This is a genomic window from Limosilactobacillus albertensis, assembly GCF_014145555.1.
GTDB classification, from domain to species: Bacteria; Bacillota; Bacilli; order Lactobacillales; family Lactobacillaceae; genus Limosilactobacillus; species Limosilactobacillus albertensis.
In genome coordinates, this window is the sequence record NZ_JACIVD010000045.1 from 1 (window position 1) to 83973 (window position 83973).

The 83973-nt window shown below is 39.6% G+C and carries 90 protein-coding genes, 2 tRNA genes and 2 other annotated features; of the genes, 76 read left to right on the forward strand and 16 right to left on the reverse strand.

What is annotated here, in order from left to right:
• Nucleotides 1–90 precede the first annotated feature (90 nt).
• Together H5S41_RS01315 and H5S41_RS01320 are read left to right on the forward strand one after the other, a co-directional pair.
• Entirely contained in the window at nucleotides 91–1059 is a 969-nt protein-coding gene (locus H5S41_RS01315) for an IS30 family transposase (protein ID WP_085720378.1), read from the forward strand.
• A 70-nt stretch (nucleotides 1060–1129) separates the two neighbouring features.
• Entirely contained in the window at nucleotides 1130–2122 is a 993-nt protein-coding gene (locus tag H5S41_RS01320; protein WP_182601802.1) for a glycoside hydrolase family 73 protein, read from the forward strand.
• Nucleotides 2123–2166: 44 nt separating this feature from the next.
• Here the strand turns inward: H5S41_RS01320 and H5S41_RS01325 are convergent, their stop codons facing one another.
• Nucleotides 2167–2799 carry a deoxynucleoside kinase gene (locus tag H5S41_RS01325; protein WP_153710395.1) on the reverse strand — a complete coding sequence of 211 codons (633 nt, stop codon included), beginning with the start codon at nucleotides 2797–2799 and terminating at the stop codon, nucleotides 2167–2169.
• Nucleotides 2800–3014: 215 nt separating this feature from the next.
• Here H5S41_RS01325 and H5S41_RS01330 point away from each other — a divergent pair, with 215 nt between their 5' ends.
• The 6 genes from H5S41_RS01330 to H5S41_RS01355 all read left to right on the forward strand — a co-directional run bounded on the left by H5S41_RS01330 (nucleotide 3015) and on the right by H5S41_RS01355 (nucleotide 7367).
• Nucleotides 3015–3623 (forward strand): hypothetical protein, encoded by a 609-nt coding sequence (locus H5S41_RS01330; RefSeq protein ID WP_182597511.1) that lies wholly within the window; start codon nucleotides 3015–3017, stop codon nucleotides 3621–3623.
• 81 nt (nucleotides 3624–3704) lie between these two features.
• Complete coding sequence (rbsR, locus tag H5S41_RS01335) at nucleotides 3705–4721, forward strand: ribose utilization transcriptional repressor RbsR (RefSeq protein ID WP_182601804.1); 1017 nt, start codon at nucleotides 3705–3707, stop codon at nucleotides 4719–4721.
• A 55-nt stretch (nucleotides 4722–4776) separates the two neighbouring features.
• The gene (rbsK, locus tag H5S41_RS01340; protein WP_153710392.1) at nucleotides 4777–5700 is read left to right on the forward strand and encodes a ribokinase; all 924 of its coding nucleotides are present in this window, start codon (nucleotides 4777–4779) and stop codon (nucleotides 5698–5700) included.
• 120 nt (nucleotides 5701–5820) lie between these two features.
• Nucleotides 5821–6066 carry a hypothetical protein gene (locus H5S41_RS01345; RefSeq protein ID WP_163705488.1) on the forward strand — a complete coding sequence of 82 codons (246 nt, stop codon included), beginning with the start codon at nucleotides 5821–5823 and terminating at the stop codon, nucleotides 6064–6066.
• Nucleotides 6053–6730, forward strand: coding sequence for a type II CAAX endopeptidase family protein (locus tag H5S41_RS01350; RefSeq protein ID WP_182601807.1), 678 nt, complete (start codon nucleotides 6053–6055; stop codon nucleotides 6728–6730). The genes H5S41_RS01345 and H5S41_RS01350 overlap by 14 nt, the downstream gene beginning before the upstream one ends.
• Nucleotides 6731–7088: 358 nt before the next feature.
• Nucleotides 7089–7367, forward strand: coding sequence for a heavy metal-binding domain-containing protein (locus H5S41_RS01355; protein WP_182597508.1), 279 nt, complete (start codon nucleotides 7089–7091; stop codon nucleotides 7365–7367).
• A gap of 221 nt (nucleotides 7368–7588) precedes the next feature.
• Here the strand turns inward: H5S41_RS01355 and H5S41_RS01360 are convergent.
• A tRNA-Leu gene (locus H5S41_RS01360) sits at nucleotides 7589–7672 on the reverse strand.
• A gap of 122 nt (nucleotides 7673–7794) precedes the next feature.
• Between H5S41_RS01360 and H5S41_RS01365 the strand changes: the two genes are divergently transcribed.
• From H5S41_RS01365 to H5S41_RS01405, 9 genes are all read left to right on the forward strand, one after another.
• Nucleotides 7795–8190: an ASCH domain-containing protein gene (locus tag H5S41_RS01365; RefSeq protein WP_182601809.1), complete on the forward strand. Its 396-nt coding sequence runs from the start codon at nucleotides 7795–7797 to the stop codon at nucleotides 8188–8190.
• 63 nt (nucleotides 8191–8253) lie between these two features.
• Nucleotides 8254–8622 (forward strand): dihydroneopterin aldolase, encoded by a 369-nt coding sequence (gene folB, locus H5S41_RS01370; protein WP_182601900.1) that lies wholly within the window; start codon nucleotides 8254–8256, stop codon nucleotides 8620–8622.
• Nucleotides 8615–9127: a 2-amino-4-hydroxy-6-hydroxymethyldihydropteridine diphosphokinase gene (gene folK / locus H5S41_RS01375; protein ID WP_182601810.1), complete on the forward strand. Its 513-nt coding sequence runs from the start codon at nucleotides 8615–8617 to the stop codon at nucleotides 9125–9127. Before folB ends, folK begins: the two co-directional genes overlap by 8 nt.
• Nucleotides 9109–9687, forward strand: a complete 579-nt coding sequence (folE, locus tag H5S41_RS01380; protein ID WP_182601812.1) for a GTP cyclohydrolase I FolE — start codon at nucleotides 9109–9111, stop codon at nucleotides 9685–9687. The genes folK and folE overlap by 19 nt, the downstream gene beginning before the upstream one ends.
• Nucleotides 9674–10933: a bifunctional folylpolyglutamate synthase/dihydrofolate synthase gene (locus H5S41_RS01385; RefSeq protein ID WP_182601814.1), complete on the forward strand. Its 1260-nt coding sequence runs from the start codon at nucleotides 9674–9676 to the stop codon at nucleotides 10931–10933. Before folE ends, H5S41_RS01385 begins: the two co-directional genes overlap by 14 nt.
• Nucleotides 10923–11516 (forward strand): dihydroneopterin triphosphate diphosphatase FolQ3, encoded by a 594-nt coding sequence (gene folQ3 / locus H5S41_RS01390; protein ID WP_182601816.1) that lies wholly within the window; start codon nucleotides 10923–10925, stop codon nucleotides 11514–11516. Before H5S41_RS01385 ends, folQ3 begins: the two co-directional genes overlap by 11 nt.
• The gene (gene folP, locus H5S41_RS01395; RefSeq protein ID WP_182601818.1) at nucleotides 11513–12661 is read left to right on the forward strand and encodes a dihydropteroate synthase; all 1149 of its coding nucleotides are present in this window, start codon (nucleotides 11513–11515) and stop codon (nucleotides 12659–12661) included. The genes folQ3 and folP overlap by 4 nt, the downstream gene beginning before the upstream one ends.
• Nucleotides 12662–13119: 458 nt before the next feature.
• A complete protein-coding gene (locus tag H5S41_RS01400) occupies nucleotides 13120–13419 on the forward strand; it encodes a hypothetical protein (RefSeq protein ID WP_182597500.1) in 300 nt (99 codons plus the stop codon).
• A gap of 46 nt (nucleotides 13420–13465) precedes the next feature.
• Nucleotides 13466–13536, forward strand: a tRNA-Gly gene (locus H5S41_RS01405).
• A gap of 165 nt (nucleotides 13537–13701) precedes the next feature.
• Here the strand turns inward: H5S41_RS01405 and thiD are convergent.
• Complete coding sequence (gene thiD / locus H5S41_RS01410; protein ID WP_182601820.1) at nucleotides 13702–14517, reverse strand: bifunctional hydroxymethylpyrimidine kinase/phosphomethylpyrimidine kinase; 816 nt, start codon at nucleotides 14515–14517, stop codon at nucleotides 13702–13704.
• Nucleotides 14518–14875: 358 nt separating this feature from the next.
• On the opposite strand from thiD, the gene argS reads away from it, so the two are divergent.
• The 6 genes from argS (at nucleotide 14876) to H5S41_RS01440 (ending at nucleotide 24138) form a co-directional block, all read left to right on the forward strand.
• On the forward strand, nucleotides 14876–16564 hold the full coding sequence (gene argS, locus H5S41_RS01415; RefSeq protein WP_182598784.1) for an arginine--tRNA ligase: 1689 nt from the start codon (nucleotides 14876–14878) through the stop codon (nucleotides 16562–16564).
• A gap of 152 nt (nucleotides 16565–16716) precedes the next feature.
• Nucleotides 16717–18882, forward strand: a complete 2166-nt coding sequence (locus H5S41_RS01420; protein WP_182601822.1) for a PBP1A family penicillin-binding protein — start codon at nucleotides 16717–16719, stop codon at nucleotides 18880–18882.
• Nucleotides 18883–18931: 49 nt separating this feature from the next.
• The gene (locus H5S41_RS01425; RefSeq protein WP_182601824.1) at nucleotides 18932–19303 is read left to right on the forward strand and encodes a YlbF family regulator; all 372 of its coding nucleotides are present in this window, start codon (nucleotides 18932–18934) and stop codon (nucleotides 19301–19303) included.
• Nucleotides 19304–19401: 98 nt separating this feature from the next.
• Entirely contained in the window at nucleotides 19402–20586 is a 1185-nt protein-coding gene (locus H5S41_RS01430; RefSeq protein ID WP_182601826.1) for a metallophosphoesterase family protein, read from the forward strand.
• A 3-nt stretch (nucleotides 20587–20589) separates the two neighbouring features.
• Nucleotides 20590–23088 (forward strand): ATP-binding protein, encoded by a 2499-nt coding sequence (locus H5S41_RS01435; RefSeq protein ID WP_182601827.1) that lies wholly within the window; start codon nucleotides 20590–20592, stop codon nucleotides 23086–23088.
• 114 nt (nucleotides 23089–23202) lie between these two features.
• A complete protein-coding gene (locus tag H5S41_RS01440) occupies nucleotides 23203–24138 on the forward strand; it encodes a peptidylprolyl isomerase (protein WP_163704961.1) in 936 nt (311 codons plus the stop codon).
• Between the two features lie 43 nt (nucleotides 24139–24181).
• On the opposite strand, the gene H5S41_RS01445 is transcribed toward H5S41_RS01440, so the two are convergent.
• Both H5S41_RS01445 and H5S41_RS01450 read right to left on the reverse strand, forming a co-directional pair.
• Entirely contained in the window at nucleotides 24182–24412 is a 231-nt protein-coding gene (locus H5S41_RS01445; protein ID WP_182601829.1) for a hypothetical protein, read from the reverse strand.
• Nucleotides 24413–24415: 3 nt separating this feature from the next.
• Nucleotides 24416–24850: an HIT family protein gene (locus tag H5S41_RS01450; RefSeq protein WP_182598779.1), complete on the reverse strand. Its 435-nt coding sequence runs from the start codon at nucleotides 24848–24850 to the stop codon at nucleotides 24416–24418.
• Nucleotides 24851–24985: 135 nt separating this feature from the next.
• Here H5S41_RS01450 and H5S41_RS01455 point away from each other — a divergent pair, with 135 nt between their 5' ends.
• From H5S41_RS01455 to trmB, 3 genes are read left to right on the forward strand one after another with little or no spacing between them, the layout of a single operon-like run.
• A complete protein-coding gene (locus tag H5S41_RS01455; protein WP_182598778.1) occupies nucleotides 24986–25723 on the forward strand; it encodes an ABC transporter ATP-binding protein in 738 nt (245 codons plus the stop codon).
• The gene (locus H5S41_RS01460) at nucleotides 25716–26918 is read left to right on the forward strand and encodes an ABC transporter permease (protein ID WP_182601831.1); all 1203 of its coding nucleotides are present in this window, start codon (nucleotides 25716–25718) and stop codon (nucleotides 26916–26918) included. The genes H5S41_RS01455 and H5S41_RS01460 overlap by 8 nt, the downstream gene beginning before the upstream one ends.
• Nucleotides 26919–26930: 12 nt before the next feature.
• A complete protein-coding gene (gene trmB, locus H5S41_RS01465; RefSeq protein ID WP_182601833.1) occupies nucleotides 26931–27572 on the forward strand; it encodes a tRNA (guanosine(46)-N7)-methyltransferase TrmB in 642 nt (213 codons plus the stop codon).
• A gap of 126 nt (nucleotides 27573–27698) precedes the next feature.
• On the opposite strand, the gene glsA is transcribed toward trmB, so the two are convergent.
• The gene (gene glsA / locus H5S41_RS01470; RefSeq protein ID WP_182601902.1) at nucleotides 27699–28619 is read right to left on the reverse strand and encodes a glutaminase A; all 921 of its coding nucleotides are present in this window, start codon (nucleotides 28617–28619) and stop codon (nucleotides 27699–27701) included.
• Between the two features lie 169 nt (nucleotides 28620–28788).
• Nucleotides 28789–29127, reverse strand: a complete 339-nt coding sequence (locus H5S41_RS01475) for a PepSY domain-containing protein (protein WP_153710356.1) — start codon at nucleotides 29125–29127, stop codon at nucleotides 28789–28791.
• Nucleotides 29128–29292: 165 nt separating this feature from the next.
• On the opposite strand from H5S41_RS01475, the gene H5S41_RS01480 reads away from it, so the two are divergent.
• The 4 genes from H5S41_RS01480 (at nucleotide 29293) to H5S41_RS01495 (ending at nucleotide 32640) form a co-directional block, all read left to right on the forward strand.
• Complete coding sequence (locus H5S41_RS01480) at nucleotides 29293–29610, forward strand: thioredoxin family protein (RefSeq protein ID WP_182598776.1); 318 nt, start codon at nucleotides 29293–29295, stop codon at nucleotides 29608–29610.
• Between the two features lie 138 nt (nucleotides 29611–29748).
• Nucleotides 29749–30396 carry a YtpR family tRNA-binding protein gene (gene ytpR / locus H5S41_RS01485; protein WP_182601835.1) on the forward strand — a complete coding sequence of 216 codons (648 nt, stop codon included), beginning with the start codon at nucleotides 29749–29751 and terminating at the stop codon, nucleotides 30394–30396.
• A 135-nt stretch (nucleotides 30397–30531) separates the two neighbouring features.
• Nucleotides 30532–31836 (forward strand): UDP-N-acetylmuramate--L-alanine ligase, encoded by a 1305-nt coding sequence (gene murC, locus H5S41_RS01490; protein WP_182601837.1) that lies wholly within the window; start codon nucleotides 30532–30534, stop codon nucleotides 31834–31836.
• Nucleotides 31837–31926: 90 nt separating this feature from the next.
• The gene (locus H5S41_RS01495) at nucleotides 31927–32640 is read left to right on the forward strand and encodes a Bax inhibitor-1/YccA family protein (protein WP_182598773.1); all 714 of its coding nucleotides are present in this window, start codon (nucleotides 31927–31929) and stop codon (nucleotides 32638–32640) included.
• Nucleotides 32641–32660: 20 nt separating this feature from the next.
• Here the strand turns inward: H5S41_RS01495 and H5S41_RS01500 are convergent, their stop codons facing one another.
• Nucleotides 32661–33362 (reverse strand): YoaK family protein, encoded by a 702-nt coding sequence (locus H5S41_RS01500; RefSeq protein WP_182601839.1) that lies wholly within the window; start codon nucleotides 33360–33362, stop codon nucleotides 32661–32663.
• A gap of 122 nt (nucleotides 33363–33484) precedes the next feature.
• Here H5S41_RS01500 and polA point away from each other — a divergent pair, with 122 nt between their 5' ends.
• The 22 genes from polA to yjeM all read left to right on the forward strand — a co-directional run bounded on the left by polA (nucleotide 33485) and on the right by yjeM (nucleotide 52469).
• The gene (gene polA / locus H5S41_RS01505; RefSeq protein WP_182601840.1) at nucleotides 33485–36151 is read left to right on the forward strand and encodes a DNA polymerase I; all 2667 of its coding nucleotides are present in this window, start codon (nucleotides 33485–33487) and stop codon (nucleotides 36149–36151) included.
• A gap of 14 nt (nucleotides 36152–36165) precedes the next feature.
• The gene (gene mutM / locus H5S41_RS01510) at nucleotides 36166–36996 is read left to right on the forward strand and encodes a bifunctional DNA-formamidopyrimidine glycosylase/DNA-(apurinic or apyrimidinic site) lyase (RefSeq protein ID WP_182601842.1); all 831 of its coding nucleotides are present in this window, start codon (nucleotides 36166–36168) and stop codon (nucleotides 36994–36996) included.
• Between the two features lie 4 nt (nucleotides 36997–37000).
• Nucleotides 37001–37600 (forward strand): dephospho-CoA kinase, encoded by a 600-nt coding sequence (gene coaE, locus H5S41_RS01515; RefSeq protein ID WP_182601844.1) that lies wholly within the window; start codon nucleotides 37001–37003, stop codon nucleotides 37598–37600.
• A 45-nt stretch (nucleotides 37601–37645) separates the two neighbouring features.
• Nucleotides 37646–38113 (forward strand): transcriptional regulator NrdR, encoded by a 468-nt coding sequence (nrdR, locus tag H5S41_RS01520; protein WP_153710347.1) that lies wholly within the window; start codon nucleotides 37646–37648, stop codon nucleotides 38111–38113.
• A 12-nt stretch (nucleotides 38114–38125) separates the two neighbouring features.
• On the forward strand, nucleotides 38126–39481 hold the full coding sequence (locus H5S41_RS01525) for a replication initiation and membrane attachment family protein (protein WP_182601846.1): 1356 nt from the start codon (nucleotides 38126–38128) through the stop codon (nucleotides 39479–39481).
• A gap of 18 nt (nucleotides 39482–39499) precedes the next feature.
• Nucleotides 39500–40441: a primosomal protein DnaI gene (gene dnaI, locus H5S41_RS01530; protein ID WP_182601848.1), complete on the forward strand. Its 942-nt coding sequence runs from the start codon at nucleotides 39500–39502 to the stop codon at nucleotides 40439–40441.
• A gap of 46 nt (nucleotides 40442–40487) precedes the next feature.
• Nucleotides 40488–40619, forward strand: a sequence feature (ribosomal protein L20 leader region).
• A gap of 42 nt (nucleotides 40620–40661) precedes the next feature.
• Nucleotides 40662–41174: a translation initiation factor IF-3 gene (gene infC, locus H5S41_RS01535; RefSeq protein ID WP_003668486.1), complete on the forward strand. Its 513-nt coding sequence runs from the start codon at nucleotides 40662–40664 to the stop codon at nucleotides 41172–41174.
• Nucleotides 41175–41196: 22 nt separating this feature from the next.
• Nucleotides 41197–41394, forward strand: a complete 198-nt coding sequence (rpmI, locus tag H5S41_RS01540; RefSeq protein WP_003664106.1) for a 50S ribosomal protein L35 — start codon at nucleotides 41197–41199, stop codon at nucleotides 41392–41394.
• A gap of 44 nt (nucleotides 41395–41438) precedes the next feature.
• Nucleotides 41439–41792, forward strand: coding sequence for a 50S ribosomal protein L20 (gene rplT, locus H5S41_RS01545; RefSeq protein WP_076459319.1), 354 nt, complete (start codon nucleotides 41439–41441; stop codon nucleotides 41790–41792).
• A 151-nt stretch (nucleotides 41793–41943) separates the two neighbouring features.
• Entirely contained in the window at nucleotides 41944–42474 is a 531-nt protein-coding gene (locus tag H5S41_RS01550) for a YqeG family HAD IIIA-type phosphatase (RefSeq protein WP_182601850.1), read from the forward strand.
• On the forward strand, nucleotides 42467–43594 hold the full coding sequence (yqeH, locus tag H5S41_RS01555; RefSeq protein ID WP_182601852.1) for a ribosome biogenesis GTPase YqeH: 1128 nt from the start codon (nucleotides 42467–42469) through the stop codon (nucleotides 43592–43594). The genes H5S41_RS01550 and yqeH overlap by 8 nt, the downstream gene beginning before the upstream one ends.
• A 25-nt stretch (nucleotides 43595–43619) precedes the next feature.
• Nucleotides 43620–43931 carry a ribosome assembly RNA-binding protein YhbY gene (gene yhbY / locus H5S41_RS01560; RefSeq protein WP_182601854.1) on the forward strand — a complete coding sequence of 104 codons (312 nt, stop codon included), beginning with the start codon at nucleotides 43620–43622 and terminating at the stop codon, nucleotides 43929–43931.
• A gap of 21 nt (nucleotides 43932–43952) precedes the next feature.
• Nucleotides 43953–44597 (forward strand): nicotinate-nucleotide adenylyltransferase, encoded by a 645-nt coding sequence (locus H5S41_RS01565; protein ID WP_182601856.1) that lies wholly within the window; start codon nucleotides 43953–43955, stop codon nucleotides 44595–44597.
• Complete coding sequence (gene yqeK, locus H5S41_RS01570; protein ID WP_182601858.1) at nucleotides 44590–45204, forward strand: bis(5'-nucleosyl)-tetraphosphatase (symmetrical) YqeK; 615 nt, start codon at nucleotides 44590–44592, stop codon at nucleotides 45202–45204. The genes H5S41_RS01565 and yqeK overlap by 8 nt, the downstream gene beginning before the upstream one ends.
• Nucleotides 45204–45560, forward strand: a complete 357-nt coding sequence (gene rsfS / locus H5S41_RS01575; protein WP_182598762.1) for a ribosome silencing factor — start codon at nucleotides 45204–45206, stop codon at nucleotides 45558–45560. The genes yqeK and rsfS overlap by 1 nt, the downstream gene beginning before the upstream one ends.
• Entirely contained in the window at nucleotides 45560–46300 is a 741-nt protein-coding gene (locus tag H5S41_RS01580) for a class I SAM-dependent DNA methyltransferase (RefSeq protein WP_182601860.1), read from the forward strand. Before rsfS ends, H5S41_RS01580 begins: the two co-directional genes overlap by 1 nt.
• Before the next feature lie 12 nt (nucleotides 46301–46312).
• Nucleotides 46313–47446 carry a nucleotidyltransferase gene (locus tag H5S41_RS01585; RefSeq protein ID WP_182601863.1) on the forward strand — a complete coding sequence of 378 codons (1134 nt, stop codon included), beginning with the start codon at nucleotides 46313–46315 and terminating at the stop codon, nucleotides 47444–47446.
• Between the two features lie 128 nt (nucleotides 47447–47574).
• Nucleotides 47575–48132 (forward strand): DUF177 domain-containing protein, encoded by a 558-nt coding sequence (locus tag H5S41_RS01590; RefSeq protein WP_182601865.1) that lies wholly within the window; start codon nucleotides 47575–47577, stop codon nucleotides 48130–48132.
• 53 nt (nucleotides 48133–48185) lie between these two features.
• Nucleotides 48186–48365 carry a 50S ribosomal protein L32 gene (rpmF, locus tag H5S41_RS01595; RefSeq protein WP_003664092.1) on the forward strand — a complete coding sequence of 60 codons (180 nt, stop codon included), beginning with the start codon at nucleotides 48186–48188 and terminating at the stop codon, nucleotides 48363–48365.
• A gap of 224 nt (nucleotides 48366–48589) precedes the next feature.
• Nucleotides 48590–49276 (forward strand): response regulator transcription factor, encoded by a 687-nt coding sequence (locus tag H5S41_RS01600; RefSeq protein WP_076459329.1) that lies wholly within the window; start codon nucleotides 48590–48592, stop codon nucleotides 49274–49276.
• A gap of 12 nt (nucleotides 49277–49288) precedes the next feature.
• Entirely contained in the window at nucleotides 49289–50764 is a 1476-nt protein-coding gene (locus tag H5S41_RS01605) for a HAMP domain-containing sensor histidine kinase (protein ID WP_153710337.1), read from the forward strand.
• A 211-nt stretch (nucleotides 50765–50975) separates the two neighbouring features.
• Complete coding sequence (gene yjeM, locus H5S41_RS01610; RefSeq protein WP_182601866.1) at nucleotides 50976–52469, forward strand: glutamate/gamma-aminobutyrate family transporter YjeM; 1494 nt, start codon at nucleotides 50976–50978, stop codon at nucleotides 52467–52469.
• 137 nt (nucleotides 52470–52606) lie between these two features.
• Here the strand turns inward: yjeM and H5S41_RS01615 are convergent, their stop codons facing one another.
• From H5S41_RS01615 to H5S41_RS01630, 4 genes are all read right to left on the reverse strand, one after another.
• The gene (locus H5S41_RS01615; protein ID WP_510609818.1) at nucleotides 52607–53926 is read right to left on the reverse strand and encodes an MATE family efflux transporter; all 1320 of its coding nucleotides are present in this window, start codon (nucleotides 53924–53926) and stop codon (nucleotides 52607–52609) included.
• A gap of 140 nt (nucleotides 53927–54066) precedes the next feature.
• The gene (locus tag H5S41_RS01620; protein WP_182598757.1) at nucleotides 54067–54477 is read right to left on the reverse strand and encodes a peptide deformylase; all 411 of its coding nucleotides are present in this window, start codon (nucleotides 54475–54477) and stop codon (nucleotides 54067–54069) included.
• A gap of 82 nt (nucleotides 54478–54559) precedes the next feature.
• On the reverse strand, nucleotides 54560–55501 hold the full coding sequence (gene yidC, locus H5S41_RS01625) for a membrane protein insertase YidC (protein ID WP_182601870.1): 942 nt from the start codon (nucleotides 55499–55501) through the stop codon (nucleotides 54560–54562).
• A gap of 99 nt (nucleotides 55502–55600) precedes the next feature.
• Nucleotides 55601–55876, reverse strand: a complete 276-nt coding sequence (locus H5S41_RS01630; RefSeq protein WP_182601872.1) for an acylphosphatase — start codon at nucleotides 55874–55876, stop codon at nucleotides 55601–55603.
• 98 nt (nucleotides 55877–55974) lie between these two features.
• Between H5S41_RS01630 and H5S41_RS01635 the strand changes: the two genes are divergently transcribed.
• From H5S41_RS01635 to H5S41_RS01675, 9 genes are all read left to right on the forward strand, one after another.
• On the forward strand, nucleotides 55975–56751 hold the full coding sequence (locus tag H5S41_RS01635; protein ID WP_182601874.1) for a TrmH family RNA methyltransferase: 777 nt from the start codon (nucleotides 55975–55977) through the stop codon (nucleotides 56749–56751).
• A gap of 63 nt (nucleotides 56752–56814) precedes the next feature.
• Nucleotides 56815–57321 carry an HD domain-containing protein gene (locus H5S41_RS01640; protein ID WP_153710331.1) on the forward strand — a complete coding sequence of 169 codons (507 nt, stop codon included), beginning with the start codon at nucleotides 56815–56817 and terminating at the stop codon, nucleotides 57319–57321.
• A gap of 20 nt (nucleotides 57322–57341) precedes the next feature.
• Nucleotides 57342–57680, forward strand: coding sequence for a winged helix-turn-helix transcriptional regulator (locus tag H5S41_RS01645; RefSeq protein WP_153710330.1), 339 nt, complete (start codon nucleotides 57342–57344; stop codon nucleotides 57678–57680).
• Between the two features lie 62 nt (nucleotides 57681–57742).
• Nucleotides 57743–57949, forward strand: a binding site (T-box leader).
• Nucleotides 57950–57984: 35 nt separating this feature from the next.
• On the forward strand, nucleotides 57985–59031 hold the full coding sequence (gene pheS / locus H5S41_RS01650; RefSeq protein ID WP_153710329.1) for a phenylalanine--tRNA ligase subunit alpha: 1047 nt from the start codon (nucleotides 57985–57987) through the stop codon (nucleotides 59029–59031).
• Between the two features lie 6 nt (nucleotides 59032–59037).
• Complete coding sequence (gene pheT / locus H5S41_RS01655; RefSeq protein ID WP_182601876.1) at nucleotides 59038–61455, forward strand: phenylalanine--tRNA ligase subunit beta; 2418 nt, start codon at nucleotides 59038–59040, stop codon at nucleotides 61453–61455.
• A 207-nt stretch (nucleotides 61456–61662) separates the two neighbouring features.
• Nucleotides 61663–62301 (forward strand): C40 family peptidase, encoded by a 639-nt coding sequence (locus H5S41_RS01660; protein WP_182601878.1) that lies wholly within the window; start codon nucleotides 61663–61665, stop codon nucleotides 62299–62301.
• Nucleotides 62302–62413: 112 nt separating this feature from the next.
• Entirely contained in the window at nucleotides 62414–63070 is a 657-nt protein-coding gene (udk, locus tag H5S41_RS01665) for a uridine kinase (protein WP_182598750.1), read from the forward strand.
• A gap of 63 nt (nucleotides 63071–63133) precedes the next feature.
• A complete protein-coding gene (gene greA / locus H5S41_RS01670; RefSeq protein ID WP_153710325.1) occupies nucleotides 63134–63610 on the forward strand; it encodes a transcription elongation factor GreA in 477 nt (158 codons plus the stop codon).
• A 128-nt stretch (nucleotides 63611–63738) separates the two neighbouring features.
• On the forward strand, nucleotides 63739–64128 hold the full coding sequence (locus tag H5S41_RS01675; RefSeq protein WP_182601880.1) for a HesB/YadR/YfhF family protein: 390 nt from the start codon (nucleotides 63739–63741) through the stop codon (nucleotides 64126–64128).
• A 62-nt stretch (nucleotides 64129–64190) separates the two neighbouring features.
• Here H5S41_RS01675 and H5S41_RS01680 read toward each other — a convergent pair whose 3' ends face one another.
• Nucleotides 64191–66806: a YfhO family protein gene (locus tag H5S41_RS01680; RefSeq protein WP_182601882.1), complete on the reverse strand. Its 2616-nt coding sequence runs from the start codon at nucleotides 66804–66806 to the stop codon at nucleotides 64191–64193.
• Nucleotides 66807–67016: 210 nt separating this feature from the next.
• On the opposite strand from H5S41_RS01680, the gene H5S41_RS01685 reads away from it, so the two are divergent.
• The 7 genes from H5S41_RS01685 (at nucleotide 67017) to H5S41_RS01715 (ending at nucleotide 72436) form a co-directional block, all read left to right on the forward strand.
• On the forward strand, nucleotides 67017–69116 hold the full coding sequence (locus tag H5S41_RS01685) for a peptidoglycan D,D-transpeptidase FtsI family protein (protein ID WP_153710323.1): 2100 nt from the start codon (nucleotides 67017–67019) through the stop codon (nucleotides 69114–69116).
• Nucleotides 69117–69255: 139 nt separating this feature from the next.
• Nucleotides 69256–69405, forward strand: a complete 150-nt coding sequence (gene rpmG / locus H5S41_RS01690; protein WP_003664049.1) for a 50S ribosomal protein L33 — start codon at nucleotides 69256–69258, stop codon at nucleotides 69403–69405.
• Between the two features lie 139 nt (nucleotides 69406–69544).
• Nucleotides 69545–70099, forward strand: a complete 555-nt coding sequence (locus H5S41_RS01695; protein ID WP_182601884.1) for a 5-formyltetrahydrofolate cyclo-ligase — start codon at nucleotides 69545–69547, stop codon at nucleotides 70097–70099.
• A 3-nt stretch (nucleotides 70100–70102) separates the two neighbouring features.
• A complete protein-coding gene (locus H5S41_RS01700; RefSeq protein ID WP_153710321.1) occupies nucleotides 70103–70762 on the forward strand; it encodes a rhomboid family intramembrane serine protease in 660 nt (219 codons plus the stop codon).
• 6 nt (nucleotides 70763–70768) lie between these two features.
• Nucleotides 70769–71008, forward strand: coding sequence for a YqgQ family protein (locus tag H5S41_RS01705; RefSeq protein WP_153710320.1), 240 nt, complete (start codon nucleotides 70769–70771; stop codon nucleotides 71006–71008).
• A 23-nt stretch (nucleotides 71009–71031) separates the two neighbouring features.
• A complete protein-coding gene (locus H5S41_RS01710; RefSeq protein ID WP_153710319.1) occupies nucleotides 71032–72003 on the forward strand; it encodes an ROK family glucokinase in 972 nt (323 codons plus the stop codon).
• Nucleotides 72004–72016: 13 nt separating this feature from the next.
• A complete protein-coding gene (locus H5S41_RS01715; RefSeq protein WP_182601886.1) occupies nucleotides 72017–72436 on the forward strand; it encodes a rhodanese-like domain-containing protein in 420 nt (139 codons plus the stop codon).
• 160 nt (nucleotides 72437–72596) lie between these two features.
• Here the strand turns inward: H5S41_RS01715 and H5S41_RS01720 are convergent, their stop codons facing one another.
• The gene (locus H5S41_RS01720) at nucleotides 72597–72773 is read right to left on the reverse strand and encodes a DUF3042 family protein (RefSeq protein WP_003664039.1); all 177 of its coding nucleotides are present in this window, start codon (nucleotides 72771–72773) and stop codon (nucleotides 72597–72599) included.
• A 114-nt stretch (nucleotides 72774–72887) separates the two neighbouring features.
• On the opposite strand from H5S41_RS01720, the gene miaA reads away from it, so the two are divergent.
• The 4 genes from miaA to H5S41_RS01740 all read left to right on the forward strand — a co-directional run bounded on the left by miaA (nucleotide 72888) and on the right by H5S41_RS01740 (nucleotide 78351).
• Nucleotides 72888–73811, forward strand: coding sequence for a tRNA (adenosine(37)-N6)-dimethylallyltransferase MiaA (miaA, locus tag H5S41_RS01725; protein WP_182601888.1), 924 nt, complete (start codon nucleotides 72888–72890; stop codon nucleotides 73809–73811).
• Nucleotides 73812–73980: 169 nt separating this feature from the next.
• Nucleotides 73981–75324, forward strand: coding sequence for a type I glutamate--ammonia ligase (gene glnA, locus H5S41_RS01730; protein WP_182598746.1), 1344 nt, complete (start codon nucleotides 73981–73983; stop codon nucleotides 75322–75324).
• A gap of 228 nt (nucleotides 75325–75552) precedes the next feature.
• On the forward strand, nucleotides 75553–77058 hold the full coding sequence (gene gltX, locus H5S41_RS01735; RefSeq protein ID WP_163704994.1) for a glutamate--tRNA ligase: 1506 nt from the start codon (nucleotides 75553–75555) through the stop codon (nucleotides 77056–77058).
• A gap of 111 nt (nucleotides 77059–77169) precedes the next feature.
• Nucleotides 77170–78351: an aminotransferase class I/II-fold pyridoxal phosphate-dependent enzyme gene (locus H5S41_RS01740; RefSeq protein ID WP_182601890.1), complete on the forward strand. Its 1182-nt coding sequence runs from the start codon at nucleotides 77170–77172 to the stop codon at nucleotides 78349–78351.
• Nucleotides 78352–78422: 71 nt separating this feature from the next.
• Here the strand turns inward: H5S41_RS01740 and H5S41_RS11865 are convergent, their stop codons facing one another.
• The gene (locus H5S41_RS11865; RefSeq protein WP_003664033.1) at nucleotides 78423–78548 is read right to left on the reverse strand and encodes a hypothetical protein; all 126 of its coding nucleotides are present in this window, start codon (nucleotides 78546–78548) and stop codon (nucleotides 78423–78425) included.
• 492 nt (nucleotides 78549–79040) lie between these two features.
• Here H5S41_RS11865 and H5S41_RS01745 point away from each other — a divergent pair, with 492 nt between their 5' ends.
• The 4 genes from H5S41_RS01745 (at nucleotide 79041) to H5S41_RS01760 (ending at nucleotide 83133) form a co-directional block, all read left to right on the forward strand.
• The gene (locus H5S41_RS01745) at nucleotides 79041–79892 is read left to right on the forward strand and encodes a MetQ/NlpA family ABC transporter substrate-binding protein (protein WP_182601892.1); all 852 of its coding nucleotides are present in this window, start codon (nucleotides 79041–79043) and stop codon (nucleotides 79890–79892) included.
• Nucleotides 79893–79909: 17 nt separating this feature from the next.
• Entirely contained in the window at nucleotides 79910–80434 is a 525-nt protein-coding gene (msrA, locus tag H5S41_RS01750; protein ID WP_163704997.1) for a peptide-methionine (S)-S-oxide reductase MsrA, read from the forward strand.
• A 315-nt stretch (nucleotides 80435–80749) separates the two neighbouring features.
• Nucleotides 80750–82048 carry a serine--tRNA ligase gene (gene serS, locus H5S41_RS01755; protein ID WP_182601894.1) on the forward strand — a complete coding sequence of 433 codons (1299 nt, stop codon included), beginning with the start codon at nucleotides 80750–80752 and terminating at the stop codon, nucleotides 82046–82048.
• Nucleotides 82049–82185: 137 nt separating this feature from the next.
• Nucleotides 82186–83133: an L-lactate dehydrogenase gene (locus tag H5S41_RS01760; protein WP_182601896.1), complete on the forward strand. Its 948-nt coding sequence runs from the start codon at nucleotides 82186–82188 to the stop codon at nucleotides 83131–83133.
• A gap of 62 nt (nucleotides 83134–83195) precedes the next feature.
• On the opposite strand, the gene H5S41_RS01765 is transcribed toward H5S41_RS01760, so the two are convergent.
• Nucleotides 83196–83906: a helix-turn-helix transcriptional regulator gene (locus tag H5S41_RS01765; RefSeq protein ID WP_182601898.1), complete on the reverse strand. Its 711-nt coding sequence runs from the start codon at nucleotides 83904–83906 to the stop codon at nucleotides 83196–83198.
• Nucleotides 83907–83973: the final 67 nt, after the last annotated feature.

Here is an 83973-nt window from a genome sequence, read left to right on the forward strand (position 1 = left end):
CGCCGTTTGTAAAATTAAGTTAGAAAAATAAAAAAGCCATTTGTGATAGACTTTTGAATAACCACAAACAAAAGTAAAGGAACATCACAAATGACTTATAAACATCTTACCACACGTGAACTAACCCTCATAGCTAATTTTTGGCACCAAGGTACGAAGGCTTATCAAGCTGCTAAACTGCTTAAACGAAGCCAAGAAACTATTTACCGAGTCTATCGATTTCTTGATAGCGGTAAGACCATTGCACAGTATCTTAAGGCTTACCAACGGAATAAGCAGCGTTGTGGTCGTAAGCAGGCTCAGCTAGCCAAGGATGAGATCAGCTACATCAATGAGCAGGTTAAAGCGGGCTGGACACCTGATACGATCATTGGTCGAGCAGAACGGACAATTAGCTGTAGTATGCGGACACTTTATCGGATGTTTGCTCGTGGACAGTACAATTTTGCCGTCCAGCAATTACCGATGAAAGGCAAGCGACACCCCAATGGCTATGTCGAACGACGTGGTAAGGCGGGGCATCTCGGTCGGAGTATTTACCAGCGATACCATGATTTTCCTCACTACCAACACGAGTTTGGTCACTTTGAAGCTGATACTGTTCAAGGAAAAGCTCATCGTGGTGCGGTCATGACCTTGGTGGAACGTCAATCTAAGGTGATGATTGTGCTTAACGTTCATCGTAAAACTGATGAAGCAGTTAACTATCACTTGGATAAATGGCTTTCTAAAATACCTCGTCATTTCGTTAAGTCGATTACCTTTGATAATGGTAAGGAATTCGCGGGCTGGCGTGAGATTGCCAATAAACATGATCTTCATACTTATTTTGCGGAGGTTGGAGCGCCCAATCAACGCGGCCTGAATGAAAACAATAATGGTATCTTACGTCGTGACGGTCTCAGTAAACGATTAGACTTCCGTAATTTACCAGATGAACTAATCACCCAGCTGATGCACAAACGAAATACTATTCCACGGAAGTCACTTCACTACCGCACACCACTTGAAGTATTCCTAAGTCACGTCACAGATGAACAGCTTTCAACATTTTTCTAATTTAAATTGACATTTCGGGATTTTAAAAATGCAAATTCAAAATTTCCTCGTATATATATTATAGGACGTTATGAAGGAGTGTTTTATTGTGTTAAAACGACGTGTCATCACTAGCACATTAATAATATTAACGGGTCTTAGCGGGACCGCTCAAGCTGATAGTACTCAACAGGCTCACTATGATGCATGTGAAGATGTTAAAAATTTAAAACCGATTGATGAAGGACAATTAGCCGGCCATGATGAAGAATATATCAATACATATTTAGCCGAATATGAAAGTGCGGTTGACAATATTGATAGGGATTCTATTCCATCAGAAAATAAAGCGGAAGAAGGCGTACGATCAATTCCAGAATCGGATTTGCGCACTTATTTACCCCAGCTTCCCTCCGTGATACAAGCAAAGTTTATTAATCGAATTGCGCCAGTTGCCCAGCAAATTGGTAAAGAGTATGATTTATACCCCTCAGTTATTATTGCCCAAGCGGCTTTAGAAAGTGATTGGGGCTGTAGTACGCTAGGAAAATCACCATATAATAACTTATTTGGCGTTAAGGGTTATTTTGATCAGCAAACTGTGTCACAACCAACAACTGAATATAATTCACAAGGGCAGAAACTACAGGTTTTTAGTAATTTCCGTCGATATCCTAATGAATATGCGGCATTAAAGGATTATGCCAAAACGCTAGATGATCCGCTTTACCATGATGTTCATCGGCAGAATACCAGTGGCTATCGTGACGCTACTCGTGCATTACGGGGACGTTATGCTACAGACCCGCGATATGACCAGAAGCTAAATCGTTTAATCGATACCTACCAACTTACTAGGTACGATGAGCAGGTTTATAGTGGAAACGAAAATATGAAGCCGCTTCCGCTTGCGGAGAAAGAAATGGCAAGTAGTTCTACACCTACAGTAATTGATAAGCATCCTGTTCAAGCAAGTAAAACTGATCTCGATATTCCCCAATATATTCCGTTACTTGGTGGGGTTGGGACGGTGGGATTGATTAAAATCATACGGCAACATTGGAAGAAAAAGAAAAAAGCATAAATATGTTGAAAATAAATCTAAACATATTTATGCTCCTTCGTTACTTATCGCAATGACTTTAGGCGTTCGTCGATCATTGCTAAAACTGCATCAACATTTTTAGGATCTTCAAGGTCGTAACGCTCCAAATCAATTTTCATTTTTGGACTAGCATCATAATCTTTATACCATTGCTTATAGGCACTCCACATTTTGTAGTAGTAATCCTTTAATTCTGGATTAGTATCAATTTGCTCATAATCGCGCCCGCGTTTTTTGATTCGATATAGAATTGTTTCAAAGTCGGTCTCAGAATAGACCATTAAATCTGGTGCGCGCTTTGGTAATTGCTGGAGATCATTCATCATATTATCGAGAAGTTTTAGATATACTTCAAGTTCAGTATCTGTAATGTTGCCTTCAGCGTTATTTTCTCGCGTAAACAATGCATCTTCATAGATTGAGCGGTCAAGCACGTTATTGTCGTCAGCGAGTGCTTGCTTAATCATTGAAAATCGTTTGTTTAAAAAATAAATTTGGAGTAAAAAGCCGTATTGTTTTGGATTTTTATAATACAGTGGTAAAACTGGATTTTCTCCGACTGGTTCAAAAAATGCTTTTGTATGTAAGTGTTCGGCAATCTTTCCAGTTAAAGTTGTTTTACCGACACCAATCATCCCTGCTGTAATAATCACCATAATGGCCCCTCTTTACTTTTTTGTCACAGAAAACATCTTACTACAAAATATTGTGGAATGACACACCTAATTTTACAATATTTGGTGGTTGTTGGATTTAGCTTATCGTAGTAAAAGTTATTACATCTACATTGTTAGCGATTATAATAGGAGATGGAATGCGATCAAATTTTTAAAATTTAATCATTTGAAAAATCAATTTTAAGGAAGTAAAGATGAAAACAGAGAATGAAAATGAAAACCGAGTTCAATTAACGCTTGCCAAGCAGCAGGGGACGCTGATTGAGGTTCATAACCTACCCAATGATGAATATTTTAATGTAGGATTTGTCGTTGCCTTAGATCCAGTATTTTGTTTAATGATTAGTATTGACTGGGACGGTAAAATTAACGGGTTGATTGTGATTCGGATTAAAAGTATTTTTTATACAGAGCGTCATAGTGATTACCTAGTGAATATTTCTGAGAAAACAAAAGTAGCACATACTCATAATTATTTTGATATTTGGCAAGTACAGAAATTTATTGATGAACATCCAGCAATTACGCGCGGAGACTTATTATCGAACCTTTTAAACGATTCGTATGTAAACCGCCTTCCTGTTGTTATTGGAACTAAAAAGTATAAGGGGAGCGATGATTTTACAGGAATAATTACTGCGTTAACTCCAATTAATGTTACGCTTCGCTATTTTAACGATCACGATTTATCTTCATTATGGGAATATGATATTTTACGCGCCCAAATTGATTATATTCGCGTTCGCGGGACCCAAATGGCAACGGGAAAACAAATTCTTAAAGATATTTTTAATGAAATGTGATTGCAAAATAGGTCATTTTAGTTTAAATTAGTTAAATGCAATTTAGTTGATAAAACTGTTTACTAAAGAGGTTGGACGGCGATGAAAAAGAAAATAACAATTCGCGATTTGGCAAGAGAAGCAGGAGTTTCTGTTACAACAGTTTCTCAAATCCTAAATAATAAGGGTGACCGTTTTAGCGCAGCAACACAGGAAAAGGTACTTGCGTTACGTGATAAATATAAATACGTACCTGATTTTAATGCGCGGAACTTGATTCTAAAAAGTGCAAAAACTATTGGGGTACTTGTTCCTAATATTGCTAACCCGTTTTTTGGTACCTTTATTGAAGGTGTTCAAAGTATCGCTCGGGAAGCGGAGTTTATTCCGCTTGTATTTAGTGCTAATCGTGATCCTAAACTTGAAAAGTACTATCTTTCGCAGATGATTGAACGGTCAATTAGCGGATTAGTAATCGCTAGCGCAACTATGACAACCGAAACAATTAAAGAGGTCATCTCATTCAATGATATTCCATACATTTTGTTTGATCAGAATCATACGCAGGAGGGTGATCGTGTTCAAACGAATGATTATTTTGGTGGCCAAATTGCAGCCAGACATTTAATTGAATTAGGTCATAAACATATTGCGGTTCTTACATCTGATAATCCAACGGAAAATTTAAATCATCGGATGAATGGTTTTAAAAATGTGATTGATGAAAATAGATTAACGATTGATGCTCACCATGATGTTATTCGAGCACCCTTAACCAAAGATGGTGGTTATAAGGCAGCTAAAAAAGTCTGTGAAACAGGAGCATCTGCGGTTTTTGCAGCAAATGACGAGATGGCAATTGGACTATTACGCGGCTTGCATGAATTAGGAGTGCAAGTTCCTGATGATATTTCTGTAATTGGCTATGATAATATTTACTGGGATGATTATGTTTCTCCACGACTTACAACTGTTCAGCAGCCAATATTTGATTTAGGTGCGGGTGCCACTAAAATGCTAATTGAACAGATAGACCATAATAGTAATGGAGCACGTGTGCAAAACTTTCCAGTAAAATTAATTAAACGTAATAGCACAAGTTCCTATCGGCAAAAGTAATATGGTATGATGGTATTATCAATTAGATGCCGATTGTTTAAGGAGGAAATAATTAATGACAAACCATGTAACAATTGTAGGTAGTTTAAATGTTGATACGACAATGAAAGTTAAGCGGATGCCATTACCTGGTGAAACAATTGCTGCTTTAGATAAGACTAATGCTGCTGGGGGTAAAGGGGCAAACCAAGCAGTTTCTGCTGCACGTTCTGGTGCCGATACAGCTTTCGTTGGTCAAGTTGGTGAGGATGCCGGTGGTAAGATGATGATCCAAGCTTTAAAGGATAATAATATCAATACAACCGGAATTCATGTTGATGAAAATGCTGGAACAGGTTCAGCAGCTATCTTGTTAGATGAAAGTGGTCAAAACAGTATTTTGGTATATGGTGGTGCCAACCAACAATTAAGTGTTAAAGAAGTTGAAGATGCACGTGATCAAATTGCTGGTGCAGATTTTGTTATTGCCCAATTTGAAACACCACAAGATGCAACATTACGGGCATTTGAAATTGCTAAGGAAAATGGTGTTAAAACAATCTTAAATCCAGCTCCTGCGCATAAGATTAATCCCGACTTACTAAAACTTACTGACTTGATTATTCCAAATGAAACTGAAAGTGCTACTTTAACCGGTATTATTGTTACTGATGAAACCTCAATGTTAATGTCTGCTGCTAAGTTTGCACAAATGGGTGTTCGTAACTTAATTATTACTGTTGGTGCGAAGGGTGCTTTCTATTGTACTCAAGACGGTTATAACTTCATTCCGGCGTTTAAGGTAAATGCTGTTGATACAACGGCAGCTGGTGACACATTTATCGGTGCGCTTTCTTCCCAATTAAAGCCTGATATGAGTAACATTGAAAAGGCATTGGTATATGCTCAGCGTGCTAGTTCATTAGCCGTTCAAAAACTAGGAGCATTACCATCAATTCCTACACATGAGGAAGTTATGGCTGCTTCAAAGAATAACTAAATAAATTAATATAATTTAGTGATAAAGGAGGGTAAGGAAAACGGATTTCCTTACCTTTTATTATTTCAGATAATAACTTGCGATTTATTTTCTGATTTAGTAAACTGTGGATCAAATAATATGGAGGTTTTACTTGTGAAAGCAGAATTTATCCTTAAGGTAGTTATTCCGCCATTTATCATTTTTGCGATTTTAGTGTGGCTAACAATTGAGCACTATATCTCAGGGTGGGTTATGTACCTGTTGTGGGTAATCGGTTTTGTAGTGGCAAACATTATTGTGACTAAAATCTCAACCCGCTGGAGTATTCAACGTATGCGTGAAAAACGAGCAAAGGAAGAAAAACAAAAAAATGAAAATAATTAAGCAATCTTGGATTTTTAGAGTGATTTTAATTGCTGTAATGTTGATTGCAATTGAAATTCCCCCTATTGCCGTAAGATTTGCATTGCATTATGCAAAAACCAATCAATTAGCTGTTTACGGTTTTATGGCCTTGTTTATTTGCCTCATGCTTGTAATTATTTGGTGGGCGCGACGAACTTATGAGTCGTATAACCAATTAGGAAAACCAGCAGGCATTAAGGTTGGCCAGATTATTGGCGGTTATTTAGCAATTATCATTGGAATGGACATATTGAGCTATTTCAATCGACTGCTTTATCATCAAACTGAAACTGCTAATAATGCAGCGCTTGGTAGTATGCTCGGTCATAATGAGGTTATTACAGTAGTATTTGTGTTTTCTGCGGTTATTCTGAGCCCGATTGCAGAAGAGCTTATTTTTAGAGGAACGCTTACAAATATGTTCTTTAAGCGTGGAAATATTTGGCCGAAAGTAATTCTTTCAGGAATTGTTTTTTCAGCAGGACATATGAGTAGCAATCCTATTAGTTTTTTGATGTATGCCTATATGGGAATGGTCCTTGCTTTTGTTTATTTACGAACAGCAGATATTCGTAATTCGATTGCAATTCATATAATTAACAATGCAATAGCAATGTATATTCTCTTAATGCAAGTTAGTTAAATTTAACTATTGTAATCGCTTTCAAAAGATGGTATATTATGGGTGTGGAAAGAACAGAAACAGAGATTAATATAAATTCTCGTTAATCAATTTAGCGCCGAAAGAAAATTGAGGAGTAGGCTAGAAGCAACATAAGTGTGACACGAAACCTCGAATTAAATATTTATGTAATGAATTGTCACCAGGGTGCACTAGATTGATAATATAATGCGACTTTGCGGAAGTTAGAATCAAAAGTGGATAATAAAGTTAGTTCCTTAGCAAAGTAGCAGATTCTTTCCGTAAAATAACAAAGAGGCTGGAAATATTCCAGTCTCTTTGTTATTTTAAAGTGGTAATGATTTTAGGAGGATGGCAGATGTTTTTATCAACTGAGGGGTTTCCACAGGCACATCGAATTTTAGGGATTGTTAATGCTACTAGTCATCTAGCAATGCCATCTGAAGCTATTGATTCCTTCGAGTCAATGGATCAGTTATTTAGTGATGTTCAAGAAAAATTAAAGCGACGTGCAAGTGAAAAAGGTGCAGATGGTGTTGTCGAGGTTCGCTTTACTACGAATGTGGCTAACATGCAAGTGGCACCTAAATTCTTAGTATTAACAGCATATGGTACGATGATTCAATTTATTAAATAATTGATGGAGAAATATTTGATAAATAGGAACGTAGTATTACTTGAGGTATAATACTGAAATTAATTATAAGTTTAACAAAAACTCCGATTATTGCAGATGATGCAGTGGTCGGGATTTTTTTGTGTACTAGAGTGACAAATTTATACTATTTCTGCGAATATAAAAAAGCGGACAAACACTGCTAAAACAATGTTTGTCCGCTTTTTACAATTCTTAAATAATGCCTCAGGCAGGATTCGAACCTGTACATGGATAACCATACAACGACCTGAACGTTGCGCGTCTGCCAGTTCCGCCACTGAGGCACTAAACTATTTTGTAACACTACTAAGTATACCGAACTCAATAAAAATTACAAGTGTTTTTTGCCGAGACATGATAACTAAGCTACAATAAATAGTATTTATAACCTAGAAGGAGAATATCCATGAAAGCTTTATCAATTCATCCCGAATACGCAATGGAAATACTTAATGGCAATAAAACAGAAGAATACCGAAGCTGGACAACCTCATACCGTGGTGACTTATTAATTTGTAATACAGCTAAGAAAACACGGGGAGCGGTAGCTGGATATGCCTTATGTGTTGCAAAAATAGTCGATATAGAAAAACGTTGTGATGGCGACCAATCTTACTATGCTTGGAAAATCGCACCATTTGAAACTGGAGGATCGTATTGGATTGAACCATTAAAAGTAAAGGGACAACGTAGATTATTCAATGTTGATGATGCTTTAATAAAGCCGGCACCTTTTTCCAATCCATTCTCAGCAGCGGGAGAAAATTGGTATCAAGAAAAGATTATCCCTTTAATTCATTAGTATATTTTCACAAAGAAACTTATGCGTTATGATAGAAAATAAAACGTGAAGGGGCAGTAGCTTATCGGAAAAATTAGAATTAATAATATGTCATTTAATACATATAATGGCGTGTTTGCGGAAGAAAAAAAGCTCGGTCAAAAAATAGAAGTTGATTGTGAAATGACTTACCCAATTGAAACTAAAGTAAGGACGGATAACTTAGAAGAAACGGTTAGCTATGCAGATGTCTATGACACAATTGCGCAATTTGTGACCCATCACAACTATAACTTAATTGAAAGTCTTGCTAATAACTTGCTTCATGAAATTTTACGGACTTATCCGATGTTAGACAACGTGCGGTTACGTATTCGTAAATATAGTGTGCCAATTGCCGGAATCTTTGACAATATTGAAATTGAGGTGCAGGGAGCAAACGACCATGAATGAAGCATATTTAAGTATTGGCAGTAATATTGGTGATCGGTTAGCAAATTTGCAAAAAGCAGTTCAGCTATTAGCAAGTTCATCTCAAATTGAACTTTTAGCGATTTCATCCGTTTATGAAACGGAACCAGTTGGTGGTGTAAAGCAGGACTCTTTTTATAATATTGCTGTAAAACTAAGAACAGATTTAACTGCCCAACAGCTCCTTGATTACTTGCATTGGATTGAACAGAGCCTTCACCGTAAGCGGCTTATCCACTGGGGACCGCGGACAATTGATTTAGATATCATTGACTTTGGCCACCAGCAAATCAAAACACCGACTTTAATAATCCCGCATTCAGAAATGGCGAACAGGCGCTTTGTACTAGTTCCAATGATTGAGATTTCAACTTCGGATGAACCTTATCACCAACGATTGACTGCTTTATTGAAAGCAACTTCAGATCATAACTGGCTAAAAAAGATATATGGACAAGAGGTGTTTTTATGGACCAACAAAAAATAGAAAAAGCTGTTAGGGATTTGTTAATTGCTATCGGTGAAAATCCGAGCCGTGAGGGATTGTTAGAAACTCCGCAACGGGTTGCTAAAATGTATCAAGAAGTTTTTTCATCTTTGAAACGTCAACCTGAAGATATGGCTAATTATAAAGTGTTTCATGTTAGTGATGTTCCGGAGATGGTATTAGTTCAGCACATTCCGTTTTATTCAATGTGTGAGCATCACCTGTTGCCGTTTTTTGGTTACGCTAATGTGGCATATGTTCCTAAAGATGGCCGGGTAATTGGTTTAAGCAAAATTCCGCGGTTAATTGATTTCGTGACTAAAAAGCCAGGAATGCAGGAGCAAGTAACAACGGACTTAGTAGCAGAATTACAGCGTATCCTTGATCCTGCCGGAATTGCGGTAACAATTAGCGCGCGCCACCTTTGTATGGAAATGCGCGGTGTTAATAAAGCAGGGCAGTACACCTATACTGATAAATTTACTGGTCGGTTTAAGGAAGATAAAGACTTAAAACGAGAATTTTTAATGCAAACGAGGAATAACCGTGCTGACTTATGAACAAATTATTGCGGGCTTTAACCGGCGAATGCTCGGTGGTGTAAAAGATCGTATTAAATTTTTAAAACCAATTCTTGCCAGTTTGGGAAATCCAGATCGTCAATTTAAGATTATTCACATCGCGGGTACTAATGGAAAAGGCTCAACTGGGATGATGTTGGAACAAAGCCTACAATATGCAGGATACAAGGTAGGCTATTTTAACAGTCCAGCGCTTGTTGATGATCGTGAACAGGTTAAAATTAATGATAAGTTAATAAGCAGACAAGCTTTTGTAGATACTTATCAAAAAATTGTTAGGCGATTACCAGTTAATATTACACCAGCTGATATCACGGTATTCGAATGGTGGACGTTAATAATGATTCAATATTTTGCCGATCAAAAAGTAGATTGGGCAGTGATTGAGTGTGGACTAGGCGGACGTGATGATGCGACTAATATAATTAACGCACCATTAATTGCAGTAATCACTCATATTGCCCTTGATCATACCCGTATTTTAGGACCTGAGATTACCGACGTTGCGTATGCAAAAGCTGGCATTATCAAGACGGGTACTCACCAGGTCTTTCTTGGACCGTGCCAGCAAGAAGCAGTAAGTGATATTATTCATGACTATGCTCAGAGTCAAAATGTAGAGCTGACTCTTGCTAAAGAGCAGAAAATCATTGATGGAAAAGCAGCCATTTTCTTTAATAATGCATTACATTCGGTCCCTTTTAGCTTGCTTGGGGAGTTTCAAAGCCAGAATCTTGGCACTGTTATTAGCGTATTTCGATATTTAATTCAGGAAGGTTTTATAAATTCATGGCAACCGTTATTAACGATGATGAAGACAATTTCTATTCCCGGACGAATGCAGGTGATTGCTCATCATCCAACTGTGGTTCTTGATGGGGCTCATAATCCTGATGCTGCTCATCAGCTTTATCATACTTTGCAATTTTACCCTAGCAATAAAATTATTATGGTCTTAGGGTTCCTTGCTGATAAAAACATTATAGAGATGTGTAAAACCTATCAACGATTAACAGATAGATTAATTATTACCATTCCTAATCACCTATCTCGGGCCTTCCCGGTTACTGAATTGGCAGCAATTCTTCCACAGGCGGTAGTTGCTAAAACACCAAATGAGGGACTGGCAAAGGCACGAGAGCTTGCGAATCCTGATGATCTAATCATTGTTACTGGCTCTTTTTATACCATTAAAGACATCGAGGCCAATCTAAATGAAAAATAATTTTGTTATTGCAACCCATAATACTTTTAAGGCAGATGAAATCCAAAAAATTTTGCGGTTTTACCACCAGTGGGGCGAAATCTATACGGACAAACTACCGCACCAGCATTTTCCATCAGAATCGACGACGAACTACCAAGAAAATGCGACTAAAAAGGCAATCTTTATTAGCCAGCAATTACCAGAAGCTAATGTTATTGCTGACGATTCTGGACTAGAACTAGCTGCGTTTCCTACAAAATATGGCGTTCAAACAGCACGTGAATTAGCGGTTGAAGTTCCCGACGGCCAGCTCAATCGGTATTTGATTCAATTAGTTAATGGGAAATCACGTAAATTTACGATGAAGACGACAATTGCTTTAGCAGTTAATGGACACGTCAGCAATATTGCTCGCGGTGAATTAACTGGAGTAATTGCATCTGAAGAACGCGGAACTAATTCAACCGGGTTTGATCGAATTCTAATACCGGATGGCGAAGATCAGACTCTTGCCGAAATGAGTCGTCCTAAACGTATTTCATATCTTCATCGTGCACGCGCTGTGAAAAATTTATTAGATCAGTTGGGAGAAGTAAAATGAAAATTACTGAAAAAACAATTACCAACAATACTTCTAAGTTAGAAACTGCTATTTTGGCTGATCAAATCAATCGGCATCAACAGTTATTATTAACTTGGGAATGTGAGAAAGTTGAAACTGCGGCGATGGTTGAACAGTTCGTTTGTCATTTTGATGTGCCAGTAGTCTGTATTGGCAGCCGTGTTGAATTTTTATTTCCATTGCAATCACTTAAAGCGTTGATGATTCATGTTCAAGAACGTTGGAATAATGACCGAGAGCTGCTTGCTTCTCTTAAACAAATTCAGGAACACCATCAAATCTTGTGGCGGGCCGGACGCTTTACATTTAAGCTTAATGAGCAGCCGGTTATTTATGGAATCCTTAATGTGACGCCGGACTCATTTTATGATGGCGGAAAATATCAATCAATTGCTGAAATTACTCGCCAAATCGATAAAATGGTCAAGGCAGGAGCAAATGTAATCGAAGTAGGCGGGCAAACTACTAAACCAGGTGGCTTTACTGAAGTTGACCCGCAAGAAGAAATTCATCGGATCATGCCCGCTATTGATATCCTCAAGCATGATTATCCGCAAATAGCAATTGCTGTTGATACATATAAATTACCGGTTATGGAAGCGGCAATAAAAGCAGGCGTTGATATTATTAATGATGTTCAAGCATTTGATACAAATCAAAAACTAGCTTTAATGGCTAAAAGTGCAGTGGGGATGGTTACGATGCATAGCAGCCGGACCCACGATTACGATAATTTAACAGTCGCAATTCAAAAGTTCTTTGAACATAATTTGGGAACGATCGCTGCTGCGGGTATTAATCTTGAACGAGTGGTTCTTGATCAGGGCATCGGTTATGCCAAAATTGCGGATGGATACCAGGATTATACGATGATGCGTAATATTGACCAGCTTAATTACCTGCATCGGCCAATTATGGTTGCAATTTCACGAAAGGGCTTTGGGCAAAAATTATTTAATTTAGCCAAAGAAGACCGCCTAGACGTAACATTAATTGCAGAAACGGCAATGTATTTACGCGGCGGTCGTGTCTTACGTGTTCATGATGTCGAAGAAACTAGTCAGCTAGTAAAAATGATTGATACAATTAATAATAGTTATTGGTTTAGATCCACCAACAACTAATTCCTAACGCTAAAACTAAGAAAATAAAGAGCAGGATTGTTAAATGTGGATTGCCAAATGTCTCACGTTTTAGGCGAAAAGCAGTTTCCATTAGCATATAGATAATAATCAAAAAAATAATCCATAATATATCGCTAAGGAATTGTGTTTTAAAATGCAAAAAGGCATGGACAATCGAAGCGGTTAATAAAAGAAAATAGAATAGGCGACTTAATTCAAGCCAATTAGTTACTTTTCGCTCAATTTTAGCGCGTAACCCGATGGTAGTGGTGATTAGTAATATCACGATCAGGATCGCCACTATTATTTTTAACATATGGGTAGGCTCCTTTCGGCTTTGATTTTAGCATTCTTGAAAGCAACTGACCACATACTTTTGGCTTGAAAATGTATAAAAAAAAGTGTAAGGTACGTATATTACTTCCATATATAATAAATAATATTTGAGGTGAAATTAAGTGGCAGATTTTGAAATTGGCGATATTGTAAAAGGTAAAAAGTTTGGTCCCTTAGAACATGATTTTTCGGGGGTTGTTGAAAAGGTTTATACCAATTCGATTATGGTATCAATCCAAGATTTTGATCCGTCTGACAAGAGTGGGGTTAATGAATTAAATAGCCGTGCTGTCATTCGCCAAAAAGATGCTAAGATGATTAAGGCAGTTCCTCGTGAAGAAAAAGCTGATGATGAAGAGGAAGCCGATGATTCTAAGGCATCTAAGAAAGCAAAAAAATCTTCAAAAAAAGATGACAAATAATTAGAAGAGGTATATACTAACTAAGTGTTGAGCTTAGTTAGCAAATGCGGGTATAGTTTAGTGGTAAAACTCAACCTTCCCAAGGTTGCGTCGCGAGTTCGATTCTCGTTACCCGCTTAGTTAAAAATAAAGGCTGAGAAAATCTTATGTTTTTCTCAGCCTTTATTTTTATTATCAAAGTCGAGGGCATCTCTAGCAACTTTTGACTTCATTAATTGATTGTAATAATGAAAATGATGATTCAATCGCCTTATCATTAAATTAGTCAGGAACTAAAAACTCCTAATTCAACTCTTTTTGTGCATCCCAGTGATTGATGGGGCCAAATTTATGACCAACTGTTAATGGATTTGCAATTGCTGCATAGACGGCATCTTTGGCCCTTGTTACTGCTGCGCTGACATTATTTCCCTTAGCAAGTTCAGCAGCAATGATTGCCGAAAAACTATCTCCGGTTCCATTCAACCGGTCGGTCTTAACAAAGGGCTTTTTAAGCCAGAAGCTATCCCCGTTTTCAAGAAGAATAAAGTCATCAACTGTTGTTTGTGTGTCATCGTTATGGGCACCCTTGATTACAACGTTTTTGGCCCCTAAATCTTGAAGATAGTGGGCGGCTTTGACCCGTTCTTCATTCGTTGTCATTTCAATTCCGGTTAGTTTTTGCGCTTCATAGAAGTTAGGGGCGATGACGGTCGCAAGGGGAATAATTCGTTCGCGGAATAATTCGTAGGCCGATTGTTCGAGTAACATTGCCCCGTGCTTAGTAATGATTACCGGGTCAACGACTAATGGACCAAAATTTTGGGGAGAATAATTATCAGCGACGACATTGATGACATCATCATTGGCAAGCATTCCCGTTTTAGCTGCTCTTATATCGAAGTCTTCGCTTAATACTTTAAATTGTTCGGCGATAAACTCTTTGGGCATTACTTGGGAAGCAGTAATACCATAAGAATTTCCAGAAACAGCTGCAGTTAAAATACCGTGACCATATACGCCATCCGCAAAAAAAGCATGGAGATCAGCGGGCATTCCAGCACTTCCATCTGAATCATGCCCGGCAATCGTTACGGCTTGAATAGTAGGGTTTGTCATAAATAACTCATCAACCTTTCATTATTATTTAATGATTACCATTGTAACATATAATAAGTAAGAGAGAAGAGGAAACTCATATCTACAGATTGGTCCTTGTTTTTAAAGCTATATTTGTTATAATGATTGAGTATGAAAATAGGATTTGAGGAGTAGTAGCATTTTGAGATCTACAGCGACCCTTTGTTGATGAGAGTTAGGGGCTTTTTGATTTGTGAAAGCGTGCCTCAGATATTTTAATTAAATCAATAAATGAGTGGAATTCTAATTCAATTAGAGTGGTACCGCGGGTAAATCTCGTCTCTAGTAAGTTTAATACTTATTAGAGACGTTTTTTATTAATTAAGGAGGAATATATATGAGTGATAAGCAACAAGTTGCGGCTGCATTGGCACAAGCATTACCTGAGATGGATGTTAAAGAAATCGAAGCTAAGATTGAACGTCCAAAAGATTCTAGTAATGGGGACTATGCCTTCCCAACATTCTTTTTAGCTAAGACCTTACACAAGGCTCCGCAAATGATTGCAAGTGAATTAGTTGAAAAAGTTAACCAAGATGGTTTTGAAAAGGTTGTTGTTGCCGGTCCATATATCAACTTCTTCCTTGATAAGGCTCAAGTTGGTGCTAAGATTTTGCAAACAATCTTGACTGACCCTGAGCATTACGGTGAACTAGACCTTGGCCACCAAGCTAATGTTACGATCGACTATTCATCCCCTAACATTGCTAAGCCAATGGGGATGGGGCACCTTCGTTCAACGATGATTGGTGAGGCTGTTGCCCGGATTCTTGAAAAGGTTAACTATAACCTGATTCGGATTGACTACCTTGGTGATTGGGGTACCCAGTTTGGTAAACTGATGGCGGCTTACGAGATGTGGGGTGACGAAGCTGAAGTTAAGAAGGATCCAATTAATACACTGCTTAAGTACTATGTGCGGATTAATAATGAAGCTGACGAACATCCAGAATATACAGAAGCTGGTCGTAACTGGTTTGCTAAGCTTGAGCACGGTGATGAAGAAGCTTGGCGGCTTTGGCACTGGTTCCGTGAAGTTTCCCTTGAACGGTTCCAACGTGTTTACAAGATGTTAGACGTTAACTTCGATTCATTTAATGGTGAAGCTTTCTCTGCACAAAAGATGGAAGAACCGATCCAATTGTTACGTGATAAGAACCTCTTAAAGCCTAGCCGGGGTGCAGAAATTGTTGACCTGGACGAATACAACTTGCCACCATTGTTAATTATCAAGAGTAACGGAACCACTACTTACATTACCCGTGATTTGGCAACTGCCCTTTTCCGGAAGCGGATGTATGGTCATGCTAAGTCCCTTTACGTTGTCGGTGCTGAACAAGAAACTTACTTCAAACAATTGCGGGCAGCATTAAAAGAAATGGGCTTCAACTGGTGGAACCAAATTGAACACATCTCCTTTGGTCTTATGAACTTAAACGGTAAGAAGATGTCAACGCGGAAGGGGAATGTTGTTTCTCTTGAAGACGTATTGAATGATTCAATTGATTTAGCACGGAAGCAAATTGAGGAAAAGAACCCTGACCTTAAGAATGCCGATGAAGTTGCTAAAGAAGTCGGTGTTGGTGCCGTTATCTTCCATGACTTAAAGAACTACCGGCGGAATGCAGTTAACTTCAAACTTGAAGATGTCGTTAAGTTTGAAGGTGAAACCGGTCCTTACGTTCAATATGCTCGTGCTCGTGCTGAGAGTATCTTACGGAAGGGTGGTATCCGGGACTTTAGCAACGTTGATTTGACTATGGCTGGTGCTGAAGCTTGGGAATTAATTAGTTTCCTTGGTCAATACAGTGAAGCAATTAAGCGGGCTGCGGTAAATTATGACCCATCAGTAATTGCTAAATATGCTCTTGAAGTAGCTAAGAAGTTCAACCAATACTATGCTCACACGCGGATTCTTGAGGATAACGAAGCTCAACCAGCACGGTTAGCTCTTACTCAAGCAGTTAGTGATGTGCTTAAGTCTGCTCTTGATTTACTTGATATCAAGGCTCCTGATGAAATGTAGAATAGTTAAATATGTTACCAAAGAGACTTGGGAAAATTTCTTAAGCCTCTTTTTTTAACTTATGGTAAAAGTAACTGTGAAAATATCTTCTCGTTTATCAAAATGTGATAAAATAATTGTCAGCTTTTTGAAATGAAAATGGAGATTTGTTAATGAATCGTGAACCACAACCTAATTCAGATTTGAAAGAGCGAATCTTGCAGTGGTTAAAAAAGACTTGGTCATCATTCCGAGTTTGGTTTAAACACTATTGGCAGCTCTTTATTGCGATGCTGAAGAAGTTTTGGCATCGTTATCAATTAACGCGGTGGATTATTGTTATTTTTCTGGGAATATTTTTAATTGCCAGCATCCATCTGACGTTTGTTGCTAAAACAGCAGATGTTAAAAACCTTAAGAACCGTTTGCAACGGCCAACAATGATTTATGACCGCAGTAATCAATCAGCTGGGAGCTTGTATGCCCAAAAAGGAACTTACGTAGAATTAAAAAATATTTCGACAAATGTTCCTGCGGCGGTCCTCTCAACCGAAGACCGTAACTTTTATCACGAACATGGCTTTTCTGTCAAAGGCTTGGGGCGGGCTGGTTTCTTACTAGTGAAAAATAAGCTTCTGCATCGTGATTATATTTCTGGCGGGGGTAGTACTTTAACCCAGCAGTTAGTTAAGAATGCCTTCCTGACCCAGCAGCAGACTTTTTCGCGAAAAGCACGGGAAATCTTTATTGCCGTTGAGGTTGAAAATCAATATAGCAAGAATGAGATCCTAACGATGTACCTCAATAATGCCTACTTCGGGCACGGGGTATGGGGGGTTCAAGATGCGGCTAAACGCTACTTTAACGAGAACGCTAGTCAGTTGACAGTCCCACAAGCAGCAACGTTAGCGGGGATGCTGACCTCGCCAGGAATATATGATCCAATTGAACATCCTAGCGCAACTAAACAGCGCCGGAATATGGTTCTCCAACTGATGGTTGAAAATCACAAATTAAGCCAAAGTGCAGCGGACCAGTATAAGCAAACACCGTTGAATGTTACTAACGGTTACGTACCAAATGATAGTTATAAGTACCCGTACTTCTTTGATGCGGTAATTGCGGAAGCAGAGAGTCGGTACCATATTTCTGAAAAAGATATTATGAATAATGGTTATCGGATTTATACGACTCTCGACCAGAACCAGCAACGGTCAATGCAGCAGACTTATGACGATGATGATAACTTCCCTCAGGACTCAGCCGATGGGACAATGGTTCAATCAGCCTCAATCGCTATGAATCCGAAGAATGGCGGAGTTACTGCAGTTGTTGGTGGCCGTGGGAAACACGTTTTCCGTGGCTTTAACCGTTCTACGCAGATGCGGCGTCAACCAGGCTCAACGATAAAGCCAATCGTAGTTTACACCCCGGCCCTTGAGCATGGATATTTCTACGACTCAACCCTTCAAGATAAGAAACAATCTTATGGTACCAATAATTACACGCCAAAGAACTATGACGATACTTATAGCGGGACGGTGCCGATGTATAAAGCCCTTTATGAGAGCCTTAATGCTCCGGCAGTTTGGTTATTAAATAAGATTGGTGTTAATCGGGGATACGACATGGCTGAAAAATTCGGCCTGCCTGTTGAGAAGGGCGATAAAAACTTAGCACTTGCCCTTGGTGGAATGACTAAGGGGGTATCACCGCAACAAATGGCCCGTGCGTATGCCGTTTTTGCTAATGATGGGCTAATGCCGTCGCCACACTATATTACAAAAATTGAAGATGCATCTGGAAAAGTAATTGCTAAAAATGATGGTACTAAGAATAAGCGGATCATTTCTGGTAAAACCGCTAAAGAAATGACTAGTATGCTAATTGGCGTATTTGACCACGGAACTGGTGAGACTGCTAAGCCAAGTGGCTATACGCTAGCTGGTAAAACGGGAACAACTAACTCTGGGGTCAAGGGAGACGATTCTAATGACCGCGATAAATGGATCGTCGGTTACACGCCGGATGTGGTCGTTGCAACGTGGGAAGGTTACGATGATACGAACCAAAGCCACACCCTAAATGATATTTCGGAGCGGAGTATTAATTATCTTTATAAGAACGAAATGAGCGCAATCCTGCCAAATACTGCCGGAACTAAGTTTACCGTTGAAGACGCCCAAACACGGGCAAACGACAAGACAAAAGGTTCATCAAAGGGTTGGGGATCCTTCCTCAAAGATGGTGATAATTTTGTAAACAACTTCAACCAGTCGATTAATAACTTTGGTAATAAGGCTAGTCAGTGGTGGAGTAATGTTCGATCGCTTTTCTAGGATAATATGATACAATTAGATTTAAGAATGATATAAAGGAGACTTTCATATGGTTGTAAACATTTACGATACTGCAAACGAACTTAGTCGCCAATTGCGCGAAACTCAAGAATACCAAGGTCTGAAAACGGCTTTTGAAGCATTAAAGGCTGATAGTGAAACTTTTGATACTTTTAAGAAGTTCCAACAAGCGCAAGCGGATTCTCAACATAAGCAAATGACTGGTCAACAACCAACTGATGATGAAATTAAAAATATTCAAAACCTTGCCAAGGAAGTAAGTGGCAAAAAGGTTGTTCAAGATTTGATGAATCAAGAACGACAAGTTGATAGTATGCTTCAACAATTGAACAAGACAATCACAAGTCCAATTCAAGACCTTTATAGCGAAGTAATGCCAAAGATGCCAGGACAAGAATAATTAATCTCATTTAATGAGTGAGGGGCTGGGAGAAAACTTTCGTTTTTTCTCAGCCCCTTCAGTGTTTAAGCTATTATATCAATAACGGGGAAATAATTATGAGATTTATTCATACAGCAGATTTACACCTAGATAGTCCCTTCTTAGGGCTGACGGCGATGCCGACATCATTGTGGGAACGGGTGCATTCATCTACTTTTACGGCTTTTCAAAAGATTGTTGACGATGCAATTAACTTGCGAGTCGACTTTGTTTTAATTAGTGGTGATATTTACGACCGTGATCAGCAGAGCATTGCGGCCACTGACTTTTTTACCCAACAGTGTGAACGGCTTAATAGGGCGCGGATTCCCGTCTATTTACTTTATGGTAACCATGATTATTATGTTGTCCACGGAACAGATAGTCTGCCAGCTAATGTCTACGTTTTTGGTAATCGGGTAACAACGACTGTCCTTACGTTAGCAAACCACGAGACTGTTGCGATTTCTGGCTTTAGCTATGATCAACGCTGGATTGAAAGGGACCAGGTGAAAGACTATCCCCAAAAAGGAAATACTGTCTGGCATATTGGAATGCTACACGGTGCGGTTCAGCAAAGTACAGCTAACCACTATGCTCCTTTTACTATTTCTGAATTAGCAAGTAAAAATTATGATTATTGGGCACTAGGGCATATCCATAAGCATCAGTTGCTTGCCCAAAATCCGCCAATTGTGTATAGCGGTAATCCGCAGGGACGGCATAAAAATGAGTCTGGTCAGCACGGCTACTACCTTGTTGAGAGTCATGGCAAAAAACTTGTCCCGCACTTTAAACCGGTTGCCGGAATTGAATGGTCAATGGTAAATGTTACTGCAATTCCAGCTGTTAATCTCACAGAATTTGAGCGATCCTTATCTCAACAGATTGCTGCAAAAGCTAAAAAGACACCATTTCAACTTATTGCACTTACGATTGAGGGGAGTAACCACCTTCCATCAGCGTTTCGGCACTTGCTTACTAATGGGGATGTGCTTGAACACCTTCAAACTCAAAATAAGGCTAATAATAACTGGTGGATTTATGATTTACTAATTCATCAGCAGAGCTCATTGCCTTCAATGACTGATTTAGATGCGGACTATTGGCAACGGGCTGCTAAAGAGGTATTTACCCCTGCACGGATTGCCGAATTGACAAAAAGTTTAGCGCGGGAAGCGGATCTAGCAGATAAGCTAGCGACCCTCGACCTTGAGCAGTTAAAGCAAGCAACAACTCAATTGTTACGGCGGGAGGATTAGTAAATGAAAATAAAGAAAGCCCATATTGATGGCTTTGGTAAATGGTATGATCAGGATTTCGATTTTACAGCAAACCCGCAAATAATTTATGGCCCTAATGAAGCAGGCAAAACAACTTTAATGGCTTTTTTGGTTAGTATCCTGTTTGGCTTCGCGGATGGTCGGGGTAAGAATCGTTTTGTCCAATATATTCCTAAAGATACTTCTAGTTATGGTGGTAGTTTATTAGTCGAAGTTGATGCCCAAGATTATTTAATTAAACGTCAACGTGGTCGTAATGGGGGAAAAGTTATTGTAACGGATTCCCAGGGTCATCAAGGTGGCGAGCAAGAACTAAGAAAATTGATTGGCACGATGAATCGATCACTCTATCAAGCCCTGTTTAGTTTTGGTCAGCGCGATTTAACGGCGATTGATGAAATTAATCGCGAGGACTGGCAGCAATATTTGCAACAATTGGGAGCTGTGGGAAGCGCACAATGGGACCAGTTGATTGATCAGTACCAAAAAGATGCAGACTGCCTTTATAAGCCACGTGGGCGGAAATGGCCATTAAATCAAGACCTTCACCACTATACGGACTTAACAGATAAGATTAATCACGCTCGTGGTAAATTTCAGCGTTATCAGGATTTGCAAGCGGACTTAAAGAGCAATCAAAAAATATTGCAACAAGCCCGAACAGAATTGAAACATCAAAAACCGGTCTTACAACAACTAGAACATTTACGTCAGCTATGGCCGGTTTATGATGAATGGCGAAATAGTCAGCAAACAAGTACACCTGGGAACTACCTAACTGATCAGCAAGTCATAACAGCACAAGAGTTGCAGGCTAAGGAGAAAGAAATTCAGCGTCAACAGGAAAATTACCAACAACGGCTAGCGGTAATCGATGATTCTCATGTGCAACCGTCTCGCCAAACCGTGCAGAGTATTCAATCCCTGCAACGGCTCAAAGAACGGGTAGTTGAATTGCAAGCTGAGGAGGCTTTACAGCAACGCCAGCAGACCCGCGTCAATAATTGGCAGCGTGAATTAACCATGATTAAAGACCGTTATCATCATCCATTACCAGCACCATTAGATTCACGAGCAAAGGCAGAGCTCGCTCAGTTGCTTAATACTGATCCGGTTTCACGGACTAATGCTAACCAATTCTCAGGCGACCTTTCACGGACATCTATGTTTGGCATAGTGGGGGGCTTTGTTCTCTTTATTATCGGTTTACTGGCTAATGTCACTTTTCTTACGGTGCTTGGAGCAATTATGGCTTTTGCGACAGTCATGTACCTGTATTATCAGCGACAAGGATCACATAAAAATCCAACCGCGATAAAAGATAATTCGCAAGCATTAAACGCATTTGGACAAAAATATGGCTTACAAGATTTTCCCCCTACCCAGTGGCTATTAATGCAGGGGGATTTACAGCGGGCTGTTGAGTTAGTTTCCCAAATAAAGGCGGCTATGCAGGACCAGCAAAGGTATGATCATCAATTAGCGGTCTTTTTTCAGCAATTGCCGCCTGCCTTACAGAAGCTTCCCCTCAGTTCAGTTAAGGCTAAACTTGATGATTTGCTTGAACAGCGTCAGCAGGCACGACAAAATATCCAAGCGAATACGCGGGAAAAAGCAACGATTGCTAGTAATTTAGCCCGCCTCAATCAAGCGTATGATAAGGTTTATCGCCAAAAGATGATTCTTTATCAACAAGCTGGTGTTCATGATGACCAGCAGTTTACCCAGTACTTAGCCCAACGAGTGGCTGCCCAATCACAGGCGCTGGCGTCTGATGCTTATGGCCAACAGCTAACCGCCGCGGATCGCCAAGCATTATCGAAGTATGCGAATAAAGATGAATTGATGTCTTCCCTTGCAGATATACAAAAACAGATCGACCAGTTAAGCTTAACGATTACTAAGGCGCAAGAAAAAGTTCAGCAGGATAAGGTGGAAATTACAAGTCTTGTTGAGGACGGGACTTTAAGCAATTTTGAGCAGGAACGGGCCAACCTAGCAGCAAAGATTTGGCATGAAGTTCAAGAATGGTTACACTACCAATTAGCGGTTGAGTGGATCAATAAGGCTCTTACTGGTGCTTCAGCCGATCGGTACCCAGCAATTATTCGCCAAGCTGAACAGTATTTTGCCCTCTTAACTGACCACCGTTACACTAAGATTAATTTAACGGTGGATGGAATCAGGGTTGTCCGTACCGACCACGAAGTCTTTTTGGTTGAAGAATTATCCCAGGGCACGGCAGAACAGCTATATATTTCATTGCGTCTTGGATTTGTAACGGTAATGAGTGATCAAGCAAACTTCCCGATAATTATCGATGACGGCTTTGTTAATTTCGATAATGTTCGCCGGCAACGAATGCTGGCTTTATTAGAAAAAATTGCTGTAAAAAATCAGGTTATATATTTTACTGCTAATGAGCGAATTAAAGGACTAGGGATAAAGATTATCGACCTCCAAGCATTAAATCATGAATAAATTATGAAGATGATCTAAACATTTTTTTACTAGACTGGCACGAAAAAATAAGTGTGGTATATTGGATGAGTGAAGTTATCGAAAAAATATTTTGTTTAAGGATGTGTTTCTTACATGAAATCCAAAAAGTTAATTGCAATTATCGCCGGGGCTGCTTTGATGATGCCCCTAGCTGCTTGTGGAAATAAGGCAGTTGCTACAACTAGCGGCGGTAAGATCACGGAAAGCGAATACTATAGCAGCATGAAACAGACTAGTGCTGGTAAGCAGGTTCTCCAACAAATGATTTTGGATAAGGTCTTAGAAAAGCAATATGGCAAGGAAGTTAGCGATAAGCAGGTTAATGCCCAATATAATACTTACAAGAGCGAATATGGGGCTGACTTTAATTCATACTTACAAAGTCAAAACTTAACTGAAAAGTCCTTGAAACAGCAAATTCGGTCAAACTTACTCTTAACTGCTGCTGCCCGTCATTACTCGCATATTACTAACAAGCAGATTGATAAACAATGGACTAAGTACCAACCAAAAGTTCAGACAGCAACGATTCTTGTTGGTAGTAAGAGTGATGCAGAAGACATCATTAACCAGTTAAACGACTCCAGCAACAAGTACAAGACTTTTAAGAAACTTGCTAAGTCTAAATCAACTGACAGCCAAACGAAGAATAATGGCGGTAAGATTCCTGCCTTTGATAATACTGATAACCAATTAGACTCTGCTTACAAGAAGGCAGCCTTTAAGTTGAAGACTGGTGAATATACTACCACTCCTGTTAAGACTGATGATGGCTACCAAGTTATCTACATGATTGAACATCCGGCTAAGGGTAAGAAGAGCCAACACATTAATGATTTGAAGAACCAAATCGTTCAAGAAAATATGAATAACCAAAACTTTATGCGGAAGGTTGTTTCAAATGTCTTGAAGAAGGGGAATGTTTCAATCAAGGAAAATGATGTTAAGAATATTCTTGATGATTACCTTAACTCTAATGCTACTACCAGCAGTTCCAATAACAGCAGTAGCGCTAGTTCAAATAAATAAGTACCGCAAAAAAATAAAGCTAGGGAAAAATTTTCCCGTAGCCTTATTTTTTTTGTTCGTCTGAATCAATCTTCAACACATCAAGAATAATCTGGATGCGATTTAATCGTGGCTGGGTCTTAAACTGCCACTTCTTCACATCACGCTCAACTTCACTAACAAAATTAGCTACAGCAGGAAGGGCAGCTTGTAGATCACTGATGTTTTCCTGTAGCTGCGTCACATTATTGCTGAGTTTTCGTAAGCTGGTCTGGATTTCTTTTAGTCGTTGCATAAACTAGTCTTCTTTCATTTGATCAATGATTGCCCGTTGGATTTCCTTGTACTTTTCATCATTGTAGTTACCGGAATTATCCTTAAAGATCATCTTAAAATCGTCATCGCTAGTGTAGCGCGGAACCAAGTGGAAGTGAGAGTGGAAAACTGACTGGTAAGCAACTTCCCCGTTATTATTAACCACGTTCATTCCCTTAATAGCAGGGTTAGAAGCTTTAACAGCGCGAGCAATCTTTGGAATGCGGGCAAATACTTGTGCAGCTAAATCAGCATCATAAGCGAACAAGTCAGGAACGTGCTTCTTTGGAATAACGAGAGTGTGACCGGGTGTTCCTTGAGAAATATCGAGGAAAGCTTTGACAACATCATCTTCATAGACAGTGTAGCTAGGAATCTCACCTTTAATGATTTTACAGAAAATACAATTATTATCCATTTTTTTCACTCCTTTTAAGGTTTAAACTTACCCTAAGTATACCGAAAAAATTGATACTATGCATGATTTAGCGGAAGAAATAACCTATGATATAATTAAAAGATATGATTAAGCAATAATAAGAAGGGATGAATAATGGCTTTAGAGATAAATAAACTTGTCGGTGGGTATTCACAAATTCCCGTCCTTAAAGATGTCAGTTTTGACGTTCAACCGGGGGAACTTGTTGGTTTGATTGGGCTAAACGGTGCGGGAAAATCAACAACCCTTAATCATGTTATCGGTTTATTACGGCCGTTTTCTGGCTCAATAAAAATCAATGGACTCACTATCCAAGCCAATCCAGAAGAGTATAAAAAACAGATTGCCTATGTCCCGGAAACGCCAATTCTTTATGATGAATTGACCCTCCGTGAACATATCGACCTGACCATTATGGCTTATCAGCTTGACCATGATGCAGCTTGGCAACGGGCAACGAAGCTCCTTAAACTTTTTCGGCTTGATAATAAGTTAGACTGGTTTCCCGCTAACTTTTCTAAAGGGATGAAACAAAAGGTGATGATCTGCTGTGCCTTTATGACGAAGGCTAAGCTCCTGATCGTTGATGAACCGTTTTATGGGTTGGATCCCTTGGCTGTTCATGACCTGCTTGAGCTAATCGAGCAAAAGAAAAAAGAAGGGGTGGCGGTTTTAATGTCGACCCACGTTCTTGATACGGCGCAGCGCTATTGTGACCGGTTTGTCTTATTAGCAGATGGCAGGGTTCGTGCTCATGGGACCCTCGAAGAACTGCGGGCAGCTGGTGATCATGCTGGCGAGTCCCTTGATGAGATATACTTGCACCTCGCAAAGGGTGATCGCGATGAATAAGTTATTTAGCAAACGCCGTAGTCAACACTTCATGCTTTTACTGCGTTACTGGCGGTTAGTGTTCAATGACCACTTTGTAATTGCCCTGTTTTTCCTCTTTGGTGCCCTCGCGTATGGGTATTCGCAATGGCTGCCAACGCTCGGCCCTCATGAATGGTGGACGCGGTTAATATTGATTGGTTGGTTTACGGTCATTGCCCAGATCGGTCGGTTGGCAACGTTAATAAAAAAGCCTGATCCTGTTTTCCTATTGCCGCAGGTTGAAGGAATCCATCAGTACCTTAATCAGGCAACTTGGTATAGCTTGATTTTAGCTGAGATAATGACCGTGGTGGGGGCTTTTATTGCCTTGCCATTTGCCTTAACAACAGAAAAGTTAACTGGTCCTGAGATTGTGGCAATCTTTTTAGTGGCGATTATTAATAAGGCGGATTGGATGCATATTGCCCGTAAGTCGCTCAGTTTACGGTGGGGCGGACAGCAATGGCGGACGCGGTTAGAATACTGGGTAAATCCCTTATTAGCTTCAACTGTGATGTGGCTGGTTAACCCTTATACTGGCCTTGTTGTTGCCCTAATTTTGTACTTAGCAGTAATCGGCTACTATCGTGACTTAGCGGTTAATTGGCGGCTTGCCGTTAAAGCAGAACAAGACCGGATGTATAGTGTCTATCGTTTCTTTAACCTCTTTACCGATGTGCCAAGTGTCCAGGGAAATACGAAACGTCGCAAGTGGGCGGACGGCCTTGTACGGTGGTTAAGCAAGAATGGGCAGCCATGGTCATACCTTTATGCCCGTGCTTTTGTTCGTAGTACCGAGGTTAGTGGGATTGTAAGCCGACTGACTCTGTTGGGGATGATAATTGTCTTTTTATTGCCAGCAGGATGGCTTAGTACGGTGGTTGTTGTTTTATTTATCTACCTAATTGCGACTCAGCTAATGCCCCTTTATGACCAATACGAGGCAAACGTCTTTACTCATATCTACCCAATTCCCGCTAATCAACAACAGGCTGATTTTAAGCAATTGTTAGCGAAGGTGACGTCATTAGAGGCCTTACTAATTGCCCTTGCCAGTGTTGGTTGGCAGATTAATGTTGGTCAGATGGCAGTTAACTTAATTATTGCAGCAGTTGAAGTGTTCTTATTAATTCGCTTCTACTTTAATGTCAGAGTAAAAAAATTAATGAAATGAGGATTTTAAGTTATGCGTGTTAAACATAAAAAGTGGGCTGATCCATTAATTGCTGCCCACCCAGAAATAATGGTCGACAATGCCCCTGAGTTAAAGGGTAAGTGGCAGTCACGGTTTGCTAAAAAGCAGCCCCTCCATCTTGAAGTTGGGATGGGAAAGGGTCAATTTATCATTGGCATGGCAAAGGCTCATCCGGAGATTAACTTTATCGGTTTGGAGATTCAACGGACAGTTGCGGCAATCGCTCTAAAAAAGGCACTGGAAGAAGAGCTTCCTAACCTGCAACTGATCTGCGGTGATGGTGAAGACCTGCGAGAATACTTTGAAGATGGTGAAGTTACGAAGATGTACTTAAACTTTTCTGATCCATGGCCAAAGAAACGTCATGCAAAACGACGGCTGACTTATAAGACGTTCTTAGCAACTTATGAGAAGATTTTACAGGATCAGGGAGTTATTGAGTTAAAGACTGATAATATGGGATTGTTTGAATTCTCTCTGGAGAGTATGAACAATTATGGAATGATCTTTGACGGCGTATGGCTTGACCTTCATCATAGCGAAGAGAATGAGCATAATGTTGAAACGGAATATGAACAGAAATTCGCTGCTAAAGATCAACCAATCTATAAGTTAATCGCTAATTTTAAATAAAAGAAGGCCTCTAGAGTTCGGATTACCGAGTTTTAGAGGCTATTTGTATACTTTTTATATCAATAAATGCGGATGTTTACGATTTCTGGTGGTTAGCAATGAAGTAGTCATAGTAAAAGTTTTTTACTAATATTTAAAAATACTGAGCTTTAATTCCTTACTGATTAATTCAAGGAGGGCTAGGCCAGCAACGCTATTTCCTGTGTGGTCTAAGGCCGGGCTAAAGATACCGATTCCGTAATGATTTGGTGCAGCTGCTACTAAGCCGCCGCCAACGCCGCTTTTTGTTGGCACGCCAATTTTAACTGAATATGTTCCCGATTCATTATAAAGACCAGTTGTCATCATCACTGATTTTGTGTATGTTGCGGCTGCACTAGAGATGATCCGTTCTCCATTCCACGGTGCGATTCCGTCATTAGCAAGGACGGCACCGAGGTTAGCTAAGCTCTCGCAGGTAACCATCATTGAGCACTGTTTGAAGTAAGTATCGAGGCTGGTCGTAACGTCATTGTTTAAGGCTCCTTTTGCCTTGAGATAATAGGCTAAAGACCGGTTCATGTCACCAGTGCGTAACTCTGATTGGTAGATTCCGTCGTCAAGGGTAATTTCAGGATCATTACAAATTTCGCGGGTGAAATTAAGAATTTGTTCAAAAGGCGACTGACCGTCTTCCTCCTCGATTAAAGAAGAAATTAGAATGGCCCCGCTATTAATAAAAGCATTGAGTGGGTGGGTTTCCTTGGTGATCTCCATATTAAGGATTGTATCGAAGGGGAAACCGGTTTGCCGTGTGCCTACTTGTGCTTCCACCGCGGTCAGTCCTAATCGTTCAATTGCATAGAGTAAAGTGATAACCTTTGAAACACTTTCTATGGCAAAACGAACTCGTGATGCGCCAGCTTGACACCGCTTGTCATTAGCAACGTCAAATAAATAGACGCCAAGTTGGTAAGGGTCAACTTTTGCTAAACCCGGAATATAGGTTGCAACTTGTCCTTCATCGATTTTATCCCAGCATTCTTGAATTGCATCATTAAGGTTCATCATAATCGTCCTCCGTTCTAAAATTATTATTTCTTATTATAGCCGACCTTTGTAGAAACGATTACTGATTAGGCAGGATAAATTTTTGCATTTGTCGGGTACCAAATTATTATCTAGCAAAAAAATAAGGAAGCTGAGTTACTTCCCAGCTTCCTTTAAAAAATAATGCTTAATCATTTTCAATTCGTTTTAATTCTAATAAACTGCCGGTATATGCATCGGCGATAAATTCGTAGTTAACTTTTTCGCCGTCTTCTAATCTGGAAATTCCACCTTCGTAGGCCTTGCTTTTAACAGCGAACCGTTGAAAGGGAACCGCGGTATCATTAATCCAGCTATCGGTTACAGCACCTTCATCGGCAAAGTCATTTTTAACGAGTTTTAAAATTCGGTCAGCGGATATCTGCCGACTACCGAAAAGTTTGCCAGCGATAAAACCAGCAATGCCTGAAGCACCGAGTGTTACGGGAATTACCCATGGATTGAGGGAGTTATTACTTGCATTCATATGATTGCTTCCTTCACTATTTAAATTTAATTCGTTCCTAACTTTCTAGCCTATTTTATCATTTTTGATTCTTAAAAGCCAAATATCTAATCTTGATGAGCAAACTACTTACAATAGATAAGGAACATGGTATAATATTGCTAAAATGATATAGGGATGAGAATTATGGAAAGATTACCACAATTAAAAGAAGATCAATTAATTGCAACTATCGGCAATGGTCGGGTCGTCCTGTTTTTTACAGCTGATTGGTGCCCGGATTGCCGTTTCATAAAGCCTGCAATGCCTGAGATTGAACAGGACTTCGCTGATTATACTTTCTATGAGGTTGACCGTGATGAAAATATCGACCTTGCCGCTGAATTGAATGTATTTGGCATTCCAAGTTTCATTGTATATGATAATGGTAAAGAAATTGGTCGTTTTGTCAATAAGGATCGGAAAACTAAGCAACAAGTTGAAGATTTTTTAAGAAGTTTGTAAAATAATAGGGCTGTGAAAATTTTTGATAAAGGGACTGGTTTACTCAGCCTCCTTTATTAGCTTTAAATTAGATTTTCATAGCCTTCTTTTTGTGTAATAATATAAAATGGTAGATTATATTAGAGAGAGGAATATTTGATGTTAATTTCAAGTTACAATCCCAATGAATTAGGTGACATTTTAGTCGTTATCACCGCTCCTGATGCGGATGACCAAATTACTAAGATTGCTGATGATGTAGCTCAGATCACTGCTGAAAAAGATGGTGAATTACTAGGCTATAACTTTATGAACGCTAGCAAGATCTTACCAGAATTAACAAGCGAAAATGGACAGGTGTTTTTAGATGCCGCTCAAGTTGAAAAATTAAACAAAAAACTTAAGGAAGCTGGGTTCGATAAGCTCTTAACTGCCGATGAAGATCCTAAGTTTGTAGTTGGTTATGTAGAAAAGATTACTGACCATCCTAAGTCTGACCACTTAAAAGTGACCCAGACACGGATTGCTGACGATAAAACTGTTCAGATCGTGTGCGGTTCTCCTAATGTAGCAGAAGGCATTAAGGTCGTTGTTGCTCGCCCAGGGGCAATGATGCCAGATGGAAAGATCATTTGGCCGGGTCAATTAATGGGTGTTGATAGTGACGGAATGCTTTGTGGTTTCCGCGAACTACGGATTAAGAATGCCCCAGATGAAAAGGGCTTGTTTATTATTCCAGATGATTGGCAAGAGATTGGCGAACCAGTTGATTTTGCTAAGGCAGATACTTTCTTCCCAGAAAACTAATAAAAACACCTGATTACTATTGCCAAAATTTTATAATGCTTTATTATTTAGTGAGGGATGGGTCACATATACTCAATGGTACTGACCGACCCCTCGCATTTATTTTAAATTGAATTGTTGAAAGGAATTGGATTGATGGAACAAAAGACATATTACTTTGTTGGTATTAAAGGGACCGGGATGGCCTCTTTAGCACGTATCCTTCATGACAAAGGACACCAAGTACTAGGTTCAGATATTGAAAAAGAAACATTTACACAAGCGCCATTATTAGCGGCGGGAATTAAGATTTTGCCATTTGATCCAGCCAATTTAAAACCAGGGATGATTGTGATTCAGGGGAATGCCTTTGATGATGATCACCCGGAGATTAAACGTGCACATGAATTAGGCCTTGAGATTTTAAGCTACCCTGAGGCCGTTGAAAATGAGGTAAAAAACCATACCAGTATCGGGATTGCCGGGGCTCATGGTAAAACCAGCACGACTGCACTATTGTCACATGTTTTAGCTGCGGTTGAACCAACAAGCTACTTGATCGGTGATGGTGTTGGTAAAGGAAATGCTGACGCTCGCTTCTTTGTTTTTGAAGCCGATGAATACCGCGACCACTTCCTTGCTTACCACCCAGATTATGCAATTATGACCAATGTGGACTTTGATCATCCAGATTACTTTAACGATTTGGCAGATGTCCGTGATTCATTTGAAACTTATGGTAAACAAGTCCAGCGGGCAATATTTGCTTGGGGAGACGACCCTAGTCTGCGGAACTTGAACGTTGATGTTCCAGTTTACTATTATGGAACTAATCCTGATGATGACTTCCGTGCAGAAAATATTCAGCGGACACCAGAAGGATCGACTTATGATGCTTATTTCCGCGATCAGAAACTTGGAACTTTTACCATTCATTTATACGGTGAGCATAGTGTATTAAATAGTTTGGCTGTCCTTGCTGTTGCGTACATGGAACACATGGATATGGATAAGATCCGCCAAGAATTAGGAAACTTTAGCGGGGTAAAGCGGCGTTTCAGTGAAACTGATATTGCCGATACAACAATCATTGATGATTATGCTCACCATCCAAGTGAGATTAAGGCAACGATTGATGCTGCTCGTCAAAAGTACCCTGACCGTCAAGTTATCGCTGTTTTCCAACCACATACATATTCACGGCTTGCTGCTTATATTGATGGCTTTGCTGAATCGCTTAGCCGAGCCGATAAGACGTTTGTTACCCCAATCTTTGGCTCAATTCGAGAAAATGCAGGTAACATTTCTAGTGCCGACTTAGAAAAACGGATTGATGGCAGTGAAGGCATTGACATGGATACGGTAGACAAGCTTTTGCAATACCATAACGCTGTGGTTGTCTTTATGGGTGCCGGTGACATTGAAAAGTACGAAGAAAAGTACAAAGAATTGTTAAAATAGTAAAAGATTTGCTTGAATGAAATGGTGGCATTTGCTACCATTTTTATAATAGTCAAATAAAGTCAAATTAGACAGAAAGAGGGAGTATTGATGAACAACTTTTCTCAAGAGCCAGGGCGGCGAGTTGTTACCGATTCTGCTGGCTTAAACAGCTTTTTGACCCGAATGTATGGGAACATGACTTTAGCTGTTCTTGTTTCAGCATTTAGTGCATACTTGACCATGGGAGTTTTCCGTAGCGCCGTTTTTGGTTTCTTTGGTGCCCATCCGGGAATGGTTTGGGTAATCCTGTTATTGCCAATTGTCTTATCGATGGGGGTAAGCTTTAGTGCAACGCGGAACCCGGTTGGCGCTTTTATCATGCTGATGCTGACAGCAGTAATCTACGGTGTTGAATTTGCGATTATTGCTGGTGTTTATTCAGGAGCAAGTATTGCATCAGCCTTTGTATCATCCGCGGCCGTTTTTGTTACGATGGCACTGTACGGTACTGTTACTAAGCGTGACTTAAGCAAATTTGGTGCTCATGCGATGGCAGCATTAGTTGCTTTGATGATTGCTTACCTTATTAATATGTTCTTACAAAGTCCGGCCATTGCTTACATCTTCTCCTTCATTGCCGTTATTATCTTTACGGTTTTGACTGCATGGGATGCACAAAAGATGAAGCAGATTTACGTCAATTATGGCGGCGAGGTATCAACTACTGGTCTAGCCGTTCTTGGTGCGCTTCAATTGTACCTAGACTTTGTAAACCTCTTTATCTCACTTCTCCAGATTTTTGGAATGAGTGATCGAAATTAATAAAAAGGAAAGCTGATGATTCAGCTTTCCTTTTTTTGACGGTTATTTTTATTAGCTTTTTTCTTTTTGGTTAAATAATAAGAACTATCAGTTACGAGGATTAAGAAAGTAGCAATCCAGATGGTTTTCATTCGGAAGAAAGGAAGTAATTGTGCTGAGATAATTGCACCAAGAGAAAAACAAATGACAATTGTTAGATAACTAAGTGCAGCCTTACGTTGGGAATAATCGTGATGAAAATAATATTCACTCCACGCCACGGCTGCTTTTTTGACGCTGCCGCTGGTAAAGACACTATTGTAACCAAGCCCCTCGATTTTACTGAAAGCGGCACTTTGCATTGCTAATCCAAATGAAACGGCAGGCACCATTAGGTAATCAGGAAAAGTATCGGGAAGAAAGCCAATGATTGCACCGACTAATAGAATTGGCAATAGGCAAACCACTCGCCAATAATCGGTTCTTAAGCGGGCGTGAAGAATACTGACCATTGCTAATCCGATAATAAAGGCGATTAGCGAGCCGAGCCGATCAACAACCCCGAGAAAGTTATGATTAGCTAGTGCAGCGCTGAGAAAAATGATGTTCCCAGTTTGTGCTGCGGCCATTGTTCGTCCGCATTTAATATATGTAAAAGCGTCGATAAAACCGCCGCTGAAGGTAAGGAGGAGGGCGAAGAGGCGTGCTTCTGCCGGTTTGTGATAATTTATGAGTTTATCCATGAATTTCATCTCACATGTAATGGTTTTCAGTATAATTATAGCTTAAATCTTTAGTCAAGAAGCTAAACCATTGCTATATTCTTTGGTACAATTATTATTAGCGATAGAAGGGCGGGAATTAAATGACAAAACAGTTATTGTTAATTGACGGAAATAGCATTGTCTTCCGGGCATTTTTTGCCATGCATAATCAAATGGATAAATTCACCAATAAGGATGGATTACATACAGCGGCTATCTATGGTTTTAAGTTAATGCTTGACCATGTATTGCAAAATTTTAAGCCGGATGCTGCCTTAGTAGCCTTTGATGCTGGCAAGGTAACATTTCGGACAAAAATGTATGATGATTATAAGGGTGGACGCAACAAAACACCTAATGAATTAACAGAACAAATCCCTTATGTTCGGGAACTAATAAAAGATTCTGGATTACATAGTTACGATTTGGCTAATTACGAAGCTGATGATATTATTGGAACCTTGGCTAAGCAGGCTGATGATGCTGGCTACAAGACATTGATTGTAACCGGTGATCGTGACCTGACTCAATTGGCAAGTGAAAATACAACTGTCGCAGTTACACATAAAGGTGTCACTGACACTGAACACTACACTCCAGCACACGTTGAAGAAAAACTGGGGATTACCCCTCGCCAGATTATTGATATGAAGGCGTTGATGGGTGATTCATCAGATAATTATCCTGGAGTAACTAAAATTGGTGAAAAGACAGCAATCAAGCTGGTAAAACAATTTGGTTCAGTAGAAGAACTTTATGATCATATTGATGAACTAAAAAAGAGCAAAATGAAGGAGCACTTGATTGAGGACGAAGAGATTGCGCGTCAATGCAAGACGTTAGCAACAATTCTTCGTGATGCGCCGATTAAGATTAGTTTAGCTGACTTAAGTTACGAAGGTCCGCAAAATGATGAATTGGTTAAGTTCTATAAGGAAATGGGCTTTAAATCATTCTTAAAAAAGATGGATCCAGACCATGTAGGGGATGAAGATGAAGCTACGATTGCACCAATTAGCTACACGGTTTTAACTAAGGATAATTTAGCTAAGTTGGCACAATTAAAGGGCGAAGTGAGCTTTTACCTTGAAATGCCGGAAGCAAATTATCATACTTCGCCATTTGCTGGTTTTGTAATCGGTAATGACGAATGCTGGTTTACTAGTCGTGATGTGGAATTACTCAAGGAGGCGCCCCTTAAAGACCTGTTAGAGAATACCGGTATTAAGAAAAACGTCTTCAATGCTAAAGCACAAATCGTTGGCCTTCATCGCCTTGGGATTTCGTTAGAAGATATTAATTTTGACTTGCTTTTAGCTTCTTACTTATTAAATACGAATGACAACAGCAACGACCTTGGACAGGTTGCTCAAGAACATGATTATGATGATGTTCGAACCGATGAAGAAGTTTATGGTAAGGGAGCAAAACGAGCAGTTCCCGATGATGATGAGGTCTTCTTTAGTCATCTTGCTACCAAGGCACGCGCGATCGCACATTTACGAAAAGATCTGTTTGCCAAATTAGATGAAAATAAACAAACGCCCTTATATACCGATATTGAATTGCCGTTAGCTCGGGTTCTTGCGAAAATGGAGATTACCGGAGTCCATGTCGATGCGCAAACCCTAAAGAATATGGGGAGTAAATTGACAGAACGGCTCGCTGAAATTGAAAGCCAAATCTATCAAGAGGCAGGCGAAGAGTTTAATATTAATTCGACTAAGCAGTTAGGACATATTCTTTTTGAAAAATTAAAACTGCCAGTAATCAAAAAGACTAAAACCGGATATTCGACTGCCGTGGACGTACTAGAAAAGTTAGCAGACAAGTCCCCGATCGTTGAACAAATTTTAGAATACCGGCAAATCGCTAAACTTCAATCGACGTATATTACTGGTTTATTAAAGGTTATCCATTCAAATGATCAAAAGATCCACACACGTTACCTGCAGACACTAACACAAACGGGGCGGCTATCTTCTGTTGATCCAAACTTACAGAACATTCCTGTCCGTTTGCCTGAAGGACGGTTGATTAGAAAAGCCTTTGTTCCTAGTCATGAAGGATGGCAGATCTTCTCTTCGGATTATTCCCAAGTTGAATTGCGGGTTCTTGCTCATATTACTGGAGACAAGAACCTTCAAGAGGATTTTAAAAATGGGGAGGATATTCACGCAAGTACGGCACGGCGAATCTTTCATTTAGCCCCTGATGCAGAAATTGACCGTAATATGCGACGGCGGGCTAAAGCAGTTAACTTTGGAATTGTTTATGGGATTAGCGATTATGGGCTGGCTCAGCGAATACACGTCAGCCGTGCGGAAGCTCATGAATTTATCCAAAATTACTTCCATGAGTTCCCTGGAGTAAAGAAATATATCAATGATACGATTGCGTTTGCTAAGGAAAATGGTTATGTTGAGACAATTACTCATCGTCGCCGCTACTTACCTGATATCCATGCTAAAAGCTTTAGTAAACGGTCATTTGCGGAGCGGACAGCAATGAATACGCCAATCCAAGGAAGTGCTGCCGACATTATTAAAATTGCGATGATTCGGATGCAAGATGAACTTGAAAAACGGCATTTGCAGGCTAAAATGCTTTTGCAAATCCACGATGAATTAGTATTTGAAGCTCCTAAAGAAGAAATACCGGTATTATCAGAATTAGTGCCGAAAGTAATGGATTCCGCAGTTAAATTAGATGTTCCGCTTAAAGTCGACAGCAAGTATGGTGATACCTGGTATGACCTAAAAAAATAGTTAGGAGGGATTAGATGCCTGAATTACCAGAAGTTGAAACAGTTCGTCGCGGGCTAATGAAGATTGCTGCTGGACGAAAAATTAATGCAATTGACATTTATTATGGCAAAACAATTACTAATGACGTTGAAACATTCCGTCAAGCCTTGATTGGCCAAACAATTGAACGGGTCGATCGTCGCGGTAAGTACCTTCTTTTCCGTTTTACTAATAATCTGACAATGGTTTCTCATTTGCGAATGGAAGGGAAGTACTATAATCAACCAATCGGCGGACCCATTGACAAGCATACCCATGTCGTCTTTCAATTTACGGACGGGACGGAATTATGTTATCAGGATACCCGTAAATTTGGTCGGATGACCCTTGTTAAAACTGGCGACGAAATGAATGTCGGCGGCTTGAAAACAATTGGTCCTGAACCAACTAATGATAGTTTTACTTTGGCGTTCTTTACTGCGGAGTTAAGAAAAAGCCGTGGTAAAATAAAACCTTTTTTGCTAAATCAGCGACATGTTGCCGGCTTGGGTAATATCTACGTTGATGAGGTTTTATGGATGTCAAAAATAAATCCTGAACAACCTGCTAACACGCTCACCGACCAGCAAATATCTGAACTTCGCAAGAATATTATTAAGGAACTGGCAACGGCAATTAAGTTTAAAGGAACCACGGTTCATAGTTTTACAAATGCGTTTGGTGACGCTGGGGCTTTTCAGGAACGGTTAAATGCATATGGTCATGCAGGAGATAAGTGCCCGCGCTGTGGAACTAAAATGGTTAAGATTAAAGTTGCGGAACGGGGCACGACATTTTGCCCACATTGCCAAGCTTTAAAGGAATAGGAACATGACAAAAATAATAGGCTTAACTGGTGGAATTGCGACGGGAAAGACAACAGTAAGCAATATTTTGCGTCAAGCCGGAATCCCGGTGATTGATGCTGATGAAGTAGCCCGCCAAGTACAAACGCCTGATTCGGTCGGGTTAACGAGGATTGTGAAAGTCTTTGGTCCGCAAGTATTATTGGCGACGGGTGAATTAAATCGTCCCGCTCTTGCTAAAATTGTTTTTAATAATAAAGAGACATTAAAAAAATTAGATGACTTACTACAGCCGTTGATTCATGATAAAATTTTTGCCCGTGCGACTGCTCTTAAGAAGCAAGGATTACCATTAGTTGTGTTGGATGTTCCTTTACTATTTGAGCAGCACTATGATGAAGATTGTGATTATGTAGTGGTTGTTTATACTGATCAGCAGACACAGTTAAAACGTTTGATGGCCCGTGACCACTGTTCTGAACAGGCTGCTCGTGCCCGCATTGCCGCTCAGTTTCCATTAGCGGATAAAATAGAACAAGCCGATTTTAAGATTAATAATAATGGTAACCAGGTTGAACTGCAAAAACAGGTCGCATCCCTAATAAAACAACTTAAAGCAGAGTAAAATATGATAAAATAAAGTACTTATACTAAAAAGGAGGGGGACGCATTGCGCTGTCCACATTGTCACAAAAATGGATCACGGGTAGTTGACAGTCGGCCAAGTGAAGACGGGAGCTTTATTCGCCGCCGTCGTGAGTGTGTTCATTGTGGCTTTCGTTTTACAACCTTTGAACGGTACGAGGAAACGCCGCTGCTAGTAATTAAAAAAGATGGGACACGGCAGGAATTTAGTCGGCAAAAGATTCTTAACGGGATTGTTCGATCGGCGGAAAAGAGACCCGTTAGTATGGAACGTTTGACCAAGATTACGGATAAAGTTGAAAAACAGGTTCGCAGTATTGGTGAAAGTGAAGTCTCAAGTCAAATTATTGGTAAATTTGTAATGAATGAATTAAAAAACGTTGATGAGATTGCATACATTCGCTTTGCTAGTGTGTACCGGCAATTTAAGGATGTAGATGCCTTCATGAACGAACTTGAAACAATGGTAAAGTCCGAGCATAAAAACGATTAAGGAGGCTGTAAGATGACTGCAACGACTTTTGACCCGCAGGCAGGTTATATAGTTACTGCAAGTACGGCATTCGTTAATTTTAACGATCAGACATTTGCAACATTTTACCAGCCAATTCTCGGGCCGGTCGCTTTTAGTCTTTTTTATACGTTTAGGGCACGCTTAATCCCTAAGCCGACAATTTCTAACCGCACAATGCAAAGTGAGTTATTAGCCCATATTAATGCCGGCGGACAGCAGGTGATAGAGGCTCTTCATCGTTTAGAGGCGGTTGGCTTAGTCCAAACTTACTTTCAAAGCGATGAGGTTGGGGATGTCTACGTTTATGAACTACAGCCTACGCTTACCCCGGAAAAATTCCTTACTGATAATTTATTAAGTATTTTATTGTTAGAAGAGATCGGCGAGACGGCATTTAACCACTTGATTGAGCAAAGTCGTCAATATAAGCTTGCTTCTTCAAATGTAAATTTGACAAATATTAGCCACCGCTTTTTTGAGGAGTTTCATATTAATTCGCAGTCGATTACGGCCACCCCGAAAGCAATTACCGATGCGCGAAAGCAGTCCCCAATTGAAAAACAGCCCTCACTAACAGCGGGAATGAAAACTGACTTTAATTGGAGTACATTATTGCACTTGCTGGCTAACCAGCCGATTGTAAGCAGTGATTTAGAAAATAGTCATGAACTGATCTTGCTAGAACACCAGCTTTACGGCATTGATGAACCAACAATGAAAAAGTTGGTGTTGCGTTCAATCGATTTGCAGACTAATCATTTTAATCCCCAAAAATTTAAGCAAATTGTCGCTTCAACGTATAATGTAATATATACCCAGCCAAGCAAGGTAGCTGAACAGAAATCGCCTGTTGCCAATGACGGGTTGACAAGTAGAGACCGGCAGTTATTAAAGACCGCTGCTGATTATTCACCGGTTGAATTCTTACAGGATTTAAAAGCACAAACTGGCGGCTATGTAACATCTGGAGAGCGTCATATTCTTACAGGATTAGTGGAGCAGGAAAAATTGACAAAAGAAGCAATTAATATTTTGACCTGGTACGTTATTGGTGATCGGGGTCATTCGACATTAACTGCTAACTTTGTCGATACGATTGCAAATAATTGGCTGCAAAACGGGGTATCGACTGGGCAGCAAGCATTGCTCCAGTTAAAAAACTTTAACAAGCAGGCACAAGAAAAGAAAAAAGAAGCCAAAAAGCCCCACAGAAATAATTGGCGAAAAGCAATCAAGGAACCAATGCCGGAGTGGAGTAAAAAGGATAAAAGCGAGTTGATGAAAAAAGCTTCATCACAAGAAGTTGCTAAGCTCCGTGAGCGGATTGCCAATCGAAAAAAGAAATAATTAAAGGAGGTGGCAGCAATGCAATCATTAAACAAAACGCTTCAAGAGTTAATGCGGGGTCAAAATATTACAAATAATATTCAACAAACAATGAAACAAGTTTATTCTGATAAAGATGTGCGCGCGTTTTTAAATGAAAATCGTGACCGCCTTAGTAAAGAAGCGATTAAACGAGGTCAATCAAAGCTTTATGAATATTTCCACGAAAAACAATTAATTGAAAAAGGCGTGCCAACTGTTGCCCCCGGTTATTCGCCCCAGTTAATAATTAGTGCTGGGCAAATTGATGTAACTTATGTCCCGACAAAACAACTGATAGAACGACAACGGCAACAACATATTCAGCGATTAGTTAATTCAATTAATATGCCGAAATTCATCAAAAATGCTTCATATGATGATTACTATTTAAATGATGATATGCAAACTGATACGCGAACAAAGGCAATTCAGGCTGCAATGGACTTTACAGATAATTATAAAAAGGATCAATTTCAGCCGGGACTTTACCTTTATGGTCAGTTTGGCGTTGGGAAGACCTACCTATTAGGAGCAATTGCAAATGAATTAGCAAAGAATAAGGAAGTTGCTACTACAATGGTTCATTTTCCGAGCTTTGCAGTTGAGATGCGCAATTCGATTAAACAAAATAGTACGGGCCAGAAACTTGACGCAATTAAACGTGCCCCGATTCTAATGCTGGATGATATTGGGGCCGGTGCAATGTCGACTTGGATTAGGGATGATGTTTTAGGAGTTATCTTAGAATATCGAATGCAAGAGGAGCTGCCGACTTTCTTTAGTTCTAATTTTTCCATGGAAGAACTGCAAAATAATCACCTTGCTGTAAATGCACAGGGAGATAATGAACCATTGAAGGCTGCACGAATAATGGAGCGGGTTAAATTCTTATCACGTGAAATCGAGATGGAAGGCAAAAATTTGCGTGACAAGGGATAAACTTCTTGACATTAAAGTACTAATTTAGTAAGCTAGTAAACGTTGAAAGAAAAAGCAGAAGCACCCGCTTCTCGCCTAGGTGGTAATGATCGCCGGGCTGACGAGATGAATGATGATCGACCAAAATGGTTGTTATTATGAAGCGGGGCACTCTTGTGTCTCGCTTTTTTGCTTGATCTTTCGCTAAAAAAATTGGAGGTGCGTTGCCATAGCACAAGATATGATTGTCAATAACGGTATTCGTGCACGTGAAGTGCGGTTAATCGGTCAAAACGGTGAACAATTAGGCATTAAGTCTAAGCGTGAAGCACTACAATTAGCTGAAGAGGCTAATTTAGACCTAGTATTAGTTGCACCTAAGGCACGCCCAGCTGTTGCCCGCATTATGGATTACGGGAAGTACCGTTTCGAGATGCAAAAGAAAGAGCGTGAAGCTCGTAAGAAGCAAAAGACGATAACGGTTAAGGAAATTCGCCTTAGTCCATCAATTGATACGAATGACTTTAATGTAAAATTAAAGCGTGTTCGTAAGTTCATTGAAAAGGGTGACAAGGTACGGATTTCATTACGTTTCCGTGGTCGTGCTATCACTCATAAGGATATCGGTCGTGACATGATTGAACGAATGGCTGAAGAAACATCAGACATTGCCACTGTTGTCCAACGTCCGAAGATGGAAGGGCGGAGTATTTTCTTAACTCTTGCCCCAGCTGCTGATAAAGCAAAAAATTAATTTAAGAAGGTAGGAATTAGTTATGCCAAAGATGAAGAGTAACCGCGCTGCTGCAAAGCGTTTTAAGCGTACAGCTAATGGTGGATTCAAGAGTGGTAACTCATTTACCAGTCACCGTTTCCACGGTAAGACTAAGAAGCAACGTCGTCAATTACGTGGTTTGAGCATGATGGACAAGACCAACGTAAAGCGTTACAAGAAGTTATTACCATTTAAGTAAACTTCACAAAAATAACTATTTAAAATACGTAGGAGGATTTCAACATGCGAGTTAAAGGTGGAACTGTTACGCGTGCACGTCGCAAGCGCATTATGAAGTTAGCAAAGGGTTACCGTGGTTCAAAGCACCGTCTTTTCAAGACTGCTAAGGATCAAGTAATGAAGAGTTACACTTACGCTTTCCGTGATCGTAAGGTCAACAAGCGTAAGTTCCGTGAACTTTGGATTGCACGGATTAACGCTGCTGCACGTATGAACGACATTAGTTACAGCAAGTTAATGCACGGTTTAAAGCTTGCTAACATTGACATTAACCGTAAGATGTTAGCTGATTTAGCTGTTAACGATGCAGATGCATTTAAGGCACTCGTTGACGAAGCTAAGAAAGCTCTTAACTAAGCCTAAATAATCTTCAACCACTTATGATGTGTATGCATGATGAGTGGTTTTTTTATTAGTTGCTTTCCTGCTAATGCACAGGATATAATTAAATACTAGAACATTAAATCGGACTTGCCGATTGTAATAATAATTTTGATGAGGTGCAACATTGTTAGAGATATTTAAACCAACATGGATGGTAAATTCAATATATTCTGTTTCCCCTGCACAATTAAAAGAGCAGGGTATTCGGGCTGTTTTTAGCGATCTTGATAATACCTTGATTGCTTGGAATAATCCTGATGGCACGCCAGAATTAAAGGAATGGATGAATGCATTACATGAAGCTAACATTCTATTGATTGTTATTTCTAATAATAGTAAAGAGCGGGTCGCTAAGGCGGTTAATAATCTTGACCTTCCTTTTGTTTCCCGCTCCTTGAAACCACTAAGCTTTGGAATTGAACGGGCACGAAAAAAGCTTGGTTTAGAGAAAAAAGAAGTAGTGATGGTTGGTGACCAACTACTAACGGATATTGCAGCAGCTAATCAAGCAGGCATTCGTAGTATTTTGGTGCAGCCATTACTAAATACGGATAAATGGGATACACGAATCAACCGGTTCTTTGAACGCCGTGTTTGGAAAGAATTGATGAAAAAGTATCCAGATTTAAAATGGCAGGAGGATTTGAATGACTGAGCAAGAACAACAAACTGAAGAATTACGTTGTATTGGTTGTGGAAGCGTAATCCAGACTGATGATCCAGCAGGTTTAGGCTATGCACCTAAATCGGCGTTAGAAAAGGGAAAGGAAACCGGTGAGCTTTATTGTCAGCGGTGTTTCCGTCTTCGGCATTATAATGAGATTGCCCCTGTATCATTGACCGATGATGATTTTTTGCGTTTGCTAAACCAAATTCGTGATGCTAATGCGCTAATTGTATATGTTGTTGATGTCTTTGACTTTAATGGGAGTTTAATTCCGGGATTACACCGTTTTGTGGGCGATAACCCTGTCCTTTTGGTGGGCAATAAAGAAGATCTGTTACCACGCTCTCTTCGTCGTCCCAAACTTCAAGATTGGATTCGTCAACAGGCAAACATGGCCGGACTGCGCCCAATTAATACTGTTCTTGTATCTGCAAAAAAGAATCATCAGATCGATCATTTGCTTGATGTGATTGAGAAGTACCGTCAGAATCGCGACGTATACGTTGTCGGGGTGACAAATGTCGGTAAATCAACCTTAATCAATCAAATTATTAAGCAACGAACAGGAGTTAAGGAACTAATAACCACTTCACGTTTCCCTGGAACGACACTTGATAAGATTGAGATTCCATTAGATGATGGGCACGTTTTAGTTGACACCCCTGGAATTATCCACCAAGAACAAATGGCTCATGTACTATCGCCACAAGATCTCAAGATTGTTGCACCGCAAAAAGAAATCAAACCCAAGACTTACCAGTTAAATGATGAACAGACCTTGTTCTTAGGCGGGGTTGCACGGTTTGATTATCTTCGTGGTGAAAGAGTAGGAATGGTCGCTTATTTTGATAATAATTTACCGATCCATCGGACAAAATTAAGTAATGCGGATAATTTCTATTCTAAGCACTTAGGCGATTTATTAACGCCGCCAACAAGTGATGAAAAGGATACATTCCCGCCATTAGAACGCTATGAATTTCATATTGCAGAAAAAAGTGATGTTGTATTTGAAGGCTTGGGATGGATTACGGTTCCAGCAAATACAACCGTTGCAGCATGGGTGCCAAAGGGTGTCGGAGCATTAGTTCGCCGGGCGATGGTTTAACGTTGATATTTGAAAGGAAAGAGTTATGCAATTAAGAGGAAAACAAAAACGATTTTTACGCGCTCAAGCTAACCACCTCCAACCGCTATTTTCAGTTGGTAAAGATGGCTTAACTGATAATTGGCTTGCACAATTAGATGGTACACTTGATCGTCGGGAATTAATTAAAGTTAGTATTTTACAAAATTCTGACGTAACAACTGATGAGGTACGGCAGATGATTGAAGAAAAGACTGATATTCAAGTTGTTCAAGTTATCGGTCGGGTTTTAGTCTTATTTAAGGTTTCAGCAAATAAAGATGCTCACGGGTTATCTTCACGGGTTGCTGAAATTTAAGTAAAGCGGGAGTGACTTTTTGTGCAAAGCTGTAGTGTAATAGATAAAGTTCAAACGCAGGCTCAACCACAAACTAAAAAGGTAAATCATCGTAAACGGATCGGTCTTTATGGCGGGACGTTTAACCCTATTCATAATGCCCACCTGTTCTTTGCTGATCAGGTCGGTCATGCCCTATGTTTGGATCGGGTTGATTTCCTGCCTGATGCTAAGCCACCGCATGTTGATCATAAAGATTCAATTAATCCTAAACTACGGTTGCAAATGCTTGAGCTAGCAATTGCTGATAACCCCTTCTTAGGGATTGAAGATGCAGAACTAGAGCGCGGTGGGATCAGCTATACTTATGACACCATCAAATACTTACTGGATAAACACTCCGATGTGGACTATTACTTTATCATTGGCGGGGATATGGTTGATTATCTTGGTAAGTGGTATCGAATCAATGATTTAATTCGTTTACCGCGTTTCCACTTTGTTGGTGTCCATCGACAAGGAGCAAAAAATGAGACAAAATACCCAGTAATTTGGGTTGATGTACCAACTGTTGATTTTAGCTCAACTGATATCCGCAGGCGAATTCAATCAGGACAGTCAATTAAATACATGGTGCCGGATGCAGTTAGCAAATTTATTGAGGAGCATGGGTTATATCGTGAGTAAAGAATTAGTTTACCAGCAAAATTATATTCCGATGACGCGGGATGAGCTTGTCGGACGGTTGAAAAAAGCGTTAAAAGATAAGCGTTTCCGTCATGTCTTAAGGGTTGAACAAACAGCAATTGATCTTGCACGTAAAAATAACGTTGATATTGAAAAAGCAAGTATTGCGGGTTTATGCCATGATTATGCTAAGCAGCGACCTGATAGTGACTTCATTGCTGAAATTAAGAAAAAAGGTCTGGATCCGCTTTTATTAGATTATGGCAATGCAATTTGGCACGGGGTTGTTGGTGCGGAGCTGATTAAAGATGAATTAGGCATTTGGGATGAGGATATCCTAAATGCTGTTCGTCACCACACCACTGGCGCACCGGTAATGACGAAACTGGAACAGGTTATTTATATGGCTGATTATATTGAGCCAGGACGTGATTTTGAGGGTGTAAATAAAGCTCGGATAATCACTGCTGCAAATCTACAAGCAGGTGTTGCTTACCAAACCAAGCACACTTTAGCCTATCTTATTGCAAATGATAAACCTGTTTATCCCAAGACAATTGATACGTATAATGCATGGGTTCCACAATATGAAGGAGAAATCGATTAATGGATAGTAAACAATTATTAGAAATGGTAGTAAAAGCGGCAGATGGTCGTCGTGCTGAAGATATCGTTGCACTTAAAGTAGACGAGATAAGTCCAATGGCAGATTATTTTGTTATTATGACTGGTGGTTCTGACCGTCAAGTACAGGCGATTACAAATGCAATTATCGAAAAAGCACACCAAGAAAATGTGAAGATTGGCAGCGTCGAAGGTAAGAATCACGCCCAATGGGTTCTAGTTGACCTCGGCGATGTTGTGGTTCATGTCTTTCGTGAAGAAACGCGCCAATTTTATAATCTTGAAAAGCTATGGGCGGATGCACCGTTAGTTAATATTGACGCATGGGTTAACGATTAATGATTTATCAGAGTTTTGCTCAATTATATGACCAGCTTTTTGATCCAGAGATGTACCGTAATTGGGAAAAATTTACCCTTGATAATCTCCACCCACAAGCTACTAGTATATTGGATTTAGCCGGAGGTAGCGGCCGGTTAGGAGTAATGCTTGCTGCACGTGGATTTGATATTACTGTTGCAGACTTTTCAGCAGAAATGCTTAGTTTAGCAGACCAACATGCAGCTGAGGCAGGCGTAGACTTACATTTAGTTCAGGCAGATATGCGTAATTTGGAATCATTTCCTAAATACGATGCGATAACCTGTTATGCAGATTCATTTTGTTACTTGGACGATGCCTCAGCAGTTCAACAGACATTTGGTGAGATTGCTAAACACTTAAGAAACGATGGGGTATTTTTGTTTGATGTAATCACGCCTCACCAGACTGATGATATTTATCCCGGTTATATGTATAACTATGAAGATGATAATCATCAGCAGGCTTTTTTATGGCAGAGTTTTAAAAATGATGATGTCAAACATGGGGCCATTCATGAACTAGCCTTCTTCACTAGGGGCGATGATGGCCGCTATGATCGAGTAGGTGAGACACATTATGAGCAGGCCTATGAATTGCCGTTATTAAAACAAATGCTGACACAAGCCGGCTTTAAATCGGTTGAGGTTGGTACTAATTTTTCAACTGTGATGAATGAAAAGAATCCAACGCGCTGGTTCTTTAAGTGTCAAAAATAAGGAGAAATTTCAATGAATGCAGTAGGCCTTGTTGTTGAATATAATCCATTTCATAATGGTCACCGCTACCATCTTCGCCAGGCAAAAAAAGTATCAGGAGCTGAAGTAACAGTTGCGGTGATGAGTGGGAACTTTACGCAACGCGGGGAACCGACAATTGTTGACAAATGGGCACGAGCTAAGGCAGCTGTAATGAGTGGCGTGGATCTGGTTGTTGAATTACCAATATTTTATGCTGTCCAACCTGCTCATCGATTTGCAGCAGGGGCGCTTCGCCTTTTAGCCGCTCTTAATGTTAATTCGGTTGTTTTTGGTGCTGAACATCCTCAGTGGAATTTTGAGCATTTGGTTGAAGCAGAAAAACAGTTCAGCCAAGAAGGGTTTAATCAATACAACGCAACCTATGCTACGCAGTTTAATCAGCAGTTAAAAGCGCAAACAGGGGTTACGCTTGTTGATCCTAATGATATTTTGGCCTTTGCCTATACCAAAGCTAAAATTCAGCATAATTACCAGTTTGGCCTTCTCCCGATTCAGCGACAGGGAAGTAATTACCATGACAAGGATATTAATGGTGAAATTGCTAGTGCGAGTGCTATTCGACAAGCCCTATTAGGGGGTAATTCGTATCGCCGGGCAGTCCCATCAGTAATGGCTGATTGTCTTGCGCAAACTAAAAGCATTCCATCGTGGGAACAGCTTTATCCCTTATTACGCAACCAGCTGATTCAAGCACCGATTTCAACCTTACGGGCAACTTACTTAATGGCTGAAGGTTTAGAATATCGAATGAAAGATGCTGCCCAGCGGAGCCTAGATTTTGGCTCTTTTATGAAATTTACCAAGACAAAGCGTTATACGTATGCGCATTTGTTGCGCGTGTGTTTGTATACATTATTGCAGATTACTCAAGCGGAAGTTGATCGACATTATGAAAATCCGTATTTACATGTATTAGCTTTTAATCAGCTTGGTCGTCAATATCTTCATGAAGTCAAAAAAAAGGTAGAGACGCCATTAATCACTAAGGTTGACCAAGATTTACGCGATGGATTACTTAATCTTGATTACCGGGCTGGTAAATTGTATCAATTATTTACACCTCTTGAGCAAGATTTAAAGCATCCGCCAGTGATTATTGATTAACGTCTTTTGCAAAGTTTGGTAAAATTATTTAAGTAGATTGCGGTTCCTAAAGGTTGTCAAGGAAAAAACATTGACAACCTATAAGGGGACTAGTATAATTGCACATGTTGCATTAGGAGGTTAGTACGGTGAAATGGTCGTTAGCTGAATTACATCGTTATCAAGATGAACCACTTCATATTCAAAGTACTTTTGATCTGAACGCATCATTAACGAAGCTATTTCCAGATATTATTTTAGCTGTTCAACCGGTTAAAGTTGATGGATACGTTACTTATGACGATGGTGATGCAACGATTAGCGCACATGTTATGACTACGCTGACCGTTCCATCCAGTCGCTCGTTAACACCCGTTCAATTGCCACTCGATTTTACGTTCTCTGAGACGTATATCGATAATCGCTCACACTTTTCACGCTATGAGGATGAAGATGATGTAGTTTTCCTTATAAAAAAAGGAGAACCGATTGACTTTGATACTGCATTAGCGGAAAATATTGTTGAGCAGGTACCATTGCGGGTCCTTTCTGCCGAAGAAAAATCTGGTAAACCAATGCCGAATGGTAAAGGGTGGAGTGTTATCTCCGAAGATGACTATAAAGCCCAAAAGCAGGAAGATGAAAAAGTTGATCCACGTCTCGCTAAGTTGAAAAACCTTTTTCCTGATCAGGATAATAAAAAATAGCGGACGGTTAAAAACCATTTGTGGATGATTATATTTCCTAGGAGGTGTCAAACATGGCTGTTCCAGCACGGAAGACTTCAAAGACTAAGAAGCGTATGCGTCGGGGTCACATTAAGTTAAATGTACCTGGCCTTACTCCTTGCCCAAACTGTGGTGAACTTCGTAAGTCACACATGGTATGCCCAAGTTGTGGTTACTACGACGGCAAGCAAGTTGTTAACACTAACAACTAATTAACATTAAAAACTATCCTTTAGGCGCCGGACCTAGGGTAGTTTTTTTATTTTAAAGTTTTCTAAGAATCGATGAATGAAAAATGATATAATCTAATTCCTTGTTAAATCTATATTTTTCGTATCAAGAATACTAGGGTTTATTAAAAAATTGTGATAAAATTATTGTGTTTTATTAATACGTATAACAAGTAAAAAAGATTATTATAGTAGGTGAATTATTAATGAGTCGAATTTTAATTATTGAGGACGAGGAAAACTTAGCGAACTTTGTTGAACTTGAACTAAAGCACGAGGGATATGATACTGACGTTGAACTTGATGGTCGTGCTGGTCTTGATGCTGCTTTAAGTCAAGATTTTGATGTGATTTTGCTTGATCTGATGTTGCCTGAATTAAATGGAATTGAAGTTGCTCGACGGGTACGTGAACTAAAAGACACACCAATTATTATCATGACTGCTCGTGATTCTGTTATTGACCGTGTTTCTGGATTAGATCACGGGGCGGATGATTATATTGTTAAGCCGTTCGCAATTGAAGAACTACTTGCACGGGTACGGGCATTATTACGGCGGATCAGTATTGAAGATGGTAATAACAAAGAACACCAAACGACTGTTAACTACAAGGATTTAACAATTGAAAAAGAAAACCGTGTTGTTCGTCGGGGTGATGAAGTTATTAACTTGACGAAACGGGAATACGAACTATTATTGATTTTGATGGAAAATATCAACGTGGTCATGTCACGAAAAGACTTATTAAGTAAAGTCTGGGGATATGATTCTAAGGTTGAAACGAATGTTGTCGATGTTTATATTCGGTACTTGCGAAATAAGATTGATCGTCCTGGTGAAAAAAGCTACATCCAGACGGTTCGTGGTACTGGATATGTAATTCGTTCATAGGAATGATTTATCATGGAGCAAAAAGATGAAAGACGGTTTATTTCACTAAAGATCAAATGGGCAGTTGGCACGGCATTAGGGTCATTAATCATCTTTTTTGTTGTCGTGATGGCATTATTTAGCGCATTTACACAAAATTTGTTTCATCAGGAGCGACAGTTATTGAATCAAGGGATGACGAATATTAGCCGTCAGTTAGGAACCTTGAATAAACCGTTAACTAAGAAAAATGTTAGTCGTTTGATTGATCCCGACGCTGATCGATCCAATATTATAACAGGACAGGAATATCGGCGGCCGGTGGTTAAAGAATTAAGCGATGGTCATTTAATTATTAATATCTATAATCCTGATGGTAAAAATATTTTGAGTACAGGTCGCTACATCAAAAAGCCATCTTTTACGACTAATCGGAATATTCATATTGCTGCTGGACCGGCTCATGATGTGCTGGTAGGGCAAATGCCAATCTATGGTCAGAGAAGCCGTCAACTAATCGGCTACCTCCAAGTTGAAAATAACCTCGATGCATATACGCAGAGTTATCATCGGTTAGCGTTAGTATGTGCCTTAGCCTTATGTTTAGTTGTTATTGCCAGCGGCCTTCTCGGATATTTCCTCTCGCTGTTTCTTTTACGGCCATTAGATGGGATTCATGATACTGTCAAAGAAATTAGTGCAGATCCTACAAAAGATGTCCGTGTGCCAACTACTAATCGTAATGATGAACTAGCAGAGCTAACAACGATGTTTAATGAGATGCTTGACCGAATGCAGCGATATATCGATCAACAGTCTCAATTTGTTAGTGATGTCAGTCATGAATTACGGACACCGGTTGCCATTATTCAAGGTCATTTAGAGATGTTACAGCGGTGGGGAAAGGATGACCCTAAAGTCCTCGATGATTCGATTAAAGCAACTTTAATTGAAACGCGGCGGATGAAAAACCTTGTTCAGGAAATGCTTGATTTAAGCCGGGCTGAACAAGTTGAGATCAATTTCCGTAACCAGCACACGATTGTTAATGATGTGGTTCATCAAGTCTTTAATAACTTTAAGATGCTATATCCTGACTTTACTTTCCGTCTTGATGATGACCTCAAAGAACCAATTACGGTTAATATTTATCGGGATCATCTTGAACAAGTACTTGTAATCCTATGTGATAATGCTGTTAAATATTCAACGGACGATCATAAGGAGATTCATATGATTCTATCACGGGGAATGAATACTGTTGAGATTGGGATCCAAGACTTTGGTGAAGGTATCTCACCTGAAAACGTAAAACGGGTTTTTGACCGCTTCTATCGGGTAGATAAGGCTCGTAGTCGTAAAAAAGGTGGTAATGGACTGGGACTGTCAATCGCTAAACGTTTGATTGAGGGTTATCACGGTTCTATTACGTTAGAGAGTTCAGTTGGTGCTGGTTCGCTGTTCCGAATCGTTTTACCAATTATTGAAGATCCAGAGACAAAAAAATAAAAAGAGCATGTCACACATGCCGTTTAAGTTTCTTAGTTAATACGTAAAAGGATTTCAGAGTCCGGTTTTACCGCGCGCTGGAGTCCTTTTTGTGTTACAAAACACTTTTATTCAATTGTCCTATAAAATAAGCGATGTTTTTTTAAGAAGGCGGTATAATGAAAGCGGATACTAAAAATATGGTGGAGATTTATTGAGGAGTTGAATTGGAGTGGCTGCTAAGGAGCAGAAAAAATTAATTACAACACCAACACTGGTGCTGATGATTATTTCAACAATATACGGTTTTGGTAATGTTTCTATTGCTTATGATCAGATGGCATATGCGGGGATGTTTTGGTATATCTTGGCAGGAGTTTGTTTCTTCTTTCCCTGCTGTTTGATGATGGCTGAATATGGTTCTGCATTTAAGGATGCTAAGGGGGGAATTTACTCTTGGTTAGCAGGATCGATTGGTGAACGGCTTGCCTTCATTGGAACATTTATTTGGCTAGCTAGCTGGGTTCTATGGCTAGTATCAAGTGCCTCTCGCCTTTGGATAACATTATCCGCGCTTTTATTTGGTCATGATACTACCCAGCAATGGCATTTTTGGATTTTTAATTCAAACCAGTTAATTGGTATCTTAGCGATTCTTTTCGTTTTAGTTGTAACCCTGTTAAGTTCACAGGGGATTAATGGTATTACGAAAATTAGCTCGTTTGGCGGAGCATTTATGATTGGTATGAATGTTATTTTCATCGTCGCAAGTTTGGTTACGATTATCGCTAATAAAGGGGTAACTGCCCAACCAATTCATGGTATTAGCAGTTTCATTGAATCGCCTAACCCAGCTTTTAAGACACCGATTGCAATTATTTCATTTGTTGTTTACGCAATTTTTGCATATGGCGGAATGGAAAACCTTGGTGGGGTTACTGATAGTATGAAGGACCCGGCAAAAACATTTCCGCGTGGCTTAGTGATCGGTTCCCTATTAACAATCGGTAGTTATGTACTGATGATCCTAATGACTGGTTTTAGTGTTAATTACGATCATGTTATTGCAAAGTCAAACGTTAATCTGGGTAACGTTACTTATATCGTTTTTAATGAGTTGGGCTATCAACTAGGCGCTTCCTTAGGATTAAGTCATGCAACCAATGTATTTTTGGGTGTTCTATTCACTCGGATGATTGCATTGGCTGGTTTGATGGGAATGTTGGGTGCAATGTTCCTGCTGGTCTATTCTCCTATTAAGTCCTTTATCATGGGGGCTAACCCTGAACTCTGGCCGAAAAAGATAGTAACCTTAAATAAGCACGGAATGCCAGCATATGCTATGTGGATTCAAGCGATCTTTGTATCATGCATTATTTTCTTAATAGCATTTGGAGGTTCCGCAGCTGCCAGTTTCTATCAAATCTTGACGGATATGGTTAATGTTTCGACATGTGCACCATATATCTTCTTAGTTGGGGCATTTCCAGTCTTTCAGAAGAAGAATATCCCTCACGATTTCGTGGTATTTAAGAATCGGTTTTGGACAAATATACTAGTTGTCTTTGTTGAAATAATTGTGTGTTTAGGAATTATCTTTACTTGTATCCAACCAATCCTAGACCATGACTTTCAAACTGCTTTCTGGACGGCATTTGGTCCGGTCTTCTTTGGTATCGTTGCTTGGGTATTTTACAATCACGCAGTTAAAAAAATTAAAAATTAAGAGGGAACGTGACAGAAGTCATTTATGATTTCCTTTTACGCCCTGTCAATGTGTATTTAGAAAGTATAAAAAAGCCTCTAGAGTTCGGTTTTACCGCGCTTTAGAGGCTTTTTATATAATAGGGGGCTTATGTTTCACTATGACTTATTTAGTTTTTTAAGTCGTTGATAGATTATTATTCCGCCAATGCACGTGATTGTTAATTCAGTAAAAGGAACGGCTGCCCATACCCCGTTAATACCTGCAATTTTAGCCAGAATAAGAATAGCTGGTAACAGGATGATATATCCGCGGAGAATGGATAAAGTAAATGATGCGCGAGCTGAACCAATCGCTGTCAAGAAGAGAATAAATAATAAATTCAATGCACTGAAGAAAACGCTTGTAAAGTAAATTGGTAGGCCAATGCTGGCATATGCAACTAGTTGATTAGAATGAGCAGTGTTAAAAATCTCAATAATCGGTAGCTTAAAAGTAATTAGGATTATAAAACTGATAGTTGCTAAAAGCAGGGTGATTACAATCCCGTTTTTTAAGGTAGTAGTGACATTTTTATATTCATGTTTGCCGAATTCTCGACTTGCAAGCGGCTGAACGCCGAGCGCTACCCCGTTGGCAATTGCTAAGACGACAATTGCAATGTTGGAGATAACGCCATAAGCAGCAACGGCATAGTTATTAGCCAGCTGTAATAAAACGTGATTAAAGAAATAAATGCTAACACCGGTACTTAATTCATTTAATGCGGAGGCAGTTCCTAGCCGGGCTGACCGGACAAGATTCTTAAGCTGGGGAATTACCCAGTGCCATTCTAGCTGCCGTCCTGCAAACTTACGATGGAAACTTAAAACGAACAGACTGATTGCTGGTGAAAACAGTACTGCCAGTGCGGCTCCCTCTAATTTGAGACCAAGTCCAAAGATAAAAAGCCAGTCGATAAGAATAACAGATAAAGTTTCTGTTAAAGTCGCCTTCATTGTTAGAGTAGGGTTCCCATCATTACGGATAAAGTTAATCGCGATGTAGTTCACCATATAAAGGGGGCCGCTCCATGAAACGATCCGTAAATAAACGATTGCCATTTGACGAGTTGCATCGTCTGCACCTAGGAAATTGACTACGGGTGTCGCAAAAACGTTTAGTAGGATTGCGAGAATGATTCCTAAAGTAAAGGCAAAGATAATGAGTTGACTAAATAGTGAATTTATTTTTTCGGGATGCATAACCTTATTCAATGAAAAAATTGTGGCTCCTCCAACACCGAGTAATAGACCGGTCCCGTTGAAGACATTAAATAAGGGGAGAACAAGGTTAAGGGTGGTTAGCCCTAAAGCTCCTGCGGCAATTGAAATAAATAGGGTATCAATAATAACGTACATTGACATCCCCAAAGTCGCTACTACATTTCGAATAACATAATGCCGTACTTCTTTGGTAATTGACATTGGTGAATTCATCCTAAAACCTCCACAAAACTTGCTCCCATCCTCCCTATTGGACGCCTGTTTGAGAAGCATAGATTAAATTGTTGTAAAACCCGGCGATTTTACCATCCTTATTTCATTTATTGCTATTTTAACAAATATTCATATTGCCGTTATATTATAATTCCATTACAATGATCAATTTCATGCTGGACAATTTCAGCAGCAAAGTCGGTTAACTTTAAGGTTTGTTCTTCCCAGTTGCGGTTCTTAAATTGAACGGTGATCTGCTTGTAACGTTTTGCTGACCGGGTGCCGCTTAATGAGAGACAGCCTTCTGTAGTTTGGTAGGGCTGACTTTTAGCAGTAATCTGCGGATTAAACATTACAATGTTAAAAGGACCGATTCGGGCGATAATCGCATTCTTGTTTACGCCAATCATGTTAGCAGCCATGCCTACACATTCGGCTTGGTGGGCATTAAGCGTATCAGTAAGGTCGTTTGCAAGTGAGAGGTCAGCTTTAGTTGTCGGTAGTGACTTTTTAGCAAGTAATTGTTGGTCTTTAATAATTGGTTTAATCATTTATTTCTCCTTTGAATTAAGAAAAGAGTGGGAAACAACCTTCTCAACAAGATGGTTGCTGCCACTCCTTTCAGCTAGTTACTTATTTTTGATGATGCTGTTGCTTTCCAGCATTACGTTGGCGATTATGATTTGCTGGCTTTGTATCACTCTTGCGTAATTGATCGATTGCATCCGTTGGCTTGGTTGACGCAGTTGGATTATTAATTACTGGTGCTTTTGGCATCTTGATTGGGTTGTTTTTACTTTCTTCCTCAATTTGACGGCGGATTCGTGGACGGTAAGCATTGACCATTAAAGTTTGTAAGATGGCAAACAATCCCCCAATAAAGAAGTAAAGACCTAATCCAGCAGAAGAGGTAATCGAAATGAAGAATGTCATAAAGGGACTCATCCAGATAGCAGCCTTCATTTGTTTTTTCTGTGCTTCCGGAACACCGACAAGACCAAGGTAGCTCTGTGCTGCGTATGCGATAAAAGATAAAACAGCTAAAATAATACTTGGCTTACCAAGCGGGATTCCAAAGAACGTAGCATGGTATAAATCTGGGGAATACCGGATAGCCGCGTATAACGCAGCAAAAATCGGTAATTGAATCAGCAATGGGAGACAGCCGATTCCACCAGTTAAACTGATATTATTGTCCCGATAAAGGGCCATCATTTGTTGGCTAACAGCTGCTTGCTCTTCAGGCGTTTTAGCTGCTTTTTGCTTTTCAGTTAGTTCTTTGATTAGTGGTTGAACCTTGGACATCTTTTCCTGCATAATGGTTGACTTTTTCATTTGTGAGAACATTACCGGTAAAAGAACCGTCCGTACAACTACTACAATTACAATAATAGCCCAGCCGTAGTTATTACCCATGTGGCTTGCCAGCCATTCCATCAAGTGCTGCATTGGTTTAGCCATGTAGTCATAGACAAAACCGTATGGCCGACCGCTTTTAGTAGTCCGCACACATCCGCTAAGAAGGAGAAGGAGGGTAAGAAGCCCACCAGCGATCGTTATTCGTTTTCGTTTCATATTAATGAATCAAACTCCCTTATGTTCTTTAATTATTATTTACGTTAATAGTACGTATTTTACTCTATTCGAGAATTGAATTCTACCGCTAATCGTGAACTAATGAGTGATTTGAAATGAGTGATGGTAGTTTTTGATGATCCCTTGTTTGATTTTAACTTCATTAATTTTAGCGTAGGGGGTAGGACCAGCTTTAATTTTTGCGATTAGCTCATTAACGATGGCGGTAGGACCCTGAAGTTCACAGTAAACGCTGCCATCATTCTTATTCATAACTATCCCTTCAACTCCGGTTTGGCATGCCAATTGATATACACTCCAGCGAAAACCAACTCCCTGGACGCGTCCGCTAATTTTAAGATGATAATTAACCATGATTATGCTCCTTAATAAAAACTTATTATTAGTTACTAACAATTGTACATCAGGAACATGGTATAATTTAATTAACAAGAAGGAGCATGCAATTTACTATGGAACAATTAACATCGATTCACAATCAGCACGTTAAAGATTGGAAGAAACTGCAAACAAAAAAGGCGCGACGGCAGACGGGGACATATCTATTAGATGGCTGGCATCTTGTTCAAGAAGCTTATAAAGCAGGAATAGACCTCCTTGAAGTGATTGGGACGGCTGAACAGCTAAGCGCCCATCCTGAGCTTGAGGGAATGGCTAACGCAACCTATGAAGTTACCGAAGAGATTATGAAACATATTACTGATACGGTAACGCCTCAAGGAATTGCGGCGGTTGTAGCCTTGCCGGATTCACATCGTTTACCAGTAGAGCCGTTGCATGGCGCATGGCTTTTCCTTGACCGGGTTCAAGATCCGGGAAATGTTGGGACGATGGTTCGGACAGCAGATGCCGCTGGATTTACCGGGGTAGTGGTTGGACAGCGCTCCGCTGATTTATTTGGTCCTAAGGTTGTTCGTTCAATGCAGGGGAGTCAGTTCCACCTGCAAATGTTTGAAGGCGACTTGCAAAAGTGGGTTGCTGATTTTAAGGCAGTCAATGCTCCCGTGTATGGTACCCAGCTTAATCCGCAAGCCAAGAACTTTCGAACGGTTGAACCAAAAGAGACTTTCGCGTTAATAATGGGAAATGAAGGTCAGGGAATGAGTAATGACCTTCTTAGCCAGACAAGCGATAACCTGTATATTCCAATGCGCGGTGAGGCAGAGTCACTTAATGTTGCTATCTCTGCAGGTATTCTAATGTTTCAGCTTAATAAAAATCTAGACTAAATTAATTTATTTTCTCGTTAAAATCGTGTATGATAATTGCAACAAATAGAAAAGGGGTATTACATGAAATCAAAAAATGAATGGCGCACCGATAAGGAGTATGTTTCAATTGTTGCCGACCTTTTAGAACAGCCAGCCGTTCAAAAGCTAGCGAACTATACTCAGCATCATCACTCTACCCGCCTGCAACATTCTATTGCGGTTTCGTATGATAGCTATAAAATTGCTAAGAAAATGCATCTTGATTATCGCAGTACTGCTCGTGCGGGGCTGTTGCATGATCTCTTTTATTATGATTGGCGTACGACTAAGTTCAATCTAGGAACACATGCTTTTATTCATCCACGAGTAGCATTGCGGAATGCAGAAAAGCTGACCCCCTTAAACAAAAAGGAAAAGGATATTATCCTTAAGCACATGTTTGGCGCAACATTGGCAGTGCCGCGTTATCCAGAGAGCTTGATTGTTTCACTTGTTGACGACTTTGAAGCAGAACATGAATTCTTTGGCCCATTGCGGGCAAAGATGCGCCGAAAGATTAAGAAACGTCGGATGCGAACGACTTGGTAGAGGAGAGGGAGAACTAAATTATGGAACAATTAGCAGTAGAAAAGGAACTTGATGAAGACTGTAAGCTTTGTCCAAAATTTACACGTACGTTCATGATCTTGGGGAAAAAATGGAACGGGTTAATTATTGAAGTTTTGCTTAAAAACGGCAACATGCGTTTTAAAGATATTGCCAGCAGTATCGCAAAATGCAGCGACCGGGTATTGTGTGAGCGGCTGAAAGAACTGGAAGATGAACAAATTGTTGTCCGTAATACATATGAAGGATCTAGTCGGGTAGATTATTCTTTGACTGAACGCGGTCAAGAATTACGGCCAGTCATGGAAGCAGTTCACGCATGGAGTGACAAGTGGATTTAAGTTGTTTATCTAAAAATAACGCTTGACGCCCTGTAGATGTTTGTCTAGAATATGTAATTGAATTAAAGGCTTTGATGAGAGCTAGTAGCTAGATGATCCTGTCAGAGAGTTGTGATTATGAGCTGAAAATTACAACCAGTGATCTAAGGTGAATTTCACTTTCGGAGCTGATACGTAATGGTATTCCGGCTAATCACCGTTATTGATTATTTGAGTGTGTAGGTTGTTACCTACAAACTAGGGTGGTACCGCGAAGCCTCGTCCCTATTTGGGATGAGGCTTTTTTAATTTAAGGAGTGAAAATATGGGACTAAGAGAGAAATTAGCCGAACTTCGTGAAGAAGGATTGCAGGATATTAAACAATCAAAGGATTTAAAACGAGTTAACGAAATTCGCGTAAAAATGCTGGGAAAGAAGGGGCCTATTACTTCTGTTCTCCGCGGAATGCGTGACCTTAGTGCTGAAGAGCGTCCGAAAGTAGGGCAATTCGCTAACAAGGTTCGGGATGAGTTATCAGCAGCAATTGAAAATAAACGTGCTGAATTAGAACAAGCAGCAATGAATGCTAAACTAGCTGCGCAAACAATTGATGTTACCCTTCCTGGAACACCGGTAGCTCAAGGGCAGCCGCATGTTATTCAACAAATCATTGACCAAGTAGTTGACCTCTTTGTATCGATGGGATATGAAGTGGCCGTTGGTGATGAAGTTGAACAAGAAGTTTACAACTTTGAAAAGCTTAATTTGCCAAAAGATCACCCAGCCCGTGATATGCAAGACACATTTTATGTTACCCCATCCGTTTTGATGCGGACCCAGACATCACCAATGCAAGCCCGAATGCTTGAAAAACATGATTTTAGCCAAGGCCCGTTAAAGATGATTTCACCAGGTAAGGTTTATCGGCGTGATACTGATGACGCAACCCATAGTCACCAGTTCCACCAAATTGAAGGGATGGTTGTTGGTAAAAACATTACAATGGCTGACCTTAAAGGAACGCTTGAAGCTGTTGCCCAAAACCTTTTTGGCGATAAGCTAAAAGTCCGCTTGCGTCCAAGCTACTTCCCGTTTACTGAACCATCAGTTGAAGCCGACATTACCTGCTTTAATTGTCTCGGTAAGGGATGTGCAATTTGTAAACAAACTGGTTGGATTGAAGTCCTTGGTGCCGGCATGGTCCATCCCAACGTTCTTAAGATGTCTGGCGTTGATCCAGAAGAATACGGCGGTTTTGCCTTTGGACTCGGACCGGATCGTTTTGCAATGCTAAAATACGGTGTTGATGATATTCGTAATTTCTACCAAAATGATGTCCGCTTCCTTAACCAATTTGACCAGAAAGGATAATGTGAAATGAAAGTATCATACCAATGGCTTCAAGAATACCTTGACTTAGATATTGCCCCTCAAGATTTAGCTGAAAAGATTGCTCGCACCTCTGTTGACATTAATGATGTTTACTCATTGAGCGAAGGCCTAAAAAAGATCGTTGTTGGACAAATAGTAAAATGTGAAAACCATCCTGACTCAGACCACCTTCACGTTTGTCAGGTTGATGTTGGTGAAGAAACACCAATTCAGATTGTATGTGGTGCACCTAACGTTCAAGAAGGCAAAAAGGTAATTGTGGCCCTTAACGGCGCTCGAATCGCTGATAATCAAAAAATAAAGCGTGGCAAAATCCGGGGTGTGGAGTCAAACGGAATGCTGTGTGCCCTTCAGGAAATCGGTTTTAGTGATAAGATTGCACCAAAAGACTATGAAGAAGGTATCTACTTCTTACCAGATGATGCTCAAAACGGTGATTCAGTAATTAAGTACTTAGGAATGGACGATACGATTATCGATACAGATGTCACGCCTAACCGTGGTGACATGCTTAGTATTTACGGAAATGTTAACGATATCGCTGCTTTTTACGGTTTAAAGCCACACTTTAAGGAAATTGCAATTAAAGAAGAAAGTGATGAAAAGACAGCCGACCTTCTTCAATCTGAGATTACTGATACTAAGATTGCACCAACTTATAAACTGCGAGTAATCAAAAATGTTAAAATCGCGGAAAGTCCTCTCTGGCTTCAAATTCGCTTATGGAATAGCGGTATTCGGCCAGTAAATAATGTAGTTGATGTAACAAACTACATCCTTCTCAAATACGGTCAGCCACTCCACAGCTATGACTATGATCAATTGCCAGGTAAAAAATTTAACGTTCGTCATGCTAGTGAAGGCGAAAAGTTCGTAACATTAGACGGTGATGAACAGACCTTAAAGGCAACTGATATTGTTGTAACTGTTAATGACCAACCAGTTGCGCTTGCAGGAACAATGGGCGGAGAAGGGACAGCGGTGAGCGACGATACGACAACCGTTGCGCTTGAAGCTGCTGTTTTTGATCCGGTAATGGTTCGTAAACAAGCACGGCGACTAGATCTTCATAGTGAATCATCAATGCGGTTTGAACGGGGAATTAATCCGTCAACTGTTGAAACGGCATTGAACGAAGCAGCTGAGTTGATTAAGGAACTTGCTGGCGGTACGGTTACTGCAGGGATTGTTACTGGTAGTGAAGCACCAGCAGTTGATACCCCAATTAAACTATCACTTGCCAAGATTAACCATGTTCTTGGAACCGCGCTAACAATGGAACAGGTTACTGATATCTTTGATCGTTTAGCATTTGCCTATACTGTTGATGATGACGATCAATTGACGGTAGTCGCACCAGCCCGGCGTTGGGATATTAGTCTTGCTGCTGACCTTTACGAAGAAATTGCCCGGATTTACGGTTATGATAATCTACCATCTACATTGCCAACAATGACTCGTAATCGTGGAGGACTAACTCCGCGGCAACGCTTTATTCGTGCAAGTCGGCATGATCTTGAGGGAATGGGCTTAACACAAGCAATTAGTTATTCACTAACAACCGTTGAAAAAGCAAAGCAATTCCAGATCAAGCCGCTTGATGAACCAATGAAGTTAGACTTCCCAATGAGTTCTGACCACGTGGCAACCCGGATGAATATCATCAGTGGCTTACTTAATGACATTGCCTATAACGTAGCTCGAAATGTTGATAATGTAGCCCTCTACGAAGAAGGTCGTGTCTTCTTGCCGATGGGGGATGAGCGTCCGGTAGAACAAGAACACCTTGCAGCTGCTGTTACTGGTCAGATGGTAGCTAATAGCTGGAATAAGAAAGATCAACCAGTTGATTTCTTCCAATTAAAGGGAATTGTTGAACGTTACCTTAAGAATATGGGGATTGCAGGTAAAATTTCTTATGCTCCAACTAGTGACCGTCCGGAAATGCACCCTGGACGGACGGCAGACATTAAGGTAGATGATCAATTAGTTGGGTTTATTGGTCAGGTTCACCCGTTAACAGCTAAAGAATATAAGATTCCTGAAACATACGTATTCGAATTAAATCTTGAATCGCTACTTACGGCACCAAAAATTGAAAATGAATACACGCCTATTAGCAAGTATCCTTCAATTACCCGCGACATCGCCCTCTTAGTTGATGATAATGTTGAAAATGCAACGATTGTTGATGCAATTAAACAAAAAGGCGGTGCTTATCTTAAGGAAGTTCGCCTATTTGATGTTTATGCCGGATCACATCTTCCTGCAGGCAAGAAGTCACTAGCTTACACGTTAACTTACCAGGATGACAATGGAACATTAACTGAAGACCAGGTAAATGCTGCTTTTGAAAAGGTTACAGCTTACTTACAAGAGCAAGTCAATGCAGAGATTCGGTAAAGAAAATATATAAAGAGTTTAGGAAGATTATTTCCTAAACTTTTTTAATTTAAAAGTGTAAATAACATCTTTTTACGTATATATAATATTAGGATCAACTATTAAGAAAGTAGATTAGTGGTTGAAGATCTTAAATTTTTCTGTTATTTTATTAATAGTTTGATAAAATTTTAAGAATATTTAATATAAAGAGGGATAAACGAAATAATGAAATCAACAACTAAAAAAATTCTCGCATCGTCGTTAGGAGTAGCTGGTGCAATGGCAATGGGAACAGTAACTGCTAAGGCTGATACAACTGTTACAGTCAGTGCTGGCGATAATTTGAATGGGATTGCACAAAAATATAATGTTAGTGCAGACGATATTGCAACTGCTAATCACCTGCAAAATAAAGAGCTGATTTTTGCGGGTCAAAAGCTAACAATCCCTACCAAAGATAAAAATAATGAGTCTGCTAATAATGAGGTCAAAAAAGATCAAACCAACAAGAATAGTCAAAGTTTGCAGGATTCCGTTAATAAGGCAATGTCTTATTTGGGAACCCCTTATGTTTGGGGCGGTAACAAGCCAGGTGGTTTTGATTGTTCTGGTTTAGTTCAGTATTGCTACGGTATTCCTCAACGGACAACATATGAACAACAAGCATTGGGACCGCATATTCACGATAACGTCTTAAATGCCCCATACGGTGCGCTTGTTTTTTACGGTTCTGATGATGCCCCATATCACGTAGCCATTTCTCTTGGCGATGGACGGATTATCCAGGCACCAAATGAAAATGAAACGGTTAAGATTACCGAGCAGCAATACTTCCCTGGCAATTACTATGTCGTTATGCACTAATTTTTCTTTTCATCCAGCTTTTTAATAATTTAAATCAGTAATTATCTTGCGCATCGTAAAGGAGTGCTATATACTATTTCAGATTAGAAAGTTTAATGAGGGAGACGGATTGATGAGTATTCAACAGAAGAAGCGACCAGTAGTCATTGGTGTTACGGGTGGTTCCGGTAGCGGAAAGACAACAGTAAGTAATAAGATTTACGATCAATTGCATGGGCAAGCGATTCAGATTATTAACCAAGATACTTACTATAATGATCAGGCTGATATGACAATGGAGGAACGTAAGGCGGTAAACTATGATCATCCTCTTTCATTTGATACTGATCTTTTAATCAAACAGCTTACGGATTTGCGGAGTAACAAGGCGGTTGAGATGCCGGTGTATGACTATACGCAATACACACGTTCAGATAAGACCGTCCATGTGGAACCAACTGATGTAATTATTTTAGAAGGAATTTTAATTCTTGATGATGAACGGTTGCGTGACTTAATGGATATTAAGGTTTACGTTGATACGGATGATGATATTCGGATTATTCGCCGGATTCAGCGTGATATGGTAGAACGTGGCCGGTCGCTCGATTCGATTATTACTCAGTATTTGGCTACGGTTAAGCCGATGTACCATCAATTTGTCGAACCAACTAAGCGCTATGCTGACATTATTGTGCCAGAGGGTGGCGAAAACCAGGTTGCAATTGATTTATTGTCTACAAAGATTCGCGATATTTTAGTAAAACGTGGACATACTGAATTGCGATAGGTATTTACAAGCTAAAGTAGAAATGGTAATGTTGCACTGGATAAATTATGAGGAGTGTTTATAATGGCTGAAGAAAAAACTTTTCCAATGACCCTTGAAGGGAAGAAAAAGCTTGAGGATGAACTTGAAGAATATCGCTTGAAGCGTCGACCTGAAGTTATCAAGCGAATAAAGATTGCTCGTAGTTATGGTGATTTGTCTGAAAATTCCGAATACGAGTCGGCAAAGGATGAGCAGGCAATGGTTGAAAGCCGCATTGCTCAGATTGAAAACATGCTTCAGTACGCCGAAATTATTGACAACGAGGATGTCGATAAGGATGAAGTATCCATGGGACGGACAATTACCATTCAGGAATTACCAGACGAAGAGCCAGAGGAATACCAGATCGTTGGTGAATCTGAATCTGATCCATTTAATGGTAAAATTTCTAACGAATCGCCAATGGCAAAGGGACTATTGGGTCACAAGGTCGGCGAAGTAGTCGAAGTTGAAGTTCCTAATGGTACACTTAAGTTAAAGATTATTAAGGTTGACTAAAGGTTAATCAGGAGGGGTTAGATAACATATCTAGCTCCTTTTTATTATGATCATTGGTATTGCTTATTTACTATGTTATAGTAAAGTATATGAAAGCGATATCAATAGATAAAAAGGATGAATTGAATATGAAATTAATTATCACAGACAGTGCAAGCCAATGGTTTCGCAATGAAATGGGACTACAGCCGGGTAATGGTATAAAATTTTATGGTAAAACATACGGTCAAACAGAAGTTCATCATGGCTTTTCGCAGGGCTTTACTCGTGAAGATCAGCCAGTTGACCCAATTTTGGAAGTAGAGAAGGATGGCATTAATTATCATATTAATTCGCTAGATGACTGGTTCTTTAAGGATCTTGTAACTACTGTGGACTATGATGAAAAGGAAGATGGGCCGGTGTTTCATTTTAAACATGAAAATGATGATACACCTGATATAGCCGGAATTGTTCATGATGAAGATGATCACTCTGATAATAAGGCAGATGCTTCTACTGGGGCTTCTCAACACTAATAATAAATAAAAAAGATCTTTAGCATATTGCCAGACTGGCTAAATACTAAAGATCTTTATTTTTAATCAAATAGTGACTTCTGCTGATGCTGTTTTTTTACCCACCAGCTAGCAATTCCCAAGCTTATTGCTGTAATTATTAAGCCAAGAATAAGAAGTGGCGGCCGATAGTAAAACTCAACGTAATGTTTTCCGGGAGTCATTGGAACAGCCATGAAAGTATTAAGGACTGTTCGGGTAGTAGCAGTTTTGCCGTCGACCTTAACATGCCACCCTTTTGATGCCGGGATTGTCGTCATCAATACACGTTGTTTCTGGTGAAGGGTTACCGTTCCTGATATTCGATTGCTGCTATATGATGTAATTTTAAGTGGTGACTTTTGGAGTGTTCTTAGACTAGCGATGAATGGTCGTTGTTTTAACTGATAAATGCTTACATTCTGCATCCACAAGGTAGCCTTTTTTAGCTGAAGATTGATAACAACTTTTTTTCCTTTTTGATCATGAGCCGCGTTAATAACGACTGTATTACGAAAAGTATTGTATTGGGTGAAATGTTTATTATTCATTGTAATCGTTGCGTCTTCTTCTACATTTGGACCTAAAGTCAAGTAGTAGGAGTCATTAGTTGGCGGTATAAATTCAAGCTGGACAGAGGCTGGTTTTAGCAGGTTCTGTTTTCGGAAAATAGTTCCAGTAATCTGTTTGGCGGTCTGAACATTATTAAATTTAACTGAACTAAAATTTTGGACTGCGAATAATGAATGGAAGGTTGGCCGTCCTGCTAATGTTTGAAAGATTTGCGACTGATAGTTAAGCGGGTCCATTGTGGAGCGTTGAAGATTAAGAATCGCTCCGTTAGCGCCAAAAGCAATTGGCAGTGCATGTGAATTTTCACGAATGTTAACGGCAGGAGTGGTACTAACGAGGGGATAACTATACCAATCAGGGCGGTATCCTGATAGTGGTAAATTCTTGCCAGCAGAATTGTTACGGGTGCTCATGGTGTATTTATAGCCGAGAAGCGCATCACTTACCTGGGTTCCGTTACTGTAAGTGATAAAACCATCGCCATCCGGTTGACCAATTGCACCCATGAAAGCAGGAATAGGCGGTTCTAAAGTTGAGCCAAAGTGATCACCGGAATTAAAGTCTGCTTGAAAAGGATCGTCTTTAGTCCGCATAAATGTTTTTGCTACCCGATAGAAACCATCATCATTCTTTTTTAGCTTATTAACTGCCTTATCGAGGGCAACTGTGTAGTTACCAAATTCAGGCTGAGAAACATACGAAATTTTGTTCAAAGCAGTATAACCGCTCATCGCAATATCGCAAACTGCAAGGAGAACTAATAGTGCGTCATATAATCGTGGTGAATTAGTGCGGGGGATGCAGAGACAGCAAACAGCGATCAATGCAAAACACAAACCGATATTTCGCTGGTTGCTATTGATGTAGGAAAGATTAAGCGTTCCGACGTACCAGTAAATTGCGATAATTAGGAGCGTCAAAATGACAGCACTACGCCTTTTTATCTTAAAATCGGGTTGAATTACCTTGGCAGCAAGATAGATACACCAGAAAGAAAAGAGATAGGAAAAACGGTAAGGGTACCAGACAGGGAATTGTCCAGCATGCCATAAAAGATCAAACGGTTCGTAGCAGAATGAGAGAATAAAGAAGATTGAAATTCCAGCCCCGATAAGCCGCCGCCGAAGATCAAAGCGCGTATCAAAGAAGTACAGACAAGCCCCCAGCATCAGCAGCATTCCGATATAAATATTGGGCTGACCACTAGGCATTTGGTTGAAGTTAAAGGATCCAGGAACAAGCTTGCCGAGCATCTTAGGCGCAAAATATTCAAAACGGCTCTGAATTTTGGTTTCAGTGTAGGTACCCTTACTTTGCATTAATGCATAGAATGTTGGTAATAAAACAACTGCTGAAATACCAGCGGCGAGAAGAGAACCGCCCAGGTAGCGGAGAAAAGTAACTCCCCGGTGCCGCCAGTTTGCTAAGGCTGGTGTCTGCCATAAAAAGAATAGCAAGGTAAAGATTGCAATCATCCAACCCATATAATAATTATCAACTAGCATTACAGCTAACCAGCTAATATACGTTCCGACTTTGTGCTGATAAATCAGTTTAAGCAATCCCCATATAATTAATGGCAGGATGATCAAAGCATCTTGCCAGATCATATTCAATTGGTTGGCAATCATCCAGCCGTTCATTGAGTAAACAGTACTAAATGCTAAGATCCGCCATCCTTGTTGCAGCTTTGTCTTTTGTAACAACCATGCAAAACTCAAGCCCGCAAGACCATAGCGGACAAGGGTGACAATTGTAATCCCGGTTGCAAGATGCTGCCCGGGGAAAAATAATAAAATTAGATTTAGCGGACTTAATAAGTAATATGCATTGGTACCAAACATCTCACCACCCAATCCTTTGCTAAATGAGTAAAAGAAGCTGCTTGGATGATGAAGCAGGGTACTTCTGAGATAGCTAAAAAAATCGACATATTGCTGACCAAGGTCAACAGTTAGCAAGCTGCTTTTGCCAAAAGGAGTCATTTGACGGTATGCAAAATAGCAGGTCATCAAAATAACAGGCAATAAGAAACTTGTAATTAAAATTTTGTGTCGATATAAGCGATGATGTTGATATAAAAACACAGCAAATTTCTCCTTCTTCTCAATTAAATAAACATATCCACACTATCATATCCTGTTTCAAAATGATATTCATTACTATTGTTCATTAAATTTCATTAAATCATTGGAATAAATTCTTCATTTCTTATAAAATAAAGAGTATTATTTTCACGTTAGTAGTGGTAATTATCTGTTAAGGCAGGTAATTTTTGTTAAAATAGATTCACTACGATGAAGGAGAATTATAAAACTGTGAAATTTTTTGATCGAATAATGAACTTATTTGGTTCACGCACCAAAAAGCGTCAAAATGCGCAGTCAATTATTCCATTCCGGCTAAATATGCTGCTATGGATTGTTGGTATCTTACTATTAGCGTTAACTATTCGACTGTTTTACCTTCAAGTTCTACAGGGAACATCATTTAAAGCGGAGGTCAAGCGATCAGATACAACAACGCAGACTAATAATGTGCAGCGAGGGATGATTTATGATTCGCAAGGAAATGTCCTTGTCGGTAACCAGACTCATCAGGCTATTACATACACTAAGGGAGCAAATGTGACTAGTGATGAGCTTTATCGAATCGCTAATCTTTTAGGAAGGTATGTTTCTGTTTCTAACAAAAATTCACGCTTAACTGATCGAAATGAGGAGGATTACTACCTCGCTGATAAAGGACGGCTTAAGAGTGTTTTAAAACATGTAAAGACATCATCTGATGATTCAGAAGATACCAAGTACAATAAAGCTCTTAAATATTTGAGCGACCATCCTGATTCATGGGAGCTTACAGACCAGCAAAAGAATAACGCACGGATTTACGCTGCAATGAGCGGTGCTTACTCGCTATCGACTACTTATATTAAGGAGACCGGGGTGAGTGCTAAGGAGCTGGCCGCTGTTGGTGAACACTTAAATGAGATGCCGGGGGTAAAGATTGGGACATCCTGGACACGGAACTATCCACAGGGGACGGATATCCAGTCATTAACAGGTACCGTATCAACTACTGGTTTGCCGAGTGATGAAGTTAATTCATTGCTTGCTCAGGGGTATTCACGAAATGATAGTGTTGGACAAAGCTACCTTGAAAAGCAGTTCCAATCAACACTGGCTGGCTCAAAGTCACAGACCGAAGTTACTACTAATGGAAATGACGTAACAAAGGAAAAGACTAAGTATCCTGGTAAAAAGGGTGATAACCTCGTATTAACGATTAATTCCAAGTTCCAAAAAAAGGTTCAATCAATTCTGAAAAATAATTACGCAGCCGCTGGAAATCAGTATTCAACTGGGGTCTATGCAGTAGTAATGAATCCTAACACAGGTGCTATCTACGCGATGGCCGGAATTGATCGTGATCCGGAAACCGGTAAAGAGACTCCTGACGAGATCGGTGCTATTAATCACCCAATTACCATGGGATCAGTTGTAAAGCCGGCGATGGTGATGGGAGCTTTGATGGACGGTGTTATAACACCAACAAATAATACTCTGACGGATATGCCAATTAAGCTTGCTGGTACTTCATCAAAGGGATCATGGTTTAACCATGGTGGCTCAGCCAATATGGCAGTTAATGCGGCGACTGCTCTAGAGGTTTCCTCTAACTCTTACATGATGCAATTATTAATGAAAGAAGGAGGAATGAAGTATTCACCAAATGCGCAAATCACAATGAAACCAAGCATTTTTGCGAAAGCACGAGGGTACTTCAACATGTTTGGCCTCGGTGTTAAGACTGGAATTGATTTACCGGGTGAGACAAGCGGATATACAGGACCCGCTGATCAAAAGCATATCGGTTCGGCACTGGACCTGTCGTATGGTAACTATGATGGTTATACTTTAATTCAGCTTGCGCAATATATGTCAACGATTGCTAACGGTGGTAACCGGATGCGGCCATACATTGTTAAAGAAATTCGGGGGACTAAGGCTAATGGTGAGCTTGGGCCGGTTGAATACACGACAAAGCCACAGGTACAGTTAACGATTCCTGCATCTAAAGCGGACTTTGATGTTGTTAAACAAGGACTTTACCAGGTGGTACATGGTTCTAACCGCTACATCACTGGTAAGGCGCTGGCAACTGTTAAGCCATCGGTATCTGGTAAAACCGGGACTGCCGAAACTTATTACAAGTCACATTCGACGACGACAATAAGTTTTGCCGGATATGCTCCTTCTAATAATCCACAGGTAGTAGTTGCGTTGGCAATTCCGGGAGCATCTAATTCAGATGGTGGTGCTAACCTAACAATGGCAAAACAAATCTTTGAGGCATACTGGAAGACCGTTCAAAGTCCTAAAGGTTTAAGTGATTAATCCAAACTGTCAAGGAAATTTCCTTAACAAACTTTGATAAATTACTAGCCAAATAGAAAAATAAATGATATAGTTGTACGAGTTAGGGTTACGAAAAATAACCACGTTAAATAAAAGTAATAGTTTGGAGGTCAAAATAATGCGTGTCAACATTACACTTGAATGTACTTCATGCCACGAACGGACTTACTTAACTAGCAAGAACCGTCGTCACAACCCAGATCGTCTTGAATTAAACAAGTACTGTCCACGGGAACAAAAGGTTACATTACATCGGGAAACCAAGTAATGACTAAAATAAAAAGGGCTGGGAAACCAGCTCTTTTTATTTATTTTTATAAAAAAACGCTTGCATAAATACGCACAAGCGGTGATAATAAAGTCTGATACCGTTTGTTATTTCACTATAAAGGAGCGGTCATAACATAATGGCTTATTCAAAAAAAGAATTACGGCAAGCATATATTGCACGCCTTCAACAATTGGACTTGAAAACCCGTCTGCATGAGGAACGGCGATTAGCATCTCTGCTATACGACCAGCCTGAATGGTTAAACGCAAAGACGATTGCAGTTACTTTAAGTCAGTCTTTTGAGATTGATACTGCGCCGATTATCCTTCATGCGCGGCATAAGGGACAGCAAATTGTCGTTCCGCGGACTTTACCACACCGCCAAATGGAATTTGTCGAGTTAAATGAGGATACAGATTTTGATGAGACGACATTTGGGGTGTTAGAGCCCCACGAAGGTAAAGTTTATTCTCCTGATGAGATTGACTTAATGGTTGTTCCAGGAGTAGCATTTACAGCTTCTGGTAAACGCATTGGTTTTGGTGGTGGCTACTATGATCGGTATCTTCAAAAGTATAATGGTCCAACTGTTTCCATGGCATTAACGACCCAGTTAGCTGAGGAAACCGAGTGGACTCCAGAAGAACATGATCAGCAGATAGATAAAGTATTATATTTGCCGGAGATATAAAAGATGCGGACGCAGGGACTTAGGCTAGCGCCAGTAACGCTTACCTTAATAGTTTTTCAAGTACTTGTTTATTGCTGGTTAGTCTATGCAGGCGGTTCAACCAATACGACGGTTTTACTTAATAATGGTGCACGAAGTACTGCATTGATCAGGGATGGACAATGGTGGCGTTTGATATCACCTGTGTTTCTTCATGTCGGACTATCGCATTTGGTTGTTAATAGTGTGACGCTTTTATACATTGGGCGTTATATTGAAGAATTCTTTGGTCACTGGCGGATGGTTATAATATACTTTGTAAGTGCGATTTTTGGTAACCTAGTAAGTGCCGTTTTAATGCCTTCAACGGTTTCGGCAGGAGCTAGTACAGCAATCTTCGGACTTTTCGGCTCGTTCTTGATGCTTGGCGTTTGCTTCCATCATAACGTTATTGTTCGTGTCCTAAGTCGTACCTTTTTGCTATTTGTTGTCCTTAATATTGTAATGGATATCTTTATATCAGGTGTTGACCTAGCCGGACACATTGGCGGTCTGTTTGGCGGATTTTTCATTGCATTTGTTGTTGGAGCGCCATTATTAGGAAATGTTGACTTGCTAAAGCGTTTTCTAAGTGGCACTATATTAACTGTGAGTTTGATAATTTTAACTCTAGAATTGAAGTGATAATTTATGGCAGTCACCTCACGAGAATACCGCACACTGTATGATGTTCAACAATTACTCAAAGAATTTAATATCTTTGTGTATGTTGGTAAGCGATTATATGATATTGAATTAATGGCAATTGAGTTAGATAATCTTTATCAATCCGGAGTCGTTGACAATTCAACATATACAAAAGCAAAAATTGTTTTGCGTAAAGAGCATCGTGAAGAACAAACGAGAATTAAAAGGGGTAAATTATACTAAAATTACCCAAGAAAGGAATCATTATGGCTAAGAAATTAATTGGTGTTGACCTTGGTGGTACTACTATCAAGTTTGCAATTTTAACGGAGAATGGTGAAATCCAACAAAAGTGGTCATTACGGACCAATATTTTGGATGATGGTTCACATATCGTGCCGGACATCATCGACTCAATTAATCACCACCTTGATTTGTACAAGATGACTCGCGATCAGTTTATTGGGATTGGAATGGGTACTCCCGGAACAATTGACCGTGAAAAAGGAACAGTTATCGGTGCTTACAACTTAAACTGGAAGACAACGCAAAATGTTAAAGAACAGATTGAACAGGGTACTGGAATGCAATTTGCTCTTGATAACGATGCTAATGTTGCTGCCCTTGGCGAACGCTGGAAAGGTGCAGGTAACGAGGGTGACGATGTTGCCTTTATGACGCTAGGTACCGGTGTTGGTGGAGGACTTATCTCTAATGGTAAGCTTATCCACGGTGTAGTTGGTGCCGGTGGTGAAGTTGGTCACATGATTGTTAAGCCGGATGGCTACCTTTGTACTTGTGGAAACCACGGATGTCTTGAACAATATGCTTCAGCAACTGGGATTGTTCATATTGCTCAAGACAAGGCCGAAGAATATGAAGGTAACAGTCGCTTAAAGGCAATGATTGACAATGGTGATGAGATCACTGCTAAGATTGTTTTCGATCTTGCTAAGGAAAATGATTACCTTGCAAATACTGTTGTTGATGAAGTATGTTTCTACCTTGGCTTAGCATCTGCAAACTTGAGTAACGCATTAAATCCGGAATACCTTGTTATTGGTGGAGGAGTTTCTGCAGCTGGTGAATTCCTTTTGAAGCGGGTAAAGCAAAACTTTGAAAAATTTGCTTTCCCAACTGTCCGGACTTCAACTCAATTGAAATTAGCTGAATTAGGTAATGATGCTGGTGTTATTGGTGCAGCTTCATTAGCTCGTCAGTTTGTAAATGAAGATTAATTTATAAGGGGAAATGATATTGGTACTTGGAGTTAGTTCTGGCTTGATGATCCTTAATGCAGTAATTTTAATCATCTTGCTAGTATGGATTTTTAGTTGGGCATTTCAGACCTATCGTCGTAAAAGATATGCAACCGTTCTCAGTCAGGACGACTTTAAGAATGGAATGCGGAAAGCACAAGTAATTGACTTACGACAAGAAAATGACTTTAAACAAGGGCATATTTTAGGCGCACGCAACTTGCCTTATCCATATCTTCGTCAACAATATGGTGAATTACGAAAAGATTTGCCAATCTACTTGTATGATGAGGGGATGACATTGAGTACCCAAGCTGTTGCGTTTTTAGGTAAGCAAGGGTACAATCACCTTTATATCTTGAAAGATGGGTACCGTGCGTGGGATGGTAAGACTAAAAAGTCCAAGTATTAGGAAATAGGCAAAAGTTTTTTAACTTTTTCTTTCCAATCCTCGCAAAGATAGCATGGTGTTTTGAATAACATCTATACCCAGTTTCTTGCAAAAAATAACCACAAAAAAAGAGCTAGAAATTTAAATTTCCGGCTCTTTTTTCGCATATAGCTTGATCAAATTAAAGTTGGTGTGCAGAACGACCTTTACGGATAGCTGCGCGACGGTTTTGGTCAAATTTTTCTTCCTCTTCTTCAGCTGGCTTAATAACAGTTTTATGGAAAGTAAGAACCCCGCTAGCAATAGCAGCAACAGTTGCCAAACTACCAACTAAAATACCCTTTGCTAATTGTTTCATAACATAAAACCTCCTCGAATTTATAGGTTACCTCCATTATGCAAGAATTAATGGCGTTTTACCAGTAAGAAGGACAAGTTTTAGCATAAAATTTATAAAAATTGGAGAGTCAATATGAGTAAAGTAATCGGGATTGTCGGTCCCACCGCTGTAGGCAAAACGGCACTATCAATAAAATTAGCGCATGAATTTGATGGTGAAGTGATTTCAGGCGATTCGATGCAGGTTTATCGGCATCTTGATATAGGAACTGCTAAAGTCACTCCGAAAGAGATGGATGGCATTCCCCATCATTTAATTAATATTTGTTATATTGATGAACGCTTTTCGGCTGCTCGCTTTAAGCAACTTGCAGACCAAAAAATAGTTGAGATCACTAATCGTAAACACCTGCCTATTATTGCAGGGGGGACGGGGTTTTATCTGCAAACGTTAACGGATAATCTTGCACTTGGCAGTGATAAATTCGACCAAGAAACGCTTGAAATCCGAAATAAATGGAAAAAGATAGCTAATGAAAAGGGCGCTGAATATGTTTGGCAACAATTAAATAAACAAGACCCTATTGCTAGTGAACAAATTCCAAAAGCTAATACGCGACGAGTTATTCGGGCGCTAGAGGTAATTCAAAAGACAGGACAGTTGTTTTCAAACCAGCCACAGTACCAAGCGACTAATGATTTCCTTTTAATCGGTCTTACAACAGATCGCCCAGTGTTATATGACCGAATTAATAAACGAGTTGATTTAATGGTTCATAATGGATTGCTGGACGAAGCAAAATGGCTATTTGATCACGGGGGAGAAAACCTTCCAGCAGGTAAAGGAATCGGTTATCATGAACTATTTCCTTATTTTCGTGGCGAAATTACCCTTGATGAGGCAGTTGAAAAAATTAAGCAGGATTCACGCCACTACGCAAAGCGACAGCTAACATGGTTTAGAAATAAGGCTGATACGCATTGGTTTGATATTTTGAGCCATCCGGATGATATTAATCAAATTAAGCAATTTATAAAAGATTGGTTAAAAAAATAAAGCATGAGAGAAGAGATTTTTTTAATTAATATAAAGCATTCAAATAGAATTGACTTATGGGCTCGCTATTGTTATTCTAAGTCACAGTGTTAAGGAGAGAAGCAGAATTTAGGTGAATTGGTATAGTCAGCTATTTCTGTTTTGATTGTATGAAAGGGAATGAAATTTTATGGGTAAACACGTATTTACAAAAGATGAAGTTCGCCAAATGGTAAAGGATGAAGATATCCATTTCTTACGAGTTATGTTTACTGACTTGTTGGGAACGATTAAAAGTGTTGATTTGCCAGTTAGTCAGTTAGATAAGCTAATGGATAATAAGATTATGTTTGATGGTTCTTCAATTGATGGATTCGTCCGGATTGAAGAAAGTGACATGTATCTTTACCCGGATATGTCCACTTGGCTTGCATTCCCTTGGGGTGCTGAACACGGTAAGGTTGCACGAGTAATCTGTAGTGTTTACAAGACTGATGGTACTCCATTTGAAGGTGACCCTCGTAATAACTTAAAGCGTGTTCTTGAAGATATGCGGAAGATGGGCTTCAAGGACTTTAACATCGGTCCTGAACCAGAATTTTTCCTTTTCAAGACTGATGATAAGGGGAATCCGACTACAAACCTTAATGATAAGGAAAACTACTTTGATATGGAACCAGCTGATCCGGGTGAAGACTGTCGGCGTGATATTGTTCTTGCACTTGAAAAGATGGGCTTTGACGTTGAAGCTGCTCACCATGAAGTTGCTCCTGGTCAGCATGAAGTTGACTTTAAATATTCAGATGCCCTCGAGGCTGCTGATAATATTCAAACATTTAAGTTTGTGGTTAAGACAATTGCTAAGAACTATGGCTTCCATGCTACGTTCATGCCTAAGCCGCTGTCAGGCATTAATGGTTCTGGAATGCATCTTAACATGTCATTATTTAAGAAAGATGGCAGCAACGCATTCTTTGACGAAAATGATAAAGATCAGCTTTCAGCAACTGCTTATCATTTCTTAGGCGGTTTGATGAAACATGCCCGAAGCTATACGGCAATCTGCAACCCAATTGTTAACTCCTACAAGCGATTAGTTCCTGGTTACGAAGCACCCGTTTATGTTGCATGGTCGACATCTAACCGGTCACCACTTGTACGAATTCCAAGTGATCGGGGAATGGGAACCCGATTAGAATTACGGTCAGCTGATCCATCAGCAAATCCATACCTCGCAATTGCTGCTGTTCTTGAGGCTGGTCTTGATGGTTTACGTAATAACTTACCACCAATTCATAATGTTGATGAAAACATCTACACAATGACGAAGGAAGAACGGGCTGAAAAAGATATCCGTGATTTACCTGATACCCTACACAATGCATTGAAGTCATTAGCAACTGATGAAGTTGTGAAGGGATCAATGGGTGAACACCTGTATCATAGCTTCATGGAGGCCAAGACCCGTGAATACGCTTCTTATCGTCAACATGTTTCTGATTGGGAACGCCAACATTATATGGAACAATACTAATAACTGGATAATTAAAAAAACACTTATGCAAAATTACTTGCTAAGTGTTTTTAATGCGAAAAAATTGTTGAATTGACAAATATGCTGTTTCATATACAATTATATTTGTTGCAATAAAAACGTTGTTAATCAAATCATCGACACGTTTTTAAGACTGCTAGCGGGTCTAGCAATCAATTTTAAATCAGGATTTTATCTTGATAAGTTACTAAAGGAGAGTCTTAGATAATGGATCAAAAGGTCAGAGTTCGGTATGCACCTAGCCCAACAGGTTTCTTACATATCGGAAATGCGCAATCAGCATTATTTAATTATTTATTTGCACGTCACTTCGACGGTACGATGGTATTACGAATTGAGGATACTGATACTAAACGAAACGTTGAAGATGGTGAAGCTAGCCAACGTGAAAACCTTCACTGGCTAGGTATTGACTGGGATGAAGGTCCAAATAAGCCAAATCCAAAGTATGCCCCTTACCGTCAAAGCGAACGAAACAAAGAAGGTATTTACCACAAATACATTCAAGAATTGTTAGACAAGGGTATTGCCTACAAGGATTACTCAACAGAAGAAGAATTAGCTGAGATGCGTGAACGGCAAAAGGCTAACAATGAGCCGCCTCATTATGATGGCCGCTGGTATGGTAAGAGTGAGGAAGAACAGAAGGCTGCTGAAGCTAAGGGCTTAAAGCCGACTATTCGTTTCCACTTCCCTAAGAACCACGACTATGAATGGGACGATATTGCTCGGGGTCATGTTTCATTTAACTCTGATAATCTTGGTGGTGACTTTATCATTGAGAAGAGTGATGGAATGCCAACTTATAACTTTGCCGTAGTTGTTGATGACCATACGATGGACATCACCCATGTTTTACGGGGAGCAGACCATATTTCAAACACGCCCAAGCAAATTGCTATTTATGAAGCATTAGGCTGGGATCACCCAACATTCTGTCATATTCCATTGATCTTTAATCCTAAGACTCGTAAGAAGTTAAGTAAGCGTGATAAGGATACCCTTCAATTCATTAGTGAATACAAGAAACATGGATACCTTCATGAAGCCATCTTTAACTTCATTGCTTTCCTAGGGTGGTCTCCAGTTGGCGAACGGGAAATTTACTCTAAGGAAGAATTGATTAAGGTTTACGATCCAAAGCGGATGTCAAAGGCTCCAGCATACTTTGACCAAAAGAAGCTTGATTGGATGAATGCCCAATACATTAAGAGTATGTCTGTTGATGAATTAGCTGATCGGACAATGCAATTAGTTAAAGAAGGCGAAACAGAAGAAGCTAAACGCCTTCAAAGTATTCCAGAAGATCAATTAACCGAGTTGCTTAAGAAGACAATTAAGGTTCACCAACGGGATGTTAATAAGCTTCTTGAAGTTATTCAATATGCATGGTCATACTACACGGTTCTTGATCAATCATTTAACTATGACCTCCTCAAGGACAATGAGGACTTCGCAAATGAAGATGTTTTAGCTGTTCTCAAGGGTTTAAAAGCTAAACTTGAAAACGGTGGCGAAGATCTTGATTACAGCCAAGCAATCAAAGAAGTAGGTAAAGATACGGGAATTAAGGGCCGTGGATTATACTTCCCATTAAATCTTGCCTTTACTGGTTCAACTTCTGCTCCACAAATTTACGAGATTATGGATATTTACTCTCGTGACACAGATGTTGAATTACTTGACCGAATGATTAAGGCTTTTGAAAACTAATTTTATAAAGTTGAGCATGGAACAACAGTTATTTGATGTTGTTCTGTGCTTTTTATTTTAAACTGATTTATAATTAAAAAGTGTAATTAGTTTAAAAGGGGACTTAAATAAATGGTTGAAATGAGTAAATATATGCGGAAAATCTTGAGTGATGTTCCTACGCTAAAGGTATTTGATTTCTCTCAGTATGTCTCAAAAATTCCAGGAATTATTAAGTTTACAATTGGTGAACCTGATTTTGATACGCCAGAGTATATTAAAGAGGCGGGGATTAAAAGTATTGAAAATAATCGAACGCACTATGCACCGCAACGAGGAACAGTTGGCTTACGGAAAGCAATTGCAGATACATTAGCTAAAAAGTATGGTCTTCACTATGATCCCGCAACTGAGATTCTTGTTACTAATGGGGTGACAGAGGGAATTTCTACTGCTATTACTGCGATTACAAATCCTGGCGATATTATTCTTGTCCCAACCCCTACATTTTCAATTTATACGCCGGATGTAATGATTGCTGGCGGAACACCGGTAGAAGTTGATACATCGAAGACTGGCTTTAAATTAACCCCAGTATTGCTACAACAATATCTTGATAAATATGGTAATCGAGTTAAGGGAGTCGTTTTTGTTAATCCATCTAACCCGACTGGTATTGCTTACAGTCAAACAGAAATGAATGACTTAGCTGCCCTTATTAAGGGAAAACCTATTTTTGCAATCTGTGATGAGATTTATAGCGAGCTGAATTATGATGGCGAATATTCTAGCATGGCTAAGGTAATTCCAGAACAGACGATCCTCGCAAACGGCTTTTCTAAATCATATGCGATGACAGGATGGCGGATCGGCTACCTTTGTGCGCCAGCTAAAGTGACTGACTTATTATTTAAGGTTCATGCTTTTGCCGTAACAGATATTGCAACGTTTGTTCAGGATGCTGCAGAGGCGGCTTTAAAGGCTGGGGATGAGGCAACAAAAGAGATGGACGCTCAGTACATTAAGCGGCGTGACTATATGTATAAGCGCCTTACAGGAATGGGCTTTAAATGTAGTCAGCCAATGGGCGCATTCTATATCTTTGCAAAAATTCCACCGTTTCTTGATCAAGATGATAATAAGCTGATTTATCAGCTAGCTAATGATGCTAAAGTTGCGGTGACAGCCGGATCGAACTTTGGCAAGGGCGGCGAAGGATATCTTCGTTTTAGCTATGCAACAGGCATGGATCAGATTAAAGAGGGGATGGACCGCCTCGCAGGCTTTTGTAAAAAAGAACAAGATAATAAATAAAAAGAAAAGAGACAGCGGTGTTAAAAACATCTCTGTCTCTTTAAGTATATAAGTGAATTGCTTCAAAAAAGTTATTCGCTCAGTTTCTTGGCGTCAGCATCAATCTTTGCAAAACCAGAACCATCTGGCTTCTTGCTGCCACGCTTTTCCATAGCTTTACGAGCCATTTCCTTACGTTCTTGCTTACTAAGTGCCATAAATAACTTCGCCTCTTTTTCTGAAACGCTTCAACAACAGTTATTAACAAAAATAAAATAACTGTTACTAATATTATAGTTCAGTCTATAAAAAATGCAATAAACATCATTATTTACGGTAGGGTTCATAAAAGGAGGTTGACTTTTATGATGAATATCGTTAATATGATTAAAAATAAATTAAAATATTGTTAGAAAAGATGAGTAGTTATTTTACGACCTATACAGAGAGCCATGGTAGCTGGGAGATGGCAGGAACCGGAATAATGAAGATGGTCCTTAGTTAATTGAGAGAGTGAGCTTGGTTAAAGAGTAAATTCTCTACGGGGTAGCAGCCGTTATCCATGCTTCTAATTTCAAGGCGAGATTAGAATTGAGGGTACTTTTTGTACTAAAGACAGGGTGGTAACGCGTTATTAACGTCCCTAAGAGCACGGCATAGTTGTTCTTAGGGGCGTTTTTCTTTTCTAACATAAAGGAGGATTAAACAGAATGAAACGAAAAAGAAGGACAGGGTTAATTATTTCAATTGTTTTAGCAATTATTGTGGTGGTTGGTATTGCCGGGATAGTCCACCAACGTTTTGGTAAAACTTCAACCACGACTGTTCGCTTGGGGTTAGTTGGAACAGATTCGGAGCCGGTATGGGATAATGTTCGGAAAAGATTGAAAAAGCAGGGGATTAATATTGAATATGTGATTTTTAATGATTATGTTCAACCAGACGTGGCACTTAAGGACGGAAAAATTGATATGCATTCTTGTCTTACTCGATATTACTTTGAATCCTATAATAAGCAACAGAATGCGCACTTAACAGCAATTGGTAATACTGTGATCTCCCCGTTAGGACTATATTCACAAAAATATAAAAAATTACAGGATTTGCCTAATGGAGCAACGATTGTGATTCCAAACGAACCGACAACACTAGGGCGGGGGTTGAACGTATTACAATCAGCAGGACTAATTAAAGTAAAGAAAGATAGTGGAATTAAGCCATCGTTGAAGGATATTACGAGTAATCCACGCAATTTGCAATTTAAGGAAGTTGATCCGGCCACAGCTGCACGGGCCTTGAATTCTGTTGACGCGGCGATAATAAATGGAAATTACGCAGTAGCAGCTAACCTCAATCCAAAGAAAGATTCGCTTTATTTAGAACCAATCAATAAAGCAGCAAAGCCATATGTCAATATAATTGCGGTTCAAGAGAAAAATAAGGATAATGAGGTTTATAAAAAGGTTGTAGCGGCCTATCAAACAGAGCAAACGAAACAAGCGATTGAAAAAACTTATAAGGGCGCTCAAGAAGCAGCATGGCCAATCTATGGTCGCAATTAAGAAAGGATGTAATTATTATGAGTTTAGATACAGCGATATTTGCAGGTGGGTGTTTCTGGTGCATGGTCAAACCTTTCGATACTTATCCTGGGATTGAAAAGGTAGAATCAGGGTATACTGGAGGTCATGTTGCAAATCCTACTTATGAGCAAGTTTGTTCAGGAACAACGGGGCATACTGAAGCGGTAAAAATTACTTTTGATCCCACTAAGGTCTCATATAAGGATCTTGTTGAAATTTACTGGCATCAGACGGACCCGACAGACGCGAGTGGTCAGTTTCAGGACCGTGGTGATAACTATCGGCCGGTAATCTTTGTAAAGGATGAAGAACAACGGCGAATTGCGGAAGAATCTAAAAAGGCTCTCCAAGAAAGCGGCCAATTTGGTAACGATAAGATTGTGACAACGATTGAGGATGCACAACCATTTTATCTTGCAGAAGATTATCACCAAGATTTTTATAAAAAGAATCCGCAACGTTTTGCCTTAGAAGAAGCAGGCGGGCGTCAGCAGTTTGTTGAAAAACATTGGAAAAAGTAATTTATAATAATTTTTTATTTAAATAAAAAATTATTATTGAAAAATGAGAAAAAGTATAATACAATAAAAATCGTAAATAAGAAACACGAAGGCATTTCAAGTAGGTCACTCAGAGAGTCAGTGGGTGGTGTGAGCTGACGACCGAAACTCCGGTGCTTTATAAATGTGGGCGGGTAATTCCGCACGGTTGTAACCGTTATCTACTAAGAGGGTGGCAAATTACTTTGTCAAACTTGGGTGGTACCGCGGAACAAGAGCCATTTCGTCCCAAAATATTTGAGGATGAAATGGCTCTTTTATGCAGGAGGTATTATTATGTTAGACATTAAGAAGATTCGGAAAGATCCTGGTTTCTTTAAGGAGAAGTTAGCTACACGTGGTACTAAACCAGAAGAAATTGATGAAGTATTAAAGTTAGATGCTATTCGACGTGAGCTTCTTCAACAAACGGAAACATTAAAGGCAAAGCGTAATGAAGCATCTGATAAAATTGGTGAAGCAAAAAAGAATAATGAGGATGCAGCAGAAGCGATTGCACAGGTTCGTGAAATTAATAATGAAATTAAAGAGTTAGATGAGAAGTTAACTCAAAATGAAGAAGAGTTTCATGATAAAATGTCACGCTTACCAAATATTCCGCATGAAGGAGTTCCGGTTAGTCTCACTGAAGACGGTGCAACTGAATTACGGAAAGTAGGTAAAATTCGGCAATTTGATTTTGAACCTAAACATCATTGGGATATTGGTGAGAATCTAGGAATTCTAGATTTTGATCGAGCAGCTAAAGTTTCTGGAGCACGATTTGTGTACTATTTAGGAATGGGAGCACAGCTTGAACGTGCCGTATATAACTTTATGTTAGATGAACATATGAAAGACGGTTACACTGAGGTATTACCTCCGTATATTGTTAAGGCTTCTGCAATGTATGGAACCGGCCAATATCCTAAGTTCCGTGAAAGTGTATATCGAGTAAATGGCGAGGATATGACATTGATTCCAACAGCCGAGGTTCCGTTGACGAATTATTATTCTGGCGAAGTTATTCCAGCAAAAGAACTTCCGGTATATGTTACAGCATTAACACCATGTTATCGTTCAGAAGCTGGTGCGGCAGGACGTGATACTCGTGGCTTAATTCGGATGCATCAATTCAACAAGGTAGAGATGGTTAAATATACTCGACCAGAGGATTCATGGGATGAACTTGAAAAGATGACAGCTAATGGTGAAAATATCCTCCAAAAGCTTAATATTCCTTACCATGTTATTACTTTAACGACTGGTGATATGAGTTTTACCGCATCAATGACTCATGATATTGAATTATGGATGCCAGCTCAAAATAAGTATCGAGAAGTATCGAGTTGTTCTAATTGCCTTGATTTCCAAGCACGACGAATGCATACCCAATATCGAGACGAGAATGGTAAACTTCAATATGTTCATACATTAAACGGTTCGGGGTTAGCTGTTGGTCGGACTGTTGCCGCCATTCTTGAAAATTACCAAAATGAGGATGGTTCTGTCACAATTCCAGAAGTCCTAGTTCCATATATGCATGGTGTTACTAAAATTACAAAAGAAAATGCGGTACCATTCCGTAATAAATAATAATGAAACAGTCTAAAAGCCATCTGATGGCCTTTAGACTGTTTTTTAGCCTTTCTTAATAAAAAAATATTATCGTGACATTTTTTTATTAAACTGTTATAGTGGTAATTGAAATTTTAAATTTTGGAGGGATGGTAATGACCGGTGAGCACCAAAAAATAGTCTTAGTTGGAGATGGTGCTGTTGGATCTGCTTATGCATACGCCTTAATAAACCATGGATTATCCGCTGAACTAGCAATAATTAATCATACAAGAGAAAAGGCAATTGGGGATGCATTGGACTTAGAAGATGCAACACCGTTTTTAAATCCAATGAATGTTTATGAAAGCAATTATAGTGCTTGTCGTGATGCAGATATTGTTGTTATTTGTGCAGGAGCAGCCCAGAAGCCTGGTGAAACGCGACTTCAGCTTGTTACAAAAAACTTAAAAATTGTTAATGATATTACTAAAAAAGTAGTTATGAATGGCTTTGACGGTATCTTTATTGTTGCCGTAAATCCTGTTGACATTATGTCTTATGCAGTTTTAAAAGGATCTGGTTTTGCTCCTGAAAGAGTCATTGGAACGGGGACCTCGTTAGATACGGCAAGATTAAAAGTTGCCTTGGCAAAGAAATTTGGCGTAAATCCCTTAAATGTTAACGTTAATATTTTAGGAGAGCATGGTGATTCAGAATTTGCCGCATATTCCTCTGCTGATATTGGTGGCGAACCTTTATTTAAGGTAATCTCCCGAGAAGGGATTAAGCTTGATGAGTTATTTGAAATTGAAAATTCTGTGCGTAATAAAGCATATCAAATTATTAATCGCAAGGGAGCAACCTTTTATGGAGTAGCTACTGCTATTATGACAATCACTAAAGCAATTTTACGAGATGAAAGCAAACTAATAACAGTAGGCTGCTATTTAAATGGTGAGTATGGATATGATGATGTCTATATTGGAACTCCAGCTATTATTGGTGCTGGTGGAGTAGAAGAACTTATTGAAATTCCATTAAATGTTCTTGAAAAATCTGCAATGAGACAATCGGTTGCAACACTAAAACAAACTACTGCCAATGCGATAACTGGTTATTAAAATGTGAAACGATGAATCAAAATATAAAAAGTGGTTAGTGAAGAAAAATTCCCTAACCACTTTTATTTTATAGTATTGTTCTTTTTTACTTTATTTAAGTAACGATAAATTGTTGGTACCGAGCTGTTGAGATATTCTGCAATAACTCGAATGGAGTCTTTAAGCAGGAAATAGCCTTCCTCATATAGTTCCTTAATCAATTCGATTTTTTGATCTTGTTGAAAATAATTAGCTGTTATGTTCAATTCCCGTTCTTTCTTTTCTACTGCTGCTTTGGCAAGAGAAGTTACTGAGTTATTAAAATTCTCAGCAATATTTTCATTTTCCGAAGTCGATGGTGATTGAGAATTATAGTTACCAATTGGCGTAGTGTTTACTTCAAATAATTTACGGAAATTGTCTATTTGTTCGTTAAGACGTTCCAATGGTTCCTGATTAATATTAATACATAGCATCCCAATAACTCTATTACTTTTCCGAATAAAGAATGTAGAGGCCCTAATGTGAGGATGCTTTTTTGATTTACCAGAATAATTAGCAATGTAATTTATCTCATCATCTATCCCATCCTTCATGATTTTTAAAACAAAATCTGAGGCAGGGTCACCAATTTTCCGATTTGTGATTGTTGGATTTTTAATATAAACAACTGCGTGATCTAAATCTGTTACATCGTTAAGAACGACTTCACTATTAGGTCCCAAGATATCAGAGACAAAGTCCGCTAATGGAATGTATTGCTTTAAGTAATCTTTAATTTTTTCTGTTGGCATATTTAAACCTTTCTCCGGTTATAAGTACTTTATAATAGGCCCCCTCCCAAAAATCATGGGGGGGGGG

Bases quoted from the DNA above. Each gene is read 5' to 3' on its own strand.
- H5S41_RS01325 (WP_153710395.1), bottom strand. From the start codon at position 2,799: ATGGTGATTATTACAGCAGGGATGATTGGTGTCGGTAAAACAACTTTA.
- H5S41_RS01460 (WP_182601831.1), top strand. From the start codon at position 25,716: ATGAATAAGTTATTTAGCAAACGCCGTAGTCAACACTTCATGCTTTTA.
- miaA (WP_182601888.1), top strand. From the start codon at position 72,888: ATGAGTAAAGTAATCGGGATTGTCGGTCCCACCGCTGTAGGCAAAACG.
- msrA (WP_163704997.1), top strand. From the start codon at position 79,910: ATGAGTTTAGATACAGCGATATTTGCAGGTGGGTGTTTCTGGTGCATG.
- gltX (WP_163704994.1), top strand. From the start codon at position 75,553: ATGGATCAAAAGGTCAGAGTTCGGTATGCACCTAGCCCAACAGGTTTC.
- H5S41_RS01710 (WP_153710319.1), top strand. From the start codon at position 71,032: ATGGCTAAGAAATTAATTGGTGTTGACCTTGGTGGTACTACTATCAAG.
- pheS (WP_153710329.1), top strand. From the start codon at position 57,985: ATGGGACTAAGAGAGAAATTAGCCGAACTTCGTGAAGAAGGATTGCAG.
- H5S41_RS01450 (WP_182598779.1), bottom strand. From the start codon at position 24,850: ATGGATAATAATTGTATTTTCTGTAAAATCATTAAAGGTGAGATTCCT.
- H5S41_RS01660 (WP_182601878.1), top strand. From the start codon at position 61,663: ATGAAATCAACAACTAAAAAAATTCTCGCATCGTCGTTAGGAGTAGCT.
- argS (WP_182598784.1), top strand. From the start codon at position 14,876: ATGAGTGATAAGCAACAAGTTGCGGCTGCATTGGCACAAGCATTACCT.
- H5S41_RS01445 (WP_182601829.1), bottom strand. From the start codon at position 24,412: ATGCAACGACTAAAAGAAATCCAGACCAGCTTACGAAAACTCAGCAAT.
- H5S41_RS01475 (WP_153710356.1), bottom strand. From the start codon at position 29,127: ATGAATGCAAGTAATAACTCCCTCAATCCATGGGTAATTCCCGTAACA.
- rbsR (WP_182601804.1), top strand. From the start codon at position 3,705: ATGAAAAAGAAAATAACAATTCGCGATTTGGCAAGAGAAGCAGGAGTT.
- H5S41_RS01635 (WP_182601874.1), top strand. From the start codon at position 55,975: ATGGAACAATTAACATCGATTCACAATCAGCACGTTAAAGATTGGAAG.
- folP (WP_182601818.1), top strand. From the start codon at position 11,513: ATGAAAATTACTGAAAAAACAATTACCAACAATACTTCTAAGTTAGAA.
- folE (WP_182601812.1), top strand. From the start codon at position 9,109: ATGGACCAACAAAAAATAGAAAAAGCTGTTAGGGATTTGTTAATTGCT.
- H5S41_RS01600 (WP_076459329.1), top strand. From the start codon at position 48,590: ATGAGTCGAATTTTAATTATTGAGGACGAGGAAAACTTAGCGAACTTT.
- pheT (WP_182601876.1), top strand. From the start codon at position 59,038: ATGAAAGTATCATACCAATGGCTTCAAGAATACCTTGACTTAGATATT.
- rsfS (WP_182598762.1), top strand. From the start codon at position 45,204: ATGGATAGTAAACAATTATTAGAAATGGTAGTAAAAGCGGCAGATGGT.
- udk (WP_182598750.1), top strand. From the start codon at position 62,414: ATGAGTATTCAACAGAAGAAGCGACCAGTAGTCATTGGTGTTACGGGT.
- H5S41_RS01425 (WP_182601824.1), top strand. From the start codon at position 18,932: ATGGTTGTAAACATTTACGATACTGCAAACGAACTTAGTCGCCAATTG.
- H5S41_RS01745 (WP_182601892.1), top strand. From the start codon at position 79,041: ATGAAACGAAAAAGAAGGACAGGGTTAATTATTTCAATTGTTTTAGCA.
- H5S41_RS01495 (WP_182598773.1), top strand. From the start codon at position 31,927: ATGAACAACTTTTCTCAAGAGCCAGGGCGGCGAGTTGTTACCGATTCT.
- rpmF (WP_003664092.1), top strand. From the start codon at position 48,186: ATGGCTGTTCCAGCACGGAAGACTTCAAAGACTAAGAAGCGTATGCGT.
- H5S41_RS01355 (WP_182597508.1), top strand. From the start codon at position 7,089: ATGTTTTTATCAACTGAGGGGTTTCCACAGGCACATCGAATTTTAGGG.
- H5S41_RS01700 (WP_153710321.1), top strand. From the start codon at position 70,103: ATGCGGACGCAGGGACTTAGGCTAGCGCCAGTAACGCTTACCTTAATA.
- H5S41_RS01330 (WP_182597511.1), top strand. From the start codon at position 3,015: ATGAAAACAGAGAATGAAAATGAAAACCGAGTTCAATTAACGCTTGCC.
- H5S41_RS01345 (WP_163705488.1), top strand. From the start codon at position 5,821: ATGGAGGTTTTACTTGTGAAAGCAGAATTTATCCTTAAGGTAGTTATT.
- rpmG (WP_003664049.1), top strand. From the start codon at position 69,256: ATGCGTGTCAACATTACACTTGAATGTACTTCATGCCACGAACGGACT.
- ytpR (WP_182601835.1), top strand. From the start codon at position 29,749: ATGTTAATTTCAAGTTACAATCCCAATGAATTAGGTGACATTTTAGTC.
- greA (WP_153710325.1), top strand. From the start codon at position 63,134: ATGGCTGAAGAAAAAACTTTTCCAATGACCCTTGAAGGGAAGAAAAAG.
- rpmI (WP_003664106.1), top strand. From the start codon at position 41,197: ATGCCAAAGATGAAGAGTAACCGCGCTGCTGCAAAGCGTTTTAAGCGT.
- H5S41_RS01350 (WP_182601807.1), top strand. From the start codon at position 6,053: ATGAAAATAATTAAGCAATCTTGGATTTTTAGAGTGATTTTAATTGCT.
- H5S41_RS01525 (WP_182601846.1), top strand. From the start codon at position 38,126: ATGACTGCAACGACTTTTGACCCGCAGGCAGGTTATATAGTTACTGCA.
- H5S41_RS01320 (WP_182601802.1), top strand. From the start codon at position 1,130: ATGAAGGAGTGTTTTATTGTGTTAAAACGACGTGTCATCACTAGCACA.
- H5S41_RS01435 (WP_182601827.1), top strand. From the start codon at position 20,590: ATGAAAATAAAGAAAGCCCATATTGATGGCTTTGGTAAATGGTATGAT.
- H5S41_RS01715 (WP_182601886.1), top strand. From the start codon at position 72,017: ATGATATTGGTACTTGGAGTTAGTTCTGGCTTGATGATCCTTAATGCA.
- H5S41_RS01455 (WP_182598778.1), top strand. From the start codon at position 24,986: ATGGCTTTAGAGATAAATAAACTTGTCGGTGGGTATTCACAAATTCCC.
- dnaI (WP_182601848.1), top strand. From the start codon at position 39,500: ATGCAATCATTAAACAAAACGCTTCAAGAGTTAATGCGGGGTCAAAAT.
- serS (WP_182601894.1), top strand. From the start codon at position 80,750: ATGTTAGACATTAAGAAGATTCGGAAAGATCCTGGTTTCTTTAAGGAG.
- H5S41_RS01645 (WP_153710330.1), top strand. From the start codon at position 57,342: ATGGAACAATTAGCAGTAGAAAAGGAACTTGATGAAGACTGTAAGCTT.
- murC (WP_182601837.1), top strand. From the start codon at position 30,532: ATGGAACAAAAGACATATTACTTTGTTGGTATTAAAGGGACCGGGATG.
- polA (WP_182601840.1), top strand. From the start codon at position 33,485: ATGACAAAACAGTTATTGTTAATTGACGGAAATAGCATTGTCTTCCGG.
- H5S41_RS01675 (WP_182601880.1), top strand. From the start codon at position 63,739: ATGAAATTAATTATCACAGACAGTGCAAGCCAATGGTTTCGCAATGAA.
- H5S41_RS01580 (WP_182601860.1), top strand. From the start codon at position 45,560: ATGATTTATCAGAGTTTTGCTCAATTATATGACCAGCTTTTTGATCCA.
- rplT (WP_076459319.1), top strand. From the start codon at position 41,439: ATGCGAGTTAAAGGTGGAACTGTTACGCGTGCACGTCGCAAGCGCATT.
- H5S41_RS01705 (WP_153710320.1), top strand. From the start codon at position 70,769: ATGGCAGTCACCTCACGAGAATACCGCACACTGTATGATGTTCAACAA.
- H5S41_RS01620 (WP_182598757.1), bottom strand. From the start codon at position 54,477: ATGATTAAACCAATTATTAAAGACCAACAATTACTTGCTAAAAAGTCA.
- H5S41_RS01720 (WP_003664039.1), bottom strand. From the start codon at position 72,773: ATGAAACAATTAGCAAAGGGTATTTTAGTTGGTAGTTTGGCAACTGTT.
- H5S41_RS01500 (WP_182601839.1), bottom strand. From the start codon at position 33,362: ATGGATAAACTCATAAATTATCACAAACCGGCAGAAGCACGCCTCTTC.
- H5S41_RS01430 (WP_182601826.1), top strand. From the start codon at position 19,402: ATGAGATTTATTCATACAGCAGATTTACACCTAGATAGTCCCTTCTTA.
- H5S41_RS01615 (WP_510609818.1), bottom strand. From the start codon at position 53,926: ATGAATTCACCAATGTCAATTACCAAAGAAGTACGGCATTATGTTATT.
- trmB (WP_182601833.1), top strand. From the start codon at position 26,931: ATGCGTGTTAAACATAAAAAGTGGGCTGATCCATTAATTGCTGCCCAC.
- thiD (WP_182601820.1), bottom strand. From the start codon at position 14,517: ATGACAAACCCTACTATTCAAGCCGTAACGATTGCCGGGCATGATTCA.
- H5S41_RS01440 (WP_163704961.1), top strand. From the start codon at position 23,203: ATGAAATCCAAAAAGTTAATTGCAATTATCGCCGGGGCTGCTTTGATG.
- H5S41_RS01640 (WP_153710331.1), top strand. From the start codon at position 56,815: ATGAAATCAAAAAATGAATGGCGCACCGATAAGGAGTATGTTTCAATT.
- H5S41_RS11865 (WP_003664033.1), bottom strand. From the start codon at position 78,548: ATGGCACTTAGTAAGCAAGAACGTAAGGAAATGGCTCGTAAAGCTATG.
- H5S41_RS01760 (WP_182601896.1), top strand. From the start codon at position 82,186: ATGACCGGTGAGCACCAAAAAATAGTCTTAGTTGGAGATGGTGCTGTT.
- H5S41_RS01605 (WP_153710337.1), top strand. From the start codon at position 49,289: ATGGAGCAAAAAGATGAAAGACGGTTTATTTCACTAAAGATCAAATGG.
- coaE (WP_182601844.1), top strand. From the start codon at position 37,001: ATGACAAAAATAATAGGCTTAACTGGTGGAATTGCGACGGGAAAGACA.
- rbsK (WP_153710392.1), top strand. From the start codon at position 4,777: ATGACAAACCATGTAACAATTGTAGGTAGTTTAAATGTTGATACGACA.
- yhbY (WP_182601854.1), top strand. From the start codon at position 43,620: ATGCAATTAAGAGGAAAACAAAAACGATTTTTACGCGCTCAAGCTAAC.
- yqeH (WP_182601852.1), top strand. From the start codon at position 42,467: ATGACTGAGCAAGAACAACAAACTGAAGAATTACGTTGTATTGGTTGT.
- mutM (WP_182601842.1), top strand. From the start codon at position 36,166: ATGCCTGAATTACCAGAAGTTGAAACAGTTCGTCGCGGGCTAATGAAG.
- H5S41_RS01695 (WP_182601884.1), top strand. From the start codon at position 69,545: ATGGCTTATTCAAAAAAAGAATTACGGCAAGCATATATTGCACGCCTT.
- H5S41_RS01630 (WP_182601872.1), bottom strand. From the start codon at position 55,876: ATGGTTAATTATCATCTTAAAATTAGCGGACGCGTCCAGGGAGTTGGT.
- glsA (WP_182601902.1), bottom strand. From the start codon at position 28,619: ATGAACCTTAATGATGCAATTCAAGAATGCTGGGATAAAATCGATGAA.
- yidC (WP_182601870.1), bottom strand. From the start codon at position 55,501: ATGAAACGAAAACGAATAACGATCGCTGGTGGGCTTCTTACCCTCCTT.
- glnA (WP_182598746.1), top strand. From the start codon at position 73,981: ATGGGTAAACACGTATTTACAAAAGATGAAGTTCGCCAAATGGTAAAG.
- H5S41_RS01420 (WP_182601822.1), top strand. From the start codon at position 16,717: ATGAATCGTGAACCACAACCTAATTCAGATTTGAAAGAGCGAATCTTG.
- infC (WP_003668486.1), top strand. From the start codon at position 40,662: ATGATTGTCAATAACGGTATTCGTGCACGTGAAGTGCGGTTAATCGGT.
- H5S41_RS01765 (WP_182601898.1), bottom strand. From the start codon at position 83,906: ATGCCAACAGAAAAAATTAAAGATTACTTAAAGCAATACATTCCATTA.
- H5S41_RS01685 (WP_153710323.1), top strand. From the start codon at position 67,017: ATGAAGGAGAATTATAAAACTGTGAAATTTTTTGATCGAATAATGAAC.
- H5S41_RS01480 (WP_182598776.1), top strand. From the start codon at position 29,293: ATGGAAAGATTACCACAATTAAAAGAAGATCAATTAATTGCAACTATC.
- H5S41_RS01740 (WP_182601890.1), top strand. From the start codon at position 77,170: ATGGTTGAAATGAGTAAATATATGCGGAAAATCTTGAGTGATGTTCCT.
- H5S41_RS01315 (WP_085720378.1), top strand. From the start codon at position 91: ATGACTTATAAACATCTTACCACACGTGAACTAACCCTCATAGCTAAT.
- H5S41_RS01365 (WP_182601809.1), top strand. From the start codon at position 7,795: ATGAAAGCTTTATCAATTCATCCCGAATACGCAATGGAAATACTTAAT.
- H5S41_RS01585 (WP_182601863.1), top strand. From the start codon at position 46,313: ATGAATGCAGTAGGCCTTGTTGTTGAATATAATCCATTTCATAATGGT.
- folQ3 (WP_182601816.1), top strand. From the start codon at position 10,923: ATGAAAAATAATTTTGTTATTGCAACCCATAATACTTTTAAGGCAGAT.
- folK (WP_182601810.1), top strand. From the start codon at position 8,615: ATGAATGAAGCATATTTAAGTATTGGCAGTAATATTGGTGATCGGTTA.